This is a genomic window from uncultured Thiothrix sp., from assembly GCF_937876535.1.
Lineage (GTDB): Bacteria > Pseudomonadota > Gammaproteobacteria > Thiotrichales > Thiotrichaceae > Thiolinea.
In genome coordinates this window covers 1-115,343 of sequence record NZ_CALFHZ010000020.1, presented here as the reverse complement: position 1 = coordinate 115,343, position 115,343 = coordinate 1, and the positions used below count along the sequence as shown (strand labels likewise).

The 115,343-nt window shown below is 44.3% G+C and carries 106 protein-coding genes and 2 tRNA genes (1 of these 108 running past the window's edge); 51 read left to right on the top strand and 57 right to left on the bottom strand.

Features of this window, described 5'->3' with window-relative positions; all coding sequences use genetic code 11:
• On the top strand, window positions 1–375 hold the end of the coding sequence (locus Q0230_RS12630; RefSeq protein ID WP_298610480.1) for a TRAP transporter large permease subunit. Its footprint begins 1,479 nt before the window's first position; only the last 375 of its 1,854 coding nucleotides appear in the window; its start codon lies beyond the left edge, outside the window; the stop codon is at window positions 373–375.
• A 53-nt stretch (window positions 376–428) separates the two neighbouring features.
• Here the strand turns inward: Q0230_RS12630 and Q0230_RS12625 are convergent, their stop codons facing one another.
• The 5 genes from Q0230_RS12625 to mqo all read right to left on the bottom strand — a co-directional run bounded on the left by Q0230_RS12625 (window position 429) and on the right by mqo (window position 6,097).
• Window positions 429–998 carry a peptidylprolyl isomerase gene (locus Q0230_RS12625; RefSeq protein ID WP_298610478.1) on the bottom strand — a complete coding sequence of 190 codons (570 nt, stop codon included), beginning with the start codon at window positions 996–998 and terminating at the stop codon, window positions 429–431.
• A 95-nt stretch (window positions 999–1,093) separates the two neighbouring features.
• Window positions 1,094–2,032, bottom strand: a complete 939-nt coding sequence (locus Q0230_RS12620) for a phosphoribulokinase (protein ID WP_298610476.1) — start codon at window positions 2,030–2,032, stop codon at window positions 1,094–1,096.
• Between the two features lie 175 nt (window positions 2,033–2,207).
• The gene (gene rraA / locus Q0230_RS12615) at window positions 2,208–2,696 is read right to left on the bottom strand and encodes a ribonuclease E activity regulator RraA (protein ID WP_298610474.1); all 489 of its coding nucleotides are present in this window, start codon (window positions 2,694–2,696) and stop codon (window positions 2,208–2,210) included.
• 195 nt (window positions 2,697–2,891) lie between these two features.
• Window positions 2,892–4,205: an isocitrate lyase gene (aceA, locus tag Q0230_RS12610; RefSeq protein WP_298610472.1), complete on the bottom strand. Its 1,314-nt coding sequence runs from the start codon at window positions 4,203–4,205 to the stop codon at window positions 2,892–2,894.
• 410 nt (window positions 4,206–4,615) lie between these two features.
• A complete protein-coding gene (gene mqo / locus Q0230_RS12605) occupies window positions 4,616–6,097 on the bottom strand; it encodes a malate dehydrogenase (quinone) (protein ID WP_298610470.1) in 1,482 nt (493 codons plus the stop codon).
• Between the two features lie 630 nt (window positions 6,098–6,727).
• Between mqo and Q0230_RS12600 the strand changes: the two genes are divergently transcribed.
• The 9 genes from Q0230_RS12600 (at window position 6,728) to Q0230_RS12560 (ending at window position 15,162) form a co-directional block, all read left to right on the top strand.
• Window positions 6,728–7,750 (top strand): sterol desaturase family protein, encoded by a 1,023-nt coding sequence (locus Q0230_RS12600; RefSeq protein WP_298610468.1) that lies wholly within the window; start codon window positions 6,728–6,730, stop codon window positions 7,748–7,750.
• Between the two features lie 10 nt (window positions 7,751–7,760).
• Window positions 7,761–8,072: a MocE family 2Fe-2S type ferredoxin gene (locus tag Q0230_RS12595; protein ID WP_298610466.1), complete on the top strand. Its 312-nt coding sequence runs from the start codon at window positions 7,761–7,763 to the stop codon at window positions 8,070–8,072.
• Window positions 8,073–8,140: 68 nt separating this feature from the next.
• Window positions 8,141–9,055: a sugar ABC transporter substrate-binding protein gene (locus Q0230_RS12590; protein ID WP_298610464.1), complete on the top strand. Its 915-nt coding sequence runs from the start codon at window positions 8,141–8,143 to the stop codon at window positions 9,053–9,055.
• A gap of 121 nt (window positions 9,056–9,176) precedes the next feature.
• On the top strand, window positions 9,177–10,319 hold the full coding sequence (locus tag Q0230_RS12585; RefSeq protein WP_298610462.1) for an ABC transporter permease: 1,143 nt from the start codon (window positions 9,177–9,179) through the stop codon (window positions 10,317–10,319).
• Between the two features lies 1 nt (window position 10,320).
• On the top strand, window positions 10,321–11,100 hold the full coding sequence (locus Q0230_RS12580) for an ATP-binding cassette domain-containing protein (RefSeq protein ID WP_298610461.1): 780 nt from the start codon (window positions 10,321–10,323) through the stop codon (window positions 11,098–11,100).
• An 11-nt stretch (window positions 11,101–11,111) separates the two neighbouring features.
• Window positions 11,112–11,900: a 3-methyl-2-oxobutanoate hydroxymethyltransferase gene (locus Q0230_RS12575; RefSeq protein ID WP_298610459.1), complete on the top strand. Its 789-nt coding sequence runs from the start codon at window positions 11,112–11,114 to the stop codon at window positions 11,898–11,900.
• Between the two features lie 56 nt (window positions 11,901–11,956).
• On the top strand, window positions 11,957–12,997 hold the full coding sequence (locus Q0230_RS12570; protein ID WP_298610457.1) for a substrate-binding domain-containing protein: 1,041 nt from the start codon (window positions 11,957–11,959) through the stop codon (window positions 12,995–12,997).
• 112 nt (window positions 12,998–13,109) lie between these two features.
• Window positions 13,110–14,690, top strand: coding sequence for a hypothetical protein (locus Q0230_RS12565; RefSeq protein ID WP_298610455.1), 1,581 nt, complete (start codon window positions 13,110–13,112; stop codon window positions 14,688–14,690).
• A 58-nt stretch (window positions 14,691–14,748) separates the two neighbouring features.
• Window positions 14,749–15,162 (top strand): FUN14 domain-containing protein, encoded by a 414-nt coding sequence (locus Q0230_RS12560; RefSeq protein WP_298610454.1) that lies wholly within the window; start codon window positions 14,749–14,751, stop codon window positions 15,160–15,162.
• Between the two features lie 10 nt (window positions 15,163–15,172).
• On the opposite strand, the gene Q0230_RS12555 is transcribed toward Q0230_RS12560, so the two are convergent.
• The 8 genes from Q0230_RS12555 to Q0230_RS12520 form a co-directional block, all read right to left on the bottom strand.
• On the bottom strand, window positions 15,173–15,766 hold the full coding sequence (locus tag Q0230_RS12555) for a 2OG-Fe(II) oxygenase (RefSeq protein WP_298610453.1): 594 nt from the start codon (window positions 15,764–15,766) through the stop codon (window positions 15,173–15,175).
• A complete protein-coding gene (locus Q0230_RS12550) occupies window positions 15,759–16,838 on the bottom strand; it encodes an HD domain-containing phosphohydrolase (protein ID WP_298610451.1) in 1,080 nt (359 codons plus the stop codon). The genes Q0230_RS12555 and Q0230_RS12550 overlap by 8 nt, the downstream gene beginning before the upstream one ends.
• A 3-nt stretch (window positions 16,839–16,841) precedes the next feature.
• Window positions 16,842–17,351 carry a Rab family GTPase gene (locus tag Q0230_RS12545; protein WP_298610449.1) on the bottom strand — a complete coding sequence of 170 codons (510 nt, stop codon included), beginning with the start codon at window positions 17,349–17,351 and terminating at the stop codon, window positions 16,842–16,844.
• A 31-nt stretch (window positions 17,352–17,382) separates the two neighbouring features.
• Window positions 17,383–19,131, bottom strand: coding sequence for an OmpA family protein (locus tag Q0230_RS12540; protein WP_298610446.1), 1,749 nt, complete (start codon window positions 19,129–19,131; stop codon window positions 17,383–17,385).
• Window positions 19,132–19,156: 25 nt separating this feature from the next.
• Window positions 19,157–19,738, bottom strand: coding sequence for a hypothetical protein (locus tag Q0230_RS12535; protein ID WP_298610444.1), 582 nt, complete (start codon window positions 19,736–19,738; stop codon window positions 19,157–19,159).
• Window positions 19,739–20,196: 458 nt separating this feature from the next.
• Window positions 20,197–21,012 carry an ATP-binding cassette domain-containing protein gene (locus Q0230_RS12530; protein WP_298610443.1) on the bottom strand — a complete coding sequence of 272 codons (816 nt, stop codon included), beginning with the start codon at window positions 21,010–21,012 and terminating at the stop codon, window positions 20,197–20,199.
• Window positions 21,013–21,014: 2 nt separating this feature from the next.
• Window positions 21,015–22,067: an ABC transporter permease gene (locus Q0230_RS12525; RefSeq protein ID WP_298610442.1), complete on the bottom strand. Its 1,053-nt coding sequence runs from the start codon at window positions 22,065–22,067 to the stop codon at window positions 21,015–21,017.
• A gap of 40 nt (window positions 22,068–22,107) precedes the next feature.
• Entirely contained in the window at window positions 22,108–23,127 is a 1,020-nt protein-coding gene (locus tag Q0230_RS12520) for a sugar ABC transporter substrate-binding protein (RefSeq protein WP_298610441.1), read from the bottom strand.
• Window positions 23,128–23,366: 239 nt separating this feature from the next.
• On the opposite strand from Q0230_RS12520, the gene Q0230_RS12515 reads away from it, so the two are divergent.
• Together Q0230_RS12515 and Q0230_RS12510 are read left to right on the top strand one after the other, a co-directional pair.
• Window positions 23,367–24,617, top strand: coding sequence for an ROK family transcriptional regulator (locus Q0230_RS12515; protein WP_298610440.1), 1,251 nt, complete (start codon window positions 23,367–23,369; stop codon window positions 24,615–24,617).
• A gap of 62 nt (window positions 24,618–24,679) precedes the next feature.
• The gene (locus Q0230_RS12510) at window positions 24,680–25,252 is read left to right on the top strand and encodes a histidine phosphatase family protein (RefSeq protein ID WP_298610439.1); all 573 of its coding nucleotides are present in this window, start codon (window positions 24,680–24,682) and stop codon (window positions 25,250–25,252) included.
• Between the two features lies 1 nt (window position 25,253).
• Here Q0230_RS12510 and opgC read toward each other — a convergent pair whose 3' ends face one another.
• Window positions 25,254–26,423 (bottom strand): OpgC domain-containing protein, encoded by a 1,170-nt coding sequence (gene opgC, locus Q0230_RS12505; RefSeq protein WP_298610438.1) that lies wholly within the window; start codon window positions 26,421–26,423, stop codon window positions 25,254–25,256.
• 191 nt (window positions 26,424–26,614) lie between these two features.
• Between opgC and Q0230_RS12500 the strand changes: the two genes are divergently transcribed.
• From Q0230_RS12500 to mdoH, 3 genes are all read left to right on the top strand, one after another.
• Window positions 26,615–28,162, top strand: coding sequence for a glucan biosynthesis protein (locus tag Q0230_RS12500; RefSeq protein ID WP_298610436.1), 1,548 nt, complete (start codon window positions 26,615–26,617; stop codon window positions 28,160–28,162).
• Between the two features lie 96 nt (window positions 28,163–28,258).
• A complete protein-coding gene (locus Q0230_RS12495; RefSeq protein ID WP_298610435.1) occupies window positions 28,259–28,663 on the top strand; it encodes a hypothetical protein in 405 nt (134 codons plus the stop codon).
• Between the two features lie 10 nt (window positions 28,664–28,673).
• Window positions 28,674–30,698: a glucans biosynthesis glucosyltransferase MdoH gene (mdoH, locus tag Q0230_RS12490; RefSeq protein WP_298610434.1), complete on the top strand. Its 2,025-nt coding sequence runs from the start codon at window positions 28,674–28,676 to the stop codon at window positions 30,696–30,698.
• On the opposite strand, the gene Q0230_RS12485 is transcribed toward mdoH, so the two are convergent.
• From Q0230_RS12485 to Q0230_RS12475, 3 genes are all read right to left on the bottom strand, one after another.
• Window positions 30,688–32,370 carry a PEP-utilizing enzyme gene (locus tag Q0230_RS12485; RefSeq protein WP_298610432.1) on the bottom strand — a complete coding sequence of 561 codons (1,683 nt, stop codon included), beginning with the start codon at window positions 32,368–32,370 and terminating at the stop codon, window positions 30,688–30,690. The genes mdoH and Q0230_RS12485 overlap by 11 nt on opposite strands.
• On the bottom strand, window positions 32,330–33,421 hold the full coding sequence (locus tag Q0230_RS12480; RefSeq protein WP_298610431.1) for a rhodanese-like domain-containing protein: 1,092 nt from the start codon (window positions 33,419–33,421) through the stop codon (window positions 32,330–32,332). Before Q0230_RS12480 ends, Q0230_RS12485 begins: the two co-directional genes overlap by 41 nt.
• Before the next feature lie 190 nt (window positions 33,422–33,611).
• A complete protein-coding gene (locus tag Q0230_RS12475) occupies window positions 33,612–34,322 on the bottom strand; it encodes a helix-turn-helix transcriptional regulator (RefSeq protein WP_298610430.1) in 711 nt (236 codons plus the stop codon).
• Between the two features lie 261 nt (window positions 34,323–34,583).
• On the opposite strand from Q0230_RS12475, the gene Q0230_RS12470 reads away from it, so the two are divergent.
• The 7 genes from Q0230_RS12470 (at window position 34,584) to Q0230_RS12440 (ending at window position 41,076) form a co-directional block, all read left to right on the top strand.
• Window positions 34,584–34,907: a hypothetical protein gene (locus Q0230_RS12470; RefSeq protein WP_298610429.1), complete on the top strand. Its 324-nt coding sequence runs from the start codon at window positions 34,584–34,586 to the stop codon at window positions 34,905–34,907.
• A 169-nt stretch (window positions 34,908–35,076) separates the two neighbouring features.
• Window positions 35,077–36,750, top strand: coding sequence for an FAD-dependent monooxygenase (locus tag Q0230_RS12465; protein WP_298610428.1), 1,674 nt, complete (start codon window positions 35,077–35,079; stop codon window positions 36,748–36,750).
• Window positions 36,750–36,935 (top strand): DUF2783 domain-containing protein, encoded by a 186-nt coding sequence (locus tag Q0230_RS12460; protein ID WP_298610426.1) that lies wholly within the window; start codon window positions 36,750–36,752, stop codon window positions 36,933–36,935. Before Q0230_RS12465 ends, Q0230_RS12460 begins: the two co-directional genes overlap by 1 nt.
• Before the next feature lie 125 nt (window positions 36,936–37,060).
• Window positions 37,061–37,576 (top strand): GNAT family N-acetyltransferase, encoded by a 516-nt coding sequence (locus Q0230_RS12455; RefSeq protein WP_298610425.1) that lies wholly within the window; start codon window positions 37,061–37,063, stop codon window positions 37,574–37,576.
• A complete protein-coding gene (gene cls, locus Q0230_RS12450) occupies window positions 37,577–39,004 on the top strand; it encodes a cardiolipin synthase (protein ID WP_298610424.1) in 1,428 nt (475 codons plus the stop codon).
• Window positions 39,005–39,158: 154 nt separating this feature from the next.
• The gene (locus Q0230_RS12445) at window positions 39,159–39,638 is read left to right on the top strand and encodes a universal stress protein (RefSeq protein WP_298610422.1); all 480 of its coding nucleotides are present in this window, start codon (window positions 39,159–39,161) and stop codon (window positions 39,636–39,638) included.
• Between the two features lie 76 nt (window positions 39,639–39,714).
• The gene (locus Q0230_RS12440; protein ID WP_298610421.1) at window positions 39,715–41,076 is read left to right on the top strand and encodes a TrpB-like pyridoxal phosphate-dependent enzyme; all 1,362 of its coding nucleotides are present in this window, start codon (window positions 39,715–39,717) and stop codon (window positions 41,074–41,076) included.
• Between the two features lie 46 nt (window positions 41,077–41,122).
• Here Q0230_RS12440 and Q0230_RS12435 read toward each other — a convergent pair whose 3' ends face one another.
• From Q0230_RS12435 to Q0230_RS12385, 11 genes are all read right to left on the bottom strand, one after another.
• Window positions 41,123–41,869, bottom strand: a complete 747-nt coding sequence (locus Q0230_RS12435) for a phosphatase PAP2 family protein (protein WP_298610420.1) — start codon at window positions 41,867–41,869, stop codon at window positions 41,123–41,125.
• Window positions 41,870–41,972: 103 nt separating this feature from the next.
• Complete coding sequence (locus tag Q0230_RS12430; protein ID WP_298610418.1) at window positions 41,973–42,200, bottom strand: hypothetical protein; 228 nt, start codon at window positions 42,198–42,200, stop codon at window positions 41,973–41,975.
• Between the two features lie 150 nt (window positions 42,201–42,350).
• Window positions 42,351–44,930, bottom strand: a complete 2,580-nt coding sequence (acnB, locus tag Q0230_RS12425; protein WP_298610417.1) for a bifunctional aconitate hydratase 2/2-methylisocitrate dehydratase — start codon at window positions 44,928–44,930, stop codon at window positions 42,351–42,353.
• Window positions 44,931–44,963: 33 nt separating this feature from the next.
• Window positions 44,964–46,268: a citrate synthase gene (locus Q0230_RS12420; RefSeq protein ID WP_298610857.1), complete on the bottom strand. Its 1,305-nt coding sequence runs from the start codon at window positions 46,266–46,268 to the stop codon at window positions 44,964–44,966.
• Between the two features lie 31 nt (window positions 46,269–46,299).
• Entirely contained in the window at window positions 46,300–47,166 is an 867-nt protein-coding gene (gene sucD, locus Q0230_RS12415) for a succinate--CoA ligase subunit alpha (protein ID WP_298610416.1), read from the bottom strand.
• Window positions 47,163–48,338: an ADP-forming succinate--CoA ligase subunit beta gene (gene sucC / locus Q0230_RS12410; protein WP_367274140.1), complete on the bottom strand. Its 1,176-nt coding sequence runs from the start codon at window positions 48,336–48,338 to the stop codon at window positions 47,163–47,165. Before sucC ends, sucD begins: the two co-directional genes overlap by 4 nt.
• Window positions 48,339–48,441: 103 nt before the next feature.
• Entirely contained in the window at window positions 48,442–49,872 is a 1,431-nt protein-coding gene (lpdA, locus tag Q0230_RS12405) for a dihydrolipoyl dehydrogenase (protein ID WP_298610414.1), read from the bottom strand.
• A gap of 9 nt (window positions 49,873–49,881) precedes the next feature.
• The gene (odhB, locus tag Q0230_RS12400; protein ID WP_298610413.1) at window positions 49,882–51,081 is read right to left on the bottom strand and encodes a 2-oxoglutarate dehydrogenase complex dihydrolipoyllysine-residue succinyltransferase; all 1,200 of its coding nucleotides are present in this window, start codon (window positions 51,079–51,081) and stop codon (window positions 49,882–49,884) included.
• 409 nt (window positions 51,082–51,490) lie between these two features.
• A complete protein-coding gene (locus Q0230_RS12395) occupies window positions 51,491–52,756 on the bottom strand; it encodes an inorganic phosphate transporter (protein WP_298610412.1) in 1,266 nt (421 codons plus the stop codon).
• 13 nt (window positions 52,757–52,769) lie between these two features.
• Complete coding sequence (locus tag Q0230_RS12390) at window positions 52,770–53,450, bottom strand: TIGR00153 family protein (protein ID WP_298610411.1); 681 nt, start codon at window positions 53,448–53,450, stop codon at window positions 52,770–52,772.
• Between the two features lie 148 nt (window positions 53,451–53,598).
• Window positions 53,599–54,774: a pyridoxal phosphate-dependent aminotransferase gene (locus Q0230_RS12385; RefSeq protein ID WP_298610410.1), complete on the bottom strand. Its 1,176-nt coding sequence runs from the start codon at window positions 54,772–54,774 to the stop codon at window positions 53,599–53,601.
• Between the two features lie 328 nt (window positions 54,775–55,102).
• Between Q0230_RS12385 and Q0230_RS12380 the strand changes: the two genes are divergently transcribed.
• The 3 genes from Q0230_RS12380 to Q0230_RS12370 all read left to right on the top strand — a co-directional run bounded on the left by Q0230_RS12380 (window position 55,103) and on the right by Q0230_RS12370 (window position 59,583).
• Complete coding sequence (locus Q0230_RS12380; RefSeq protein WP_298610409.1) at window positions 55,103–55,693, top strand: OmpW family outer membrane protein; 591 nt, start codon at window positions 55,103–55,105, stop codon at window positions 55,691–55,693.
• A gap of 202 nt (window positions 55,694–55,895) precedes the next feature.
• Entirely contained in the window at window positions 55,896–57,917 is a 2,022-nt protein-coding gene (gene uvrB / locus Q0230_RS12375) for an excinuclease ABC subunit UvrB (RefSeq protein ID WP_298610408.1), read from the top strand.
• 106 nt (window positions 57,918–58,023) lie between these two features.
• A complete protein-coding gene (locus tag Q0230_RS12370) occupies window positions 58,024–59,583 on the top strand; it encodes a phospholipase D family protein (RefSeq protein WP_298610407.1) in 1,560 nt (519 codons plus the stop codon).
• A 48-nt stretch (window positions 59,584–59,631) separates the two neighbouring features.
• On the opposite strand, the gene Q0230_RS12365 is transcribed toward Q0230_RS12370, so the two are convergent.
• Window positions 59,632–60,138: a TIGR00645 family protein gene (locus tag Q0230_RS12365; RefSeq protein WP_298610405.1), complete on the bottom strand. Its 507-nt coding sequence runs from the start codon at window positions 60,136–60,138 to the stop codon at window positions 59,632–59,634.
• A gap of 146 nt (window positions 60,139–60,284) precedes the next feature.
• Between Q0230_RS12365 and gcvA the strand changes: the two genes are divergently transcribed.
• Window positions 60,285–61,241, top strand: a complete 957-nt coding sequence (gene gcvA / locus Q0230_RS12360) for a transcriptional regulator GcvA (RefSeq protein WP_298610404.1) — start codon at window positions 60,285–60,287, stop codon at window positions 61,239–61,241.
• Here gcvA and modC read toward each other — a convergent pair.
• The 11 genes from modC to Q0230_RS12305 form a co-directional block, all read right to left on the bottom strand.
• A complete protein-coding gene (gene modC / locus Q0230_RS12355) occupies window positions 61,233–62,300 on the bottom strand; it encodes a molybdenum ABC transporter ATP-binding protein (RefSeq protein WP_298610856.1) in 1,068 nt (355 codons plus the stop codon). The two genes, gcvA and modC, sit on opposite strands and share 9 nt — an antisense overlap.
• A gap of 9 nt (window positions 62,301–62,309) precedes the next feature.
• Window positions 62,310–62,975 carry a molybdate ABC transporter permease subunit gene (modB, locus tag Q0230_RS12350; RefSeq protein ID WP_298610855.1) on the bottom strand — a complete coding sequence of 222 codons (666 nt, stop codon included), beginning with the start codon at window positions 62,973–62,975 and terminating at the stop codon, window positions 62,310–62,312.
• Complete coding sequence (modA, locus tag Q0230_RS12345) at window positions 62,975–63,739, bottom strand: molybdate ABC transporter substrate-binding protein (protein WP_298610402.1); 765 nt, start codon at window positions 63,737–63,739, stop codon at window positions 62,975–62,977. The genes modB and modA overlap by 1 nt, the downstream gene beginning before the upstream one ends.
• A 50-nt stretch (window positions 63,740–63,789) precedes the next feature.
• On the bottom strand, window positions 63,790–64,239 hold the full coding sequence (locus tag Q0230_RS12340) for a rhodanese-like domain-containing protein (RefSeq protein ID WP_298610401.1): 450 nt from the start codon (window positions 64,237–64,239) through the stop codon (window positions 63,790–63,792).
• Window positions 64,240–64,278: 39 nt separating this feature from the next.
• Window positions 64,279–64,629 (bottom strand): winged helix-turn-helix domain-containing protein, encoded by a 351-nt coding sequence (locus tag Q0230_RS12335; RefSeq protein ID WP_298610400.1) that lies wholly within the window; start codon window positions 64,627–64,629, stop codon window positions 64,279–64,281.
• A gap of 64 nt (window positions 64,630–64,693) precedes the next feature.
• Window positions 64,694–65,440: a 1-acyl-sn-glycerol-3-phosphate acyltransferase gene (locus tag Q0230_RS12330; protein WP_298610399.1), complete on the bottom strand. Its 747-nt coding sequence runs from the start codon at window positions 65,438–65,440 to the stop codon at window positions 64,694–64,696.
• Window positions 65,441–65,464: 24 nt separating this feature from the next.
• Window positions 65,465–66,163, bottom strand: a complete 699-nt coding sequence (gene phoU / locus Q0230_RS12325; protein WP_298610398.1) for a phosphate signaling complex protein PhoU — start codon at window positions 66,161–66,163, stop codon at window positions 65,465–65,467.
• Between the two features lie 31 nt (window positions 66,164–66,194).
• Window positions 66,195–67,076 (bottom strand): phosphate ABC transporter ATP-binding protein PstB, encoded by an 882-nt coding sequence (gene pstB, locus Q0230_RS12320; RefSeq protein WP_298610397.1) that lies wholly within the window; start codon window positions 67,074–67,076, stop codon window positions 66,195–66,197.
• 34 nt (window positions 67,077–67,110) lie between these two features.
• Complete coding sequence (gene pstA, locus Q0230_RS12315) at window positions 67,111–68,400, bottom strand: phosphate ABC transporter permease PstA (RefSeq protein ID WP_298610396.1); 1,290 nt, start codon at window positions 68,398–68,400, stop codon at window positions 67,111–67,113.
• Between the two features lie 12 nt (window positions 68,401–68,412).
• Complete coding sequence (gene pstC / locus Q0230_RS12310) at window positions 68,413–69,801, bottom strand: phosphate ABC transporter permease subunit PstC (protein WP_298610395.1); 1,389 nt, start codon at window positions 69,799–69,801, stop codon at window positions 68,413–68,415.
• Between the two features lie 192 nt (window positions 69,802–69,993).
• A complete protein-coding gene (locus tag Q0230_RS12305) occupies window positions 69,994–71,052 on the bottom strand; it encodes a substrate-binding domain-containing protein (protein WP_298610394.1) in 1,059 nt (352 codons plus the stop codon).
• A 232-nt stretch (window positions 71,053–71,284) separates the two neighbouring features.
• Between Q0230_RS12305 and Q0230_RS12300 the strand changes: the two genes are divergently transcribed.
• Together Q0230_RS12300 and Q0230_RS12295 are read left to right on the top strand one after the other, a co-directional pair.
• Window positions 71,285–71,809, top strand: coding sequence for a phosphatase PAP2 family protein (locus Q0230_RS12300; RefSeq protein ID WP_298610393.1), 525 nt, complete (start codon window positions 71,285–71,287; stop codon window positions 71,807–71,809).
• A 27-nt stretch (window positions 71,810–71,836) separates the two neighbouring features.
• A complete protein-coding gene (locus tag Q0230_RS12295; protein WP_298610391.1) occupies window positions 71,837–72,499 on the top strand; it encodes a GNAT family protein in 663 nt (220 codons plus the stop codon).
• 199 nt (window positions 72,500–72,698) lie between these two features.
• On the opposite strand, the gene Q0230_RS12290 is transcribed toward Q0230_RS12295, so the two are convergent.
• Entirely contained in the window at window positions 72,699–74,555 is a 1,857-nt protein-coding gene (locus Q0230_RS12290; protein WP_298610390.1) for an alkaline phosphatase PhoX, read from the bottom strand.
• A 244-nt stretch (window positions 74,556–74,799) separates the two neighbouring features.
• On the opposite strand from Q0230_RS12290, the gene Q0230_RS12285 reads away from it, so the two are divergent.
• Genes Q0230_RS12285 through Q0230_RS12275 form a run of 3 tightly spaced genes read left to right on the top strand, consistent with a single transcriptional unit; the run spans window position 74,800 to window position 76,861 of the window.
• A complete protein-coding gene (locus Q0230_RS12285) occupies window positions 74,800–75,309 on the top strand; it encodes an ecotin family protein (protein WP_298610389.1) in 510 nt (169 codons plus the stop codon).
• Window positions 75,310–75,313: 4 nt separating this feature from the next.
• Window positions 75,314–75,469, top strand: a complete 156-nt coding sequence (locus Q0230_RS12280) for a DUF2256 domain-containing protein (protein WP_298610388.1) — start codon at window positions 75,314–75,316, stop codon at window positions 75,467–75,469.
• Window positions 75,470–75,511: 42 nt separating this feature from the next.
• Entirely contained in the window at window positions 75,512–76,861 is a 1,350-nt protein-coding gene (locus Q0230_RS12275; protein ID WP_298610387.1) for an AarF/ABC1/UbiB kinase family protein, read from the top strand.
• Here the strand turns inward: Q0230_RS12275 and Q0230_RS12270 are convergent.
• Window positions 76,858–77,562: a class I SAM-dependent methyltransferase gene (locus tag Q0230_RS12270; RefSeq protein ID WP_298610386.1), complete on the bottom strand. Its 705-nt coding sequence runs from the start codon at window positions 77,560–77,562 to the stop codon at window positions 76,858–76,860. The two genes, Q0230_RS12275 and Q0230_RS12270, sit on opposite strands and share 4 nt — an antisense overlap.
• Window positions 77,563–77,564: 2 nt before the next feature.
• Entirely contained in the window at window positions 77,565–78,803 is a 1,239-nt protein-coding gene (locus Q0230_RS12265; protein WP_298610384.1) for a DUF3419 family protein, read from the bottom strand.
• A 107-nt stretch (window positions 78,804–78,910) separates the two neighbouring features.
• Between Q0230_RS12265 and Q0230_RS12260 the strand changes: the two genes are divergently transcribed.
• The gene (locus Q0230_RS12260; RefSeq protein ID WP_298610382.1) at window positions 78,911–80,680 is read left to right on the top strand and encodes an ABC transporter ATP-binding protein; all 1,770 of its coding nucleotides are present in this window, start codon (window positions 78,911–78,913) and stop codon (window positions 80,678–80,680) included.
• A 99-nt stretch (window positions 80,681–80,779) separates the two neighbouring features.
• Entirely contained in the window at window positions 80,780–81,892 is a 1,113-nt protein-coding gene (locus tag Q0230_RS12255; RefSeq protein ID WP_298610380.1) for a glycosyltransferase family 2 protein, read from the top strand.
• On the opposite strand, the gene Q0230_RS12250 is transcribed toward Q0230_RS12255, so the two are convergent.
• Window positions 81,889–82,650: a DeoR/GlpR family DNA-binding transcription regulator gene (locus Q0230_RS12250; RefSeq protein ID WP_298610379.1), complete on the bottom strand. Its 762-nt coding sequence runs from the start codon at window positions 82,648–82,650 to the stop codon at window positions 81,889–81,891. The genes Q0230_RS12255 and Q0230_RS12250 overlap by 4 nt on opposite strands.
• A 133-nt stretch (window positions 82,651–82,783) precedes the next feature.
• On the opposite strand from Q0230_RS12250, the gene glpD reads away from it, so the two are divergent.
• The 16 genes from glpD (at window position 82,784) to msrB (ending at window position 101,345) form a co-directional block, all read left to right on the top strand.
• Window positions 82,784–84,292, top strand: a complete 1,509-nt coding sequence (gene glpD, locus Q0230_RS12245; RefSeq protein ID WP_298610378.1) for a glycerol-3-phosphate dehydrogenase — start codon at window positions 82,784–82,786, stop codon at window positions 84,290–84,292.
• Between the two features lie 35 nt (window positions 84,293–84,327).
• Complete coding sequence (locus Q0230_RS12240; RefSeq protein ID WP_298610377.1) at window positions 84,328–85,416, top strand: ABC transporter ATP-binding protein; 1,089 nt, start codon at window positions 84,328–84,330, stop codon at window positions 85,414–85,416.
• Between the two features lie 9 nt (window positions 85,417–85,425).
• Window positions 85,426–86,517 carry an ABC transporter ATP-binding protein gene (locus tag Q0230_RS12235; protein ID WP_298610376.1) on the top strand — a complete coding sequence of 364 codons (1,092 nt, stop codon included), beginning with the start codon at window positions 85,426–85,428 and terminating at the stop codon, window positions 86,515–86,517.
• The gene (locus Q0230_RS12230; protein WP_298610375.1) at window positions 86,514–87,383 is read left to right on the top strand and encodes a carbohydrate ABC transporter permease; all 870 of its coding nucleotides are present in this window, start codon (window positions 86,514–86,516) and stop codon (window positions 87,381–87,383) included. Before Q0230_RS12235 ends, Q0230_RS12230 begins: the two co-directional genes overlap by 4 nt.
• Before the next feature lie 81 nt (window positions 87,384–87,464).
• Window positions 87,465–88,241: a carbohydrate ABC transporter permease gene (locus tag Q0230_RS12225; RefSeq protein ID WP_298610854.1), complete on the top strand. Its 777-nt coding sequence runs from the start codon at window positions 87,465–87,467 to the stop codon at window positions 88,239–88,241.
• A gap of 11 nt (window positions 88,242–88,252) precedes the next feature.
• A complete protein-coding gene (locus tag Q0230_RS12220; RefSeq protein ID WP_298610374.1) occupies window positions 88,253–88,531 on the top strand; it encodes a DUF2160 domain-containing protein in 279 nt (92 codons plus the stop codon).
• Between the two features lie 27 nt (window positions 88,532–88,558).
• Complete coding sequence (locus Q0230_RS12215) at window positions 88,559–90,271, top strand: ABC transporter substrate-binding protein (protein WP_298610372.1); 1,713 nt, start codon at window positions 88,559–88,561, stop codon at window positions 90,269–90,271.
• Between the two features lie 112 nt (window positions 90,272–90,383).
• Entirely contained in the window at window positions 90,384–91,877 is a 1,494-nt protein-coding gene (glpK, locus tag Q0230_RS12210; RefSeq protein ID WP_298610370.1) for a glycerol kinase GlpK, read from the top strand.
• A gap of 389 nt (window positions 91,878–92,266) precedes the next feature.
• Window positions 92,267–92,971 (top strand): phosphate regulon transcriptional regulator PhoB, encoded by a 705-nt coding sequence (gene phoB / locus Q0230_RS12205; RefSeq protein WP_298610368.1) that lies wholly within the window; start codon window positions 92,267–92,269, stop codon window positions 92,969–92,971.
• Window positions 92,961–94,277 (top strand): phosphate regulon sensor histidine kinase PhoR, encoded by a 1,317-nt coding sequence (gene phoR / locus Q0230_RS12200; protein ID WP_298610366.1) that lies wholly within the window; start codon window positions 92,961–92,963, stop codon window positions 94,275–94,277. Before phoB ends, phoR begins: the two co-directional genes overlap by 11 nt.
• A gap of 85 nt (window positions 94,278–94,362) precedes the next feature.
• Complete coding sequence (locus Q0230_RS12195; RefSeq protein WP_298610364.1) at window positions 94,363–95,709, top strand: YihY/virulence factor BrkB family protein; 1,347 nt, start codon at window positions 94,363–94,365, stop codon at window positions 95,707–95,709.
• Window positions 95,710–95,800: 91 nt separating this feature from the next.
• Entirely contained in the window at window positions 95,801–97,171 is a 1,371-nt protein-coding gene (locus Q0230_RS12190) for a glutamine synthetase family protein (protein WP_298610362.1), read from the top strand.
• A 2-nt stretch (window positions 97,172–97,173) separates the two neighbouring features.
• The gene (locus Q0230_RS12185) at window positions 97,174–98,577 is read left to right on the top strand and encodes an aldehyde dehydrogenase family protein (RefSeq protein ID WP_298610360.1); all 1,404 of its coding nucleotides are present in this window, start codon (window positions 97,174–97,176) and stop codon (window positions 98,575–98,577) included.
• Between the two features lie 24 nt (window positions 98,578–98,601).
• A complete protein-coding gene (locus tag Q0230_RS12180) occupies window positions 98,602–100,242 on the top strand; it encodes a GMC family oxidoreductase (protein ID WP_298610359.1) in 1,641 nt (546 codons plus the stop codon).
• Window positions 100,239–100,796, top strand: a complete 558-nt coding sequence (locus Q0230_RS12175) for a cysteine hydrolase family protein (protein WP_298610357.1) — start codon at window positions 100,239–100,241, stop codon at window positions 100,794–100,796. The genes Q0230_RS12180 and Q0230_RS12175 overlap by 4 nt, the downstream gene beginning before the upstream one ends.
• A 90-nt stretch (window positions 100,797–100,886) precedes the next feature.
• Window positions 100,887–101,345 carry a peptide-methionine (R)-S-oxide reductase MsrB gene (msrB, locus tag Q0230_RS12170; RefSeq protein WP_298610355.1) on the top strand — a complete coding sequence of 153 codons (459 nt, stop codon included), beginning with the start codon at window positions 100,887–100,889 and terminating at the stop codon, window positions 101,343–101,345.
• 391 nt (window positions 101,346–101,736) lie between these two features.
• On the opposite strand, the gene Q0230_RS12165 is transcribed toward msrB, so the two are convergent.
• The 6 genes from Q0230_RS12165 to Q0230_RS12140 form a co-directional block, all read right to left on the bottom strand.
• Window positions 101,737–103,065 (bottom strand): relaxase/mobilization nuclease domain-containing protein, encoded by a 1,329-nt coding sequence (locus Q0230_RS12165; protein WP_298610354.1) that lies wholly within the window; start codon window positions 103,063–103,065, stop codon window positions 101,737–101,739.
• Window positions 103,066–103,067: 2 nt separating this feature from the next.
• Entirely contained in the window at window positions 103,068–103,466 is a 399-nt protein-coding gene (locus tag Q0230_RS12160) for a MobC family plasmid mobilization relaxosome protein (RefSeq protein ID WP_298610353.1), read from the bottom strand.
• A 1,249-nt stretch (window positions 103,467–104,715) separates the two neighbouring features.
• Complete coding sequence (locus Q0230_RS12155) at window positions 104,716–105,591, bottom strand: Bpu10I family restriction endonuclease (RefSeq protein WP_298610352.1); 876 nt, start codon at window positions 105,589–105,591, stop codon at window positions 104,716–104,718.
• Window positions 105,592–105,593: 2 nt separating this feature from the next.
• The gene (locus tag Q0230_RS12150) at window positions 105,594–106,778 is read right to left on the bottom strand and encodes a DNA cytosine methyltransferase (RefSeq protein WP_298610351.1); all 1,185 of its coding nucleotides are present in this window, start codon (window positions 106,776–106,778) and stop codon (window positions 105,594–105,596) included.
• 31 nt (window positions 106,779–106,809) lie between these two features.
• Window positions 106,810–107,142: an H-NS histone family protein gene (locus Q0230_RS12145; protein WP_298610350.1), complete on the bottom strand. Its 333-nt coding sequence runs from the start codon at window positions 107,140–107,142 to the stop codon at window positions 106,810–106,812.
• A 124-nt stretch (window positions 107,143–107,266) separates the two neighbouring features.
• Entirely contained in the window at window positions 107,267–108,523 is a 1,257-nt protein-coding gene (locus tag Q0230_RS12140; protein WP_298610349.1) for a hypothetical protein, read from the bottom strand.
• A 130-nt stretch (window positions 108,524–108,653) separates the two neighbouring features.
• Here Q0230_RS12140 and msrA point away from each other — a divergent pair, with 130 nt between their 5' ends.
• Window positions 108,654–109,181, top strand: coding sequence for a peptide-methionine (S)-S-oxide reductase MsrA (gene msrA, locus Q0230_RS12135; RefSeq protein ID WP_298610348.1), 528 nt, complete (start codon window positions 108,654–108,656; stop codon window positions 109,179–109,181).
• A 121-nt stretch (window positions 109,182–109,302) separates the two neighbouring features.
• On the opposite strand, the gene Q0230_RS12130 is transcribed toward msrA, so the two are convergent.
• The 7 genes from Q0230_RS12130 to Q0230_RS12100 form a co-directional block, all read right to left on the bottom strand.
• Window positions 109,303–109,385, bottom strand: a tRNA-Leu gene (locus Q0230_RS12130).
• A gap of 15 nt (window positions 109,386–109,400) precedes the next feature.
• Complete coding sequence (gene secG, locus Q0230_RS12125; protein WP_298610347.1) at window positions 109,401–109,922, bottom strand: preprotein translocase subunit SecG; 522 nt, start codon at window positions 109,920–109,922, stop codon at window positions 109,401–109,403.
• 27 nt (window positions 109,923–109,949) lie between these two features.
• Entirely contained in the window at window positions 109,950–110,708 is a 759-nt protein-coding gene (gene tpiA / locus Q0230_RS12120) for a triose-phosphate isomerase (RefSeq protein ID WP_298610345.1), read from the bottom strand.
• Window positions 110,709–110,779: 71 nt separating this feature from the next.
• Window positions 110,780–110,856: transfer RNA gene (locus Q0230_RS12115), tRNA-Arg, on the bottom strand.
• A gap of 81 nt (window positions 110,857–110,937) precedes the next feature.
• The gene (locus tag Q0230_RS12110) at window positions 110,938–111,624 is read right to left on the bottom strand and encodes a response regulator (protein WP_298610344.1); all 687 of its coding nucleotides are present in this window, start codon (window positions 111,622–111,624) and stop codon (window positions 110,938–110,940) included.
• 266 nt (window positions 111,625–111,890) lie between these two features.
• A complete protein-coding gene (locus Q0230_RS12105) occupies window positions 111,891–113,921 on the bottom strand; it encodes a cation acetate symporter (protein ID WP_298610343.1) in 2,031 nt (676 codons plus the stop codon).
• Between the two features lie 12 nt (window positions 113,922–113,933).
• Complete coding sequence (locus tag Q0230_RS12100; RefSeq protein ID WP_298610340.1) at window positions 113,934–114,245, bottom strand: DUF485 domain-containing protein; 312 nt, start codon at window positions 114,243–114,245, stop codon at window positions 113,934–113,936.
• A gap of 534 nt (window positions 114,246–114,779) precedes the next feature.
• Between Q0230_RS12100 and Q0230_RS12095 the strand changes: the two genes are divergently transcribed.
• Window positions 114,780–115,343, top strand: a 564-nt coding sequence (locus Q0230_RS12095; protein WP_298610338.1) for a c-type cytochrome, incomplete at its 3' end; no start/stop codon positions are given.

The window sequence follows — 115,343 nt, the reverse complement described above, 5'->3', positions numbered from 1 at the left end:
TACTGGGGAGCTATTCCGTGGGTGATTATTCAATTAGCGATGGCCTTTGTGGTGATGTTCAATCCAAGTATGACCACTGCTTTCCTCGATAAAGGTGCACATATGGTGCAACAAGGTGGAGAACTAAACTTTAATATGGAAACGAATAAACCTAGTTCAGGAAGTTCTGGCTCGGAAATGAATTTCCAATTAGATAACAGCTCAGGTTCAGGGGAGAAAAAACCGGAATCGACTAGCACACCGGCTTCAAGTAATGAAATGAAGTTTGACTTTAATGGGAATTCGCAAGCAACACCTGAAGCTAAACCTGCAGAGCCACCTAAACCTGCTAGCAATGAATTTAATTTTCAACTAGATAAGCCAGCAGGCCAATAAACACTTAGCGACTGCTACCCTGAGTTCGAGTAGCAGTCTGCCCCGAAATAATCTTATTCAAGTACACTCACTTTCTTCATCACAACAGGATCAACGGGAACATCTGGTACACCATTTTTCTCACCTGTTTTAACCGCTGCAATCGCATCGACCACATCCATACCTTCAGTCACTTTCCCAAATACTGCATAACCCCAGCCTTGAGGTGTTTCACTTCTGAAGTTTAGGAAATCATTGTCGACCACATTAATAAAAAATTGTGAACTGGCTGAATCGGGATTGGGTGTGCGTGCCATTGCAATCGTACCGCGCGTATTTTTTAGGCCATTGTTGGCTTCATTTTTAATCGAAGCTTTAACCGTTTTTTCACTCAAGTCAGCATTCATACCGCCGCCCTGTACCATGAAACCGGCAATTACACGGTGGAAAATAGTGTCTTTATAAAAATCGTCTTTTACGTAGCCTAGGAAGTTCTCAACCGTTTTCGGGGCTTTTTCTGCATCTAGCTCAACGGTAATATTGCCTTTGCTGGTTTCAATCAGCACTTTAGGATTAGCGGCTTGTGCCAGTGTAGACAAACCTAAGCTTGCCGCAAACGTCAAACCTAAGAAAATTTTTTTCATAGCCAATGCCCTTTGTTAGCTTATTTTTAAAAGATGCGCATCATAACTGATCTTTATAAAGTGCACCATTAACTGCAAATGTCCTAGGTAAGCACTTAAAGGACTAACTGGCCTTTAAAACCTAAAATTCCAGCCCCTCGCTCAGGTGCAACCTCTGCAATCCCCTTTATACGCCGACTTTCAGCAATAAGCTCTTGAATTAAAGGCATTAAAATAATCTCAATCGCCGTTTTCATCTGTGCGCCTGGCATCACCATTTGATCACGCCGAGTCATAAACGCATTTGGAATCAGCTTAAGCAGTCTAGGCATCTCAAAGCGCTTAGCAATTTTCTGGAAGTGAATCACGATATAACACTCATCCAAGCTAGGTACTTCCTCAAACTGAAACGGATTGGAGGTGTCCACCATTGGCATGATTTGGAAATTAATATGCGTGCGCCCAAACTGTGGAGTAATGTAGTTCACATAATCACTCAGTCGATCCAGTACAACTTGGCGCACCTCCTCATGCGACAGACCCTGCTTTAAATCGCGATCAATCCGCCGCATCATTTCTAAATTGATGCTTGGAATCGCACCAATCAGTAAGTCTGGATAGCTCGAAATATCAACATCCCCATGAATCACTGCCCCATGTAAACCCCGATACAGTAAGAGATCATTATCCGGATCCATCTGTTGCCACGGGCTAAAAGTGCCAGGTTCTAAACCAATTTCTTGAGCGAATTGATCTGAATGCAGATAGTAACGAAATTGACCCGTACCAGTGGCAGCATACTGGAAAAATAATGACTCTAATTTATCGAAATGATTACCTTCTGGGCCGAAATGGCTGAGATTCCGCTCTTCTTGCCTCGCTTTTAAGAGTTCAGCACGCATGGTTTTACGATCATACCGATGAAAACCACTGCCAGAGACATATACAGCCTTAATTCGCTCACGGTAGAAAATATGCTGTAAAGCTTGTGTGATGGTGGTCGTGCTGTGATCAGACGCACCTGTAATCGCTACAATGGGAAATTCTGCTGACATAAGAGCCTCTGGGCAAAGCAATGCCTGTACACTAATAATATCAACACTGCTCGTCTATATCCCAAAAGCAGCTTAGAATTCTGCATTTAATCCTTTGGGAATAGAAGAAAAACATCCACGCTGGAAACCTGAGAGGTTAGTGGTAAACCAACCTCTACAACTACTCTGCTTGAACTTAAGCTAATAAACTCACCGGTGACACAATAATCCCATCTTCATCCGAATAAACGTACTCGCCTTGTGTAAAGGTCACATCATGGAAATGTACAGGCTCGCCTTTCACACCAAAACCACGCTTTACGCTTTTTAACGGAATAGTACCTAAAGCCTTCACGCCAATATCCATTTTGCCAATATCAACTGAATCGCGAATTAGACCGTAAACGATTACGCCTTCCCAACCATTTTTGGCTGCTTTCTCAGCTAACATATCACCTAGCAATGCACAACGAGTAGAACCACCACCATCAACCACAAGTACCTTGCCCTTGCCTTCCATCGCTACGAATTCGCGTACTAATGAATTGTCTTCATGAATCTTGATCGTAACAATTTCACCAGCAAACTTATTACGTCCGCCAAAGTTATGAAAACCTGGTTGCACAACTTGTAGGGGTTTATCTTCGTGATCGTCTAATAAATCAGCGGTTTTAAAATCTGACATAAAAATCTCCTTATACAAAAAACCCCTCCTAACCTTCCCTTATCAGGAAAAGCACAGGAAGGGTTGTTCACTGTTGGGATTGCAACCCCTACCAACCTCCCCTGATAAGGGGAGGAGTAAGACTAATCTATTAGATTAGCAGTATTTCTTAATTCCCTCCCTTGATAAGGGGAGGGTTAGGGAGGGGTTCAGATCTTAATGGAATTGTTCTTCTTCAGTGGAACCACTTAAGGCTTTAACGCTAGAAGAACCACCTTGGATAACGGTTGTTACGTCATCGAAGTAACCTGCGCCAACTTCTTGTTGGTGAGATACGAAGGTGTAACCTTTGTCACGTGCTGCGAATTCTGGTTCTTGAACCATGTTCACATAGTGTTTCATACCTTCGCCGCGTGCATAGTTATGCGCGAATTGGAAGGTGTTGAACCAGTTGATATGGATACCCGCTAAGGTAATGAATTGATATTTATAACCTAATGCTGATAATTCATCTTGGAATTTAGCGATAGTTACATCATCTAAGTTTTTCTTCCAGTTGAAAGAAGGTGAGCAGTTATAAGATAACAATTTACCTGGACATGCGGCTTGAACGGCTTGCGCGAATTCACGTGCAAAACCTAAATCAGGTGTACCTGTTTCACACCATACTAAATCAGCGTAGGGAGCGTAAGCGATACCACGGCTAATCGCTTGTTCTAAACCATTACGTACACGGTAGAAACCTTCCTGAGTACGTTCGCCAGTTAAGAAAGGTTTATCGTTTGCATCGTGATCAGAAGTTAACAGATTAGCTGCTTCAGCATCAGTACGCGCTAAAACGATAGTCGGAACACCCATCACATCAGCCGCAAAACGTGCAGCAATTAACTTTTCAACCGCTTCGCCCGTTGGAACTAATACTTTACCACCCATGTGACCGCATTTTTTAACCGCAGCCAATTGGTCTTCAAAGTGAACACCCGCTGCACCTGCTGCGATCATGTTCTTCATTAATTCAAACGCATTTAATACGCCACCAAAACCAGCTTCCGCGTCCGCAACGATTGGTAAGAAGTAATCAACGAATTCCTTATCGCCTGGGTTAATACCGCGAGACCATTGGATTTCGTCTGCACGTTTGAAGGTATTATTGATACGACGCACCATCGTTGGTACTGAATCATAGGCGTATAAAGATTGGTCTGGGTACATAGTTTCAGAGGTATTACCGTCTGCGGCAACCTGCCAGCCAGATAGATAAACTGCTTCTAAGCCCGCTTTAGCCTGTTGCATGGCTTGACCGGCAGTGATCGCACCGAACGCATTCACATAACCTTTCTTCGCTTCACCATTTACCCGCTTCCACAACTTCTCAGCACCTTGTTGCGCTAAGGTATATTCAGGTTGCATTGAGCCACGTAGGCGTACAACGTCAGCCGCACTGTAACCACGCTTGACATTTTTCCAGCGTGGATTGGTTGCCCAATCTTTTTCTAAAGCAGCGATTTGCTCTTGACGAGATAAAGTCATGGTAAAAGTCCTCGGAGTCAATCAATCAAAACTTATTGTGCTAAAGCCCTGCTTAACACTATGTTCCCGATAGTACGTGACAGAAAACTATGTCGACAATCAATAATATTTAATGTTTACTATTGTTTTTTTTAATACTATATTGACTTTGAAAAAAAGTAATTTAATAAAATTAACTATATGATAGTTAAGCAATTAAATTTTCAATAAGACTCAAAATAATGCAATGCAGCAATTCAAGCCAGAAAAAATTTGTCGGACACTTTAGGAAAGCCTAATAGAATCTGCAGTAAAACATGTGAAAATTTTTTAACAGGTTAAGCATTATTCTAAACATAAAAAAAGGCTGTAATTTTTGATTACAGCCTTTTAACTTATTGATTTAAAGAAAATTTATAAACTGTTTAAATTTATGCAGCCTTCAAACCTAAAGTAGTTAAAGTATGCTGGCGGACACTATCCAGCAGCTCTGCATTCTGAATCAACGACTGGCCATAAGAAGGAATCAAAGTCTTCATGCGTTCTTGCCATTCTGGAGTCGCTAATTGCTGTTTAAAGCACTTTTCGACCACCTGTACCATTGCAGGAACGGCAATCGAAGCCCCTGGTGAAGCCCCTAATAGGGCAGCTAAACTGCCATCAGCTGCAGCAACAACTTCTGTACCGAACTCCAACTTACCACCCAGCTTTGGATCTTTCTTAATAATCTGCACACGTTGCCCAGCAATCAATAATTCCCAATCCTCATCTTGAGCATTTGGATAATATTGACGCAGAGCACCTAAGCGGGACTTTTCAGTTTGCAGAACCTCAGAAACCAAGTATTTGATTAGATCAAAACTCGTCATTCCCACTTTAATCATCGGCCATAAGTTTTTAGGGCGTAAGGACAGAGCTACATCAAAGATTGAGCCTTGTTTCAAAAATTTAGTCGAGAAGCCTGCAAAGGGGCCGAACAAAAGCGCATGTTGACCATCAATCACCCGTGTATCTAAGTGCGGCACAGACATCGGTGGCGCACCAATTGAAGCTTTACCATAAACCTTGGCTAAATGCTGATTGACCACGGCTGGATTCTTACAAGCTAACCATTGCCCACTGACAGGAAAGCCGCCATAGCCATCACCTTCCGGAATTTTTGACATTTGCAATAAAGGCAAAGCACCACCACCAGCCCCTAGGAATACGAAATTGCTGGTATAAACTTTCTCACCTTCTGGACTGTTTAGGGTGACTTGCCATTTGCCATCCTCTAAACGATCAATACCTTTTACTTTGTGCTTGAGTAATAGCTCAAAATCACCTTTGACTTTCAATGCTTGAACTAAATAGCGACACAGTGCCCCGAAATTCACATCCGAACCGTACTGAACTCGGGTGGCGGCGACAGGTTCAGCTGGATCGCGCCCATCCATGACTAAAGGCATCCATTCACGTAGTACCGCTTGATCTTCGCTGTACTCCATGTCTTTGAATAAATGATGCGCTTTTAAAGCAGCATAACGATTGCGCAGATACTGGACATTATCCTCACCCCAGACAAAACTAATATGTGGTGTAGGATTAATAAAATTATTAGGGGCAGGCAGTACACCTTGCTCAACTAAGGTCGACCAAAACTGGAGCGTATTTTCAAACGAGGCATTGATACCGAATGCTTTATCCGCATTCACTGTGCCATCAGGATTTTGTTGCGTATAATTTAATTCGCAGTAAGCAGCATGACCCGTACCTGCATTATTCCAACCGCTGGTACTTTCCTGAGCAACATCATTTAATTGCTCAACCATACAGAGGCGGAATGAGGGATCAAGCTGTTTTAGCAAGACTCCAAGGGTGGCACTCATTATTCCGGCTCCGACAAGTAATACATCTACGTGATTAGTGGTCATGACGCTCCTTACACCTGAGTCTTACGAAAGCGTAGATAATAAAATGACTGGTCAGCAATTTCTACCAGTTAAGCGATTATTTTTAGCAGTATTGTCGACAATCGCGCTGCAACAATGATTCACTGACTAAGATTTTGCTGCAAAGCAGCATATACAGAATTATCCTTTTAAATTCAATGATTTTTATAAATTTATCTGACTAGTCTCTAAAATCGTCCTAGTCATAAACTTGCGATATTGTCGACATTTGGCTGGAACGACTAGAGGAAACTAAATTCCAAGTCCATCAGCTAAGTCAAATTATTAAGCACCCTCAGCATTCGGCTGCTTAGCTTAAATCATCAACCTTGCCTTATAAGCTCCAACCCTAGACTTCAGCTAATGATTCTATTTGAGCTAAGTCTGTCTCGATTCGATTATTTAATAGGCAAATTCACGGCTAGCCAACTCTAATTTGATTCAAAGTGAGGCTAAATAAAATGAAAAAGATGCTTAATGAAATTAAGTCATTGATGCTAGTCAAATCTTTCTGAAACAATCCATCTCAAGGTACTGATATTGAGTTCATTGCTCGATAGCAATCACCAACACCGTTAGCAGCTTGCTTATTTTGCCTCAGGAGAGAAGGTCGTGGATGATTTAGCGTTTGGAACACGCGATAAACGTGGCAATTGGACACCTACTAAAAAGTTGGAGATTGCACCCGTTTTTGTTTTCCCACCGCGCCCTGCTGCCTTACTCAAATGGCTACCGCACTATCTGTTTCCGTGGAATTTTTTATTCGCACTTTCAGCCGTGTTGTATTGGTATTTAGTAATTCCTGAGGTCGCAACCTTGAAGGTTTTGTCGTGGGACTGGGCACTAAGGTTGCTATTGGTAAATGCGATTGCCGTATTTTTATTTTATGGTGTATTTGAGCTGTTTTTGTATAGCAAACGCAGCCAAAACAATCAGTTTAAATACAATGCACGCTTTCCTGCTGACCACAAAAATTCGGCATTTTTCTTTCAGAATCAAAATATTGACAGCCTGATTCGTGGTTTTGGTACTGGCGTACCGATTTGGACTTTATTGGAAGTGTTGGGGCTACATGCCTATGCGTTAGGCATTGGTACATGGTGGAATTTTTCCGAACACCCACTGTATTTATTCTGCTTAGCCTTGGTGCTGCCGATTCTGCACGAAACGCATTTTTACTTGATTCATCGCCTGATTCACACACCATTTTTATACAAATGGGTACATTCGGTGCATCACAACTCAGTGAATCCTTCCCCGTGGTCATCGCTATCAATGCATCCAGTTGAGCATTTACTGTATTTCTCCAGCATCTTTTATCACCTGTTGATTCCATCCAATCCGATTCTGATGTTGTATCAAATCCACTTCGCAGGTTTTGGTGCGATTGTCGGGCATATCGGTTTTGACCAGATCAAGTTGAGCGATAAGTACAGCATGAATACCAATGCTTATGCGCATTACCTGCACCATAAATATTTTGAGGTGAATTACGGCGATGCCTCAGTGCCGCTGGATAAATGGTTTGGTACTTGGCATGACGGTACAGCCGAGGGTGAACGTTTAATGCAAGCACGTTTTGAGGCGCGTAAAGCACAAGCCGAAGCTAAGAAAATGCTAAGTGAAAAAAGTTGAGGAATTTGCAATGTCAGAATGGGTTTTAGCCTGTAGCACGGATGCGGTGGAGCTGGAAGGGGTAATGCGTTTCGATCATGGCGCTAAGACCTTTGCGATTTACCGCTCAGAAGCGAATGAGTTTTTCTGTACTGATGGCTTGTGCACCCATGAGGCGGTGCATTTAGCCGATGGCTTAGTGTTCGATTACGAGATTGAATGCCCCAAACATGCAGGTGTATTCGATTATCGTACTGGTGAAGCGAAAGGCTTACCTGCTTGTATCAAGCTAAAAACCTATGCCACCCGTGTTGAAGACGAACAGGTGTTTATTCACTTGTAGAGAATGAGGCTCAGGCTCGCAAGGTCGGGCTGAGCCAAGAGTTGTGTATTGGGTAAAATGGAGGAGAGATGATGAAGAAATTACTGGCAACTAGCGCGATGGCGCTGCTGTTGGCGAATGTAGCGCAGGCAGAAAGTTATGTGATGATTACTCACACTCAAGGTACAGACCCGTTCTGGCCAGTCGTGGAAAAAGGCGCGAAAGATGCCGCCAAAGCAGTCGGTGCGGAATTGAAATATAACTTTGCCCCTTCAGGCGATATGGCGGATATGGCAAAACTTATCGAATCTGCCACTGCTACCAAACCGGATGGTTTAATTGTCTCCCTCCCCGATGCAAATGCCTTAGGTACTGCGATTAAAGCTGCAGCCGATAGCGGTATTCCAGTCATCACGATTAACTCTGGCTTAGAAAATTCCAAAAAAGTGGGAGCCTTAATGCACATCGGTCAGCCGGAAAAACTAGCGGGTAAAGCAGCGGGTGAGCGTGCTAAAATCGAAGGTGTCAGCAAAGCACTCTGCCTCAACCAAGAAGCGTTTAATACCGCTTTAGTAGATCGCTGTACCGGCTATTTTGAAGGTTTAGGTTCAGAGCTAAAAATGATCGATGTGTCCAATGACGTGGCGCAAATCAAAACCCGTACCGCCGCCGCCTTATCCGCTGACAAAGCAATCAATGGCTTATTAGCCGTCGGACCACATGTTTGCGAAGCCGCTGCCGCTGCGATTGATGAGGTCGGTGCTAAGGTGCATTTATCCTGCTTTGATATGACACCAGGCGTGATCAAACTGATTAAAGATGGCAAAGTGAAATACACCGTTGACCAGCAACAATATTTACAAGGCTATATGCCGGTGATTGTGCTGCATTTATATAAAACCAATGCAGGCATGTTGCCAGGTGCAAACATTCCATCTGGCCCTGGTTTTGTTGATGCGAAAAACGCCGCTGCGGTAGAAGCTCAAGCAGGAACCACCCGTTAAGTTCTCCTCCTTTTTCTCAGGCTGATCTTGAGACTCGTGGGTAATTGCCCTCCAGCAAGTTACCCACACTTTTAAACCGTTGAGTAACTGACTTTGCTACAAAGTCAACGGGGTTACTACCATGTCAGAAGTCTTAACTACCGCCAAGACTCCCGCATTACGCACCGAAGCCTCGCGTTTGGTGCAGCGTGGCAGACTTGCCAAATTAATTCGTAGCCCCGAAATGGGCGCTTTTGTGGTGATGATGGTGGTAATTATTGCCATTGCCATCGCCAGTAAAGGCAATGCCTTTAACCCACTGGGCTTGAAAAACAATCTTTCGATTATTGCCCAATTCGGCATTATTGCGACCGGTGCTTGTCTCTTAATGATTGCGGGTGAATTCGACTTATCCATCGGCTCGATGATTGGCTTTGCCGGTATGTCGATGACCCTAATGCTGAAATGGGGTTTGCCCTTCGGCCTTGGTCCTGCAACACCTATGTCCGCCTTTTTCATTACCCTGATATTTACTTTGGCGTGGGGCTGGCTGATTGGCTTTATTGTGGTGCGCTCGAAACTGTCGAGCTTTATTGTCACACTTTCCTTTCTGTTCTTCCTGCGCGGTCTAACTGAAGTCTGTTTCCGCTTTATTAATCAATCCACGCAAGTTTCTGGTTTACCGAATTACAAAGAAAGCGATTGGTTTGCCTCTATGTTCGGTGGCGAGAGCTTTCATTGGTTTTATAACCTCTGGTACACACTCGGTGGGAATGTGAATCAGCTTGGTAATCAGTGGGTAACAGGTTTTGATGCGCGCGTGGTGTGGTGGTTAGTGTTATCAGGTATTGCTTATTTTGTGTTAATGAAAACTCAGGTCGGAAGCTGGATTTTTGCTACCGGTGATAATCGTGAAAGTGCGCGCGCCAATGGTGTTCCGGTGGATAAAGTGCGTATCTCTTTATTCATGCTCACCGCCTTCTGTGCGACGATTTTCGCGGCCTGCCAAGTCTTCGATACCAATACCGCCGATGCGGCTAAAGGTAATTTGAAAGAGCTGGAAGCGATAGCGATTGCCGTTGTGGGCGGCACACTCATGACTGGTGGCTTTGGTTCGATTTTAGGCGTGATGTTTGGCGCGATTACCTTTGGTTTAGTGGCGAATGCGGTGTTCTTTATTCCGGCGATTGATGGCAGCTACTATCGCGTGTTTGTGGGCGTGGTGTTATTGGTTGCCGTGTTCCTAAATGAAAGCGTGCGTAAACGTATTACTGGAGGGATTTGAGATGAGCGAACCTGTGATTAGCGCCAAAAGCCTCACCAAACGTTTCGGCGCGTTTACTGCTCTGAATGGCATTGATCTGGAGGTCTACAAAGGCGAAATCCATGCTCTCTTGGGCGACAATGGGGCAGGCAAATCGACCTTAATTAAGATTCTCTCCGGCGTGCATCAACCTACGAGTGGCGGCTTGTTTGTGGATGGCAAACCGGTGTTATTTCAAAGCCCTCGCGATGCTACCAACGCGGGAATTGGTACGGTGTATCAGGATCTTGCTTTGAATCCATTAATGAGTGTGACGCGCAATTTCTTTATGGGGCGCGAGTTATATACCGGTGTGCGCCCTTTTGGTGTGTTGCGCATGAAAGAAATGGATGAAATCACCCACGCTGAGATGACCAAAATCGGCATTAATGTGTCCGACCCCGCTCAAGCTGTTGGTACGATGTCCGGCGGGCAGCGCCAAACTTTAGCAATTGCGCGCGCGATTTACTTTGGTGCAAAAGTGCTGATTCTAGATGAGCCAACCTCTGCACTGGGGCAAAAGCAGCAAATGGAAGTGCTGAAAACCATGATGCGGGTGCGTGCTTACGGCAATATCGCGATTATTTTTATCACCCACAATGAAGTGCACTCCAAGCTGGTGGCAGATCGTTTTACCTTTTTAGCCTTGGGCGAAGTAATTGGTAAGGGCACTAAAGCGAGTCTGGCTAGTGAAGATATTCGCCACTTAATGGCGGGTGGTGTGGCGATGGCGGATTTAGAACACGAACTGGCAGCGATCTAAGTGAGGACAGCATGGCGAAATTAAGCGTATACGACCTTCTATCCTCTAAAGGTCAAAAGCAATGGGTGCAAGTGCACGTAGATCATGCCCAAGAAGCCGCTGCGGCCGTAGCTGCAACTATTCAAATCTTATCCTGTGAACCTGATCATAATTTAGAAGCCATTCGTGCGGCCGCTCCCCATGCATTTATCTCGGCGGGTATGCCACACGGCACGGTTGCTAGCCGTAAGGAAGCGATTCGTTATGGCTTCCAAGTTCTCCAGCGCGGCGCAGATGCCATTTATTGTTCGCAGTCACCTTATATGATCGAAGCAATGGCGCGCGAAGGCATTCCGGTTACAGGGCATGTGGGCTTAGTGCCAAATCTAGCGACATGGACTAAATTCCGCGCGATTGGCCGTAACCCAGAGGAAGCTATTCAAGTCTTGCGCAAGGTGAAAGACTTGGAAAATGCAGGTGCAGCTTGTGTAGAAGTCGAAGTCGTGCCAGTGGAGCTGGCCGAATACATTACTCGTTCCACACGCATGATCACGATGGGCATGGGCTGTGGTTCGGTGTGCGATACCCAATACCTATTTTCTTGCGATGTTTTGGGTACGAATACCGGATACTACCCACGCCATTCTAAAAAATATGCGGATTTAGCCAAACTGGAGCAGGGATTACAGCAACAACGTATTGCCGCTTTCCAAGCTTATACAGCGGATGTGCAAACAAAAAACTATCCACGCGCTGAGCATGAAGTACATATGGATGCGGTGAGTTTGGAGCGCTTTCATATTTTAGCTCAGCAGTTGTAAACTTGTAGCCTGCACAGAATTCGGTAAAACGAGACACTTATGATTGAGAGTTTGGCATGCATCGAGTCACAATTGCGCAATTAATGCAGGAAACAGGGCTATCACGCGCAACGATTGATCGGGTGATTAATAAACGCGGCAAAGTCCATCCACGTACTTTGCAAGTAGTACAAAGTTCACTAGAAAAACTCAGTCAAACTAGTCAACTCCCGACTCTACACAGTGACTTAAACGCCGATCTTGTCTCGCGTGTCGGACATGGCATGATGATGCAGCTTTTGCAGGTATGGAATGAGATCAAACCCAATGGTCAATTCCACGATATGTACCAAGCCACCGATGAACAAGTGCTCAAAGTCGTCGAGCAGCTGTGCAAAGATCTCTCCAAACCATTAATTATTACCGCCAAAAACAATAACCGCTTAGTCAATGTCCTAAAAGGCGCACGTGCCAAAGGTAAGCGGGTCATCACTTTAATTTCCGACTTATCATGGCAAGCCCGTGATTGTTTTGTGGGGATTGACAATCGCGCTGCTGGTTTAACCGCTGCTTTCTTGATTGGGCGCATGTTAGGGCATCATCCAACTTCGGTCGGCTTGGTCTTGGGGCATTTATCCTTCCATTGCCATGAAGACCGCGAAATCGGCTTCCGTACTTGCCTGCGTTCTAAATTTCCCAAAGTCATGTTATTAGGTGAAGCACAGGGTGAAGACAGCACAGAATTAACTCGCAAAGCTGTATTGGAAATGCTGAAAGAAAACCCAAGCTTAGGTGCAATTTATAATGTAGGTGGTGGTAATACAGGCCTCGCCGCAGCGTTAAAAGCAGCTAATCGTCACCATGATATTTTGGTAGTCGGACATGAAGTCAATGCAGTCACCAGCCCGTTACTGCAAGAGGGCGTGCTGGATTTTGTCATTGCCTCCGATCCATGTGCTTTGTTAAAGCATGCTTTAGAGTTAGCGAATGAAGCCGAATTAAATGCTCAACGCGAGCAACAGCTACTCGATTTTGGAGTTTATACACGCTTTAACTTGCCAAATTTTGCAGAGAATACCCACACTGCGAGCAGCTCAAAAAGCACACCGGCTATTTAAAACCAGCAAGCCAGCTAATACGGCATTAGGATTTTTTGCTGATTTGTTAATACACTAGCCTCCTGTTGTTTGCCATAATCAGCCTCCATCCTCTGTTACCAAGTTTTAAGCAATGTTCAAGCTCAATCACCTCTTACCTGCTTTATGTTTATGTAGTATTAGTTTGCCAGCAGTGGCCATCACGCCTTATGTAGGCATTAACACCAATGAAGCTGTGCATTTTGACGCCAGTCTCCCCTTCGCTGATGTATTCCACACTGCCGAACCCTTTCGTGAAAATAAAGAATTCACCAAAGGCAATATCAGTTATGACGCGAATGGCTGGGTGAGTAATCTCAATGGTGGACAAGCGGGTACTTGGTTTTTACGTTGGATACCGGCTGCTGCTTTGCCACAAGGCAATTACACCGTTAGTTATGAAGGTAGCGGCAAAATCAGCTATCGTGAAAGTGCTACTCCCGTGTCCCAAGCACCGGGGCGGGATGTGATTACGCTCAAACCGAATGCTGAGGGTGAAATCTCCGCAGGTTTAGTGATTGAACAAAGCGACCCCAAAAATCCGATTCGCAATATCCGTGTGACCATGCCCGGGGGGATTTGTGAAAATAATCCTTATCAACGCGTCAATGCAGGCGGTCAATGCGGTGGTGGACAATATATCGCGTTTGCGGAGGCGGGCGCTAAAGTTTTGTTTAACCCAGATTATCTCAATTTCATGAAGCAATTCCGCACGATTCGCTTTATGAATATGTCAGGGATTACACGCAATGAAATCCAGTCTTGGGCACAGCGCCCTCATCTGCAAGCGGCGACTTGGGGTGGACGTGAAGGTGTACGCGGTGTGCCCTTGGAAGTCATGGTGCAACTTGCGAATACCTTAAATTCAAATGCGTGGTTTAATCTACCACACCGTGCCGATGATGATTTTGTGCGTCAATATGCGCAATATGTGAATAGCAATCTCCGCCCTAACCTCAAGGCTTATGTGGAATACACCAACGAAGCTTGGAATAGCGTATTTTCACAAGCGCAATATGTCATCAAGATGGGGCAGCAAGCGCGCTTAGATGCAGTCCCCTTAAATGCTGGCCTGAAATACTATGCACAGCGTAGTAAAGAAATCTTTAGTATTTGGGAACAAGTATTTGGCAATCGGCAGCGCCTAGTAAGAGTTTTAAGCGGTTGGGCAGGTAATCCAGCCACCACTCCAGTGATTTTAAAAGCAGCTGATGTTTATAAATCTACGGATTTATTTGCTATCGCACCCTATTTCTATGCTGATCAAAATGCTTTGATGCGGGCTAGCAGCGTAGACGATATTTTCTCCCTAGTGAATGGCAATCAAGCTTATTCGATTAAACAAACCTTGCGCTTGATTGATCAACATATGCTGCTACTTGAACCCTATGGGGTTAGCTTAGGTGCGTATGAAGGGGGTCAACATTTAGTGCACTATGGAACTAAATCGAAGAAAGATCATCCTAACCCTTTGCTAATTGAAGCAAATCGTGATCCACGCATGGAAACAGCGTATGTTGAGTTATTAGATGGTTTCCGTAAAGCGGGCGGGAAAATTTTTATGGCTTTTTCATCCCCTCGACCCAATGCCTTTTATGGCTGTTGGGGTATTAAGGAATACATTACCCAACCAAGCTCAGAAACACCGAAATTTCGGGCTTTGACTCGTTTTTAAGCATAGGTTAGGCTAGCGCACATAAAAATACCTGTGTTCTGATAAGGATAATAAATGAATGGCTAACTACTACACCTCTGAATCGCAGCCAGTGCAGACATGGGACTATACACTGAACAATGAAAGCGTTTCGGCTCTGCAGCAGCAACTGCCGCAGACCGATATTTTATCCGCACCTTTTTTGATTGGTAATGTTGGTGCACCCTTTGTCATTGGGTTAGCGGTTGGATTCTTTGCGAAAAAAGTTCTGAAAATTGCTTTATTCTTAGCCGGTGGCGCAATTGTCTTATTATTTGTCACTGAATATTACGGCATGGCCAAAGTCTCTGATGCACAATTACAATCAGCCGCTAATGCCGCTACGGGTTTGGCTCAACAATCCGGCGGTTTTTTAATGGATCGCTTATCACAGATCACCAGTAAAGGTGTCAGTGCAGTGGCAGGCTTTGCTGTAGGTCTGAAATTCGGCTAAATGAAGCCACTTAAGAGCGTCGTCTTAACCAACCCGTTAAGCTCAGACGCTCCGCTTCAGTAGGCAACACTTCATGCTCAAAGCGTTCGCTTAAAAATAGCACTAGTATTCCTGCTTGGGGCGCAATTTCTCGCACCTCATTGCCCAGATATATCCTTAATTGACCACCCTGCTCTGGCTGCCAGTCTTGATTCAAATATAAAATAACGGTGACTAAGCGCGCTGAACTGCCACGGAAATTATCAATATGTTTGCGATAAAAGCCGCCTTCTGGGTACAGGGCAAAATGCAGCTCTGCCTCTACTAAGCTTAAAAACAAGGCTTGATTAAGTTCAGTACGCAACTCGGCTAACCAAGCTAAAAACTCACCCGCAACACCGGCTTCATGATCGTCAAGCCACAACACAGCATCACGACGAATTTCAGTCTGGATGGTTTTGCTATTGCCTTGCCCGACACTCGCTTGCTTAAACTTACCTGCAGCGTAGCCACTGAGGGCTTGCTCACGCAGTTGCAAAATCTGTTGAGTATTTAAAAAATCAGGAATAACTAGCCAACCCTCGTTGGCTAAAGCCTCAATAATCGCCGTCTTCTCCTTAAGCACACACTGCCTCTAAACTTTCTTCCTCACTCGGCTCTTCACTTTCTTCCGTGACTTCTAGACGAATACGCCGCATTGCAGGCAACAAACTCAAAAACATTTTCATCAAATGTGGATCAAGATGTCGCCCGGCCATTTCTTGCATGAGGCTTAAGGCCTCCTCTTCAGGCATCGCCATTTTGTACACACGTTCATGCACTAAAGCATCATAGATATCAACAATCGTAGTAATACGGGCACTGATAGGGATTTTTTCACCTAATAATCCTTGTGGATAGCCACTCCCATCCCAACGTTCATGATGATTCAAAGCTATATCGGCTGCCATATTTAAGATCGGAATTTTAGTACCACGTAACATACTAGCACCAATTTCAGTATGCTTTTTCATTACATTGAACTCTTCATCATTCAGCACACCGGTCTTACGTAAAATCCGATCAGGAATACCAATTTTACCAATATCATGCATCGGGGCTGCCACTCGAATCGTGTCAATCTCTTCGGCATTCCAACCGAGAGCTTTTGCCATTACTGCTGCATATAGACCAATGCGACGCACATGAGCACCTGTTTCCTCATCACGTAGACTCGTAAGACTGACTAATTTAATTGCAATTTCTTCTTCACGTTTACGGATTTCTAAAGTACGCCGCTGGACTTCAGACTCAAGCATTTCCTGAGTTAATAGGCTATTCCGTACTTGCTGAAGCCGTGACAAATCCTGAGTGTATTTTTCCCCCAGTTGTTGTAATAGCAGTACCTCCTGCCCTTCCAAGTACATGATACTCGCCTCTAAAGGCAGTTCACGCTCTAACTCATCGATTTCAATCCAGATTCCTGAAGATAAAGGCTCAGACCGTTTAGCTTGCCAATGCTGCTCCGCATCCTCCATGAAACAACTTAGATAAGGAAAAATCTCAGCTAGATTATAGCTACCAGTATCCCCTTGCTTCACTAAGAAAAAGACCAACCAATCGGGCATATCTGAACAAGGTTTAAATTGACCACTCGCATCACGAGTAAAAGCAGTCAGATTGATATTTCGGCAAATACTGGATAAGAAACGATTCATTGCTTAGGCCTTAGAGTTTTCCGGAACTAATTGCCTCGCTAAGCCCATAAACATCTCTTCGACACCTTGATCTAATTTAGCACTGGTTTCAATCACCGGATAACCCAGTTGTGCTAAGGTACGAATATGTTCACGGTTGATAACCCATTGATCTTTCAGGTCACATTTATTTAAGGCAAACACCGCAGCTACCTCACCCAATTCCGTTTTTATGCGTTCATGCAGGGCTAGAGCCACGTTAAAAGAATTTTGCCGAGTTCCATCAATGACTACAATATAACCGGATAAACCGCGTAAATGAGCTGAACGAATATTCGTAAAGTCATCCTCGCCAGCAATATCCCAAACCATTAAACTCAAATCAGTCGCCCCTACGGTGATTTGCTTTTTATCGATTTTTACTCCCACTGTGGTCAGATATTTTTCACTGAACAGTTTATTCACATAGCGTTGAATTAAACTAGTTTTCCCAACTGAAAAGGCCCCTAACAAACATACTTTTTTCTGTAACACCTTAACACCTATTCGTTGTGGCTTTTAGGCTTCAAAATAAATCCACCTGATAATGAACACTCCGCTCATTTCTATGTCCATTATCAGGTTTGGGCACCGCAATCATAACGGCTGGTACACCTTGTTCTAATAAATAATCACGCATGGCTAAGGCACGCTCTTTGGCTAAACGCCCATTAGTGAACTCACTACCGGTTTCATCCGCTGATCCACTAATCGACACTTGTGGCATTTTTCCGGCTAAACGAGCGGTCTTTAATAAGTCAAGCATTAAAGTGGTCGCTTGCTGAGCATGTTCTTGTACATTCTCGAGTGCGCTACTACCCGAACTAAAACTAAACCTTAAAGTTTCTATTTGTGCTACTAAAACCCGTAAACGTTCGGCTAATTGTTCTGCTGCTGGATCAATTACTTGGAGTTTGCTTTGCTCTAAAGATTCAACCCCACTAATTAAAGCTCCAGTATGCATGAGCTGTTGTTGCCAGCTAGGCGTTGCTTGCCCTTCAACCACTAAAGCTTTTTCTTCCAAACTGAGCTTAACTTGAGCAGGAGGCTGTAAAATCTGTTTGGCACGTGCCAAAACAAATTCGGGCTCCAAAGATAAATACGGTTTGGTCTGCAGCTTTAAAGGTAGACCCATCGTCTGCAAAGATTGAATAACCGTGGCTGGCTCGCGTGCTTGTGGGTCTTTAAGGATTTCATATTGATAGCCTTCACTCGTTTTCTCAAAGCCCACCACCACTAAACCTGGCTCAGCACGTAAAACACTTAAAGCCTGTTCAGCAATGAGCTTGTGTTGATAATATTGATAAGACCACCAAACCCCTGCTCCCGTAAAGGTGATTAATGCCAGAATTGCCAGCCAAGGAAACTTTTTGGTATAGCGTAATTGTGTTTTTAAGCAACGCTCCAATAAGGGTAGGCAGCGTTTAAATACCGCAGTGTCACCTTGAAAAGTTTTTAAGAAATAAAAGCTTTGTCGATGAATCTGCTCATTTACCTCTGTCAAAGTCGTAGTTAATTCGGCAGGTGGATTACCACGCACAACCGCTGCCATCGTCGCATAAGGGCCTTGATTGAAAAATACAGTCAACTCAGCTAATTGCAGAGTCTTTAAACTGTTATCACTGGATACCTGAAAGGAGTCACGAATGAAATCTTGAATCGCCGTCAGCATCGCAGAAATAATATCAGGATCTTTACTAATTGCTTGTGGCGATACCGCATGCTGGAGTAATAAACCAGACTCTCGATGTATCAAGAATACTTGCTCAACCTGATAGACCAGGGTTTTTAATAACACGACTTCTGAATAACTACGCCCTGTACGCCAAGCATCAAAGCGCCAAAATAAAGAGCGTAAAGATAAGCTCTGCTCTAATAAATAATTGAAAGTTTCTAAAGCTTGCTGCAAAACTTCTTGAATCGAGCGACGAATCGCTGGCCCCATGACGGGATAAAGCGCATTAGCTAAACGACTCGGGTTATTTTCCACTGAACGGCTTACCGCCGTTTCAATAGTCGATGACAAAGCCTCCGCTAAGGAATTATCTTGTTGAGCACGCAGAGTTAATGCTTCAGAAATCACCTCAGCCACATGCAAACTATAACGCTCGCGATCCAATAACTGCTGACGTAAATCACTAAGGGTTTGATAATCCGCTCCTAGCAGTAATACCCGTAGCTGCTCTAAAGCATCTAAGTGCTCAGTTGCTGGAGGATTTTGCGGTTTTGTTTGCTGGATAGCGTCATCACTATCCAGTGCCTCGGTGACCAACATGCGCGCCTACTTTAGACAAATTGAATTAAAGAGCTTCGATTTTTTCTACATCAAACAATTGCTTAGCCATGCCATTTAAGATGCCCGCTACGGCCTTCCGATCTGCCTTCTCATGACGCAGTTGCTCCGCCGTTTCCTGTAACTGTAGAACCAAGTCTTTCCGCCAAGCATCCATTTGTTGATCTAATTTGCTTAGCTCATTGCTCATACGTTCATGGAGTTCAGTCTGTGCAACCGCAGTACGCTTGCTTAAATCATCTAATAAGCGTTCGTTTTGCTCTAAGCGCTGACGGGCTGCCTGCGTTTCGTCACGGCGCGCCTTAGTTTCCTCTCTCAGTAAATCATTACTCAGGCTTAAACTGTGTTGTAAATCATCTAATTTACGTTGAGTATCCTCTGCTAAGGTATTGATAGAGACCCGCACAAAGCGCTCTAAGCTTGCATGTTTACGATCTAGTTCACGGATTTGTTCACCGAATAAAATATTCCGAATCATGTCCAAGTTTTTATCCGGTACTGATTCACGGCGCATCGCATTCATTAGGATTTCGGACGAGTTAACAGACTCAATAGGAGCTTCTGAAGTGACAATATTTGGGGTTTGCATAGTTCTTTTACTCATTAGCTGGAATGACCAGAAAATCGACCAAATGTAATGCTTAGGTTTATCAAGATTGTTTATTATTAATAGTCATTACATTGAAATGAATCGTAACATCTTGCTATTTAATTACGCAGCATTTTCAGATAGATGGGAAGACTGTAGTCTGGTGAGAACTAGACTAAAATGAACATAATGAACTGAAGATTACTGAAAAAAAACTTATAACTTAGCTAAGTTCTACTTAAATTTCGAAAAATAGCGCTCAAAAAATAAACCAATCACTAAAATTAGCACTGCATCAAGAATTTCGATTTATAGCAGTTTGATTTTTAAGTTGATTTTCTGGTGATAGATAACATTGGATGAGAAAGACAGGGATGCAAAACCTTATTTTTGAGAAGCCTCCTACGCTAGGTTTACTAACATAGGAGGAAAACACACATTTGAGAGAGAGAAACTTATTAAACACCTTTCGGTTGAGCATAAGCTCCAGCGGAATGATCATTCGGATCCATCGCACCGGTCATAATGGCAACACCTTCTGACATAGTATGCGTATCCGGCTTAATCACAGCATGGCGCTTACCTAAACGGTGCACATGAATACGATCGGAGACTTCCCAGACATGTGGCATATTATGGCTAATCAGCACCACTGGCATACCACGATCACGTACATCTTTAATCAGATCGAGGACACGCCGTGACTCTTTCACCCCTAAGGCTGCCGTCGGTTCATCCATGATCACGACTTTACTGCCGAAGGCCGCCGCACGTGCCACTGCTACCGCTTGGCGTTGACCACCTGAGAGGGTTTCTACTGGCTGATTAATCGTCTGAATGGTCAGTAATCCTAATTCAGATAATTTCTCCCGTGCGATTCTTTGCATTTCCTTGTGATCGAGCATATGGAACCATTTGCCCAAGAAACCGGACTTTTTTAGTTCCCTACCCAAAAACAAGTTATCTGCAATATTCAGCGAAGGTGAAACCGCTAAGTTTTGGTAAACTGTTTCAATCCCAGCCGAGCGCCCATCCATAGGATTTCTAAAATTAGTCACTTTGCCATCGAGATAAACCTCACCACTGTCGGGTGGGGCAGCCCCCGTTAAGGCTTTAATCAAGGAGGATTTACCCGCACCGTTATCCCCTATCACGGCTAAGACTTCACCCGGATAGAGGTCAAAATCAGAGTGATCTAAAGCAGTCACCCGCCCATAACGCTTGACTAAATTCCGCCCCATCAAAATGGGTTGTAATGCGTTTGCTGCAGCCATGTTTATACCCTCCGAATCCACTGATCAGTGGCTACTGCTAAGATAATTAACAGACCAATTGCAAATTGCTGCCAGAGTACATCCACACCCGCTAAGGCTAAGCCATTTTGAAAAATACCGACCACAAGCGCACCAATCAAGGTTCCAAAGATCGCGCCACGCCCCCCGAATAAACTCGTACCACCAATCACGACTGCAGTAATACTATCAAGGTTCGCCGTTTGCCCCGCTTGTGGGCTAACCGAGCCAACCCGCCCTATCAAGGTCCAAGCAGCGAGAGCACAAATAATCCCCGCCACAATATAGACTGAGAGTAAGACCTTATTCGTATCGATACCTGCTAACTGTGCTGCTTGCGGATCATCCCCTGTCGCATAAACATGTCGCCCCCAAGGGGTATGGTTCAGGGCATACCACATACCAATGAAAAGCAAGATTAAAGTAATGGTTCCCAGCGTGAAGCGCGCTCCCATAATCTCAAAGGAAATTCCCATGAATTGCAGGAGTGAAGCTTGCTCAGCAATATCTTGTGAACGAATAGTTTCACTTTGTGAGTACCATAAGTTAATCGCAAAGAAGATACTCCAAGTACCCAAGGTGGTAATGAAGGGCGGTAAGCGTAGGCGTGTAATCAAGAAACCATTAATGGCTCCACAGAGTGCGCCCACCATAAACCCAAGCCCAATGGCGATGAAGGAAGGCATACCCATTTCAATCGCGGTACGTCCCATCACTACTGAACATAAGACCATAATCGCGCCCACCGACAGGTCAATACCCGCTGTGAGTACCACTAGAGTTTGTGCTACCCCGATAATCCCAATGATCGTTACTTGCTGTAGCACTAGCGATAAGTTGAAAGGAGCGAGAAATTTCTCGCCCACAATCACATAGAAAGCTAGGATCGCTAACAGTAGAACGAACAACGGTGCTGCTGTCGGGTAGTTATGCAGGAAGCGTTGTAAACGCTCCCCTAAACTTAGTTTTTCAACCTCAAATGAGGCAACTGTGCCGCCAGCTTTAGCGGCAACGGCTTCAAAATCATCTGCTGCCATCCCTGACCCTCCTCAGATCATCAATAACGACGCGCTAAGCTTAGCCCCAACACTTTTTCAAGCCTTCTTCCGAAGTAATAGAAGTCGCACCGGCTACTGGTTTATCAGTAATTAATTCAACGCCTGTATTTACGAAATCTAAGCCATCAGTATTTTTAGGCTTAGTACCTGATTTAGCGAACTCAGCAACCGCCTCGACCCCCTTAGACGCCATTAATAAGGGGAATTGCATAGAAGTCGCACCAATTACGCCATCCTTAACGTTTTTCACACCAGGGCAACCGCCATCTACTGACACGATCAAGACCTCTTTTTCTTTACCCACCGCTTTCAGCGCCTCATAAGCACCCGCTGCCGCTGGCTCATTAATGGTGTAAACTACATTCACGCCGGAATCTTTCTGCATCAGGTTTTCCATGGCTTTACGACCACCCTCTTCAGAACCTTGGGTGACATCATTGCCAACAATACGCTTGTCGTCTTCATCACCCATTTTCTTTGCATCTTTCAGATCAATGCCGAAGCCTTTTAAGAAGCCTTGGTCACGCGCAACATCTACCGAAATTTGATTAGCATTCAAATCTAATAGAGCAATTTTCGCGTCTTTCGCTTTGTCACCTAAAGTTGCTGCTGCCCATTGACCAATTAGCTCGCCCGCTTTGAAGTTATCAGTGGCAAAAGTAGCATCGGCTGCATTTGCGGGATCTAAAGGAGTATCTAAAGCGATGACTAAAATACCCGCTTTACGTGCCTTTTCTACAGAAGGAACAATCGCTTTAGAGTCATTGGGGGTAATCAGAATCCCCTTAGCACCGGCTGCGATTAAGTTTTCAATCGCTTGTACTTGTGAGTCATTATCGCCATCTACTTTGCCTGCAAAGCTTTGTAGGGTCATACCCAGTTCTTTAGCTTTAGCTTCAGCACCTTCTTTCATTTTTACGAAGAAAGGATTGGTATTGGTTTTGGTGATCAGGCCGACAACTGCGCCTTCTGCATGGCTAACTGCTGGAACTAACAGGCTTAAAGATAAAGCAACAGCGATAGAAGTTTTCTTGAACATGGTAAGTCTCCTCCAAATGTCATAAATACCGAGTGGTTCATAGGTGGCGGCGTTTTCGTTTCTGCTTGCTACTCACGCTGCTTGATAAAAAGCTTAATCCGCTCTGAAAGCGCTGTCAATAAATAATTCAATTTGATTTATTAATAGATGCAGACTACTCTTAGTACTGCATGCGGCGTTGTACAGCTTATAATCAGCGCTTTTCTAAAAAGTCAGGGATACGGCTAGAGGAGAACTTTGTGAAACTGAAGCAAACCAGTGGAGGCAGCAATTTATCAGGCATTGCACAATACAATGAACGCTTGATCCTGCAACTGATTCGCCGCTCTGGCAGCCTGACCAAAGCAGAAATTTCGCGCCTCACTCAACTCAGTGCACAAACTGCTTCAGTGATTATTAATCGCTTACTGGATGATGAGTTGCTGTATAAACAAGAGCGCCGCTATGAAATTGGTAAAGTCGGCCAGCCTGCCGTACCGATTGCTTTGAACCCTGAAGGTGCCTACTCAATTGGAGTGAAGATTGGACGGCGGGGTCTAGATCTAGTCTTAATCAATTTTACTGGGGTGATTCTGCAACGGATTAATCATAGCTACGATTACCCCGATCCTGAGTTTATTTTCCCAGCGATTGATCATGGGATTAAAGACTTGATTGCCACGCTCAACCCAAGCCAGCATCAACGTTTACTTGGGATTGGCATTGCAGCACCTTATGGTTTAGGTGGTTGGCAGCAAGAAGCGGATATTCCGAATACAATTACTGAGCGTTGGAACAGTCTAGATATTAAAGAAACTGTGCAAGCCCAACAGCCCTACCCAGTTTGGCTAGTCAACGATGCTACCGCTGCTTGTATAGCCTCACTCGAATTTGGTAATCCAGAGCGCTTTAATAATTACTTACATATTTTCGTCGGCACTTTTATTGGTGGCGGCATTATTATGAATCGCACTTTATATTTGGGTAGCTTTAATAATGCGGGTGCCATTGGCTCGATGCCTTTGCCGAGTAGTTATGCACAAAGTGCAACCGTAGGATCTACGGTGCAACTCATTAACTGTGCTTCGCGCTATTTATTAAATAATCGCTTTGAAACTCATCAACTTGACCCGAATTTAGAAGTTGAGCTACTCGCCAATGATGAAGCTGCAAATAGTTCATTGAGCCGCGAAATTTTCCAAACCTGGATGCAAGCGGCAGCAGCAGCAATTGCTTATGCAGTGGTGGCCTCTGCAAGCTTAATCGACTTTGAAGGGGTGATTATTGATGGTTTACTACCCGCCCGTTTAACCAAGCAACTCACCGAGGCTATTCAGGCTGAAATGAAAAAACTTGATATAGAAGGTTTAATTCTACCTAAACTTTCTGCCGGAACTATTGGCAATGATGCACGCGCTTTAGGTGGAGCTTTCTTGCCGTTTTATACTAATTTCGCCCCTGATCGAAGTATTTTAATTAGCAGTGAAGATAATATTTTTCAGGCTTTCTAAAAAATGCTAAAAATCCGTGTTTTTGCTATCCTCAACCGTTTATTTTAATACTAACTTTAACGATGACTATCATTTGGCTGATCCGCCACGCTGAAAGCACTGCAAATGCCGGGGCAGTAACGCATGATCCTAGTTCAAGCCCTCTCACTGATCAAGGCTGGCAACAAGCACGCCTGCTGGCTGAAGAATTTAAATGTGCGCCAGATTTGATAATAAGCTCGCCTTTTTTACGTACTATCCAAACAGCAGCACCTACACGAACTCGTTTTTACCAAGTCCCATATGAAATCTGGCCGATTCAGGAGTTTACCTATTTAGATCCAGCATCTTGTGTAGGCACGACTGTTGCTCAGCGCAAGGCGCGCGTAACTGCTTACTGGCAGCAGCAAGATCCAAGCTATAAAGATGGTAAAGGTGCTGAGTCCTTTAGTCAGATGCTAGCACGAGTTCGAACTATGCTAGAGCGTTTAGCTACTCAACAAGGATTGATAGCGGTCTTTGGGCATGGGCAAATTATGCGCGCTACCCAATTAATCCAAGCGCATCCTGAGTATAGCGATCTCGAAATAATGCAAGCCTTTCATCAAGCCCCCCCTATTCCTAATGCTTGCATTCTTCCACTTGAACTTAACTAGCTCAATGAGCTAGTTGAATAGCAGCAGGCAAAACTGGAACTGAAGGTCTAATGGGTACTTGGCGTTGATGTGCTTGATAACGAACATGAATCCAAGCTGGTAAAGTAAGGCCAGCTAAGAAAATCACCAGCCAAACCCATTTCTGGTGATCAGTCAAAGCCCAGTCACCCCAACGGAAAGGAATATAGCAATATAAAACTACTAAATGGAAAGCGAATACTTGTAAGGAATGTTGCCCTAAAAAGGCTAACCAGCGCCCTAACCAATGGAAAGGTTTGAAAATACCATAGCTTTGATGCCATTTAATCAAACCAGCAATTACATAGACAAAAGCTAAGAAGTTTAATAAGCGCAACCAGCCCATATTATCCCGTGCAATATGCGGATACTCCACTAGCCATTGCCCACCTAGGAAACTGGTAGGTTTTAAATAACCATGTCGCAAACAAAATAATAAAGTAATTAGACCTAAAGCAGCAAAAAACAGTGGCTTATTAAACTCGGTGGTTTCATCTTGATGGCTAAAACGTAGAAAGCCTGCCACCATACCGAGCACAAAAATCAATTGCCAAGCCATATAATCGAAAGCCCCCATCCGTACCATTACTGAGTTAGGTAACTGCTGTAATACCAGATGCCAACCACCTTGATGCGAAAAACCCCAAAGCGTAATACTACCTAAAAGTACTAAAGCGATACCTGCTGCTTTTAAATGCAACATTAAACGCAAAGCTAAGGGGGCGCACAGCATTAGCAGCACATACATAGGGAGAATATCCAGCATGGGTGGCTGATAACTCAGCACAATGCCTGATAACAGTGCACGTAAAGGCTCAACTTGCATTTCAGTTGCAAAACTTTTCCAATCCGCCCCTGAAATCACCGTGAAAACGGTAAAAATAAATACAGCTAATAAAACCGCTAGATGATAAAAATAAATAACGCTGGCACGCTGCCAGACTTTCTGCTCTAAAACTACACCGCCTTTCGTCTGATAGCGGCTATAGACCAAAGCGACTAACATCCCAGATAAAAAGACAAAGCCTTCCGCAGCGCTGACATAACCTGCATATTCATACAAATGTTGGAAAATAGGCTCGCCAAAATGATCCGAAGCCATAATCAGCAGCATAATGCCGCGCAAAATATCTAAAGACAGGTCACGTTTCATAGCTTAAGTTGCAGAGTTATTTCAATAGGAATCAAGGGGCATTTAACCCACTGCGAGTACACTATACCTTTAAATGATGCAGTGCACAAAAGTATCTGTTGTGTAGGATTTACAAGTCATTTACAATCCACACCGCCTAAACTGGGGCTCATAAATTAATCGGTGTTCACCACTTCACGCATCCAACAAAAATGAAAGCTTTTTCAAAATCATGGTTTGTCACTCAAGTCTTTAGCATTTTTAGCTTGCTCTTCGCGGGGTCAGTAGCGGCTGAAGAGGGTTGTTATTCTTTTGTGCAAAAGCTAGCTGAGCAAACTGCACAAAGCCCTTATGTACAAACACCAATGATGCAGGTCGATACGGGGCGGATCACCTATGACCACTATCAGCGTATCCGGTTCCGTGGCGAACAAACCTTTTGGCGCAAAGAAAACTTGCCCTTTCAATTAGAATTTATGCATCCCGGTATGCACTTCATTCGCCCAGTGCAGCTGTATAGTTGGGAAAACGGTCAAGCCACGCCGATTAAATTTTCCAGCAAATACTTTGATTATCGTGAAGTTAAAGACCTTAATCTTGAACAAGATGAAGCACGGATGGGTTTTACTGGTTTCCGTATTTTGTCAAAACTTGGACGCACGGGTGCGAGTGGTGTGATGAATGAAACCTTAGTGTTTCAAGGGGCTAGTTATTTTCGTGGTTTAGGCCAAAATCAAACCTATGGCTTATCGGCACGCGGTTTAGCAATTAATACCTCAATCGAAGGCAAAGAAGAATTTCCGGATTACACGCAATTTTGGCTAGAGAAACCCAGCAAAAATGCGGATAGCCTTGTCTTTTGCGCTTTATTAGACAGCGCCTCTTTAACTGGTGCCAGTCGTTTTGTACTGAAACCTGGTCAATCTACTGAAGTTGAAGTTGCAACTAAAACTTTTCCCCGTGCTACTAGTATAGCTAGCGAGATTGGTGTTGCACCTTTAACTAGCATGTTTTTTCATGGTGAGAACTCCACTCAACACTATGGTGACTATCGCCCAGAAGTTCATGACTCTGATGGCTTGTTGATTCAACAGAACAACCATTGGCTTTGGCAACCTTTGGCTGAAGTGCCCTATTTCACTCTGCAAACTACACCAGTCGCCAAGCTTTCGGGCTTTGGTTTAATTCAGCGTGATCGTGAGTTTGAGCATTATCAGGATTTAGAAGCGCATTATCATCAGCGCCCTAGTGTGTGGGTAGAGCCTCTGAATGATTGGGGGCAAGGAGCCATTCGCTTACTGCGCCTACATACCGACTCAGACATTGTGGATAATATAGTAGCTTACTGGACAGCACCGAATACTAAACAACCGCAAGATTTAAAATACCGTCTCTCTTGGCGCTCAGAAGACCCTCTTGAGCATCAGCTCGGTAAAGTGGTCGCGACCCGTGCGACTAATCGAGCGGTAGATGGTTTACCCGGCCATCAAGGTCGAATTCGCTTTATTCTAGATTTTAATCAACTGCCTAAATTTAAAGGCACACTCAAGGCTATGGTGAGTGTGGATGGACCTGCAGATACCAAACCAGTAGTGATTCAGGAAAATCCCTATATTAAAGGTTGGCGAGTAATTGCACAGATTTACCCAGAAACTTGTGAAAAACCAATTTTTTTTAGCATCCAATTGACGGACGGACGCAACCCTTTGACAGAAACATGGTCATATCCGATTCCGAGGGATTTGTGCACTGCACAGTAAATCCCAAACTAGAGGTGTGGCATGAAAATTGCCCAAATGTAATTACTTAATCATTGTAATCCGGCAACAACAGAACATAAACACGAAGGAAAACAAATGAGTCTCTCGAATAAACTAGCGGTTCCCCAAGCCTCATCTTCGAAAGATCCCTGGGCTTTAGCACGGCGGCGTGCACGTGCCTATTTAGGCTTGCAAGCCTTGCCAGAAACTACTTGTGAGCAAATTATTCAGCACGCCATGCAATATTTACCTGCTAAGCCGCCAAAAGCTGAGGCTGAGCAAATTCAAAGCTTTTTGCAAAGTGCACAGAAGGCAACGCAAATGTTATTAGGTGTTACTTATAGCGAACACTTGGTTAGTAGCGCAAATACCGGCCGCTTCGTGAATTGGACAGCCCGCAAAACCGGCCCGCGAGTGGAGCGTAGCAGTATAAAAGTTGCACCTTTACAGGCGATCTCTTTGCGCTTGAAACCAGTGCAAACTGCAGCCGGCCGGAAGTAGTTAATCCTGCATGGATAAACTGACTCAGCCAGCTTGGCGTAGCGCTGCTACATGGCGGCGCAGTTTCTTTTTTACAGCGATTGTTAGTTTAACCGCTTTAGCCAGTTATTGGTTGGGAGCTAACCTCCCAACTGAACTGCCTTGGTTTTGGCAAGCACTGGTCATCGCCCCTTTTAGCATGCTATTTTTCTGGCTGACTTTAGGCTTTATGACTGCTGTCACTGGCTTATGGGTGATGATCCGTGGTGATCCCTATCGAATTATCCCAGCCCCAGGAGCACCGCTACCTAGTTTAAACGCGAAGCAAACCACTGCGATTCTATTACCCATTTATAATGAAGAAATCGCTTATGTATATGCCGGTTTAAAAAGTATTTACCAATCGCTTGAGCAGACTGGACAGTTAAATTATTTCGAATTTTATATTTTGTCTGACTCAGATGACGCGAGTAATTGGCTACGTGAAGAGTCGGCTTGGTCTGCTCTGTGTCGTGATTTAGGTGCTACAGAGCGTATTCACTATCGTCGCCGTAAACATCGCACTAAAAAGAAAAGCGGCAATGTGATGGATTTTTGCCGGCGTTGGGGCAAACGCCATGAATATATGATTGTCTTAGATGCCGATAGTCTGATGACGGGCGAAGCTTTAGTGCGGATGGTCGATGCGATGGAGCGCAATCCACAAGTGGGACTGATTCAAACACCACTTTATACGATTGGACTGGATACTCTATATGCACGCGGTCAACAGTTCGTGAACCGCTTATATGGCCCAGTCTTCTTTGCAGGTCTGCATTATTGGTGGCTCGGTGATAGTCAGTACTGGGGGCATAATGTCATTTTGCGCACTCGTGCATTTATGGAGCACTGCCATCTGCCTAAACTTAGTGACCGTGGTGTTTTAAGCGGCGAAATCCTAAGCCACGATTTTGTGGAAGCTGCCCTTTTAAATCGAGCAGGTTGGGAAACTTGGCTAGCGCATGATTTAGAAGGCAGTTTTGAACGCCCGCCACCCACTTTAACCGATGCACTAAAACGCGACCGCCGCTGGTGCCAAGGTAATTTACAGCATTGGTTGGTGATCTGGTCGCAAGGTATTTCGCATTTACATCGTTTCCTGCTCTTGGGCGGGATTATGTCTTATGTGGGTTCCTTAATTTGGCTAGCATGGTTGTTGATTTTGACCGCGATTGCTTTGCTTTACCCTGAGCTGACTCTTATTCCGCTTAACCAAGATAATAGTGCTTTATTGGGTCTAACCATTACCTTGCTGTTCTTCTACAAGACTTTTGGTCTGATTCAAGCTTTGCGCAAACGCACTATTCGCTTATTCGGTGGCGTATTTGCTCTAACTCGTTCGGTAGTAGTAGAAACCTTACTCTCCATGCTCACCGCACCGGTACGCATGATGTATTACAGCAAATTCGTGGTTCAAATCTTACGTGGTAAACGCGCTAATTGGGGTACACAACAACGCACGGCTGGAAGTTTAAGTTGGCAGGATGCAGCCCGCGAATACGGCTGGATTACTGCGCTTGGAACAGTTTGGGGTGGTATTTTAGTGATGACTAACCCAATGGCTTTCCTATGGATGTCGCCGGTTTTAGCCGGTTTAGTCTTATCCATCCCCTTAGCAGTTTTAACTAGCGCTCAGACTAGCTTACAAAGCTCTTTATTCCGCACTCCTGATGAAGCGGCACCCGATGCTATTCTGCAAGCTTTTGAGCAAAATTATGTCAAATTACAACAGCATCCGAGCTTATCGACCCGTGACCTATTTATTCGGGTCGTGGTAGACCCACTCGCTTTGCGTCAGCACATGACTTACATTCCGCATCGCTCGAATGTACCAGAATCAACACGCAAACATCGTAAGCAATGGTTAGAGCTGTTACTTAAACGTGGCCCTTCAGCGATTAGCAATCAAGAACGCCTGATTATTCTTGAAGATGCTGGCATGCTCTGTCAATTACATACGGAAGTTTGGCAGCTACCGGAAGAAAAATTCAATCGAATGTGGATGGCTAAGCTTTAAGGATTTGGATGTGTCCCTGATATGCATCCAGTTCGACAATCTGTCCTGAACTCAGCTTGGAAAACTCTGCCGAGCTGACCACCACATAAGGAATGCCATATTCTCGTGCCACAATTGCTGAATGCGCTAAACGACTGCCTTGCAGTACAATAATCCCTTTAAGTTTTGGAATCAGCTGTACCCAGCGATTATCAAAATAAGCACTCACCCAAATACATTGCTCCGGTAAACTAGGCATTTGAGTTGCACTGGAAACTACCTTTAAAACAGCCCCTGTTGTTACTCTAGGACTAGCTAAGGACTGAAACCCTGAAGGGGTATGACTCAGGGCATAATCATAAATTGCTAGATTTACAGCTTGATATTGGCGTACTAAAGCCTGACTAAAATCTTGCTGCTGATACTCCCCCCAATTACAAAACACTAAAGATTTTTTTCCTATTAACTGCTGCTTTAATTTATTTAATTCCAGTAAAAAAATACTACGTAGCTTTAAAGTGAGGGGAGCAGAATTATCCAGACTTAAACTCTCTGCTGAGTTGAGCCATGATAATTCATAAGCATGAATTGGAGGCGCTAATTCGCGCCCCTCACCTGCTTGCAAAATAGTTTGGATAAGCCAAGCGGTAAATAACTTGGAAAGTTGCTGGTAATCAAATTCAGAGTTTACTTCAAAGCTCACTAATAATGCTTCTGCCTTAGTTTTAAACTCAGCACCTCTAAATCCACGCCAAAAACCACCCATTAAAGTAGCTGTATAAAAAAGTTTCTCACGTTTAGGATCAACTAATACCGTACCATCAACTTGATAAGCTAAGAAATCCATTTGAGCAGCTTTAAAACCTAAGCGTTGCAACTCTGGCACAGCATCTTGATAGAGTTGCTTTAGTAAGCTAAAGGATAAAGGTGAAAGCTTGCCTAAGCTTTCTGAAAGTGCAGTAAATTGCCAATTACTCGCGGGGTGTTCTAGGTTTTCAGGTAAAGCTAGCCAAGAACCAATAGCATGGGTCTGGGCACGAACTTGTAGCACCACAATCGTCTGCTCAGTACTGGAATAAGCCCATTCACAATCAAGTGGAAAATCAAAAGCAGCTACTAACTGTTTAGCTAATTTTCGTAAGTGAATCTCTAAAAAACTCAGTTCACTCGGTAAAGCTAAAGGATTAGGTTGTTGGGCCTCTAAACCCATGAGAGCGACTTCTGCCGCCCCTGCAACGACTTGTTGTACTCCTATTGTGGAATACTCGACATACGCATATTCAGAGAAAAAGCTCCAAGGCATGAATAACACACCACCCAGTTCATGCTGAATATACTCCTGCAGCATCAGTAAAGGTGTTTGCTCTAAGCCTAGACTGGTCAATAAGCGCTGATTTTCCGACCAAGCGGTTTGAATCGTCGCCTTCACCTGTTCCCGGCTAACCGCTTCTGAACTCCAAAAATGCCCCGCTAGAGAATGCCCACTACCGTCTTCAGTTTTATTCGCACTGCGCACAATAAACTGCGTCGAATGAGGAAAACCAGCTAGAAAAGCAGCAACTTCAGCAGTTGGCTCAGTGAGTAATAAACTTCGCGGTGTGCGCAAACCGGCTTGAGCTGCTTCGACTAGACGCTGGTATTTAGCCGGTAACTCAGTTGATGAGGCCACGTAAATGCTGCCCTGTTTCATCATAAAGCCCTGCAACTTTGCCGCCTTGTTGCTCAATCAACCAAATCAAATTAAGGGCTTGAAAACAGCCGCCGTACTCTTTGCAGACAATCAAAACAGGTTTGGTTTTAGAGATAGTTAATACGGGCTGCAAATCGGCGGTGGACGCAGTTTCGTAAGGAAGTTGTACCAAATTAGGAATGCTCAGGGTACTAGTACCTGCAGGATCAACCTGAATCTTATAAGCATCCATACTGATTGCTGTTTGTCGAGAAGGTTGAGCGGGTGCTTTGACTTTAAAATCCGCTTGGCCAGTCACAGCTAAACCTTGTTTATTCCATTCGGCTAAGCCACCCTGCAAAAATGCGACATGCTCAAACCCAGCATGCTTTAAAAACTGTGCCCCCATATAACCACGTAAACCTGAATGACAGAGCACAACAATCATCCGCTCTTTAGGTAAGTTTTTCGGCAAAATATCATGTACTAAATCGCCATAGCGAAATACTGCATCATGGCGAATACTGAATTTAGACTGCTCCATCGCCTCACGAATATCTAAGACATAAAGCTCACTGCCACGATTAGCCAGTAACTCTTGTAAAGCTCTGGGGGTAAAAGATTCAATATCTTGATATTGCACCGTAGGTAAATGACTAGCCATCCGTGTTAACTTCGCTTCTTGCTCCATTTCGTGCACAGTTTTTAATTTCCAATCGCGCACCCATTTATCTGTTTCACGCTTAATCACCGTTTCAATCGGCAGTAACTCGCCCTTAACTGGAGTAGCTACACTGCTTGAACTAGCTGCAAATAAAGGGCTAATCGCAAACCAACTCAGGATTAGCAGCACAACCAGCACAGGAATAAATACGGCTTTACGCTTTAGGATTGGTGCATGTTGGATTAAGAATTGACGTGCCGCGATCCAAGCACCTGCTAAAAATACCGAGACCACCCCTATCATTTGCAAAATCGCCTGCCATAAAGAAGCAACCACATCGGGCGGTGGAATCGCAAATGCAGGAGAAGCAAAAACTAACAGGCAAAGGGAGAGCAGAACTTTACGCGGCATGATTTATCCTTATTAACTTGAGCAGCAATAAAGTCATTGACCGCTCTGAGCGCTTAGCGTTCCCTAAAAAGGTAAGACTCAGAACGGTCAATGTGAGCGCGCATTAGAACCAATTTGTTATACACAAACACGTATTAAGCGATTAAAAAAGCTAAATTCATGACCAACTCACTTTATAGCTTTCCAAAGCTTAAGTTATGGGCGCATTCGGAGGTAATAGACTCAATAATTCTGATTTCCGACGAATCCTTAATTTCTGATAAGCGCGCTTGCGATAAGTAATAATACTTGATTCCGCCAAATTCAAAATACGCGCCATCGTCTTAGTGGTATGTCCTTCTAGAATGAGTTCACAAACTCGCGCTTCACGCTCAGATAAAGATGCAGCGCGTAGGTGTATTGATTTAGTTTGTTGACTCTCAAGCTTAAAATGGCGCAATAATAAAGCACTAATCACGGCTGCTTGCTGTTCAAGTTGCACTAATTCTTGGGCTGAAAAGCTGTGTTCTTTGCCAGCATGATAGAGATTAATATAGAACAGCTCTTGGCTATGTTCGTCACGTGCGGCAATAGCAAATTTACCAGTCAATTCAGGGCGATTGAAAAACCGCCGTCGATAAACAGGTGGCAAAGAACCACGGAGTAATAGCTCACAAGCTGGGCGGCGTGGATTGTTTAGTAACTCTTCGGCTAATTTAGCCAGCAAGGTGTCTTGTTGATACTTACCTGCAATATATTGTGAGGCGAGCTGCAACCCTAAATCAGGGCTTGCCACATTATGCGCTAAACGACAAGTTGCCGTTTGGCGATCTGGTGAAAACACAAACACCATATATTGCTCTAAGGCCGCTAAACTACCCACCCATTGAAAAAAACGTGGGTAAAAACGCTCCGAACCCAAAGCTTCAATACAAGCCGCTAGAGCTAGAGCACTTGCGAGAACTTCTTTGGATTTTTCAAGTGTAGTTGATTTGTCAAGCAGAGTGTACTACCTCATTTAAGTGGTTCAATTCGCAGCATTATCCCCTATTCAGGGTATATAGAAATTAGGCAGATCGGCTTAAATTTAAACCATAGCAATAACAAGTCAGCACTGACCAATAAAAACAATAGCTGAAATCGCTAGCGGACAACTTAAACATAGTCATTTGCGAGGTTGGTTATGAAAAAGTTTGCTTTAGCAGCAGCCTTAGTGGCAGCTACTTATTTAGTCCCAATGTCTCAAGCTGAAGCGCTTAGACCGCCACCACCCGAAATTAAATACAATTTGAGTGGTACTTGGGCTAGTGGTCAAGCAACGATTCGTCAATACCATGATAATTTGACGATTAGGATCGGGCAGCGCGGGCCATTTATGGGTTGGTTTACTGGCTCTGATAGTATTGCAGTTAATTTCACGGATGATCCCGGCTGCTGTACTGCCAAAATAACTGGCAATGGTGAAGTACTGCGCTGGAGTAACCAGTCCAAATGGCTTAAAGAATAAATTTGCATTAACTCTCCAACTCCTCCTCTCCTCAACGCTGAATCAGGCTCCCACCAGAGCCTGATTTAATTTGTGCAGCTTAAATCTTGTCCCTTTTTTCTAGGGACAAAGCTTATGCTTGAAGTCTTTAAGCTAAGCTGCAGAAAACAGGCAATGGAGGAGTGCTCTCATGTATATCCCAGACAATACACCACGTCATTCGGTGTATTACGACTATCAAATTTACCCCTTTCGCACCCCGCCCGAATTAAACGGTGAGGCCAAACGCTATCCTGTTGTGATCGTTGGTGCAGGGCCGATTGGCTTAGTCACTGCTTTGGAGCTGGCAAGTTATGGCACGCCAGTCGTAGTCATTAGCGCTGAAGTACAGGTGTCACATGGCAGTCGGGCGATTGTATTTACCCGCCGTTCGATGGAAATTTTGCAGCAAGTGGGCATTGCTGAGCGCATGTTGGAAAAGGCCTATCCGTGGCGCTCTGGCAATTCGATTTATCGTGGACAGCGCGTATTTCGTCTTGAAGCACCTTATGATGAAGATGATCGCTTTCAGCCTTTAAACAATCTCCAGCAGCAATATGTGGAACAATATCTGGTTGAGCAAGCTCAGCAAAATCCGCTGATTGAATTGCGTTGGGGCAGTAAGGTCATTGGCGTAACGAGCTTGCTGGATCATGCCGAAGTGCAGATTGATACGCCCGAAGGTGAATATAGCTTGAGTTGCGATTGGCTGATTGCGGCGGATGGTGCGAAATCTACGATTCGCCAAGAACTAGGTTTACGCATGGAAGGTGCCTCTTATAGTGGTCGTTTCGTAATCGCGGACATTAAAATTGATATTCCGTGGCCCACTGAACGCTTGGCCTACTTTGATCCTGATTGGAATCGCGGCAATACCATTCTCATGCACCGCCAACCAGAAGGTATTTGGCGTTTGGATTATCAATTGCCGCCGAATGAAACACCTGAGCAAGCCCTTGCACCGGAATCTTTGCATACCCGCATTCAAGCGCAGTTGGATATGGTGGGGATTAGTGCGCCTTGGGAACTCGATTGGTGTTCAGTGTATTCAGCACGGGCGATGACTTTGCCCGATTATGTGCACGAGCGAATTATTTTCACTGGTGATGCTGCCCATATGCTGCCGATTTTTGGGGTACGCGGTGCGAATACTGGCTTTCAGGATGCACAGAATTTAGCATGGAAACTCGCCATGTTGTTGAAAGGTGTGGGTACACCAGAATTGCTAGCTACTTATTCCAGCGAACGGGTTATTGCTGCGCGCGAAATTATTGCCGAAGCCAGCAAAAGTACCCGCTTTATGACCCCACCTGATCGTGGTTATCGTTTATTGCGGGACGCGGTGTTATCGCTATCGCTTACCCAAGCGTTTGTCCGTCCCTTATTTCACTGGCGCACTTCACGTCCGCATGATTATCACGAAACTCCGTTGAATGCACTCAATGATGATAATGGTCAATTTACGGCTGGCTCCGCGCAAGGGATGCCCCTGCAGAATATTCGCTTGGCCGCCAATGACTATTTGTTCGATCATTTAGGTGCAGCTTTTCATTTGCTTTATTTCACTAATCAAACCGTGCCTGAAAGCCTTTTGCAGCAAGTGGCTGAGCTAGAACAGCAAGGTATTCCGCTGAAAATTTTGACTATTGGTAAGGGGCAGGCTTTAGCTGATTCAGATGGTCATTTTGCCAAGCGTTATGACGCACAAACAGGTACAGCCTATTTAATTCGCCCTGATCAACATGTTTGTGCGCGTTGGAAAAATCTTACAGCAGAACAGTTAAAAGCAGCGATTTATCGGGCATTAGGACAAGGGGCAAAGTGATGAGTCAATTACCATTAACGGAATTAGAAGTGGTTTATGATGCTTTGGCAGAGGCGATTAATCAGGTTGGGACTGAGCAGGAAAGTTTATTCTTAACCAAGCTGGTGCTATTGCTGGCGAATCAAGTTGGCAATCAAGCACAAGTGGAGCAAGCCATTCACACTGCATTATTAGATCTGCAATAGATCAAAACTCTTATGAACTTGAGGAGTTATTTCTCAAGTTCTAATTCCCTGCTCACACAAACCTTAGTCTCAAATTCTGTTGAGTTTAGCTAAAATCAGGCTTTATCTTGCTGCGGGGTGCATTGATGGCTTTTCAAATTCGAGCAGTCGATACTCTAAACCAACTACAAATTGCTGAATTAAGTGACTTATTGATAGCTTGCGTGGAGGCAGGTGCTTCTGTGAGTTTTATGCTGCCACTCCCGAAAGCTAAAGCAGAAGCTTATTGGCAGGAGATTAATACCCGTCTGCAGCAAGACGAACGCCTAGTTTTGATTGCCGAAACAGAAACTGGTGAAATACTCGGCTCAGTGCAAATTGTTTTAAGCCAGCCTGAAAATCAGCCACATCGTGCCGATTTAAGCAAAATGTTGGTGCATCCTAAGGCACGGCGGCAAGGCATCGCAGCAGCCTTACTCACTGCGGCTGAAGCGGGTGCAAAAACACAGGGTAAACGGTTATTGGTTTTAGATACCGCCAATCCTGAGGCGGAACGCGTCTATGAACGGGGTGGCTGGCAACGTTGTGGGGTAGTTCCTGATTATGCACTCTGGCCAACAGGCGGTTTTTGCGACACTACCTTTTTTTATAAAAAACTCTAAATGTTTGCGGATGAGCGTGATTTATTTTTAGCTCTACTCTTTGTAGCAGAGCTGCTGACCAGTATTCGTGTGCTGCTACGCCCGCATCGCCAGCCCGCTACGCGCATCGCCTGGTTGGTAGTGATTCATATGCTGCCGTTGGTAGGCATGTTAACCTATTTATTGTTTGGTGAAGTTTATCTAGGCCAGCGTTTATCCCGCCAATTTCGACGTGCTAAAAAGCAATTACCCGCTAAAGCCGAATGGCAACTGAGTTTAGATTTACCTGATGTTTATCTACCTTTATTTAAACTGGCCTATTCGATTAGTGGCTTTCTACCGGTAGGCGGCAACCGTGCAAGTTTGCCTGCTGACAGTAATGCGGTGATTGATCAACTGGTAACGGATATAGCGCAAGCACAGCAGCATGTGCATATTGTTTTTTACATTTGGCTACCGGATCACAATGGCAGCAAGATGGTGGAGGCAATTCAAGATGCGGCACTACGGGGTGTGCAATGTCGTGTTTTAGTCGATAGTTTGGGTTCACGTAGTTTAATCCATTCTAAACATTGGCAAACCATGCAAGCGGCTGGTGTCAAGCTCGCTCAAGCTTTACCCATTGGAAAACTCCCCCCTTTTACGGGCAGAATTGATGTGCGCAATCACCGTAAAATCGTGGTGATTGACCAGCAAATTACCTATTGTGGTAGCCAGAATTGTGCCGACCCAGCATTTTTACCTAAAGCCGCTTTTGCCCCCTGGGTGGATATGATGTTGCGCTTTGAAGGACCCATTGCACAACAAAATCAATATCTATTTGCTAGTGACTGGATGATGCATGTGCGTGAAGACTTAAGTGCACTCCTGAAGCAGCCTGCTCCAACTAGTTTGGACTCTACAGTTTGGGCACAAATCCTAGGAACGGGTCCAACAGTACGTGCTTCAGCAGTCTCTGAAATGTTTACCTTGTTGATTCATAGTGCTCGACAACAGCTATTTATTACCACCCCCTATTATGTACCGGACGAAAGCATGCATAACGCCTTGTGCACAGCAGCTTACCGTGGAGTGGAAGTGAAAATTATCTTTCCCGCACGCAATGATTCTTGGATTGTGAGTGCAGCCAGCCGTAGTTATTACGCTAGCCTCTTACAAGCAGGTGTACAGATTTATGAATATACCGGCGGTCTACTGCATGCGAAGACCCTCACTTTCGATGGACAAATCAGCATGATTGGTTCGGCCAATTTAGATCGGCGCAGTTTTGATTTGAATTATGAAAACAATATGTTGATTTATAGCGACATAGTGACTGCACAGATTTTAGCACGTCAACAGGAGTATTTAGCTGGCTCTAAACCGGTTACCTTAAAGCAAGTACAGGCTTGGCGACTGCCACGGCGCTTATGGAATAATAGTATTGCGATTTTGGGGCCACTCCTTTAGCCACCTAACCCACTTATATCCTACTGCAAAACTTGTATGCTCTTGCTCAGAGTTAGCGCTTTTGTTTACATAAGTCAGGGTAAGTTTACTTAGATACATTACTATTAAACTTAACCCTTCCACTGTAATCTTTGGCACTCTCAAGGAGGCTAGCATGTTTACTTATCAGCATATTTTAGTTCCAGTCGATTTCTCACCTGTGAGCAAACGCAGTATTAATCGTGCTCAAGAGCTGGCCACACAATATCAAGCACGCTTAACTATTCTGCATATTGTTGAAGACGTCCCTTTGAGCGTCACTGCCTTTGGGGATGTGGGAGCCATTTATTTAACCCCTGCGAATCAAGAGCAACAAACCCATAGTGATCGAGTAAAACTGGCTGATTTAGCTAAAGAAATGAATCTAGATTCTTCCGTTAAACTTGAAGTAATCGAAGGTTATGCGACCTCCAGCATCACCACCTATGCAGAAGAAAATCAAGTCGATTTAATTGTGATTGGTCACAGTGCTAAACATGGTTTGCTTGGTCTCTTAATGGGTTCGACGGCTGAAACTGTCACTAAACATGCTAAATGTGATGTTTTAGTCATGCGCGTGCCACAAACTGAAACTCAAGAGAACACTACTATCTAGGGTCTTGCCTTCGCTCTAAGCAGGTGTTAGAACACAGGCTGATTAATTGGCTTCGCTTGAAGGAGAGGAATACCGCATGACCCAAACGACTAAAATTTATTTGCCTGAATCCGAGATGCCAACACATTGGTATAATGTTGCGGCAGACTTGCCCACTCCACCAGCACCCTATTGTGGGCCGGATGGCACTCCCGTTCCCCCTGAGGCGATGCTTGCGATTTTTCCCGAGGAAATTTTAAAGCAGGAAATGAGTGCGGAGCGTTGGATTCCGATTCCTGAGCCAGTGCGCGAAGCCTTAACCATGTGGCGGCCTTCACCCTTGTATCGTGCGCATCGTTTGGAAAAAATGCTCGGTACACCCGCAAAAATTTACTACAAAAATGAAGCCGTCAGTCCAGCCGGTTCGCACAAGCCAAACAGTGCTGTGCCACAAGCTTATTACAACCGCGAAGCAGGCATTCGCCGTTTAACCACTGAAACAGGTGCGGGTCAATGGGGTAGTTCCTTGGCTTTAGCAGGACAGATGTTCGGCATCGACGTGCGCATTTATATGGTGAAAATCAGCTACGAGCAAAAGCCTTATCGCCGTTCCATGATGACCACTTGGGGCGCAGAAGTATTCCCAAGTCCCACTGATATGACCAATGCAGGTCGAGCGATTTTGGCCGCTGATCCGAACTCGAATGGCTCTTTAGGCATTGCGATTTCCGAAGCGGTGGAAGAAGCTGCCAGCCGCCCTGATACCAATTACGCGCTTGGCTCAGTGCTGAATCACGTGTTACTGCATCAAACTATTATTGGTTTGGAGGCGAAAAAACAATTGGCTTTGGTCGGTGATTACCCTGACATGGTATTTGCACCTTGTGGCGGCGGCTCGAACTTCGGCGGAATTGCCTTCCCTTTCTTTGCCGATAATGCGGCCGGTAAGCAAGTGCGCTTGGTCGCGGTTGAGCCAACTTCTTGTCCCACTTTGACCAAGGGCGTGTATACCTATGACTTCGGTGATACCGCTGGTTTAACACCAATGATGAAGATGTATACACTGGGTCATAACTTTATGCCACCAGGGATTCATGCGGGTGGCTTGCGTTACCACGGTGCATCAGCTTTAGTAAGCCAGATGTATAATGAAAAATTGATTGAAGCCACTTCAGTTGGCCAATTAGAAACCTTTGCAGCGGGTGTGCTGTTCGCGAAAAGTGAAGGTATTGTGCCAGCACCTGAATCGTGCCACGCCATCGCAGCGATGATTCGTGAAGCAAAAGAATGTGCAAAAACCGGCGAAGCAAAAACCTTGCTCTTCAATTTATCCGGTCACGGTCACTTTGATATGACTTCTTATGATCGTTATTTACGTGGTGAGTTGACGGATTTCGATTATCCCGAAGAAGCGATTAAAGCCTCTTTAGCGGATTTGCCGAGTTTTGCAAAAGTATAAAATTTAAAAAGAAGCCCTAATCCTTAGGGCTTCTACTTCTAACTGACTAAGTAGAGGGTGTGTACATCACAATTGCACTCGCCCATTTATAGCTGACATAAATCAGCCCAGCAATCACATAAGCTAAAACACTAGCTTGCAAAACTCTTAAATCAGCGCTGTGGTCAGTATATTGATGCTCAAAAACCAACGAAAAAATAAGCGCTAAACTGATACTAAATAAAAAGCCTGTAGCAATATCTGTTGGCCAATGCGCACCTAAATAAATGCGCGAAACTGCCACCATTAGAATCATTAACGCTAAGATCAAAACACTGAGTAAGCGTACCCAAGGCTTTTGAATACCACGTACCGCAAACCAAATCAGCCATAAACCTAACAAACTACTGAAGGTAGTATGTCCACTTGGGAAGGAATACACACTGACGCCACGCTCATAAAGATTTAGCTCTGGCCGCCCTGCCTCTACTAATGACTTAATCCCAGAAACGAAAGCTCCGGCACCCGCTATAGTGGTTAAGATTGCGGTGAATAAAGCCCAGCGCTTTTGATAGATCAGCATCAAGCATAAAGTCGTGAAGGCAACAGTCACTACCAACCAGTTGCCTAAGAGAGTTGCTATTAACATAGGCGGATCAAGTACGGGACTTCGCCAAGAACGAATCAACTCACTCAAGCTAGAATCAAACGTGGTATAGCCAGCAATAGAAACACGGGTGATAAAACCGAACACACCGAGCAAAGCAGCTACTAAAGCAGCTATTAAAAAACGATGATTTAGGCGGGGATTCACTTCTTAATCCTAGAAAAAATACACCCCAATAAATTAGCACAAACTTTAAAATAGCCTGCTATTAAATTCTGACTACTAACTACTTAATCCTTGTACACAAGTTTTAGCTAAGACGTAGTAAAGCCGCTCGCACCTCTGCCAATTCACTTCGCGTCTGAATTAATAAAGCATCCCAGACCTCATCAGACTGTCGCTCAATCGCCTGCTCTTCCCAATCTTTATCGTGAGCACCTTGTAAATCAGCTACTAATTTCTGTTCACGTTTCACTAATTCCGTTTCGAGCGCCTCTAATTCGGCACGGGTAGCAGGCTGGCGATTTGTACTATTCACAATCAGGACTCCTTAAGAAGATAATGAGTTTGAGCATAGTACAAAGCCCCATGGGCTACCTTGATAGACATCGGTTTTTTGAAGGGTTAAATGCATAAAAAAAGCCCTGCATGGCAGGGCTTCTTCTTAATCAAATTTTAGAGCTGTTGCTTAAGCTGCTTTCTCAGCCGCTTTCACATACTCTGACATTTGATCAAAGTTCAGGTAACGGTAGATATCACCAGCCATGCTGTCGATTGTCTTCGCGTATTCCATGTACTCAGCTACAGTCGGTAACTTACCCATAATCGCAGCAACCGATGCCAACTCAGCAGAGGCTAAGTAAACATTGGAGCCAGTCCCTAAACGATTCGGGAAGTTACGGGTTGAGGTAGAAACTGCAGTACTACCCGGAGCGATGCGTGCTTGGTTCCCCATACACAATGAACAGCCCGGCATCTCTGTGCGTGCGCCTGCACGACCATAGATATTGTAGTAGCCCTCTTCCATCAACTGATGTTCATCCATCTTAGTCGGTGGAGCGACCCATAAGCGCGTTGGAATCCCATCAACTTTATTCAACAGCTTACCCGCTGCACGGAAGTGACCGATATTGGTCATGCAAGAACCAATGAAGACTTCTTGAATCGCATCACCTTGAACAGTCGACAATAAACGTGCATCGTCTGGGTCATTCGGAGCACACAGAATCGGCTCTTTAATCTCAGACATATCGATTTCAATCACAGCAGCGTATTCAGCATCGGCATCAGCACGCATTAAGCTTGGATTGGCTAACCACTCTTCCATGCCCTTAATCCGACGATTGATCGTGCGCGCATCGCCATAGCCTTCCGATAGCATCCACTTTAACATCACAATGTTAGAGCGTAAGTACTCAGCAACTGAATCTTCAGACAGGGTAATAGTACAACCCGCAGCAGAGCGCTCAGCAGAAGCATCTGATAATTCAAAAGCTTGTTCTACGGTTAGCGTATCCAAGCCTTCGATTTCTAAGATACGACCATTGAATACGTTTTTCTTACCTTTCTTTTCAACGGTCAATAGACCTGCTTGAATCGCATAGTAAGGAATCGCATGGACTAAGTCGCGTAAGGTGATACCGGGTTGGCGTTCACCTTTGAAACGAACTAACACAGACTCAGGCATGTCTAGCGGCATAACGCCCGTCGCAGCCGCGAAAGCAACCAGACCTGAACCTGCTGGGAAAGAAATACCAATCGGGAAGCGAGTATGGGAGTCACCACCTGTACCAACGGTATCTGGCAACAACATACGATTCAACCAAGAGTGGATAACACCATCACCCGGACGGAGAGATACACCACCACGAGTCATAATGAAATCTGGCAAGGTGTGATGAGTTACTACGTCAACTGGCTTTGGATAAGCTGCAGTATGGCAGAACGACTGCATCACTAGGTCTGCAGAGAAGCCTAAACAAGCCAAATCTTTCAACTCGTCACGGGTCATAGGGCCAGTGGTATCTTGTGAGCCGACGGTAGTCATCTTCGGTTCGCAATACGCACCCGGACGAATACCTGCTACACCACAAGCTTTACCGACCATTTTCTGCGCTAAGGTATAACCTTTGCCCGTATCTGCTGGTTGCTCTGGAGAGCGGAACAGGTCAGAGGCAGCTAAACCTAAAGCTTCGCGGGCTTTATTGGTTAAACCACGACCCACGATCAGATTGATCCGGCCACCGGCACGTACTTCATCTAATAACACAGGAGTTTTTAGGCTGAAAGTAGAAATGACTTCATCCGTGCCATGACGTTTAACCACGCCTTGATACGGATAAACATCAATGACGTCGCCCATTTCCATTTTAGCAACATCCATTTCAATCGGCAGAGCGCCTGCATCTTCCATGGTGTTGAAGAAAATTGGAGCAATTTTGCTACCGAAGCAATAGCCGCCCGTGCGCTTGTTCGGAATTCCCGGCATATCTTCACCGAAGAACCACAACACCGAGTTGGTCGCAGACTTACGGGAAGAACCTGTGCCCACTACGTCACCGACATAAGCGACTGGGAAGCCTTTGGCTTTGACGGCTTCAATTTGCTTTAAAGGACCTACTGAACCATTGTTCACTGGCTCAATCCCATCCCGTGCCATTTTCAGCATGGCATTCGCATGCAAAGGAATATCAGGGCGTGACCAGGCATCTGGAGCTGGAGATAAGTCGTCAGTGTTGGTTTCACCAGGGACTTTGAATACAGTGACAGTAATTTTTTCAGCCAATTCAGGGCGTGAAGTAAACCACTCACCGGCTGCCCAAGAATCCATAACTTGCTTTGCTGAGGCATTACCTGCTTTAGCTTTATCCGCAACATCATGGAAAGCATCGAACATTAATAGAGTATGTGACAGTGCTTTCGCCGCGGCCTGAGCAGTTGCTGGATTATCCAAAGCAGCAATTAAAGGCTGAACATTGTAACCACCCAGCATAGTACCTAATAGCTCAACCGCACGTTCTGCACTGAGCAACTTAGAGTGCGCTTTGCCACTGGCAAGATCTGCTAAATAAGCAGCCTTCACATAAGCAGCTTCGTCAACACCCGCTGGAACACGGTTTTCAATTAAATCAACCAAGAAGGCTTCTTCGCCTGCTGGAGGATTCTTTAACAGCTCAACTAAAGCTGCAGTTTGTGCAGCGTCTAAAGCTTTAGGTGGAACACCCTCAGCAGCACGCTCTTGCACATGGTTACGATAAGCTTCCAACATGAGACATTATCTCCTCAAACACAATTCTTTGAACTACCGTTTAGCTACAGGCACGTAATCGCGACGTGGCGAACCGATATACAATTGACGTGGACGGCCGATACGTGATTCTTCGTCACCCATCATTTCATTCCATTGAGAAATCCAGCCTACGGTACGCGCTAAGGCGAACATGACGGTGAACATCGTGACAGGAATACCCATGCTCAGGAAAATAACGCCTGAGTAGAAATCCACGTTTGGATATAGACCACGCTCTTTGAAGAACTCATCACTCAGAGCAATTTGCTCTAATTCGCGAGCGATATCGAATAATTTCTGGTTTGGATTGCCCGGTGGCAATTTATCCAGAATTTCATTAGCTAACTTACGGATAATCTTGGCACGTGGGTCATAGTTTTTGTAAACACGATGACCAAAGCCCATTAAACGGAAACGATCATTCTTATCTTTAGCGCGATCAACCCAATGTGACAGCGGTTGACCGGATTTTTCGATCTCACGCAGCATATTGATGACGGCTTCATTCGCACCACCGTGTGCAGGCCCCCAGAGCGAAGCAATACCCGCTGCAGTCGCTGCATAAGGATTGGCCTCCGAGCTACCCGCTAAGCGTACCGTTGAAGTTGAAGCATTTTGCTCATGGTCAGCATGGAGGATCAGGATGACATCCAAAGCTTTAGCCAAGAGTGGGTCAACTTCATATTCCTCAGTAGGCACTGCAAACATCATGCGTAAGAAGTTATCTGCATAACCCAACTTATTCAGCGGATACATGAAAGGCAAACCGCGTGAATACCGGAAGCTCCAGGCTGCAATCGTTGGCATCTTCGCAATTAAGCGATGCGCGCAACGCTCACGTTGTATTGGATCATGAATATTTAAGTCTTCATGATAGAAGGCAGACAACGCACCAACAACACCAACCATAGTAGCCATCGGATGCGCATCACGGCGGAAACCACGATAGAAGAATTGCATTTGATCATGCAGCATCGAGTGACGCGTGATGATATGCTCGAAATCTTCTTTTTCAGCCTGAGTAGGTAACTCACCTTTTAACAGCAAATAGCAGACTTCTAAGAAGGTACTTTGCTCAGCTAATTGCTCAATTGGGTAGCCACGATACAGCAGCTCACCCTTATCGCCATCAAGATAAGTAATCGCACTCGAACAACTTGCAGTCGCCAGATAACCTGGGTCATAAGTAAACAGGTTCAGCTCTTTAGTCAGCTTGCGGATGTCTATGGTTTTGGTTCCCATAGTTGGACTCAATACATCCAGCTCGACTTGCTTACCCGTCAAGTTGTCAGTCAGTGTAACGGTATGTTTGGTCATCATGGTACTCCAAGTATCTGGTGGTTCGGGATTATTTGCTCAGAGCGGCAGCAATACCTTTACCCAGCTCAGCTGGAGATTTAACGGTAATGACACCGGCAGCTTCGAGGGCTGCAAACTTCTCATTTGCAGTGCCCTTGCCGCCTGCAATAATCGCGCCAGCATGCCCCATCCGCTTACCTTTTGGTGCAGTCACACCCGCAATATAAGCAGCAACAGGCTTGGTCACATATTCTTTAATAAAGGCTGCAGCTTCTTCCTCAGCAGAACCACCGATTTCACCACACATCAGAATGGCTTCAGTTTGTGGGTCAGCTTGGAACAATTTCAGTGCATCAATAAAGCTAGTGCCCGGAATTGGATCACCACCAATACCGATACAAGTACTTTGACCCCATTCATTAGTTTGTTTGACCGCTTCATAAGTCAAAGTACCAGAACGCGATACGATACCAATCGTACCTGGCTTGTGAATATGACCAGGCATAATACCGATTTTGCACTCACCAGGAGTGATCACACCAGGGCAGTTCGGGCCGACTAAACGCACACCTAAACTATCCACGATCATTTTCGCTTCCAGCATATCCAGCGCTGGAATGCCTTCAGTAATACAAACGATCAGTTTTACACCGGATTCTGCGGCTTCAATGATGGAATCTTTACAGAAAGGGGCTGGAACATAGATGACAGATGCATCCGCACCCGTATCACGTACTGCGTCTTTCATGGTGTTGAAGACTGGCAAGCCTAAGTGCGTCGAACCACCTTTGCCTGGAGACGTACCACCGACCATTTTGGTGCCGTAAGCAATCGCTTGCTCAGAGTGGAAAGTACCTTGCTTACCGGTGAAGCCTTGGCATAAAACTTTAGTATCTTTATTAATCAGTACGCTCATGCAGCACCTCCTACAGCAGCAACGATTTTACGAGCAGCATCGCCAAGGTCATTGGCAGCAATTACCGCTAAACCACTGTTATTCAGCAGTTCCGCACCTTTTTCAGCATTATTCCCTTCCAAGCGCACCACGACAGGAACTGTCACATTAACTTTTTGTACCGCTTGAATGATACCTTCAGCAATCAAATCACAACGAACGATACCGCCGAAGATATTAACCAGAATGCCTTTCACTGAGCTGTCAGATAGAATGATCTTGAAAGCAGCCGCTACCCGCTCAGCCGTTGCACCACCACCCACGTCTAAGAAGTTAGCAGGTTGACCACCGGACAATTTGATAATGTCCATGGTTGCCATCGCTAAACCAGCACCATTCACTAAGCAACCGATGTTACCTTCCAGAGCAACATAGTTCAGATCCCACTCAGAGGCTTCGATTTCACGTGCATCTTCTTGAGATTTATCGCGCATCGCGACTAGATCAGGTTGACGATATAAAGCATTGCTATCGACGTTTACTTTGCCGTCTAAGCACAGCAGATTGCCTTCTTTAGTCACCACTAACGGATTGATTTCTAATAAAGACAAATCTTTTTCTTTAAACATTTTGCCTAAGCCGACTAACAGCTTAGTAAACTGATTAATTTGGTCGCCTTTTAAGCCTAAACCAAAAGCCAATTCACGGCCTTGATAAGGCATCACCCCAGCAATCGGGTCAATGGCAGTTTTCAGGATTTTTTCAGGAGTTTCGTGAGCCACTTTCTCAATTTCCATCCCGCCTTCAGTCGAAGCCATGATAACCACACGACGGCTAGCACGATCTAAGACTGCACCTAAATACAGCTCACGATCAATATTGCAGGTTTCCTCAACCAGAATCGTATTGATCGGTTGACCATTAGCGTCGGTTTGGAAAGTCACCAAATTGGTGCCGAGTAAAGAGCCAGCAAATTTGCCTGCTTCAGCGGGGTTATCAAATAACTTAACACCACCTGCTTTGCCACGGCCACCGGCATGTACTTGTGCCTTGACAACGACTTTAGGAGTGCTTAAGGATTTAGCGGCTTCTTCAGCTTCAGCAGCACTAGTTGCTACCTTGCTATTTGGCACAGGCAGGCCATATTGGCGAAATACTGCCTTGGCTTGATACTCGTGTAAATTCATCCTGATTTCCTTTAGTTGCTAACCCACTTTTAACAGCAGGTTTTGTTCGCACAAACGCCACGACTCTTGCAAGCAAGGCGTGGCGTGTAGTGTTTTTTAGTATGCGCAATTAACGCTTGCGGTTAACTGCGTGCAATGCGCGTCCATCGACAGATAACATAGCTTCATGCACTGACTCAGACAAAGTGGGATGACCGAAGACCATCCGTGCTACATCCTCTGCTGAGCTTTCACATTCCATTGCAATCACAGCTTGACCAATTAACTCAGAAACCATTGGCCCAACCATATGCACACCGAGGAGACGATCCGTTTTAGCATCTGCTAAGACCTTCACGATCCCTGCATCTTGGCTCATGGCTTTCGCACGACCATTTGCAGCAAATGAGAAGCTACCGGTACGATATTCAACGCCCGCAGCTTTCAGTTCAGCCTCAGTTTTTCCAACCCATGCAATTTCAGGATGGGTGTAAATAATCCAAGGAATATTATTGTAGTCCAGATGCGGTTTTTGACCCACGATCTGCTCTGCAACCACAACACCTTCTTCTGAAGCTTTATGCGCCAACATGGGGCCTTGCACACAGTCACCAATTGCATAGACATTCGGCAGATTGGTCTTTAAATGACCATCCACGACTACACGACCGCGTTCATCAATTTGCAAACCGATAGCTGCATCAGCAATATCGCGGGTATTGGCTTTACGACCAACCGCAACAATCAAACGATCCACTTCAATTTTTTGCTCGCCGTTTTTGTCATTGTAAGTAACGGTTAAACCGCTCTCACCCACTTCAACTGCAGCGACTTTAGAACTTAAGCGAATATCTAAGCCTTGCTTTTTGAACTGTAAGGCAGCCGCTTTAGAGACATCACGATCAGCCGCTGCTAAGAAGTCATCTAAGGCTTCTAACACAACCACTTCAGCACCTAAGCGCCGCCAAACGCTACCCATCTCTAAACCGATGACACCTGCACCAATCACACCTAAACGCTTCGGCACAGTTTCCCAGTCAAGCGCGCCCGTTGAGTCAACAATGCGCTCATCCAGCCATTTAGCAATTGGCAACTCAATTGAAGTTGAACCGGTTGCAATAATAATATTTTTGCCAGAGTGCGTAGAAACGACACCATCTTGAGCAGTAACTTGTACCTGATTGCCAGCTAGTAATTTACCGCGACCTTGCAACCAAGTAATTCCATTGGCTTGAAATAACTGCGCAATACCGCCGGTTAATTGCTGCACAATCTTATCTTTGCGCGCAATCATTTGTGGAACGTCAATTTTCAGACCATCCACCGTGATGCCGTGATCCGCATTGTAGTGGGCAATTTCTTCATAGCGCTCAGAACTTTCCAGTAAGGCTTTAGAAGGAATACAGCCCACATTTAAGCAAGTACCACCCAAAGCCGGTTTACCTTGCTTATTAATCCACTCTTCAACGCAAGCCGTTTTTAAGCCTAACTGCGCACAACGGATAGCCGCAACATAACCGCCAGGGCCACCACCAATGACAACAACGTCAAAATCACTCATGCCTTAATCTCACACGTCCAGTACGATACGAACTGGATTTTCTACCAATTCTTTAATGGTCTTGAGGAAAGTTACTGCACCTTGTCCATCTACAATCCGATGGTCATAAGACAGTGCGACATACATCATCGGACGAATCACGATTTGGTCATTGACAACGACAGGGCGCTTTTGAGTCGCATGCATCCCCAAGATCGCGCTTTGAGGAGGGTTAAGAATTGGGGTTGACATTAACGACCCAAAAACGCCCCCGTTGGTAATCGTGAAAGTACCGCCCGATAAGTCAGACATATCTAATTTGCCTGCTTTCGCTTTCTTTGCGAAATTGACAATACTGTTTTCAATATCAGCTAAACCCAGATGCTCTGCACTACGTAGAACCGGAACGACCAAGCCACGCTCAGAAGAAACAGCAATACCTACGTCACAGTAGTTGTGATACACCACATCATTACCATCAATGAAGGCATTGATTTCAGGGAAGCGTTGTAAAGCAATCGTAGCTGCTTTAACAAAAATCGACATAAAGCCTAAACGAGCACCATGTTTCTTCTCGAAAGCATCTTTATACTCGTTACGAATATCCATAATCGGCTGCATGTCGATTTCGTTGAACGTTGTCAACATAGCTGTCGATTGTTTAGCTTCTAATAAGCGCTCAGCGATACGTGCGCGCAAACGAGTCATGGGTACGCGATTTTCAGCACGATCACCCGTTGGAACGACTGGAGCTTTTGGTGTAGCGGGTGCAGGAGCCGCAGCGGCGGGTGCTGGAGCAGCGGGTTTAGCAGCAGGCACATCTTCTTTCAGAATACGCCCATCTTTGCCAGAACCATTGATATCAGAGCGATTAACCCCGGCTTCATCCATTGCTTTACGCGCTGCAGGGCCTGCTTTAGCTTCAGTTGCAGCGGCGGCCGATGCAGCAGTTTGTGGCGCAGCTGCTTCAGGAGCAGATGGAGTAGCGGCAGCACCCGCTTCGATTTTACCTAAGAGCTGACCGCTAGTGACGGTAGAACCTTCGGGTTGGCTAATTTCAGCTAAAACCCCTGCTACTGCGGCAGGAACTTCTAGCACAACCTTATCAGTTTCAACTTCAACCAGTACTTCGTCTAGCTTAACCGCATCACCCACTTTCTTGTGCCAAGTAACAACGGTCGCATCAGCAACAGACTCAGGCAATACTGGGGTTAAAATTTCACTACTCATCCTGTCCTCATCCTCTATCGGTTCGTTTGGCGGTTATGTGGTTTTGATAAACCATCTGGTAATGATAGTGACTGTTTTTAGAGCATTCTATCCATGAATTAGCAAACATGTTCACGGTGATGGTCACAGAGAAATCTAGGTTTAGACTCGATGACTGACTCCTAAAACCAGCCCTCACAAGAAGATTGTCGACATTATACGCCCGAACTTAACACTGTCAAATCAAACAGGCTTTTATTGTCGACAAAACAACAAGATTTGCTAAAAAACAGCAAGCAGAAGAAATGCTTTAAATGAAAAGAAGATTCAGTTGAGGATAAGCCAGCTACTCTCTACTTTAATGAGTAGAGAGCAAGCTCGATTGTTGAAGGTTGAGAATGAAGCTTCAGGCAATTAAGCCACAAAGCGACTAACCAAACATACCTTTCAACATAAAGAAAAAGAGTATCGATAGTATAGCGCCTGCCGGTAAAGTAACAACCCACGACATAAAAATATTACCGACAATCCGCATATCAATCGCCGCAATCCCACGTGCGAAGCCAACTCCAAGAATAGCACCGACTAAAGTATGTGTAGTGGAAATCGGCAAACCTGTATAAGAAGCCACTACAACCGTTGAGGCAGTGGCAAATTCAGCGGAAAAGCCCCGCGTTGGGGTTAACTCAGTAATTTTCTTGCCCACGGTCATCATGACTTGATAACCAAAGGTCGCCAAACCTAACACAATCCCTACAGCCCCCACCAGCAATACCCAACTGGGGACGGCAGATTTGGCAGCTAACTGTCCACCTTCATTCACCATACTAATAATGGCTGACATCGGGCCAACCGCATTAGCCACATCATTTGAGCCATGTGCAAACGCCATCGCAGAGGCAGTAAAAATCATCAATACACCAAAGATTTTCTCTACACTTGCAAAATGGAAGGTTTTATCCGCTTGCTCATCAATTTGTACTTTCTTGATTAGTATTGCACCTGTGACAGCCAACACAGCTCCCACGGCAGCCGCAATAAACATCTCCAAGTTTTGTGGAATATTTAAACCCACATGAGCTAAACCTTTATTCACGGTAACTAGCGATAAAATAAAACCTACTGCAAATAGATAATATGGTCCATAACGGCGTGCATTTTTGAGCGGCTCACGGGTATCCAGTACTAATTTATGAATACTGGTAAAGACTAAGAAAGCTAACACACCGGCAATAAATGGCGAGAAGACCCAGCTGGTAGCAATATTCAAGACTGAACCCCAGCTCACTGCATCCGTACCCACACCTACAGCCGCGAAGCCAACAATAGCGCCCACAATACTATGCGTTGTCGAGACAGGCCAACCTTGGAATGAAGCTACCGTTAACCAGATACCGGCGGATAATAAAGAGGCTAACATTCCCCAGACTAAATAGTTGGGATGAGCATCAAAAGCCTCCACAGACACAATGCCGCTACGAATCGTATTGGTGACTTCCCCACCCGCAAGGTAAGCACCTGCGAATTCAAAGATTGCTGCAATCAATAGAGCTTGTTTAATCGTGAGTGCACGTGACCCGACTGAAGTTGCCATTGCATTGGCTACATCGTTTGCACCGATCCCCCAAGCCATGAAGATCCCGAAAGCCCCTGCTAAGAAGATATAAACTGTATTAACATCACTGAGCCATTCCATTAGTTATATCTCCTTAGCGTGCCAGCATTAATTGCAGTCGAGTGCCTACCCGTTGTGCATCGTCTGCCACTCTGCCTGTCCACTCAATCAAACGATAAGTAAACATGACATCGGTGGCACGTAGGCTATCCTCTAAATCAAATAAAATATTGCGTAATTCGACTTGCTTGCGGTCAGTGGTTTGTTCGATGCGACCTAATTCTTTGATCATCACTTCGACACGCTCAACTTCTAAACCACGGAAACCCGTCTCGACCAAAGAATCTAATTCGCTGATAACGATGAGTGCTTGCTCAACTGATTTCACAGCTTGGATGGTGTATTTAAGGAATAAATCACGCATGTTTTCAGGCAGTTGCATTTTGCGTCCAACCACTAAACCCGCAATATCTTTCGCTTGGTTAATGACGGCATCCTGCATCATCAACACATCTAATAAGTCGCGCCGATCAACTGGCATAAACAAGCCTTTGGGCAAGTGATGACGTAAAGCATGCTTCATGTCATCAGCCTCATGCTCCGCTTGCACAATGGACTGCTGCTCAAGTTTCACCTGTTCAAGATCCCCCGCATTCATGGCTTCAACTAGTGGAATCAGATGCTTCACACCAGCACACACTTTCTGCATATGCTCTTGAAGGGGGCGGATTGGAGAATGGCCGAATAGGCCTGACATATAGTTAGATATAGCCATAAAAAATCACCCTCGGTCTGTGGGATTAATGGCGGGTGATTATGAACATTGTGAAGTTTTTATGAAAGAATTATTACCAAGCAATGCAAAGGATCAGAGAAAAACTCGACAGTAGTCAAATTTTACTACTATCGAGCTTGCAATAACGTTAGACAGAGGCAATACGTTCGATGGCTTTCTCTAGGTTTGACATACTGGTAGCGAAGGACATACGAATATAACCAGGTGCACCAAAGGCCGAACCTGGCACCATTGCCACACCGACTTTATCTAATAAATAGCCAGACAAAGCGGTATCATCCGCTAAACCTAAGCGCTTAATCAGGCCTTCAACCTTGGGGAAGCTATAAAAAGTACCCGCAGCGGGTAAACAATCGACACCATCCATCTTATTCAAACTAGAGCAAACAAACTCATGGCGCTTTTCAAAGGCATCGACCATGGTGCGAATGAAAGACTGATCACCCGTCAAGGCTACAGTAGCTGCATATTGGGAAATCGAACTTGGATTGGAGGTACATTGAGATTGTACATCCGACATGGCCTTAATTAAGGGTGCTGGGCCACCTGCGTAACCAATCCGCCAGCCCGTCATTGCATAAGCTTTAGACACACCATTTAAGACAATAGTGCGTTCATATAAATCGGGACAAGCTGTTAAGATATTCACAAATTGCTGATCACCAAACAAAGTGTGTTCATACATATCATCGGTAGCAATCAAGACTTGGGGATGCTTACGTAGCACCTCACCTAAAGCCGCTAACTCAGCAGTAGTATAAGCCATGCCAGTGGGATTAGAGGGGCTATTCAACACCAAAACTTTAGTGCGGGGCGTAATCGCAGCCTCTAATTTAGTTGGTGATAATTTTAAGTGTTCTTCTTGCGTGGTCGGCACGATAACTGGCGTACCATCCGCCAACAACACCATATCCGGATAAGATACCCAATACGGTGCAGGAATAATGACCTCATCACCCTTATCTAAAAAAGCTTGGCAAAGATTATAAAAAGTTTGCTTGCCACCTGAGGAAACAATGATTTGCTTAGCGTTGTAGTCCAAGTTATTTTCGTTCTTAAACTTATTAATAATCGCTTGCTTGAGTTCAGGCGTACCGTCAACCGCGGTATAACGTGTTTTACCCGTTTTAATTGCTTCAATCCCTGCTTCTTGAATATGTTTAGGGGTATCGAAATCGGGTTCACCCACACTTAGGCTAATAATATCGCGGCCTTGTGCTTTTAATTGTGCAGCTAAAGCACTCATTGCTAGAGTGGGTGAAGGTTTAATGCGCCCGATGCGCTCTGCAAGCTGAATGTTCACTTTTTATAAATCAACCATTTACAGTTTTTAAACAATAAAGCAAGCCAGCAATGGCCTGCCGTCCTTTTGTATGCTTATTGCGATGCTCTATGTTAGCGCCTCAAGCTTTAGAAAAATAGCAAACTCACCGATTTTCTATACGACTCAAGCAGCAACCTGCACTCTTTTAGTACCTCGATTTCACTAAGCACTTATAACTTGTTGAGTTCTATCGCTCTGCACTGCTTTCTAGTGAAACCGCAAGCTTAATGATTTGTATCAAGATAGTGGGCTTTTAAAAAGCTTAGGATAGTTTCATTCAAAACAATCTTTACTTGAGGATCAAGCAATGAAAAAAGCATTAGTTGCAGGCTTAACCTTAATCGCAGCGGTCAGCACCCAAGCTTTTGCTTATGAGCAAGGTGATATGGTGGTACGTGTAGGGGCTGCTATGGTACACCCTGCAGGTGATGGCGCTTTAAAAGGTGCTTTAGATGTCGGTAACAATACTCAGTTGGGTCTCGATGGCACCTACATGCTGAACAATCAATTAGGGATTGGCGTACTAGCTGCAACACCGTTCAAACATGACATTACTTTGAATGGTGCTAAAATCGGCTCTACCAAACATTTACCACCGACTGTGACCTTACAATACCATTTCAACACCAATACTCAATTCCATCCCTATGTCGGTGCAGGCATAAACTACACTCAGTTTTTTACTGAGCGTTCTAGTTTAGGTGATTTAGAGCTGAAGCATTCATTTGGCCCTGCGGTTGAAGCAGGTTTTGATTATGAGTTGAGTAAAAACTGGGGTGCAAACTTAGGCATTTGGTATGCCGATATTGACACCAAAGCTAAGCTCAACGGTGCAAAATTAGATACCGTTAAAATTGACCCAGTCGTTTATATGATCGGTGCTTCTTACAAGTTCTGATAGCTCCTAGCTGTTTTCCATTCCGCAGTACATTGCCTGTCTGTCATAGGGAATGGTTCGACTAGCTGGCTTTCCGTGTTCGCTAGCTAGTCGATTTTTAAGTAGCCATGAATAAAAACGAACAATAACCGTACAAAACCACTACTTATCTCTTGGATTACAGAAAAGCATGCTAACATCTCTCCATGCTTTGGAGGTGTGCATGAGTGCTGCTAATCAATTTAACTTGAACACTGATTATCAACCTGCTGGGGATCAACCTCAAGCGATTGAATCTTTGCTAGATGGCTTAAATCAGGGTTTAGTCAATCAAACTTTGTTGGGGGTTACAGGCTCTGGCAAAACGTTTACCATGGCCAATATTATTCAGGCCACTCAACGCCCTGCGATTATTTTAGCGCACAATAAAACCCTAGCGGCGCAGCTCTATGGTGAGTTTAAAGAATTCTTTCCAAAGAATGCTGTCGAGTATTTCGTTTCCTATTATGACTACTATCAGCCAGAAGCCTATGTGCCCTCCAAAGATATTTATATCGAGAAGGATGCTTCGATTAATGATCATGTCGAGCAAATGCGTTTATCGGCTACACGCAATTTATTTGAGCGCAAGGATGTAGTTATTGTTGCTACTGTATCCGCGATTTATGGTTTGGGCGATCCTGAGTCTTATTTAAAGATGCTGCTGATCTTAGTGCGGGGTGATAAAACGGATCAACGCACCCTCCTCCGCCGTATGGCTGAGTTGCAGTACACTCGCAATGATTTAGATTTGCAGCGCGGTAGTTTTCGAGTGCGGGGCGATGTGATTGATATTCACCCTGCGGACTCTGATAAAGAAGCGATTCGGATTGAATTGTTTGATAATGAAATCGAAAATCTCAGCTATTTTGATCCGTTAACAGGTGAAGTTCTACGGCGGGTGCCACGCTTAACCATTTACCCAAAAACCCATTATGTTACTCCACGAGAAGTCTTGCTGGAAGCGGTTGATAAAATTAAAGATGAGCTACAAGAACGCTTAATTGTTCTAAAAAATGAGAACCGTTTAGTCGAAGCACAGCGTCTCGAACAGCGCACCATGTATGACATGGAAATGATTATGGAAACTGGTTATTGCTCAGGGATTGAGAACTACTCACGCTATCTATCTAAACGCGCACCCGGCGAGCCGCCGCCTTGTTTGTTTGATTATTTGCCGCGCAATGCGTTGGTGTTCATTGATGAGTCGCATGTCACCATCCCGCAATTTGGCGGCATGTATAAGGGTGACCGCTCACGTAAAACTACTTTGGTGGAATATGGTTTCCGCTTGCCCTCAGCACTCGATAATCGTCCGCTAAAATTTGAAGAGTTTGAGCGTTTAATCCCCCAGGCAATTCATGTATCCGCCACACCGGGCGCTTATGAATTAGAGCATTCAGATAATGTAGCGGAACAATTAGTACGCCCGACTGGCCTCATTGATCCACTGGTAGAAGTACGCCCTGTATTGTCTCAGGTGGATGATGTCATGTCTGAAGTGACCGAACGGGTGAAAAAAGATGAACGTGTGTTAGTCACTACCCTCACCAAGCGCATGGCTGAAGACTTAACCGACTATTTAATGGAACACGATATTCGCGTGCGCTATCTGCACTCTGATATTGATACGGTGGAACGGGTGGAAATTATCCGCGATCTGCGTAAAGGTGAATTCGATGTATTAGTTGGGATTAACTTATTGCGTGAAGGTTTGGATATTCCTGAAGTCTCTTTAGTCGCCATTTTGGATGCTGATAAAGAAGGCTTCTTACGCTCTGAGCGCTCACTCATTCAAACTATTGGCCGTGCTGCGCGTAACTCGGCAGGTAAAGCCATTTTGTATGGTGATAAAATTACCGACTCTATGCGTAAAGCCATCGACGAAACGGCACGTCGTCGTGAGAAGCAAATAGCCTTTAATATTGAACATGGCATTACTCCGCAAACGATTCGTAAACGGATTGCCGATGTAATGGAAGGCGCTTATGCGAATGCCAAACGTAATGAGAAAAAAGGCAAAAACCTTAAAATTGGTGAGGAGATGGCTGATTATCGGACGATGAGCCCAGCACAAGCAGTAAAAACGCTAAAATTGCTTGAAGAGAAAATGTTTGCCTTAGCCAAGAATTTAGAATTTGAAAAGGCTGCTGCAATGCGTGATGAAATCGCCAAAGTAAGAGCGCACGTGTTTGGTTTAGATTAACTAAAATCCTCTTTATCTTTTAGTTGCTAGTTTTTTAGAAAAAATTAGCTTGGCTAGCAACAAATATCTTCTAAAATAATACATCCCCATTGCTTAAAGTCCGCTTATGTTAACCTTTATTATTAATGCGTTTTTAATCTTGGTTTTGAGCAGTCTAGCCTCATTTTTTGGTTTGCGGGTTTGGATTAATCGTATTTTCCGTCCTAACCCTGAAGATTTGCCAGCGCTTGAGATGAGTAAAGAATCTCCCCTCTATCAAAACTTTTATGACTTGCTCGATCAAGCACCGAGCGAGCAGCACTCAATGTTTTATCCACTGAGTCCGTTACAAGATGCGCTACTTGAGCGCGTTAAGCTAGCTGATCAAGCGGTGGGCAGCATCGAAGCTCAGTATTACATGCTGAATGACGATGAGGCTGGTTTAGTTTTCCTCCAAGCTTTAACCGCTGCAGCTCAGCGCGGCGTAAAAATTCGCCTCTTGATTGATGATCTTGATGTGATCCAGCGCGAAGATGTGTTGATTCGATTGGTCGATCAGTATCCAAACTTTCAAATTCGAGTATTTAATCCAGCTTGGCTGCGCCTGATTCGTAAACCCGAATTTCTAGTACGTTTCCCTCGCCTGTCGCGGCGGATGCACAACAAGTCTTATACCATTGATGGCATTTTCAGCATTATTGGAGGACGCAATATCGGCAATGAATATTTCGATCTTAAACATGAAATTACCTTTGCTGATTTCGATATTTTATTCGCAGGGCCTATGGTGCAGGATGTGCGCAAAGAGTTCGATACCTATTGGTATAGCGGCTTATGCTCTGATATTCATCGCTTAGGTACTGCCGCTGACGATAGCAAATACGCAGAATGGCGGCAGAAATTGAGCACTACTTATGCACACTATCTACCGATCTTAATGAAAGATCGAGATCAAGTACTACCTGCTTTAAAGCGTGGCGAAATTCAGCCGTATTATGCTGAAGTAAGAGTGATCTATGACTATCCGGACAAAATTCTTACCAGTGTTTTTAAACCTGACAGCCGCATGCTTGAAGAGGTTGAGGGATTAATCAGTTCAGCACAGCAAGAATTATTAATCTGTGCTGCCTATTTCATTCCTAGTAAACACGGAGTAAAAGTTTTACAAGCCTTACGTGAGCGCGGCGTGAAAATTACTGTACTGACAAATTCGTTTGAGTCGAATGATGTTCTGCCAGTGCATGCGAGTTACAGCTCTTATCGTCAGCCTTTGCTGAAGATGGGGGTGCGCTTGTATGAATTAAAATCCCATGATCGCCATGCAGATAACAAACACTCTCTGTTAGGCTCTGAATGTACCAGCCTCCACGCTAAAGCCTTCTTTATTGATCGACGCAAAAACTTCATTGGCTCGTTTAATATGGATCCACGCTCTGCCATTCATAATACCGAGATGGGTGCCATTTTCGAGCACTCTGGTTATGCGGAAATGGTCACCCAAGAGATTTACGCTTTCGTTGAGAGCCAGGCTTATAAAATCCAACTGAACCCTCGCGGTAAATTAGAATGGCATGAGCCTTTAAAAGATGGCAACTATCGGATACATACCCTTGAACCAAAAATGACGCCGCTGGAACGACGCTGCTTACCTTTAATTGCCTGGCTACCAGTAGAGTGGTTGTTATAAGACTTAAGAGAGAAGCAGCTTTAATAGACTACTTCTACAGAACCTACTTTAATGATTTTTCTGAGTGAGCTTGTCCATCACCGCATAAAGCACACCAGAAACCACGAACGTAATATGAATTCCTACCATCCACATTAAATCCCGGTCAGTGAGATCCTTTACGTCCATAAAGCCTTTAAGCAACTCTATGCCCGAAATTGCGACAATCGAGCCAATCAGCTTAATTTTTAGATCCGTAAAACCAATATGCCCCATCCAATCAGGGCGATCGGCGTGTTCATGTAAATCTTCCATTTTGGAGACAAAATTCTCATAACCACTAAAGATGATGATAATGAGCAGATTCATAATCAAAGAAATATCAACAATTGACAATACACCTACTATTACTTCCTGCCCTTCTACGACCAAAATAGCAGAAGCTAGCTCCCATAGCTGTTTAAGCGCTTTAAACATTAACAAAACCAGACTGACTACTAAGGCTAAATAAATAGGCGCAGTCAACCAACGACTTACAAATAAAAAATGCTCAAAAGCACTTTCTAGCTTTTTCAACTTTAGGCTCCATCTATGTATTAAAGCTGCCGAGTATAACTAAGGTCTCTTTAAAAGATTAAATTCCCTTAGGCAATTTTCTAAACACAAACCTATAAACAGGTTATGATGGCTCACAAAAAGCAAAACCTATTAGGACGAACCACATGCCACATCAGCTCCCTCCTCTGAATGCTTTACGCGCCTTTGAAGCGGTTGCCCGCCATAAAAGCTTCACTAAAGCTGCGGAAGAACTGTTTGTGACCCGGGCAGCCATCAGTCACCAAATTAAGCATTTGGAAGATTTTCTTGGAGTTGAATTGGTTGAGCGGCATAACCGTTCTATTACGCTCACCAAAGCAGGTGAAGCAGCTTTACCTAAGTTACGCGAAGGCTTTAATACCCTCGCAGATGCTGTGCATATCATGCGCTCCCAAAAGACTAATGAAAGTTTAAGCGTCTGGGTAGCCCCCTCCTTTGCTTCCAAATGGTTAGTACCACGCCTACATACCTTTGCCCAACAACATCCTGATATTGATATGCGCATCAGCGGTGAGGCCAAATTAGTCGATGCAACCGAGCAACATGGTGCTTTGGATGAGTTATTTCGCGCCCACGAAATTGATGTGATGATTCGTTTTGGCTTAGGCAATTATCCGGGCTGCCTAGTTGAGAAACTTTTCTCAGTGGAAGCAGTACCTTTATGTAAACCCTCGCTGTTAACTGATCTGCCACATCCCTTGCAAACACCTGATGACTTACGCTTTCATACGTTGCTGCATGATGAAACCCCCTATATGGGGCGACCTAGTTGGGAGCGCTGGCTACAGTTGGCAAAAGTGGAAGGTGTCGACTTTAAGCGCGGCATGCACTTCAATCATGTGTCCTTAGCGATGGAAGCCGCGATTGATGGTCAAGGCGTACTATTAAGCATGGATGCGCTCGCTCAGCACGATATTGAAGCAGGACGTTTGTGTATTCCCTTCCCCCTAAGCATGCCTTTAGAACATGCTTATCATATTATTCGCCCTAAATCAGCCACCAGTAACCAACGCGCTGCTTCCGCTTTTATTGCTTGGGTGTTAGCCGAAGCTGAAGAGCAGGAAGAAGCTAAACTAGCTTAAAATAGCGGTATTCTTGATTTCTGCATACACCCTTTGACCGATTTCAAGCTGCAATAAACTTGCTGTCTTGCGCGTAATCTGCGCTAGTAATAACTCAGTTCCGACTTGCAAACTGACAGTGATATAACCCACCGCTGGATTGACCATTCCCAAAACTCGGGCGGGTAAGTTATTGCAGGAATCAATACTTGGAGGTGACTGCAAACTTAAACTCACATCACGGGCATAAATACGTAAGCGCAACTGGCTACCTTTTGGTAATTCCTGATGTGGCACACTCAAGTTTCCACCTGAGAAACAAAGTTGCAATAACTGAAATTCAGCCTCATAAGCAAACACTTCAGCGGTTAAAACACTAGAAGCACGTTGGCTTTGCGCTAAGGGCAAATCTAAGCATGTCAATACAGACTGTAACTCACCGCTAGCCAAGATTTTGCCCTTATCCATCAATACCAAATGATCAGCAAGTTGCGTCATTTCTTGTGGAGAATGAGTGATATACAAAACGGGTAACTGCAGTTCACGCTGTAAATGACGCAAATACGGCAGAATCTCATATTTATGTGCTTGATCTAGTGCTGCTAAGGGTTCATCCATCAATAATAATTGTGGTTCTACCGCTAAAGCACGTGCAATCGCTACCCGTTGTTTTTCGCCACCCGAAAGCTTGGCAGGTTTGCGTTTAAGTAGACTTGTAATATTTAGTAGCTCAATGACTACTTCTAAATTGTGATTAGACTTTGAGTAACTGCGCTTGCGCCCATAATCAATATTCTGCTGCACAGTCAAATGTGGAAACAGACATGAGTCTTGAAATACATACCCCAAAGGACGTTGATAAGTCGCTAAACAATAGCCCGCTGCACTATCCTCCCATAACTGTTCATTGAGTTGGCAATACGCTACTTGCGGGTGTTCTAAGCCTGCAATGCAACGCATTAATAGCGTCTTACCAGAACCAGAACTACCCGTTATGACAGTGATTCCAGTAGAAGGTAGCTCTAATTGCGCAGCTAATTCAAAGGTTGCTAGTTTTAAGTGAAACTGAGCTTTCAGCATAGTCACAGGCTATTTGCCTCGATTCAAATAATACAAACCCAGCAAGACACTAAATGAAAATAGCACCAATAAAGCGGCTAAACTATGCGCAGCCTGATAATTCATCGCTTCCACATGATTATAAAGCTGGACTGAAATAACTCGTGTTTCCCCAGTAATATTCCCACCAATCATCAACACCACACCAAACTCACCGACGGTATGCGCAAAGCCCAAGACAATAGCCGTCAGAAAACCGTGCTTAGACAAAGGCAGAATGATGGTAAAAAAAGCATCTAGTGGACTTGCTCTTAAAGTCATGGCTGCTTCCAATAAACGCTTATCAAAATTGCTAAAAACAGCTTGAATCGGTTGGACTACAAAAGGCAAAGAGTAAAGTACCGAAGCCACTAGTAGGCCACTGAAACTAAAGGGTAAAGTGTTTAGGCCGAACTGTTGCATGAGCTGTCCTACCCAACCTTTTGGCCCTAATACTACTAGTAAATAAAAGCCTAAAACTGTGGGCGGCAAAACTAAAGGCAAAGCCACTAAGGCATTTAAAGGCGCTTTCCACCAGCGTTCAGTATGAGCTAAATGCCAAGCGAGTGGCGTGGCAATTAGCAATAACACTAAGGTTGTTAAGCTCGCTAGCTTTAAAGTTAAAGCAATCGCTATCCAGTCTTCAGAACTCAAGATCAATTTGCTTTAGGTAGGCCATAACCTGCATCAGTAATCAGCTTTTGAGCCTCTGGTGTTTTGAGAAAATCTAATAATGCTTTGGCTGCAGTATTATCTTTACCCTTAGTTAATAACACCGCATCTTGCTGAATCGGCGTATACAAGTCTTCAGGTACTTGCCAGACTGAACCGTCTTTTAAAACCCCATCTTTTTCTACTTGCGACCAAGCCACGAAACCTAAGTCTGCATTGCCGGTACTCACAAAATCATAGGTTTGACTAATATTTTCACCTTGGACTAGTTTTGCTTCTAAGGTTTTTGTTAAACCTAAATGCTCTAATACTTCCAACGCTGCCGCACCATAAGGTGCTGTTTTTGGGTTAGCAATTGCCAGATGTTTAAACTCATTCTTTTTCAGAACCTCACCTTGAGCATCAATAGAGTCTTTAGTGCTGCTCCACAAAACCAGCTTGCCCAAAGCATAAGTAAACTGGCTATCTGCCACTGCTAATTGTGCATCGACCAGCTTCTTTGGCGTTTTACTATCCGCTGATAAGAACACCTCAAACGGAGCGCCATTTTCAATCTGAGCATACAACTTGCCAGTGGCTCCAGCAGAAATTTTCAACTCATGTCCACTCTTGGCTTTAAAAGCCGTTGCTAAAGTTTCTAACGGCTTGGAGAAGTTAGAGGCAACTGCAACCTGAACTTCATCAGCCCAGAGACTCGAACTACCGATACAAAGTGTTAATGCAAGCCAAGTATGCTTGAATAATTTCATAGCTATATGTTCCTTTTAAAAAAAATTAATAAAACATTAAATCAATCTTTCTAATCAACAGAGGTGTATAAAGGCTTAAGTGCAAGGAAGCCACCTGCTACAGAAAAAGTTCTGCTATACCCTAGCTCACGTAATAATTGAGTAGCACACTGACTCCGTCGTCCACTGTTGCATACAACTAGCAATGAACAGTCACGTGCTTGCTGCAAAGTATTGATGGCTTTAATGAATGAGCAAATATCAAGAGTGCTCGGTTCATCCGCATCTAACATTTCTTGCTCTTCGTCAGTCAGTGAAAAACCAAAGAATTGTTTAACATTGAAAAAAGGGATATGCATAGCTTGCGGTAAGTTCCCCTTAATCTCTAATTCAAACCCTTGGCGAATATCAATAAGGCAGGCCAAATACAATTTGCACATTTCTCTAGCAGTCAAAGCACTTATTTCTAGAGGTAAAGCACTAGCCGCAGGGAGGATTGCTTGATTAATTGGCAAATTCATTCGTTATTCCAAAAAAAACATAACGCTAGCTAAAAAATTTTACAGGTCTAAATTTTCTGAGCGTTTAGCTAAAAACCTATCAAAATCTTGCTTCACCAACCAAAATAGCTCAATGGCTTTTTCGCCCGTAGTCGTCAAACTCGCACCACCACCACCTTTACCACCTGTAGCACTTTGCACTAGCGGATATGGGCTATGCTGATTCATGGAGTTCACTAACTCCCAAGCCTGCCGATAAGACATTTGCATTGAACGCGCTGCGCCACTGATAGAGCCATGCTCACGAATGCGCTCTAACAGCAATACACGACCTGTTCCCAGAAAAGTACCCTGAGGACTTTCAATCCAAAACCGGCCTTTTAGTTGATAAGTAGGCGTCTGACTATCCATAGAGCGTTATATATCAAAAAGAATAGCGCCTGACTAGAGTCCCTTTCGATATAAAGTGCATGGTTCAGTTTAATTTAAGAGCGCTACGTACTTGTTGTTCGCTATAACTGGCTAGCTCTTTACGAGGAACTGCCTGGCTATCAATCGGGGGCAGGAAATGCACTGCAATTAAAATCTTTGGCTCGGCTAAAATCCTCCAAAGGTTTTGCATTAAAGTTTGCGGCTCTAGATAAGGTACTAGTGGATGAGTTTGACCCTGGGTGTTCTGGTAATGAATAGCCACTGGTTGGATTAAAGCATTCGCAGTCACAGCAGCTGCAAATAAACGTGCATGAAAAGGTAGCAGGTGAATATTATCAGTGATCGTTCCCTCAGGAAAAATCAGTACCCGCTCTTGATGTTCTAGGCTGGAAGTAATTTTGTCGCTGGCACCTTTAGCCCCGCCACTCTTACCACGCTCAATGAATAAAGTACCTGATTTGTCAGCAAGCCAACCAATGACTGGCCAAGACTTAACTTCACTCTTGGAAAGAAAAGTGACTTCGGTCTGCCCACCCAAAAGCGCAATATCTAGCCAAGAGACATGATTAGCAGCCAGCAAACTTCCTGCTGGCGCAGGCTCGCCATAGGTTGTAACCTGCCCACCAACAATGCGAACAATACGCCCCAGCCACCAGCGCCTAAGCTGTTGATAGCTTGGATCAATGGCAGCACGCCGCAATAAACCTGCATAAATAGCGGTGATAATGACCCCCACTAAGACGTGTAAAGCTAATTGAGTCAATCGAAATAAACGTCTTAGTCGTATCACCGCAATCTCATTTTAGTTAAAATTTTAAGGCGTAATATCTGCTCCCGCTTTGGGGCGATTGGTATGGCGAACATCCTTACCCTCGACCAAATAAATCACATATTCGCAGATATTTTTACTGTGATCACCAATCCGTTCTAAGGAACGAGCGCACCATAAAACATTCAGACTATCCCGAATCGTGCGCGGATCTTCCATCATATGTGTCAACAGCTGGCGGGATAATACATCAAACTCAGCATCAATTTGTAAATCACTTTCTGCAATTTGTTGTGCTGTTTCTGCATCCATCCTTGCCATCGCATCTAAAGTGCGGCGCAGCATTTCACGGACATGATCACCTAAATGGCGTAAAGCGGTATGCAGTGAAGTCGCCAAACCTTCAGTTGAAATCGCATGACGGGCAATTTTCTCTGCCTCATCACCGATACGTTCCAAATCTGTGACCGATTTAATAATACTGATGACTAAGCGCAAATCACCTGCCGCTGGCTGGCGGCGGGCAATAATTTGTGTGCAAGCTTCATCAATTTCGACTTCAAGGCGGTTCACACGATAGTCTGAATAGGCTACTTCTTCGCCTAACTGGCTATCATTTTCCATTAAAGCGCGTAAGGCCTTACCTAACTGCTCCTCAACCAAACCACCCATTTGTAAAGACTGATTGCGTACACTTTCCAACTCTTGGTTGTACTGATGTGAAGTATGCTGCCCGATTTCCATCGGAAAACTCCTTATAGTTTATTAATTTGGCCTAACCAAAACGCCCTGTAATATAGTTTTCAGTCAAACGATGCTGAGGATTCGTAAATACCGTGTTAGTTTTATTCACTTCCACTAAATAACCTAAATGGAAATACGCTGTACGTTGCGAAATCCGTGCGGCCTGTTGCATCGAGTGCGTGACAATACAGATGGTAAAACTTTGACGAAGTTCATCAATCAGCTCTTCAATCGTCGCCGTTGCGATAGGATCCAGTGCTGACGTCGGCTCATCCATCAAAATCACTTCGGGGCTAACGGCAATCGCTCTTGCAATACACAAACGCTGCTGTTGACCGCCCGACAAACCCGTGCCTGGCGCTTGTAAGCGATCTTTTACTTCATTGAACAAACCGGCTTTCTTTAAGCTGTCTTCAACAATATCATCCAACTCACTGCGATTAGCCGTTAAGCCATGAATCCGTGGGCCATAGGCAACATTGTCATAAATCGATTTCGGGAAAGGATTCGGCTTTTGAAACACCATCCCCACTCGTGCCCGTAGCAATACGGGGTCTTGCTCTTTGGCATAAATATCTTCGCCATCAAGGAGCAATTGACCCGTGACTTTACAGCCATCAATCGTGTCGTTCATCCGATTCAAACAGCGCAAGAAAGTCGATTTACCACAACCCGAAGGGCCGATCATGGCAATCACTTCATTCTTGCCAATATCCAGATCCACCCCAAAAATCGCTTGCTTAGCTTGGTTGTAAAACACATCCACATCACGGGTATAGAACTTCGGATCATCTAAAAACGGCACACCTACAGGTTGAGTTGCATGTTTCAGCTCCTCAACGATGGCTTGAATATCCACCGCTTGATCTTTAGAGTTCGCTGCTGATGGATCCTTTGAAGTCGGAAGAGTCATAGTATTATTTGTCAAAGCTAGAGTGTTCATAGGCTTACCAGCGTCTCTCAAATCTTTTACGTAACAGAACTGCCAGCAAGTTCATCATCACTAGGAAGAATAACAGGACAATAATGGCAGCGGAGGTTTTTTCAGTAAAGGCACGTTCTGGGCTATCCGACCACAGATAAATTTGCACCGGTAAAATCGCAGCAGGATCAGTAATACCCTGTGGAATATCCACAATAAAAGCGACCATTCCAATCATTAATAGCGGTGCAGTTTCACCCAAAGCATGTGCCATCCCAATAATCGTACCGGTTAAAATGCCGGGCATCGCTAAAGGTAAAGTATGGTGGAACACCGTCTGCACACGGGAAGCCCCCATTCCATACGCTGCTTGGCGAATGGAGGGTGGTACCGATTTTAAAGCAGCGCGACTGGCGATAATAATGGTTGGTAAGGTAATCAAAGTCAGTACCAACCCCCCTACTAAAGGCGTCGAGCGCGGTACACCAAAAAACTGGATAAACACCGCTAAGCCCAGCAAACCAAACACTATCGAAGGTACAGCTGCGAGGTTATTGATATTCACCTCAATAAAATCTACGAGAGTATTATTTTTCGGCGCAAACTCTTCTAAGTAAATTGCAGCAGCCACCCCAATTGGGAAAGCCAAGGTCATAGTCACCAGCATGGTATAAAAAGAACCCATCAGCGCACTCAAAATACCGGCTTGTTCAGGTTCACGGGAGTCGCCTGAGGTAAAAAACGGCAGATTAAAGCGCCGCTCAATTTCGTTTTTAGCTTCAAGATCATCCAGCCATACGAGTTGAAAATCTTTAATCCGCCGATCAGCTTCTGGCTGAGTACGATCAATATTGCCTTTAAAGTAAGTATCAATATCATCATCCGCCATCACCCAAACAGTCTGCTGTGTACCAATCAGCTTTGGATTAGCCATCACCATCTTTTGTAAATCATAAGCAGCACTTGAACTGACCAGCTTTTTCAAAGCCATCTTTTGCTTACGTTCAGTAATACCAGGGAAACGTGTGGTGAGGGCATTCAGCACTACGGTGTCATAACTCGCAGCACGTAGCTTGTCCTGAGGTGCATGAGCATCCACGCCTAAAGCCTCAGCACTCAGATTGACATCTAATTTCATATAGGTTTGCGTGAAGGCTGGCCAACCTTGCATGAAAATGGTGGTTAACAGAATCGCGAGGAAAGTTAAACTCAATACGATTGAAGCTAAACCCCAAAAGCGGAAGCGTTTCTCACGTGCATAACGCTTGGCGAGGCTAGCACGAACTAATTCAGTTTTATTACTCATCTGCATCATGCCTGCTCCAGTTTATTCGTATTGTTCGCGGTACTTACGCACAATGCGCAAGGCCAAGATATTCAGGATTAAGGTCAATACGAACAGGGTTAAACCTAAAGCAAAAGCCGCTAAGGTTTTGGGACTATCAAATTCTTGGTCACCTGTGAGCAAAGTCACGATTTGTACCGTTACCGTGGTAACTGCTTCCAGAGGATTCGCGGTGAGATTGGCCGATAAACCTGCCGCCATCACTACAATCATGGTTTCACCAATTGCCCGCGAAGCGGCTAATAGGAAAGCGCCAACAATACCCGGTAAAGCTGCTGGTAGAATGACTTGTTTAATCGTTTCTGAGCGCGTCGCCCCCATGCCATAAGAGCCATCTCGCATCGCTTGGGGTACAGCATTGATGACATCATCAGAGAGTGAAGACATAAAAGGAATAATCATCACCCCCATGACTAAACCAGCAGCTAAGGCACTTTCTGAAGCTACCGTTAAACCAATACTCTCACCGAGAGTACGAATAAATGGGGCTACGGTTAAAGCAGCAAAAAAGCCATACACAACGGTTGGAATACCCGCCAATACCTCTAATGCCGGCTTTACCCAAGCACGCACTCGCTTACTGGCATATTCAGATAAGTAGATTGCTGACATTAAACCCACAGGAACTGCAATTGCCAAAGCGATTACTGAAATCAGCAACGTACCGGCAAATAAGGGAATCGCACCGAAGCTGCCGGAACCACCCACTTGATCATTACGAATTGCAGTTTGTGGACTCCAATGAGTACCAAATAAGAATTCAGTGATTGGTACTGCTTGGAAGAAACGCAAGGATTCAAACAGTACTGATAAAACAATCCCTAAAGTAGTCACAATCGCAATCGACGCACACAGGATCATCAAGCCGACAATGACCTTTTCCACTTGATTGCGTGCACGGAAATTGGGAGCAATTTTACGAAATGCCCAGAAAATTCCTAAGCCCGCTAAGGCAAAGACCAACACTGCTTTAATGATATTGCTATTGTGTTGTAACTCGATATAACGGCGCGCAGCTTCCTGTTGAGCTGGCTCAGCAGTCTCATCAATGACCCCTGCTTTTGCCATACTTTCCACCCGATTCATGAATAAATTCACGTTCGTCGTGTCAGTACTTTGAATCTCTGTAGGTAAGCTAGAAATCACATTCTGGCTAATAAAAGTTGGGCTGAAGAATGACCATAACATTAAAGCAATAAGCGAAGGTAATAAGCACCACACCACTACCAAATGACCGTAATAGCCTGGTAGGGAATGCAGCTTATTTACACCACGATTGCCATTTGATACGGCCAAAGCTCGCTTACGCCCAAAGAAATAGCTAAATGCAGCTAACACCAGTAGTAGAAGCAAGATAATTGACGTATTCATACCTGTGTGTACCACAAAGGGAAAGAAGGTTTGTAGTAGGCAGCGCAAACAAGCACGATGAGTTAGGCTGCGGCAAGCGGATAGTACCGAGGCTTTGTGACAGCTTTATGACAAAGTGACACCAACCTTAGTGCTCAAAAAATAGGAGCTAGCGAGCTAGCTCCAAACGTTAACAAGAAAACAGCTTGTTAGTTAGAGAGACTCAAGAACCTTCATACTTTTGGCAGCTTCAGTATTAGTAGTACGCTCATTAGCTGGCATTGGAATCATACCTTTCTCAGCTAGATAACCTGTATCACCCCAAGCAGCATCACTCGTTAACTCAGTAACGAACTCCTCAATTCCTTTAACAGTACCAATGTGCTCTTTCTTGACATAAAGGTATAAAGGGCGTGAAACGGAGTATTTACCAGCAGCGATATTTTCAAAGGTAATATCCACACCTTCAATTGAAGAGCCTTTTACTTTATCCGCATTTTGGTCTAAGAAACTGAAACCGAAAATACCCAAGGCTTTAGGATTAGCTTGCAATTTTTGGACGATTAGATTGTCGTTCTCGCCTGCTTCGATGTATTTACCATCTTCACGCATATTGCCGCAGATAGCCTTAAACTTTTTCTCGTCTTCTTTCTCTAGCTTCTTAATGGCCGGAAACTCTTTACAACCAGCATGCATCACTAATTCAACGAAAGCATCGCGTGTACCTGAGGTTGGTGGAGGGCCTAAAACCTCGATCGGCTCATCGGGTAACTCAGCATTCACTTCTTTCCAAGTTTTGTAGGGGTTAGGAATTAACTTCAGATTGCCAGTGACCGCATCCATATTGCCACCCGTGCTTTCTGGAACTTCTTTGGCTAATGCAAGAAACAAATCACGGCGAGTTAATTTGTAAGCTTCAGCCTCTTTAGCATTCGCAATAGCAATACCATCGTAGCCAATTTTGATTTCAACTGGGCTAACCCCATTCTTTTTACAATCGGCTAACTCGCTGTCTTTAATCCGGCGTGAAGCGCCAGTCATATCGGCTGTTTCAACCCCTGCTCCTTCACAGAACAGCTTCATCCCACCACCAGTACCAGTAGATTCAACTTTAGGTGCTGGATTGCCAGTTTTCTTAGCATAGTTCTCAGCAACCGCTGTTGCGAAGGGATAAACCGTTGAAGAACCAACGATTGAGATATTGTCACGAGCTTGTGCAGCACCAGTAGCAACCAGCAAGCCCGCTGCGATAGCCATAGACAGTGTTTTCATTTCAGCGTTCTCCGTTCATTAAGCCTTTAGATGCTGCGCAGTGTAGAGCTTGAATATGACAATGCTATGACAAGCTGTCATTTTCGTGACTTAATTTATCAAGCGATAAAATTAGCAATAAATTTCTTCTAGAACAAATACATAGAATTTTCATATAAGCGTCACTTGCTTGCAGTAATTAGCTTTCATACTCATTTTTATCTGAGTTTTCATTCACCAATGGAGTTTGAGGATGAAACTACTGCATGACTTAAATGCACGGGAAATTCCACTGTGCTTATTGCTCAATCGGATTAATCATCAACGGTCTATTAGCTATTTCTTTGCCGCCATCAGTCGCTTAGGTAATGGCATATTTTGGTACACCCTAATGCTAATGCTGCCTTTGATTTATGGCTGGCAAGCTAGCTATGTGTCTTTACATATGGGCTTAGTAGGTTTAGTTGGCTTAGTGATTTACAAGGCATTGAAAGGCTCAACTTTGCGCGTGCGTCCTTATCATTACAGTGAGGCTATTTTCCAAAATGTCGCAGCACTCGATCAATTTAGCTTTCCTTCAGGACATACCTTACATGCGGTGAGCTTTACGCTCATTCTCCTGCATTACTATCCCGAATGGTTTTATTTAGTGGTGCCATTTGCCGTACTGACGGCAGTTTCACGGATTGTCTTGGGCTTGCACTATCCAAGCGATGTCATCATTGGTGCGTTGATTGGTGCAACGCTCGCCTTGAGTAGCTTTTTGGCCTTAGCTTAAAACCAATCTTCACGAGAGGAGCACTTCATGCCAACCCTACGCCCAGTTACTTTGGAAGGTAAACTCATTCGCCTAGAGCCTTTAACCAAATGGCATGCGCCGGATTTGCTAAAAGCAGCGCGCGATGAAAGCATTTGGAACTATATGTTTTACGGCAACCTAGCTGAACCGCAGCACATGAACAACTTTATCAGCAATGCCATCCGATTACGGGATGCGGGTAGCGACTTGCCTTTTGCCGTCATCCATAAAGCGACTGATCAGGCGATTGGTTGTACACGCTTTCGGGATATTTGCCTAAAGCATTTCAAGCTAGAAATTGGTGGTACTTGGTATGCGACTCAGTATCAACGTAGCGGTGTGAATCTTGAAAGCAAATATTTATTACTACGCCATGCTTTTGAAACTTTTGGCATTTTACGGGTGCAATTTAAAACAGATATTCGCAATCTTCGCTCGCGTCAATCTTTGGAAAAAATGGGCGCAGTACCGGAAGGGATTTTACGACGCAGTGCCATCATGCCCGATGGGGTGATTCGCGATACCTTGATTTATAGCATTCTGGATACTGAATGGGGAGTAGTCAAAACTAGTTTAGAACAACGTATGGAGCGTTATCATTATGACTACCATCCTGACTATTTAAGTCACTTACCAAGCTGGACTAGTCCGAGCTCAGCAAATAACTAATTACAGATAGGCGCTAGCTAGTATCGCCAGCCTATTTCAATCGGGGCAACTACCCTGAACGATAAAGCCCCTCAGCTCTTGCACCAGTTTGTAAATGATATTGCCTAAGTCAGCTTTATAAGATGTATTTTCAGAAAAAAGGCCAATGATTTTCATCACTGGCCTTAAAGAAAAAGAATACCTAAAGCAAACTTTTTGCTTATTTAATAGCAGGCAAGCCACTGATATAGCCAACATTGGCATCGAACCTGTCGATCTTAGCTAAAGCTGCATCTACCACTGCATTCGTCCCTGTGTTCCAGTCACCATGATGTTGGCTATTACTCATGATATAAGCATGACCATTTAAATTTTCGAGCACTTGCAAACCTGTATTTTCCCCACCTACAACCGTACTGAGAATCCGTGTTAATTTCTTTGTATCGACGTTATAAGCCCACACGAAATTATTGACGTGCATACCAGAGTCTTCACCGATGAATAAAGTACGCATCTTTTCAGCGAAGAAAATATTGTCAGTATTCGCAATTTTATCTGGATTAGCTGTATTACCTAAAGCATCAGCTGTACTAAGTGGCTCACCTAATAAAGCTGCTTCGACATACAGGTTGCTGGCAACATAATTGGAGTTAATACGATTACCCATACTATCCTTTTGACCTGACTTCAGCTCTGCTGAATACGTTGCACCAGCCGGATTCTTCACCAATTTAATATCATTTGCTGGTTCATCACGGGTATCAGTCATGCTATCGCGAATGGCCGACATCGCTAAATACAAGCGTTTATCTTTGTCATTGACTGCAATTCCCTCCATTTTAGTAAACTCAGTAGTTGCACCCTTGAGGGCTGCATAACGACGAGTTTCTAAGAAAGCAGCCGCCTTTTCTTGGCCTGACCGTACAATTAAGCACTCATCTGCTGTCGAGCCAGAACGCACCCGCTTGTAGCCTGTCGGGCAAGATGAATCTGTTGGTACAACGGCATCAAAAATCGCACTAAAACTTGCCGAATCAGCGAGTGCTTTGATTTCTGTATCTGTACCATGCCCTAAACGCACCCAAGTTAAGTTTGCTTTACCACCCGCATCAGCACTGGTTTGTGTCCATTTTGCTGCATAGATCGTCCCTGCGGATAAATCACCCGGCTTGTCTGCAACAAACATCAACATCAGGCTGTGTGTGCCATCATCACCGAAGTAAGCGGTTTTCCCATCGGGCATCACCTTAGACATTTCCCAAGTACCACGCCCCATTGCATAGTGCTTCACAACTTTGGTTGTGCCATCTGCATTAACCGTTACTTCAGGAATAATACCATGATGATAAGGGCTAGCAGTTCGCTCAGACTTGTAATAGATTTCGTTTAAAGCTTTTAAACCCGCAATTGTTGTCGTGTAATTGCTAGATAAGGGGTTATATTGCAGATCATAATCTTCTTCAGAGCCTAAATGCGTATTCCAAGGCGTTTGCGAACCAAAGCATGGAACCCACAAACCATTGACACTCGAAAAATCAAGTGGACGTTGTGATTTAATATTTAGCTTGCCATCTGAACCCTGTGTCAAGCTGGTTAGCAACATGCTCATTGGCATCCGCGTATACCATCCGTCTTTGTTATACGCTGTACTACCATCCGACAATAACCAGTCATATTCTAAATGGTTCACTAAGAATAAATTGCCATCGACACTTAAGAGGCTATTCGCATCTGGAGTTTCTGCAATCACTGGTTGTCCCCTAGGGTCCTTAATTGCTTCCATTTTATAGTTATAAAGCTGGCCTGCTGCATGCGCATTACCACCCACTTTATCTTTCACACCAAATAATTTGTTATATGCCAGTGGATATTGTGCAGTAGTACCGTCGGTATAAGTGACTGTAGCGATCGAACTACTATGTGTTTTCGCCATAGCCTCAGCAGTCACAGGGGCTGGAGTACTACTAAACTCAATAGATTTGAAGGTTTTAGTTGAGCCACTAGTAGCATTATCATCACACGCAGATAATGCGGTAGCGATTGCCAAGCTCAGCATCGAAAATTTCAGCGGTTGCATCACAGATTCCCTATTCCATTTTATATCGTTAGATAGGAAAATTTTAAATAGGAAGTTTTGCAACTTGATGAATTGTACATGGCAGTTCGATGACTTCCTGATACCAACTGATTTAGCGTCAATTAAGCAGAGGCTTTTATAAGTTAGTTACTTATGTTTAGAAACTTCTTGCTTAATACTTGGTCTATGCTTTAGCTTGTTTTGAAGACTTTTCACTCACAATAAAATCATCTGAGGCATCCTAATGTCAGCTTTAAAATTAATCAGCACCACTGCTTTATTATTAACAACTAGCGCTCTAATGCAAACTACACTGGCTGGTAGCTCAACAGTACCGGTTAGTAGCCCTGCAGTGAGCATCAAACCATTCCCCAAACCACATGCAGGCGATAAACGTTTAGTGATTCGCTTACCTGCTCGTGCGAATGAAAACGCCTTATTAGTGCGTGTAACACCTGGTAAATTAGGCCGAGTTGATTGTAATAACCAAGCGTATACCGGAACTTTAGAGACTAAAACCCTGCAAGGTTGGGGATATAATTTCTATGTACTTCGCACCAAGGGAGAAGCTATGTCAACTCTGATGGCTTGCCCACCGAATAGTGCAAGAACTGCCTTTGTACCAGTGGCAGGCGCTGAGCAAACCCTAAGCTACAACAGCAGAATGCCCTTGATCTACTATGTGCCTAAAGACTTTAATGTGCAGTACGAAGTCTTTGCCCCTCAGCAACAAGGCACTGCCAAACCTGAGTAGCAAAATGGCGCATAAAAAGCCATATCTACCCCAAAAGACCTGTAGCACTTGCCAACGACCCTTTAGCTGGCGTAAAAAGTGGGAAGCTTGTTGGGATGAGGTGAAGTACTGCTCGGAACGGTGCCGCCGTACATCGGTTAAACAAGCACCAAACGCTTGAGTTTAGTTGTTCAAGCGATTAACGCAAGTTATAAGGTTAGTTATGACAACCACACCCCAAACACCCGAGCAAGAAAAAACTATGATTATTGATACCGCTAGCGTACCTGCTGGCCGTATCGCCCGCCTCGCTCGTCTTGGCTCTTTAGCGACTGGCGTAGCAGGAGGCATGCTCGCTGAAGGCGCACGCCAGCTAGCCCACGGTCATCGCCCCAAAATGGGTGAGTTACTTTTGACTCCTGCCAATGCTAAGCGGGTTGTTGATGAGTTAGCTCGCTTACGTGGTGCGGCAATGAAGGTCGGGCAGCTCCTCTCTTTAGATGCTGGTGATTTACTGCCCCCTGAGTTGAGCGAAGTTTTCGTCAGCTTACGTGCTGATGCTAAGCCAATGCCTTTGAATCAGCTCACACAGGTCTTGGAAGAAAATTGGGGTAAAGAGTGGAAAGCTAAATTTAAGCAATTTAGCTTCCAACCAATCGCAGCAGCTTCTATCGGTCAAGTACACTCTGCTCAAACCCAAGATGGCCGGCATGTCGCTTTAAAAATTCAATATCCACATGTACGCGAAAGTATTGATAGTGATGTAGACAATGTAGCAACTTTATTACGCTTATCAGGGCTTATTCCCAAAAGCGTTGATTATCAACCCTTATTGAATGAAGCTAAACGTCAGCTACGTCAAGAAGCCGATTACATGCGCGAAGCGGATTACATGCGGCAATATCAAACCCTGTTAGCTGATAGCCCTCACTACACTTTACCGCAAGTCTATGAAGACCTGACCACGAACAATATACTCGCCATGTCCTTCATGGGCGGTACGCCTATTGAGCGTATTTCTTATGCCTCGCAGGCCGAACGCGATCAAGTCATGGCTGGCTTACTAGGTTTATTATTCCGTGAAATCTTTGAGTTCCGCTTAATTCAAACCGATCCTAACTTTGCTAATTACCGCTATGATCAGAAAAATCAGCAGTTGATTCTGCTCGATTTTGGCGCTACTCGTGAATATCCGGTGCAAATTGCTGAAGCTTATCGCGAATTGATGCAAGGGGCGATTGAATATAATCGCGCCAAAATGGATGCAGCCGCTGCACAAATTGGCTTCTTCCAAGAACATATTCACCCCCAACAACGCGAAGCGGTCATTGATCTTTTTAATCAAGCTTGCGAGCCACTACGCTGGCAAGGCGTGTATGACTTTGGCTCTTCTAGCTTAGCTGGACGGATTCGAGATGCAGGTTTAGTGCTCAGCATGGAGCAAGGTTATTGGCATACCCCCCCCGCAGATGCTCTGTTTTTACATCGCAAACTGGGTGGCTTATATCTATTAGCGGCTAAATTACGTGCGAAAGTGGATGTGCGTAGTTTGTTTGAGCCATATTTACATTAAATATCTAAATAAGTTGCCAAATCTGGCAACTTAGCCTGCGCACTCACTGGTTGGCGCTTGCGATAATGCGCGATGAAAGCATAGCGTCCTGCCAAATATTTAATCTGCAAATTGGCATTATGTTTAACTGCTAAATACTCTAAATGCTCTAAGATCTGCACCTGCGGATGCACATTAAACCATGCCAGCCATTGTATTAAGCTGTGACGAAACCAAGCAGGCATCTGCGCTTGATCAGAAAAATCGACAATATGTAAATAGCCCTGTGGCTTGAGCTGAGTCAAAGCGTGTTCCAAAGCTTGCTTCCAATCAGGCAGCATCGACAGCACATAAGAAAACAGTACATGATCCCAAGGTGCATCTAGGCCGAAATCTTGCCAATGAACTTGCTCTGCCAAACCTTGACGTAAAGTGATCGAGGCTTGATAAGGGCTATTTTGTAAACTTTTTTGGGCACACTCTAACATCAAAGTAGAAGCATCCACACCAAACAGCTGTGCTGTAGGATAGCGATAAGCCAGCTTACTGAGATTGCGTGCCGTACCACAGCCCACCTCTAATAAAGTCTCATCAATCGGCAGCCTCAATTCTTTGAGTAAAGTATCGCGTCCTAAGAGATAGAACTTTCTTGAAAAATCATAAATATAACGTTGATAGCGATATTGCTGATCCATGCGTGAAGCAGTATTTACCTCCTGCATCGTCAAGCCACCACACGATACAAATGAAAGCCGCCATAAATGGCCGAGCGATCTTGCGTAAATAAAACTGCCGACTCTTCGACTTCATACTTTAAACGTGCCAAGAGTTTAGGCGGTAAAGCGCTTTCTAAGGGTGAAACCGTTGCGGCAGTACGAAAGATAATCCGTGTATCCGGTTTGGCGACGCGCAAGATTTCTGTCCATAATTCAGTGAGTGCCACCTTATTCATCCAATCTTGAGCATCCAAGAAAACAAAGCGGTCATAAGCTTGCTGGGGTTGCGTTTTTAGATACTCAATAATCGAGCCAAACTGCGTTTCCACTTTATGCAATTGTGATTTTATTAGTTGATAATGTTCAGCTTTTAAATAATCTGGCAGCGCTTGGCGTTTCGTATGATCATAGCCATGCCCAAAGGCTTGCCAAGCAAAGTAATTATCGTGAATTGGAAAACCACACGCTAAACGCTCTACCCGTGCACGGTATTGCGCTAGTAAATTACCCTCTGCTTGCATCGCTTGATATTGCTGTGGCGGAATACCCAAACTAAAAACCGACATAGGCAACTTGCCTAAAAGCTTGACCAGAAGGTGCTCGAAAAAGGGTTCAATATGGCGCTTAAAAATAAGCTTTTGCTCGTAACGACTTTTGGCATTGAGGATTAGCTGCGGCTTACAACCCATACTCCGTCCTAGCCAATGCAAGCCGCGCATGAAATAACCAAAGCGCGTTTGCTTATAAAAATCCTTGGCAAACATACTAATCCGTTGACGGCCAAACAGACTCTCCCCAGACCAAAACTTATCTAAATCCTTACTAAGATGTGGCTGGATATAAGCCTGATAGCGCTCTAAATTACTGAGCTTACTAGCATGTCCAAAGAAATTATAAAAAGTAGCATGATCAGGTAAATGCTTGAAAGCAGCAATTTTTAAGCGCGTCAATGCTAAGTGATAGGTATTTAAATCAATCGCGGTAATATGTGCTGGGCTAGCGGTTAAATAATTCAAGACATTACAACCACCGGAAGCAATCGTTAACACTCGGCTATCGGTTTGCAATTGCAAAGCTTGCAAATCCACTCGTGGATCCTCCCAAATCTGGTTATAAATAAAACTATCAAACCAAGTGCTAAATAGACGCTGTTGTAAACCCAGCAGCGAACTAGGGGTAGCTTGTTGCACGGCTTCACGAAGCGCAATTGAACTAGCCATCTGTGTATTTTCCATTGTTATAGACATGTCAAAATTCTGAAGTTTAGGAATGAAATCTACATGACAAGTCGATGACGATTTAGTTAAACCCAACTGAGGTTCTTGGTTACACTAGCCGCTCTTAGGAGATTGTTATGCTATTAGTACTAAAAGAATATGGACGTTTATGGTGGCGCCAGCGGCTCTGGCTTGGCTTAGTCTTACTGGCGATTACCGCAGCGGTAAGTATTGAACTCTTGATTCCACTGATTTTTAAAAATATGGCGAATGCCTTTGCACAACCAGTCAGTACTGCGACTACTGAAGTCCTCATGCAGAACCTGCTGTATTTGGCGCTCGCTTTCATTATGGAGTGGTTTATTTGGCGGGCTTTAGAGTTTGGGATTGTGCCACTTGAAGCTGGAGGGATGCGTTATCTGGACTCTTTCTGCTTTGATATCCTGCTCAAGCAACCTTATCGTTTTTTTGAAAATAATTTTGCGGGCAGCTTAGTTAAACAAGCTTCTCGCTTTATTCGTTCCTTCGAAAGCCTTACTGATTGGCTAGTGTTTCAATTGCATAGCAAAATACTCGCAACCGGCATTGCCTTATTTTTATTCTTCCAGCAAGACCCTCTGCTCGCGGCCTATTTTGTAGTGTTTATTATTCTATTTGTAGCTTGGAACCTTGGCTTTTCCCTCTGGAAATTAAAATACGATGAGCGCGTTGCGGAGTGGGACTCCAAATTAGGCGGTTTATACTCAGATAATATTAGCAATATTGCCGTACTCAAAAGCTTCGCTTTAGAAAGCACCGAACAAGCTCATGTGCGCGAGGCAGCAACTACCCTATATAAAAAGCGTCGCTTTGCATGGATATTGATGTTTATTTCCTTCGCCGTACAAGCCATTCTCACCTCGACTATTGAATTCATTTTAGTTTACAACATGATCCAAGACTGGCAGCGTGGTCAATTTGAAGTGGGTCAATATGTATTATTCCAGACGATACTCTTGGTACTGCTACGTCATTTATGGGAATTCGGCCAAAGCTTTCGTAGTTTATTTAGTGCTATTGCTGATGCCCGCGAAATGGCCACTATTATTCAAAATCAACAACTAGAACAAGACTTGCCACAAGCTCAAGCACGGACTATTCAACAAGGGCAAATTGAGTTCAAACAGATTCACTTTGATTATCGGCAAACTAAAACCGATAGCACTGAAATCACAGGGGGCTTATTTGTAGATTTTAATCTGATGATTCGTGCTGGAGAAAAAATTGCTTTGGTTGGTCATTCCGGCTCAGGCAAAACCTCGATTACCAAACTCCTATTTCGCTTTGTAGAACCACAACAAGGTGAAATCTTAATTGATGACATTCCTGCACAGCAGTTCAGCTTAGCTTCTTTACGTAAACAAATTGCACTCGTACCCCAACAACCTGAGCTATTTCATCGCAGTATTAAAGACAATATTTTATTGGGGAAAACAATCAGTGATCTTGAATTAGAGCGTGTTACCAGGCAAGCGCAAGCTTTAGATTTTATTAATCAGCTTCCTGAGCGCTTCGATACTTTAGTCGGTGAACGTGGAGTGAAATTATCAGGGGGTGAAAAACAACGGATTGCCATCGCGCGCGCCCTTTTACAAGCAGCCCCTATTGTGGTTTTGGATGAAGCCACTAGTGCCCTAGATTCGTTGACTGAGCAGCAAATCCAAACTGCAATTTTTGAGTTAATCGCCAATAAAACCGCGATAGTGATTGCGCATCGCTTGTCCACTATCCTACGCATGGATCGGATTATAGTGCTCGCCAATGGAAGTATTTTAGAGCAAGGCACTCACGCTGAACTCTTAGCTAAACAAGGTCATTACTATCAAATGTGGCAACATCAAAGTGGGGAGTTTTTGAATTTGGATTAAGCGTTTAGGTTACTCAATTTGCAGTTCGTCCCCAAAAAATGGAATTCTTGGCATCGGTATTTATAGTTGCAGTTATATTCATTCAAAAGCTATATACCAATGTCTAATCAAACGCTTGCATCTAAAAATAAACCAACTATCTGCTTGAATATGATCGTTAAAAACGAACGACATGTGATTCAGCGTTGTTTTGATAGTCTAAGGGAGCACATCGATTATTGGGTTATTAGTGATACAGGATCTACGGATGGTACTCAAGATTTTATTCGTGAGTATTTTCAACAAGTACAAATCCCCGGTGAGTTGCATGAGCATGCTTGGAAAAACTTCGCGTATAACCGTAATCTGGCTTTAGAGGCCGCGAAACACAAAGCTGATTATATTTTATTTATGGATGCAGATGATTATATCGTTTGGCGGGATGATTTAGGCTTTCACGGCTTGACGGAAGATGTTTACCGGTTAAGTATGCAGCACAATACGCTGGTATACTCCAATATCAAACTATTACGCTCACAAGTAGCTGCCGAATGGCGTGGTGTCTTGCATGAAGGCTTATATACTGATGAATCTTGTCCTGTTGAGTACCAAGCTGCGAATTGCTATATCAGCTCCACTCGTGAGGGTGCTCGCAATCAAAATCCTGATAAATATATCCGAGACGCTGAAATCCTTGAAGAAGGTTTAAAAGAAGAGCCAGACAATAGTCGCTATCGCTTTTATCTAGCACGTAGTTATTTAGATGCTGATCAGTATCAGCAAGCTCTTGAAAACTTCAAAAAACGAGCAGCAATGGGGGGCTGGGAAGAAGAGGTCTACTACTCACTTTTTAGCATTGCACGTTGTTATAAGTTACTCAACTATGACAAAGCGCACATTATTGAATCCTACTTAAAGGCTTTTCATTATCGACCCAGTCGCCTTGAGGCTTTATACGAAGCGATTCTACTCTGCTTCGAACAGGAGCTTTATGAACTTGCTTATCAACTATCTAAACTGGCACCCAAAGTTGAACCCACTAAGGATATTCTTTTTGTGATTCATGAGATTTACAGCTGGCGCTTCTTAGATATTGTTTCTTTGTGTGCTTTAAGAAGCGGTCGTCGTGCTGAAGCACGTGGAATCATTGCGCATTTAATTGATTCACCTCAAACACCATCTGCACAATTAGCACGTTTACAGTCCAATTTAAAAGTAGCCGTCGATTACTAACTAAGTTTATACACTTGCACACCATGCTGAGCACAAACTTGTGCCAGCTTAGGGCGTACTAAACTATCTATAAATAAACCAGTTAATTGCGACACATGCCCTACACGCACTGGGGCAGTGCGTTCTAGCTTACTCTTATCAGTGACCAAAAACCGTTCTCGCGCATTACTTAAAATCGCTTGCGTCACTCGCACTTCTCGATAATCAAAGTCCAACAATGCCCCCTCTTCATCCAAAGCGGAAGCACCAATAACAGCATAATCTAATTTAAACTGTTTTACGAAATCAGCGGTTGCCTCACCAATCACCCCACGGTCAGTATGCCGCACTACACCACCGGCAATGATCACCTCAAAGCTTGAATTTTGAATCAAGATATTCGCTACATTTAGATTATTGGTAATAATCATCAGATTCTGATGGCCAAGCAAAGCTTGCGCGACCGCTTCTGTGGTAGTACCAATATTAATAAACAGCGAGCTATTATTTGGAATCTGTGTCGCGCACAATTGGCCAATTAAGCGCTTTTCCTCGGAAGCCATATTACGCCGTTGTTCGTAGCCAACATTACTCACCCCTGAAGGCAGTAACGCCCCACCATGTACCCGCGCCAACAAGCCAGCCTCACATAATTCATTCAAGTCTTTACGAATAGTTTGGGGAGTGACTTCAAAAGTGGCAACCAACTCGTCGACCAAGACACGTTCAGCACTGCGCGCTAGAGCCATAATTTGTTGTTGACGTAATGACTGTTGCATGGCTTTCTCCTTTGCGAGCCTGAATGCATAAAATATAGCTAAATAACGAAAACAAAGCTTGCAAAAACGAAAATATCTATTGATACTTCAGGAACTAACCATCGCACTATAAAGCAACCACAGGATAGTATCGATGCTAAATTCATCATCCACTGAAACTTATGATATGGTCGTCATTGGCGGCGGTATTAATGGTTGTGGTATCGCCCGTGACGCGGTGGGTCGCGGTTTGAAGGTTCTACTCGCAGAACAAGGTGATTTAGCCCAAGGTACATCCTCCGCAAGCACCAAGTTAATTCATGGCGGCCTGCGTTATCTGGAATATTATGAGTTTCGTTTAGTACGCGAAGCGCTTTCAGAACGCGAAGTGTTATTAAAAAACGCACCCCACATTATTTGGCCTTTACGTTTCGTGTTGCCAAATAATAAAGCAGTCCGCCCTGCGTGGCTGGTGCGCTTAGGTTTATTTCTTTATGACCATATTGGTGGGCGCAAACTCTTGCCTGCCACTCAAACCTTCAAGCTACATAACAACTCCAAACTGGGCGACCCCATTAAAGAGGGTTTTGAAGTGGCTTTCGAATATTCGGACTGCTGGGTCGATGATGCGCGTTTAGTAGTTTTGAATGCCTTGGATGCAGCCAAGCGTGGCGCGGATATTCGGGTACAAACTCGCTGCATAGGCGCTCAACGTCAAAATGATCTCTGGCAAATTCAGCTAGAAAATACTAAAACGAAACAAAACGAAACTATTCAAGCGCGTATACTAGTGAATGCCACTGGCCCTTGGATCGATCATTTATTGCATGAAACCAAGACTTTAGCGGCTGACCAACATAATGTTCGTCTAGTACGTGGCAGTCATATTATTGTGCCCAAGCTTTATGAGCATGATCGGGCGTATTTTTTCCAGAATACGGATGGGCGCATTATGTTTGCCATTCCGTATGAGCAAGCTTTTACTCTGTTGGGCACCACAGATGCGGATCATAAAAGTGGCTTAGAGCGCATTCAAATCACCGAAGAAGAAACGCAATATCTGTGTGATTCGGCTAGCCTTTATTTCAAGAATCCCATCAAGCGTGAGTCCGTAGTTTGGACTTATGCGGGTGTGCGCCCGCTCTATGATGATGGCGCCAGCAAAGCCCAAGCCGCCACACGTGAATATGTGTTACGCGTAGAAGATGAAAACGGTCAAGCACCTTTACTCAATGTCTTCGGCGGTAAAATCACAACTTACCGCTGCTTAGCAGAGGATGCTTTGAGCCGCCTAGCAGCGTGGATGCCGAATGCTAAAGCGGCTTGGACAAAAGAGGCAGCCTTACCCGGTGGTCAGTTTGACTTAGCGGATCGCCCTAAATTAGTCCAGCAATTGCAGCACGATTATTCCTTTGTTGATGGCGCTTGGGCAAATAGCTTAATCAGCCGTTATGGTAAGCGTGCTTGGGAATTATTGGGTGATGCTAAAAATTTGACCGATCTTGGACGGGCATTTGGTGCTACTTTAACAGAGCGCGAAGTCAATTTTTTACGTAGCACCGAATGGGCAACGGACGCAGATTCGATACTTTGGCGGCGAACTAAACTGGGTTTGCATATGACGCCGGAACAGCGCGAGGCATTTGCAGCGTGGTTGCAATAACCCGCTAACTTAATGCAGGAGGAGGGTAACAATTCATGAGTTTGACACTGGAGCAAGTTTCTAAGGTGGTCGGGCGGGATACCTTTATTTATCCCACTGATTTGCACCTAGAAGCAGGCAGTTTGAATGTTTTACTTGGCCCTACCCTGTCCGGCAAAACTAGCCTGATGCGCCTCATGGCTGGTTTAGATGTGCCTAGCACCGGACGAGTGCGTTGGAAAGACCAAGATGTCACGGGTCAGCCGGTGCAAAAGCGCAATATCGCCATGGTCTACCAGCAATTCATTAATTATCCCGCGATGAGCGTATACGAGAATATTGCCTCGCCGTTACGCATTCGTGGTCTCAGCAAAAAAGACATTGATAAGCGCGTCCAAGAAGCGGCTGATTTACTCAAACTCACGCCCATGCTCAAACGTAAACCCCTCGAATTATCTGGCGGCCAACAACAACGCTGTGCTTTAGCGCGCGCTTTGGTAAAAGATGCTGATTTAGTCTTACTCGATGAGCCACTCGCTAATCTCGATTACAAACTGCGTGAAGAATTACGCGAAGAATTACCGCGTATTTTTACTGCCTCTGGTGCAGTGTTTGTGTACGCGACGACTGAACCCACTGAAGCTTTGTTATTAGGTGGCAATACCGCAACTTTGTGGGAAGGCCACATTACCCAATTTGCCCCGACTTTAGCGGTGTATCGTAAGCCGAATACGATGACTACGGCGCGTGTATTCTCTGATCCGCCGATGAATTTCTTGCAATTCACTAAGCAAGGCGAACAATTGAAATTCGATGATGGGCAAACTTCACCTGCTACGGGTGTATTGGCGAATTTGCCGAATCAGACCTATAGCCTCGGTTTTCGCCCCAATCATTTGAGCCTAGAACGCACGAGCCCTGAGGCTCTGAGCTTCCAAGTCACGGTCACCGTAGTAGAAATCAGTGGTTCGGAAAGTTTCGTGCATGTGAAACACGGCGAACAGCGTTGGGTAGCCCTATTGTCGGGGATTAATGAGCCAGCGCCCGATACCGTTCTCACCATGTATGTGGAGCCTAAACATACTTATGTGTTTGGCGCGAATGGTGCTTTGGTGAGCACGTCAGCATTGGCACAGGCTGCTTAAGGAGACACTATGGCAGAAATTTACTTGAAGAAACTGGCACATAGCTACCTCCCGAATCCGCAAAAGCCAGAAGATTATGCCCTAAAAGAAATCGACCAAGTCTGGGAAGATGGCAAGGCCTATGCACTACTCGGCTCTTCGGGCTGCGGCAAATCGACGCTGTTAAATATCATTTCTGGCTTGCTCACACCCAGCCAAGGCCAAGTGCTGTTTGATGGCAAGGACGTGACGCATTTACCCACCGAACAGCGCCAAATCGCGCAGGTATTCCAGTTTCCGGTGGTCTACGACACCATGAGTGTGTATGACAATCTGGCCTTTCCGCTACGCAATCGCAAACAAGACGAAGCGACGATTAAAGCGCGTGTCACTGAAATCGCCGATATGCTGGAACTCACGGGCGACTTAAAGAAAAAAGCTCAAGGCTTAACTGCTGATGCCAAGCAAAAAATTTCTTTAGGACGTGGTTTAGTACGTCAAGATGTGGCGGCGATTCTATTTGATGAACCGCTCACCGTCATCGATCCACATTTGAAATGGCTATTACGCATGCAGCTTAAAGCCCTGCATCAGCGCCTGAATCGCACCATGATTTACGTGACCCACGATCAAACGGAAGCACTCACTTTCGCGGATCAAGTGGTGGTGATGTATGACGGTTATGTAGTGCAAATGGGTACACCGCAGCAGTTATTTGAACAGCCTGAGCATACCTTTGTCGGCTATTTCATTGGCAGTCCAGGGATGAATTTATTGCCAGTACAAGTCGATGGCAATACCGCGCAACTAAATGGTAGAAGTATTCCCTTAAATACCCGCTATGCACCAAAAAACAGTGACAAACTTGAATTAGGTATTCGTCCCGAATTTACCCAATTAAGCACCACCGAATCAGCGCATAGTTTACCTGTCACAATTCGCCGTATTGAAGATATTGGGCGGCATAAAATCGCGCGCGCCGATTATCAAGGCAAAGAAATTAATGTCGTGGTGCCAGAAGATCAGTCAGTATCGACGGATTATAAATACTTAACGCTTGACCCAAATTACATCCATCTTTACGCCAATGGCTGGCGGCTCAAACAGGAGGCGGCAGCATGAATAAAACATGGAATAATAAAGCATGGTGGATGGTATTACCTGTTGTACTCTTAGTCGCCTTCAGTGCCGTTATTCCTTTAATGACGGTAGTGAATTACTCAGTTCAAGATACCTTTGGCAATAATCAATTCTTCTGGGCAGGTTTGCAATGGTTTGAAGAAATTGTCAATTCTGAGCGTTTTCATGCGGCTTTAGGTCGACAGTTTTTATTCAGTGGGATTATTTTATTGATTGAAATTCCACTGGGAATTTTTATTGCGATGAATATGCCAACTAAAGGTTGGGCGATTTCAATTTGCTTAGTATTAATGTCGCTGCCCTTATTAATTCCGTGGAATGTGGTGGGTACTATTTGGCAAATCTTCGGACGGGTCGATATTGGTTTATTGGGAGCAACGGCAGCGAAACTGGGGATTGATTATAACTATACCCGCGATATTGGTGATGCGTGGTTTACTGTAGTGATTATGGATGTTTGGCATTGGACTTCACTGGTGGCTTTGCTCTGTTATGCTGGTTTGCAATCCATTCCGCAAGCTTATTATCAAGCCGCACGGATTGATGGTGCAAGTAAATGGGCGATTTTCCGTTATATCCAATTGCCAAAAATGCGTGGGGTCTTATTAATCGCAGTGCTCTTGCGCTTTATGGATAGCTTTATGATTTATACCGAACCATTTGTAGTAACAGGTGGCGGCCCCGGAAATGCAACCACCTTCTTATCGATTGACTTAGTGAAAATGGCAATTGGGCAATTTGATTTAGGCCCTGCGGCTGCCTTCTCGCTGGTTTACTTCCTGATTATTCTGTTATTGAGCTGGGTATTCTATACCGTGATGACCAACCTTGATAAACAGGGGCAATAAGCGATGAATACGACAGTCACTTTGAATAATAATCCAACAATTACACCAAAGCGCTCACGCATTACTCGCCAAGGCGTAGTAATGACGGTCTATTTAATTTTTCTGATGCTACCGATTTATTGGTTACTCAATATGAGTTTAAAAACCAATGAAGAGATTTTATCGACTTTTAGTTTATGGCCGCAGAACTTCACTTTAGCCAATTACAAAACCATTTTTACTGATCCAAGCTGGTATGGTGGTTATATTAATTCGATCACTTATGTGGTGATGAATACGGTGATTTCGATTACCGTGGCCTTACCTGCCGCGTATGCCTTTTCGCGCTACCGTTTTTTGGGCGACACTCACTTATTCTTTTGGCTGTTAACCAATCGCATGGCACCGCCTGCGGTGTTTGCCCTGCCCTTTTTCCAACTGTATAGCTCGGTTAACTTATTCGACACACATATTGGGGTAGCACTCGCGCATTGCTTATTTAATGTGCCCTTGGCGGTATGGATTTTGGAAGGCTTTATGTCCGGCGTGCCGAAAGAAATTGACGAAACTGCTTATATTGATGGCTACAGTTTTGGGCGCTTTTTCACACGGATTTTTATGCCCTTAATTGCTTCCGGTATCGGGGTCACTGCATTCTTCTGCTTTATGTTTTCGTGGGTGGAACTCTTGCTCGCACGTACCCTAACCTCAGTCGCCGCCAAGCCCATCGCTGCCACCATGACACGCACTGTTTCAGCGTCGGGAATGGATTGGGGAGTCTTAGCCGCAGCAGGGGTATTGACGATTATTCCAGGGGCTTTGGTGATTTGGTTCGTGCGTAATTATATCGCCAAGGGTTTCGCCTTGGGTCGGGTTTAAAGGAGGTCAAGATGGATTTGAGTTGGATGGCTTGGACGTGGCAAACGGCTTTGTTCTTTAGCCTTATTGTCTTGACCTTGATTGGGATGGGAATTTGGAGTGTAAAGTCGCCGCAAGCACCACGAGTTGGGATTTTACACATCGAAACCACGCCAGGAGATCGGCTATTCATTTCACTCTTAGGCAGTGCGTTTATATGCCTAGGCTGGTTAGCTGCAGTTGGGCCACCCTTATGGTGGGCAGTACTGGTGTGTGTCGTTTATGCCTTTGCGGTGTTTCGCTGGGTATAAGGTTTGTAAATTAGGAGGAGATTTTCTATGAAACTCAAACGCCTAACATTTGCGGTTACGGCTGCGGTGTTATTCACCTATGGGCAATTTGCTTTCGCCGATGTGGAAGCCGCCAAAAAATGGATTGACAGTGAATTCCAGCCTTCGTCTTTATCCAAAGAAGACCAATTAAAAGAAATGGAGTGGTTTATTAAAGCCGCTGAACCCTTCAAAGGCATGGAAATCAATGTAGTCTCTGAAACGATTACCACCCACGAATATGAATCCAAGACCTTAGCCAAAGCGTTTACCGACATTACCGGCATTAAAGTCACTCACGACCTCATTGGCGAAGGCGACGTGGTTGAAAAACTCCAAACCCAAATGCAATCCGGCAAAAATATTTATGATGCTTTCGTCAATGACTCGGATTTGATCGGTACGCACTGGCGCTATCAGCAAGTGCGCAACTTGACCGATTGGATGGCTGGTGATGGCAAAGATGTAACCAGCCCTACCTTGGATTTAAAGGACTTCATTGGTTTAAGCTTCACTACTGGCCCCGATAAAAAACTCTATCAATTACCCGATCAGCAATTCGCCAACCTATATTGGTTCCGCTATGACTGGTTCAACGACGAAAAGAATAAAGCCGATTTCAAAGCGAAATATGGCTATGACCTAGGCGTGCCAGTCAACTGGTCTGCTTATGAAGATATTGCCGAATTCTTCACGGGTCGCGAAATTGACGGCAAAAAAGTCTATGGTCACATGGATTACGGTAAAAAAGACCCCTCTTTAGGCTGGCGTTTTACCGATGCGTGGATGTCGATGGCAGGCATGGGTGATAAGGGTGAACCAAATGGTTTACCCGTTGATGAATGGGGTATTCGGGTCAATGAAAAATCCCAGCCCGTCGGTTCTTGTATGGCACGCGGTGGGGCAACCAATGACCCATCGGCGGTGTATGCGATTACTAAATATGTGGATTGGTTGAAAAAATATGCGCCTCCAGCCGCTGCGGGTATGGTGTTCTCGGAAGCGGGTCCTGTCCCTGCCCAAGGTGAAATCGCGCAACAAATGTTCTGGTATACCGCCTTCACTGCAGACATGGTCAAAGAAGGTTTGCCAGTGATGAATAAGGACGGTACACCAAAATGGCGGATGGCTCCTTCTCCGCACGGCGCGTATTGGGAAGAAGGCATGAAGGTTGGTTATCAAGATGCTGGTTCTTGGACCTTGATGAAATCGACGCCAACTGATCGGGCGAAAGCCGCTTGGCTCTATGCGCAATTCGTCACTTCCAAAACGGTGGATGTGAAGAAATCGCATGTGGGTTTAACTTTCATTCGTGAGTCCACCATCAATGACAAGAGCTTTACGGAGCGTGCGCCAAAATTGGGAGGTTTAGTGGAGTTCTATCGTTCTCCAGCGCGAGTACGTTGGTCGCCCACAGGTACAAACGTGCCTGATTATCCAAAGTTAGCGCAACTTTGGTGGCAAAATATCGGTGATGCCTCCTCTGGTGAAAAGACCCCGCAACAAGCTTTGGATGCCCTATGTGAAGCGCAAGAAAAGGTGATGGAGCGGATTGAAAAGAGTGGTGTACAAGGCGAGTTAGGGCCAAAGATGAATGAGCCTAAAGACCCGAAAGAGTGGTTAGATGCCCCTGGCGCACCTAAACCTAAGTTAGACAATGAGAAACCCAAACCTGAAACTATCAACTATGATGAGTTGGTAAAATCGTGGACTAAGAGCTGATTTAAGCCTTAACCCCTCCCAACCTCCCCTTGTCAGGGGCGGCGCTTGACTCCCTCCCTTGATAAGGGGAGGGTTGGGGAGGGGTTCTTCTACCCTCAATAGGAATCCAGCTATGGCGTACTTAATTGCAATTGATCAAGGCACAACCTCCACGCGCAGTATTGTGTTTGATGAAACATTACAAGTCATCGCCAGCGCCCAACAAGAATTCCCGCAACACTTTCCCCATTCTGGCTGGGTTGAACATGATCCAGAAGACCTACTCAATACAACCCTGAGCACCCTTAAAGCAGCGCTGGCTAAATCAAACTTAAGCGCTAAGGATATTGCTGCAATTGGCATTACCAACCAACGCGAAACGGTAGTGGTGTGGGATAAAGATACTGGCAAAGCAATTTACAATGCGATTGTCTGGCAAGACCGGCGCACAGCGGACTACTGCCAAGAACTAAAGGACAATGGCAGTGAAGCCTTAATTCAACAAAAAACCGGCTTACGCGCCGATCCATACTTTAGCGGTACAGAAATACGCTGGATTTTAAACAATGTCGACGGCGCACGCGCCAAAGCGGAAGCCGGACAATTGCGCATGGGTACGGTGGATACGTGGCTGATTTGGCATTTGACTGCTGGCCAAGTCCATGCTACCGATGCCACCAATGCCAGCCGCACGCTGCTGTTTAATATTCATACCGGACAATGGGATCAAGAGTTACTCAAACTCTTGGATATTCCCGACAGTTTATTGCCCGAAGTAAAAGATTGTGCTGCTGATTTTGGTAGTACCGATGCTTCCATTTTGGGGGTAGCGATTCCGATTTCGGGGGTGGCGGGCGATCAACATGCGGCTGTGATTGGCCAAGCTTGCTTCCAAGCCGGCATGATGAAATCGACCTATGGGACAGGCTGTTTTGCGCTCTTGAATACTGGCACGCACGCGGTCAATTCCAATAATAATCTACTCACCACCATTGCTTATCAATTGAATGGGCAACGCACCTATGCTTTAGAAGGCTCGATTTTTATCGCAGGTGCTGCAGTACAATGGCTACGCGATGGCCTAAAAATCATCCAAAAAGCCAGCGATACCCAAGCGCTAGCCGAAGCAGCCGATCCTAATCAAACCGTGTATCTAGTTCCTGCCTTTGTCGGTTTAGGTGCCCCCTACTGGGACCCGGATGCGCGTGGCGCATTATATGGTTTAACCCGCAATACTGGCCCTGCTGAAATCTCCAAAGCCACTTTAGAGAGTATTGGCTACCAAACTCGCGACCTCCTACAAGCTATGAAAGCCGATAGTGCTGGCTTAAAAGAAACCAAAACCGTACTGCGTGTTGATGGCGGCATGACCTCCTCAGAATGGGCGATGCAGTTTTTAGCGGATATTTTAGATAGCTATGTGGATCGTCCCAAAGTCTTAGAATCGACTGCAACAGGGGCAGCGTATTTAGCAGGCTTGCAGCAAGGTGTCTGCCCTAGCCCTGAGCAATTTGCCAAAGACTGGGCATTGGATAAACGCTTTGAGCCGAATATGGATGAGAGAATGCGCGAGCAGAAATATAACGGCTGGTTGGATGCGGTGCGACGGACACGCTCAACACTCTAAACAAAACTGCCCCTACATAATACAAGCTGAACTTGAGCCTTATCATTCTAAGCTCAGTCGAAAAGAAATAACCGGGCACGAAGCCCGGTGAGGATTGACTGTTCGAGACTTATAAACCGTTATTGTTAAACTCATAACTTCGGTTGTTATTTGCTTTCGTTCAAGTTGTGACATTTTCGAGGTCAGATGTAGTCTAAAAGCAGGCTATGACAAGTTCATGACAGCAGCATGAATATCTTTTGACAGCTCCCCTCACCCAAGCCAAAGCCAAAGCCAAAGCAGTAAATTTGTCATCGAAAGATCATCCCAATGTCATATTATCTGTAGATTTGTAATCAATTTGAAATATTTGTCATGCTAGCATGACTCCGAGCCATCAAAGGTAGAAGGTGATGAAAAAACAGATTCTCTGTGTCGAAGATGAAGCTGCTATTCGACAAATGATCCGCTTTAGCTTAGAGCGCGAAGGCTATACGGTGATGGAAGCCGAAAACGCCTATGTAGCGCGTGAATTGGTTGCCAACCAAACCCCTGACTTAATGCTAATTGATTGGATGCTCCCAGATATTTCTGGGCCAGAGCTGATTCGGCGGTTTCGTAAAGATGAAGTGACTCGCGATATTCCGATTGTGATGTTGACAGCGCGCTCCGAAGAAGAGGATATGATTCAAGGACTGGAGGTGGGTGCTGATGACTATCTCTCTAAACCGGTTTCTTTAAAAACCTTAACTGCCCGCATTAAAGCGTTGTTACGCCGTTCAGAGGGTTTTAGTGCGCGCAAAGTGCTCACCGTTGGACCGATTAATTTGGACTTAGATGCCCATCAGCTTACGGTTAATGGACAGGCCATTCATTTGGGTATTACTGAATATAAACTCCTCGAATTTTTCATGAAGCATCCGGGGCGTGTCTATTCACGCGCACAACTCTTAGATTTTATCTGGGGGCAAAATACTTACATTGAAGAACGGACGGTGGATGTGCATATCTTGCGTTTACGCAAAGCTCTAAAACTACAAGAAGCTGACAACTGCATTCATACGGTACGCGGCGCGGGCTATCGCTTTGCTGAGGAAGCACTGAATGGCCTATGACTATTGGCAGGTGGAAATCCGCCGCCTAATAGCCAGCGTAATTTTGGGCTTAATCGTCGGCTATGCCACTGGTTATTGGTTGGCAAGCTTTCTAGTTGTAAGCTTCGGCTATATTGGCTGGGTGCTGTTCAAACTACGCCAACTACAAAACTGGCTGGTAAAAGGCCAACCTGCCGAATCCATGCCGGATAGTGACGGTGCTTGGGAGCAAATTACTTACCTGATTCATCGCAGTAAACAAAAAAGCCGGTCGCGCAAAAAGAAACAAAAAGAAACGCTTGATCGCTTAAATAATGTCATGGCGGCACTGCCAGATGCAACGATCTTGATTAATCAGGATTTCATTATTCAATGGTCTAATCCGGCTGCAACTCGCCTGTTAGGGATTCAAACTCAAACTGACTGGGGAAATCGCTTAGATAACCTGATTCGCTCCTCAGAATTAAATACCTTGCTACGTAATGGCGATACTGATAAGGAAATTCGTCTTAACTCGCCGATTGATAGCAATATGATTCTGCAGGCACATTTGGTACCTGTACAAAAAAACCTATATCTATTTAATGTACGCGATATTAGCCAAGGCGTGCATTTACAACAAACACGTAAAGCTTTCTTTGCGAATGCTTCACATGAATTACGCACCCCTTTAACGGTATTGGCTGGCTATTTAGAGCTGTTTGAAGATGATGCGGAATTACCTGAGCATTTAATGCCTGCGGTACAACAAGCGCGCGCACAAGCGGATCGGATGCAACGTATTATTAGTGACATGCTGTCTTTATCTAAATTAGAAAACGATGAGCAGCGGCGCATGATTGAAACGGATATTGATGTGCCTGAACTATTAGACGATATTGCCGTGTCCTTAAGCGATACCTTAGCCGCAGACTCGCATACCCTAAGCTTAAACCTAAATAGAGAACTACATTTACTCGGCCATGAACCTGATTTACTCAGTGTGATTACCAATCTGACTGATAATGCCATTCGGCATACACCAGCCGATACCCATATTCAAATTAATTGGCAATTAAATACCAATGGCCAAGCCTGCTTAAGCGTTGAAGATAATGGCCCAGGGATTCCTGCCCAACATATTGGGCATCTAACCGAGCGATTTTATCGAGTTGATCGGGGTCGCGCCCGCGATAAAGGCGGCACCGGTTTGGGCTTAGCGATTGTGAAACATGTAATGCTCAATCATGGTGGCTATCTAAATATAACGAGTGAACCGGGCTGCACACGCTTCGTCGCCTGTTTCCCAGCACAACGTGTACGCTTGATACCAGTCCCCACCCCTTAGCCTGCTATACTTGCTAGACTAATCACTTTAGCCTGCTGAGCATTGCCTAGCAGTGCTCGCGGTATGCTCTTGGGAGTCTTAGCGAATGAAATACCCCGTACGCTTTTTAAAAGCCTTACCCCGTGCTTTTTTTTATGATTTCCTAGAAGGCCAAATTACTTTAAGAGCCATGGGTTTGGTCTATACGACTCTGCTTTCCTTAGCACCCTCCTTAGCGCTCAGCTTCTCAGTTTTGAAAGGCTTTGGGGTACATAATCAATTAGAACCTGCCCTACTCCAATTCATGGCTCCGTTGGGCAGCCAAGCCGAAGAAGTTACCAAGCAAATGCTCAGTTTCGTGGATAATATTCAAGTCGGTGTACTCGGCATTGCTGGGTTAGGAATTTTGCTCTACACCGTTTGGTCTTTAATGCAACAAATTGAACAAGCCTTCAATCATTTGTGGCATGTACAAAAAGGCCGCCCTTTGGATATTCAAATTCGGGATTATTTAAGCCTTGTCATGCTTGCCCCCATTTTGCTCTTCACTGCCTTAGGCTTATGGAGTGCTTTTAGTCATATTCCGATTATTCAAGCGATTAGCAACCATTATTTATTCAGTACGACCACTACCTATCTACTCAAACTTATTCCGGTCACGGTCAGTATTGTTTTGTTTACAGTTTGCTATATCTATATGCCTTATACCAAAGTGCGTTTTATACCCGCTTTAGTCGGCGCGATTTTTGCAGGTGTAACCTGGCAAGCTGCTGGTTGGCTATTTTCTTCCTTTGTCGTCAGTTCTGGTCAGCAAATCGCAATCTATTCTATTTTTGCTGGCTTATTCCTGTTTATGCTTTGGCTGTATATCGGCTGGATTATTGTTTTAACTGGCTCACGGCTAGCTTATTACTTCCAATATCCGGATGCGATTTATTATGCAGACCAACCCACTCACCCTAGTCTTGAAGCTAAAGAATTAGCAGCAGCGGCGATTTTGCGTGAAATTGGGCAACGTTATGTGCAAGGCCAAGAACCTTTAAACTCTGAAGAATTACGTCAGCGCGTGCCAATTCCACGTTCACTCATGACTTTAATGCTACAAGAACTCGTCAATCACGGTTTTATAAGTCGTGATGACGCCAATCCAGCGCATTATTTATTAAAAATTGCACCAGAAACTTTATCGGTGACTCGTATTAAACGTGCTTTCTGGCAAGGTGATACCAAGCAACAAGAGCAAACTGAGCAGGTAAAACAAGCAACCGGTTTAAACGAAATGACCCTATCACCTTTGCTACAAAATCCCAATACGACGGTACGTGAGGCTTTAGATCAATCCTTATTGGCTAAAGCAACTCAAGCCCCAGAGGCAGAAAAGGTCTGCTTAGAAGAGCAAATGCCGCAGATGATTGAACAAGCCAAAGAAGTAGTGAAAGCTAATGAAGGCTAACTCCGTTTGCCTCTTGCTAAGCTCCCCTGATCTCAAGCAGACTAGCTGAACCCAGAACAGCACCCTTTACAATAAGTTTAAGGAACACCACATGACAGCTAAAATGACACTCGAGCAACTTAAACAAGCTTATGCGGCCGGCCAAATTGATACCGTGCTTGTCTGTCAAGTGGACATGCAAGGTCGCTTAATGGGCAAACGCTTTCATGCGGATTTTTTTCTAAATAGTGCTTATGCAGAAACACATTCCTGCAATTATTTATTAGCCACCGATATGGATATGCATACGGTTGATGGCTATGCGGCAACTAGTTGGCGGGCAGGCTACGGCGATTATGTGATGAAACCGGATTTGACTACACTGCGCCCACTCCCTTGGTTAGAAGGTACTGCATTAGTCTTGTGCGACGTGCTTGATCATCATACCCGTGAGCCTGTGCCACATTCCCCGCGGGCTGTGCTACAAAAACAAATTGCTCGTTTAGCAGCTCTAGGCATGCAGCCCATGATGGCCACTGAATTAGAGTTTTTCCTCTTCAATCAAACTTATGCGGATGTACATCAAGCAGATTACCGTAATCTAAAACTTGCGAGCGCTTACAACGAGGATTATCACATTCTACAAACCACCAAAGAGGAAGATGTGCTTCGAGCCATTCGGAATGGCTTATTTGGAGCAGGTATTCCGGTGGAATGTTCTAAAGGTGAGGCCTCAGCGGGGCAAGAAGAAGTTAATATCAAATACGCGGATGCACTCACCACTGCCGATTACCATTCCATCGTTAAAAATGCTTGTAAGGAAATCGCTTGGAGCCAAGGTAAAGCAGTCACTTTCATGGCGAAATGGGATTATAACGCTGCTGGTAGCTCTTCACATATTCATCAATCTTTGTGGAGTTTGGATGGCAAAACCCCACTATTTTTCGATGAGTCTGCCCCCTATGGCATGTCGAAATTGATGCGCCATTATTTAGCGGGTTTGTTAGCACATGCGGATGAAATCACTTATTTTTTAGCTCCGTGGATTAACTCGTATAAACGCTTTCAAGCGGGAACTTTTGCACCGACTAAAGCGATTTGGAGCCGAGATAATCGTACCGCTGGCTATCGTTTATGCGGCGAAGGCAGTAAAGCTGTGCGGATTGAATGCCGCGTCGGTGGTGCTGATCTCAATCCTTATTTAGCCCTTGCTGCACAAATTGCTGCAGGTTTAGATGGGATTGAAAACCAATTGGAATTAGAACCTGAATTCAGTGGTGATGCTTATGGGGCAAGCAATATTCGAGAAATCCCGACGACTTTACGGGCTGCTTTAGAAAAACTGGATAATTCTGCTTTACTGCGTCAAGTAATGGGTGATGCAGTGATTGACCACTACTTACATACCGGACGTTGGGAGCAGTTTGAATATGATCGGCGCGTTACCAACTGGGAACTATGGCGTGGATTTGAGAGGGCTTAAGCATGCAAACCATTCAAGCAACCATTCAATGTATTTCGCCCATTGATGGCAGTATTTATGCCGAACGGCCTATTGCCACGTCTGAACAGATTCAAGCCTGCTTTACAGCGAGCCGTGCAGCACAGTCAACTTGGAGGCGTTTAAGTATTCAAGAGCGGGCTAACTATTGTCATGCTGCAGTCGATGCCATGCTCAAGATGAAAACACGTATCGTTGAAGAACTTGCTTGGCAAATGGGGCGGCCGGTGAGTGTGGGTGCGGGTGAGCTACGCGGTTTTGAGGAGCGTGCACGCTATATGATCGAGCTTGCCAATACTGCTTTAGCTGATCTCGTACCGAGTCCGACAGCAGGTTTTGAGCGACGCATTCTCCGTGAGCCTTTAGGGGTAGTGTTCACCATTGCACCTTGGAACTATCCTTTTCTCACCACGGTGAACTCAGTCATTCCCGCTCTAATGGCAGGTAATACCTCGGTACTCAAACATGCTGCAAATACACTGCTCGTGGCTGAGCGTTTCCAAGAAGCTTTTGCTACAGCCGGTTTGCCTGCAGGTGTATTTCAGCATTTGGTTTTGGATCACATGCAAACGGCGAAAGTGATTGCGGATGGCTTAACTGATATGGTGTGTTTTACCGGTTCAGTCGCAGCTGGCAAAGCAATGGAAGCTGCCGCCAGTGGACGCTTTATTCCTGTTGGTTTAGAACTAGGTGGGAAAGACCCTGCTTATGTACGCGCTGATGCTAATTTGCAGCATGCGATTGAGAATCTAGCCGATGGTGCTTTCTTTAATTCCGGTCAATCCTGTTGTGGCATTGAGCGGATTTACGCACATGAAAGCGTGTATAACGAAGTGGTAGCGGGCATCGCTAAATTGGGCAGCCAGTATAAATTAGGCAACCCGCTTGATCCGAAAACCAATTTGGGGCCAATGATTAAACCCGCTTCCGCAGATTTTGTGCGCGAACAGATTAATCAAGCGATTACAGCAGGTGCAGTCGCACATGTGGATACCTCTGAATTTGAGCTAGATCAAGCCGGTTCGGCCTATATGGCCCCACAGGTTTTATCCAATGTAGATCATTCGATGTCAGTGATGGTGGAGGAGAGTTTTGGGCCAGTCGTGGGAATTATGAAAGTTAAAGATGATGCCGAAGCGATTCGTTTAATGAATGACTCGCCCTATGGTCTCACTGCTGCAATTTGGACAGAGGATGTGGAAGCCGCAGAGCGTATTGCCGCTGAACTACAAACGGGCACGGTGTTTATGAATCGCTGTGATTATCTCGACCCTGCTTTGGCATGGACAGGGGTAAAGGATACTGGACGTGGCTGTACTTTGTCCTCCATCGGTTATGAAGCCTTGACCCGCCCGAAAAGCCTGCATTTTCGTTTACAAACTCGTTAAGAAGAATAACTTAAGGATAAGTGTATGAATTCAAGTCGTTTTGATTACCTGATTGTGGGGGCTGGCTCAGCGGGTTGTGTGGTCGCTAACCGCCTGAGTGCTGATCCTAAAGTGAGTGTGTGTTTAATTGAGGCCGGTGGAGATGATAAAAGTCCGTGGGTGAAAATTCCGGCGGGGATTTTTGGCCTGTATGGAAATAAAAAATATGACTATACCTTTCAAGGTGTTCCACAAAAACACTTGAATAATCGAGTAATTACGGTCAATCGGGGCAAAGGCTTAGGCGGGTCTAGCTCAATTAATAGCATGGTCTACATTCGTGGGAATAAAAATGATTATGACGGCTGGGCGGCTTTGGGTTGTGAAGGCTGGTCTTATCAAGATGTATTGCCGATTTTTAAAGATTTGGAGTGTAACCTAGCTGGACAAAGTCCAGAATATCATGGCTTTAAAGGTGAATTGAATGTGGTCAAACCACAGGATATTAATGAATTAGCACGTACGTTTGTTAAAGCCGGAGAAGCAGCTCATCTGCCAAAAAACGAAGATTTTAATGCCGAATCACAGTTGGGTTTAGGCATATACAATGTCACTCAAGATGAGGGCGTGCGTGTTAGTAGTTATACCGCTTTTGTTGAACCCGTGCAGCAACGTCCAAACTTAACAGTGCTCACCCACACAGAAGTTTTTAAGCTGCATATTGAGCAAGATCGGGTGACCGGTTTAGAAATTGAACGTGATGGAGTACGCAGTAGTTTGCAATGTACTCGTGAAGTTATTCTAAGTGCGGGAACCATTGCCTCTCCACGGATTTTGTTAGCCTCTGGGATCGGTCATCAAGCGGAACTACAAGCTTTAGGCATTGAATGCAAACAGCATGTGCCAGGTGTGGGAGAAAATTTACAAGATCATATTGATAGCATGGTGACCGTGCGCTCACCTAAACCTGTTTCGATTGGGATTTCTTGGGCAACCCTCTTGCCGAATATTCTACCCGCTCCCTTTAAATATTATCTACAACGTATGGGTTGGTGGACCACTAACTATGTAGAAGCCGGTGGCTTTGCTAAGACCAAATACGCCGAAGCTGCTCCAATCGGTAGCGCCGAGGCCGATCCCGATGTGCAATTCCATTTCACCCCTATTTTCCGTAGCTATCGCGGGCGTAAATTAGAGCTGGGGCATGGTTACTCATTATTTACTTGCGTATTGCGCCCACAAAGTAAAGGCACCGTCAAACTAGCAAATGACGGAACCTTTAAAAACGTACTCATTGACCATAATTTCTTTTCAGCTGAACAAGATCAGAAGTTATTAGTCGAAGCAGTAAAAAAAGCCCGTGAAGTATTGGCCTCACCCGAATTTGATGGAGTACGGGGTGAAGAAATGGCGCCGACTCCTGCAATCCAAACCGACGAACAAATCCTTGCCTATTTACGCCAAACAGCGAGTACGGTCTATCACCCGGTCGGTACATGTAAAATGGGGGTGGATGAACTGGCAGTGGTCAACCCTTGGGATCTCAAGGTCAAGGGTATGCAAAATCTGCGTGTCATGGATGCCTCGATTATGCCGAAATTAATTAGTGGCAATACATCTGCACCAAGTATGATGATTGGCGAAAAAGGCGCACGTATGATTTTAGCAGAGGCTGGTCAGGCATGAAGCACATGGCCTTGATGGTGATTGATATGCAGCAATGCATGAGTAAAGCTGCTATCAGTGAACGTAATAACCCTGAAGCTGAAAACCAGATACAGAGCTTGTTAGCGGCTTGGCGACAAAGACAATGGCCAATTATTCATCTTCGGCATATATCGCGCGAAGCGACTTCCGTGTTTCGCCCAGGGCAAGCGGGTGCGGCTTTTCAAGCTGAATTTGAACCCTTATCCCAAGAACAGGTGTTTGAAAAGAATCGTCCTGATGCTTTTTCTAATACCGGTATAGAGCGTTGGTTGCATGTGCGCGAGCTACGACACTTAGCCATTGTTGGAGTAAGTACCAATAACTCAGTGGAAGCGAGTGCACGCTCGGCAGGTAATTTGGGCTTTATCACTTATGTCGTCGCGGATGCCTGCTTCACTTTTCCTAAAGTAGATTATCAGGGCATTTTGCGCAGTGCTGATGAGGTACATGCAATGTCTTTGGCTAATCTAGCGGGTGAATATGCTGAAATTATCACGACCTCAGACTTACTTAAGTTAGTGCCTTCACTTTGATACTGACCTGACACTTATTCAGCCTATTTGTAGCGAGCTTGGTGAACTGCCAAACTCCTTTAGCATTAATGCTTTAATAGGAGAGCAGGTATGTTGGATTGGAAACAAGTTCTTCATCTCAGTCAAACAGGCAATCTACCACCGGATCGAGTGGTGCAAAAAACCGAGCAAGAATGGCGTGAGCAACTTAGTCCTGAACAATATCAAGTCACTCGTCAGCACGGCACTGAACGTCCGTTTAGCTCGGAGATGTGTAGTTTATTTGAACCGGGCTTATATGCCTGTGTCTGCTGCGGTAATTTATTATTTGATGCAAACCAGAAATTTGACTCCGGTACCGGTTGGCCTTCATTTACGCAACCTCTGCAAGAAAATTCGATTGCCTACCATGCAGATCGTTCCTATGGGATGTTTCGGGTAGAAACTTTATGTAATACCTGTGAGGCGCATTTAGGGCATGTATTTCCTGATGGCCCAGCACCCAGCGGCTTACGTTATTGTATGAATGCCGTGGCTTTGCAAAAAGTGCGGGAGAATCAACATGAATAATCCTACAACTCCGCTAGACACAGCTACTTTTGGAGGTGGTTGTTTTTGGTGGTACTAGTCGGTAAGATCTGTTTTTCTTTGCAAAAACAACAACTTACAAAAAACCGTGTGTTTGAATGTTTGAAAGTGTTTGACTGTTGAACCCCGCAACATGGGACTTGACCAGACTTGGAACCTGTGGCAAGTGGTGGAAAAACCACTCAACAAGGGTAGTTGACTGGTTTCAGGTTCTGCGCTAAGAGTTCACAAGATCGCTTTAAACGGTCTACAAGCCGTTTTCTGTGCTCGGTGCTACCTGGGTATCAACCAACACGAAAAAATAGCTCTATGGGGCTTCTGTGAGGTTCTGCGAGTGCTTGGAATGTAGAAAAACCGCCTTCGGGCGGTTTTTTTATGGTTTGGGTCTTCTTGTTGGTGCTTGCTCTTGGTTTAGTTCTGCAATTCTTGCTTGCTCAAGTTCAGCCAATAATCTATTTCTTTGAGCCATTAATTTAAACAATTTCGTTTCAGCTTGGATTCTTTCTTCTAAGGTTTGAGCATTAGCCAAATCTGCATGTGCTGAATTAATCTGTGCCTGTAAGCTGGTCAATGATTTGGCTATGCCTTGAACTGCACCAGAATTATTTTTCCTATCGGCAGGGGAGTTTGTCGCATTCTGCGATTCGTTTGATTTGCTATTTGAATTTCTCAACTTGGTTAAAAAATTATCATCAATATTCTTTGAAATATTTTCTGAACTGAAATCATTAGAAGGCTTGAAAGTTGACGGCTTAACCTCTGGAATATTTTTAGACGGAATTTTTATTTTTCCAGAATAAGCATTTGAGCCTTTAGGTATTCTTTTGGGTTTGTTGTATCGGCCTTCAATAAAATTCTTTCTGTAATTCACAGACTCTTGAAGTCTGTTGCTTATGTTGCTGACTTGAAAATCATTTAAAAAGGTGCTTTTCAATATTTTGTCAGCTTGTTGAACAAGTTCCTTGTAGTCGGAACTTTTGCTGAAAAGTGGACCTTTAAGCTTTATTGCTTTCTGTTGATTTGGAAATTTGATTGAAATTGATTCGACGCCTTTTCTTGTGATCTTGCAACCTCTGTCTTCAAAGAATTTAATTAAATCGTCCCTGTCTTTAATTTTTCCTTTTCTGATTAGCTTTGGAATTTCAATGCTGATTCTTTCCTTAATTGTCTTTGAGCTTTTACCCGCTGGAACTTTTTTATCATAAGCCGTGAATTCTGCTCTCAAAGGATCTTCAGAAACTTGGGCATAGCCAAGTTTGTGATTCCATAACGCTGAAAAATCTTTGACTAACTGAGTTGCGTGTTTGCCTGGTGGATCTATGTTGAACTGCTTCATTGTCTTAGCGTCAATCATGGGGATCAAAAGGTGTAGTTCTGTATTGCCTTTATCCTCGTGCCTGACAACAAGCATATTCAATCTATTTAGTCCTAGACCTGGTGCAAATGTATCATAGATAGATTTGATGATTTTTCTTAGCTGGGCGTCTGTTGGCTTTTCTTCATCTCTGAATGCAATCACCCCTGAAGTGTATTTAAATTTTTTTGTGTTGTTATCTATCAATAACCCAGTTAGTTCAGGGTCTCCAAAGAATATTTCAGGCTTTGGATCTCTGGGTTTTCCATTTGAGTCATTGTCTTGCAATAGATAATTTATTGCTGATTTTGATTTTCCTGTCCCATGGTTGAAAAATTGCATGATCATTTTCAGCTCCCAATTTTCTTAAACTTGGAAAGCATAGATTTATTCAACTGCTTCAACTCTTCAAGTTCTGATTGAAGTTCTGAAAGTAATTCAGGGTAGTCTTTTTTTAAGGCATTAACCTTTTTGGCTATTTGGTTTATGTTTGTGCTGATTTTTGATTGCTGATAAATGCTGAATGAAATTTCAGACAAAATTTCTTTTTTATCCGTGGTTGTGCCTGGTTTAGACAACAATTTTTCTCTGCAAAAATTTGCCATTGTTGTTTGTGCCGACTTGCTAAAATATTCAGTCAGTTTTTTAAATTCTGTTGGTGAAAGATAGAGAGAAACAATTTTTGTCCTCAATTCTTCGTTGCCATCTGAGCCTGATTGACCCGCTGATTTTTTCTTTTTTATTTCCATTTTTGACCTTCCTTTTTCTTCTTATTGGTCGACTGAGACAAACAGGGGATTGGGGGAACCCCAAAAGATTTTTACTCATTCCTCTATGGGAATGATTGGGCTTGCTTCGAATTTTTTTCTCTTCTTCTATTAAATCAAAAACAAAAGTAAAGTCAATTCTGAAATTACAAATATAAATGAAAGGCCGGCAAGTTCGGTACTTAATTCATAAATCAAAAGAATTGAGAATTTAGTCTCATACGACTTTTTTAGATCTTGACTACCTTTGAAGACGGGGAATTTTTAGGGAGTTTTTTGTTCAGTTCTTCTTTTAATTTCCAAGTTTTAAATTCAGCTATTATTTTCGCTTTAAAGTATTTGTCTAATTCTTTATAGCTTACATTTCTAAAATTCAAGAATTGACAAAATTCTTTTGGAAATGAAAAAATATATATAAGGTCATCGGTCTTGGGATTTTTTTGATAAGTCATATAAATTGCTTTTATTTAAAAATATATTTTCCCGCAATATTTGCAAGACATTTTCTGTTTCTAAAATGTAAAGTCAAGCTTTTTTGAGAATTTATTGTTTGCGTGCCTCGTCAATTTTTTATTCTTTAAGCTTAATTTGTTATTTATTCATACATTTATTGAATTTTTCTATTCTTTTAATGAATTTATCTGTCTATTGATAGATTGTGCAATAGAATATTCTTTGATTAGTATTGATCTATTTTGATTGGTATTGATCTTTGTTATGCCTGAATCGGCATAGCTTCCCCTAACCCGAAGTTCATCAGGTTTTGAGCTATTCCGATTCAGGCTTTATGCCCATTTACCGGCAGAAGTTATTTTTAAGTTACTTCATTCTCTGGTTCAGGCTCTTAAAAAACCCCTTAACACGGTCCAGATTCAGCTTCGTTGCTACTTTGTTAAGTTCCCATTGTTGTAGCTTTAAAAACGTTTATTCCAGTTTTGCTTAAAGGGGCTATGGTAGTCAGTTTTGTTTTGTCCCCGCCTTCTACATTCGGCTTTCTGGTAGTTCGGGTGTTCCAATCGGGAAGAGAATTAGAGAAGTTTTCTGAGGACTGCTCCGATTCAATCGACGCATAAAACACTTAAATTTTAATATAATAAATAATTTTATTTTGTCAAGAGTAGATATAGAAAACAAAAAAGCCAGCTCGCGCTGGCTTTCCTGTTTTCCGTCAATATGAATTGAGCAGTCCTCAGACATTCATATATTACGAACAAAATTTAATTTGTCAATACTAATTTGTAATTAAATATCCTTGCTCTAGTCCGTGTGCAATTCCGCCAGCCCAATCTGTAGTTAGAAATTCTCTAACAGTTGTGAAGCAGTGCAGAACTACATCATCGTAGATTGGATTCTTTATATATTCATTGGAATATCTAAATTCACGGTCAGTGTTCTTTTGCTTTCTGAATATATAGATTTGATCTATCTTGTATTTTTTTAGATTAACGGATTCCGTGAGTTTTAGCCATTCAGCAACAACTATATACATAGCATCAGGATTCTTCTGCTTTAGCTGTTCTGCGGCCGTTGAGACATCTTGAAGCATTGTCTTATCAAGATAAGTTTTACACTCAATAGCTACTGCTGGAATGTCCCAAGTGTGATCTTCTATTATTCCTGATCCGTTACAAGTCATTTTTGCGTTGACGCTTGCACCAATAGCAAAATCATGATCTTTCTTTTCAACGAGAGCATGAGGAGCTTTTACCATTGCCTCATATGAGGGTGCTCTAAAAAATACATCCTTGAAAGAATGAGATTTCCCAATTAATGCTGATTTAGAGATTCCAAGAACTAAATCTCTAAATAAATAATACATAAATTCTTCCAGAATAGATGAGTGAAGATTAGAGCGTGAGTCAAATTTTTCAGCATAGTGTTGCTGATCCACGAAATCTTTGTACTCGTTTAAGAGTGCAACTCTCTTTTTTATTATTTTTGAGTCACTATCTGATTTGTACTTGAAGGGTCCTTTTAAATCCTCGTTGTCTTTTTTCCATTTATCATATCGCACACGGATTTCTGCCAAATATTTACGCGACTCTGCATCACGGTATTTGGTGGTGTGATTTTCTTTTTGCTCTAAATTGTTTCCGTGAACAAACATGATTACTCCTGATAATTCTTCATAAGGTGTTCCGCAATTGCTTTTGCCATAATTGGAGGAACTGCGTTGCCGATCTGATTGTATTGACAAAGGTGGGTGTCCTCTGTTCTGCCTTCGCGATTCAGCAATTTGTGACTGACTACAGTTGGTTTTCCCTTGAAGACATACCAATCAGGAAATGATTGAATTCGGGCACCTTCGCGGGCTGTAAAATTTCTATTCTTGAACGGATGTACGAAATTGGCATAAAAAGAAGCTGGCACAGTATGGCAAGGTTTGTGCGGATACATTCGTCTATTATTTTGGTCGTAGACTTTATCTGAAATTTCTGTGCTATTTCTTTTTAGAGGTTTAAGGTGGTCTGGAACATCCGAGGTGCTGTGCCCCCATTCCATAGATTTAAACCGTTCTACAAGCCGTTGTGAGTGGTTCATGGCCTTGTGGTTATATAGTTCCTTTGCGCCATCCCGAAGTGTGGCCTGGTAGCTATTTTGAGCCTCTTTAGTATATGCCTGCACTTCTGCGCCCTCTCGCGCTTCAATTTCTGGAAGGTCAGATATAGCTTCCCAAAGAGTAGGGCACTTTAAATATCCAGAATTGAATAAATCTTCATTTTCTTCAACTGCATGCGTTTTTGGTGGAAATGGATCGTTGATTTCTTTTTTTGTCGCTATTACAACAAGGCGTTTTCTGATTTGTGGAACACCGTAATCGGTAGCCTCAAGAATTTTATAATTTGTAAAGTAGCCTAGTTTTTTTAGCTCACTTACGATAATATCAATAACCAGTTCTTTTGATTCTGTTTTGGCCTTAATTAGATTTGGAACATTTTCCATAATCATAATTTCTGGTTTCAGTATCCTGCCAACTCGAATAAATTCTTCAAACAAGGAATTTCGTGGATCTTTTGGGTCGCCACTGTTTTTATTGCAAATAGAAAATCCTTGGCAGGGTGGTCCACCAAGTATTACATTTGGTTTTCTTGTGCCAAAACTTTCTAAAATTTCTTCATCTGTAAGACTTGTTATGTCTCGGTGCAACACAATTGCATCTGGATGATTAAATTTAAAAGTTTCACTTGCCCAGCTGTCTCTTTCTATTGCGCCAACAAGTTCAGCTCCGGCCAATTGAAAGCCCAGGCTAAACCCGCCAGCACCAGCAAATGTATCAAGAATTTTGAATTTCATGGGCTCTTGGGAGCTGCTGTTTGTTGCCATTTTATTTTTTAATCAAGTAGTCTTGAATATTTCCACCTGTTTCAATAATTTGTTTAACCCATTTAGGTTTGGCTCCACGTCCTCCCGCCCATTCTTCACCATTAGGACCACGAAACATGGGTTCTGCCTTCATCTTCTCAACCAAGCTTGTTTTTGCCTTGGTTGCCTTTTGTGGTTCTGAAAAATGGAATCCGCATTCTTCAGCAGTCAAACCATAGGTTTTAATATTCTTCACAACTTCAGCCAGAATTTCAGACTTCTTTTGCTGAATCAATTCTTTTGCTTGTTGTTGCAATGCTTCAATTTGCTTTTGAATTTCTTCAAGTGTGTTCATTTGGTTGCCTTATCCGTTTTTAGGTTGAGTCATAAAAATTATACCACAAAATTTGCTTTGTATAGTTTAAAGAACTGTATTTGAATTGTATTGATTTTATTGTTAAAAATTAGAGTTCTTTGAGCTATTGCTTGAAGGAAAAATAATGCTCTGCCGTAATCCGTGAGTTTGCATGTCCAATTTGTTTCAAAAGTTCGGCTTGTGTGAGGTTTGCCATTTGTGGCTCTGCAATCGTTCCTTTCAGTCTTTCGATTGCCCTTGGTGTATTCAGTCCCAAAAGTTGGCTCAAAAGAATACTGTTTGAAAGTCCAATCTTTTCAACCATTCTTGAAACATAGTCTTTTCTGAATGAATGCTGGTCAATTTCGTGTTTCCTAAATGTCTTCACAAATGAACCATCAAAGCCAAGAACCTTATATGTGAAAAGTCGTTCTTGGTCTGGCTTAATCAGTGATTTAACAAACCTCCATTGACGTTCATTCAGGTAAACAATCCGTTCGGTGTTCTTTGATTGAATGTAAATATTTGGTGTTGGTTTTTCGGAAATTTGGGATTTTTCTAAAAGAATAGCTTCTTGCCTTCTCAGTCCCAGTTTATACATTAGGTGAATGATTGCCCTAAATTCTGGGTTCCCATTGGCTTTGAAGACTTCAACAACTGCTCGTAGTTTTTCGGTGGTAAACCTGAAAGCTTTTTTCTTAAACCTCTTTTCACCCATTGTAATCAAATCTTTGTCATACATTAAAAATGGGTTTGAGAGGTTTTTTAGTGTTCGGTCAAGGTGTCCAATTTTTCGCCAAAAAACTGATAGCTTGCTGATATAGTCCGAAATTGAAAGAGGTTTCAATTTTTTCTTTTTCAGTGCAAGAATCAATTGATTTACATCATCGGCTGTGATCTCTCTTGGTTTAAGGTCTGCCAGCTTGGTTTTTTCCCTTGGGCTGTAGATCATTGGGCTCAGTTTCCAATCTGTCTGAACTTCATGTTCAATTGGAATTTGAATTGTATTTCTGAGCTTTGAAAGCAATGTGTCTCGTTGCCTCAATTTGTATTTATCTTTTTCGTTTCCTGTGTTGTATTGCTCGTATTTGGGCATTACATAGGTTTTAATGTATTCCTCCATATACTTGGAAAGCGGAGGCTCTGTCATGTATTCTTCAATAATTCTTTTCGTTGCGTCTTCCGCCTCCAGCAGTGTTTTTACTGATTTCTGCCCAAGTTTGTTCTCACAAGCGTTCAGGAATTCAATTGCTTGCTCGTAGTCCTTGAACGTCTTGTTCACCTTCAGCCCAAGCGTGGCTTTGTTGATCTGCACCTTGTAGTAGGTTCTTCCGTTCCGTTCCACTATGCTTAGGTTCTTCCTCTTGGGGTGGGCTGTCATGCTGGCTTCTCTGCTCTTGTCTGTGGTTAAAAATGTTTGAAAAATTTGCCTGTTTTTGCAGCATTTCAAACACGAACAGAAGCATCCTATCCCAAGAACCCCAATGTTTTCAAGGCTTTGCGAGGTTTTTATGACTGAAACTATCGTGCTAGGTGGCGGGTGTTTTTGGTGTACTGAAGCCGTGTTCCAACAGTTGCGTGGGGTTAAGCAAGTGATAAGTGGCTATAGCGGCGGGCAAATGCTCAATCCTGACTATCGCAGTGTATGCAATGGTAATACAGGACATGCCGAAGTGATTCAGCTTCAGTTTGATCCTAGCCAAATCAGCTATGCCGATTTGCTACGCATCCATTTAACCACCCATGATCCAACTACCTTGAATCGGCAAGGAGCAGATCGGGGCACACAATACCGCAGCGTGATCTTTACCCATAGCACTGAACAGCAAGCCACCGCTCAACAGGTAGTGCAAGAAATGCAGGCTCACTTTGATGATCCCATAGTGACACAAATTATGCCTGCAGAAATCTTTTATCCAGCAGAGGATTATCATCAAAATTACTATCGGAGTAATCCAGGCGCAGGCTATTGCCAAGCCGTGATTAGCCCGAAACTGAGTAAAGCACGAGCACTGTTTCGAGATCAGTTAAAAATCTAAAAGAGGCTAAAGGAATATACTCGTTTATATACCTATTGACTTGATCAATCCAAGAGAAGATTTTAGTCCCACTAGAAAAAAAAGCCCCGACTCAGTTACGAATCAGGGCTTTTTTGTTTTGTGCCGACGGCGAGACTCGAACTCGCACGACCTAGGGTCACTACCACCTCAAGGTAGCGTGTCTACCAATTCCACCACGACGGCAATCCCGTTGAAACCTTAAGGTTTCTTTTGTTCAGTTGTTGCTGCTTCACCACTAGCGGCGGCAGGTTTAGCTTCAGTTGTAGCAGGTGTAGCTGGAACTTCAGCTGCTGTTGCTGGAGCTGTACTCGCAGCAGGTATCGTATCTGTTTTTGGTACTTCAGCACCAACCGGAGCGCTTTGTCCTGGTACTGTAGGCACCTCACTATTTGTAGGAACTACAGGTTTTGCAGGTGCTACTTCAATTTTAGGTACCGTCGTACTAGTTGGCACAGCACTATCCATAATACTTGTTGGTGTGGTACTACGATGCGAAACAATCCAAGCCAGTGCAATACAGTTCACAAAAAAGACTGTTGCTAAAATCGCAGTCGTACGGCTTAAAAAGTTACCCGAGCCACGTGAACCAAACACTGTGCCTGACGCACCACTACCAAATGCTGCCCCTGCATCAGCCCCTTTACCATGCTGCATTAAAATCAGCACGATCATTGCGACCGAAACAACAATTTGTACTATTAATAAAATATTATAAAGCATCTTTAACTTCTAAATAAACCATCAGTCTCACTGATTTTGCCCAGCCTGACAAATCTTCAGGAAGTCTTGAGCATCTAGCGAGGCACCACCAATCAAGCCACCATCAATGTCTTGCATGGCAAATAGCTCAGCAGCATTTGAGCCTTTCACACTGCCGCCATATAAAATCTGTATTTTCTTGGCGACCGCTTCATCTTGTGCAGCAATCCGCTCACGAATAAAAGCATGCACTGCTTGCGCTTGCTCAGGTGTGGCAGTTTTACCCGTGCCAATTGCCCAAACAGGTTCATAAGCAATCACAGCATCACTGAGCGCTTGCACACCTTCTAACTCTAAAACGGCGTCTAGTTGCCGTGCTACCACAGTTTCTGTTTGACCTGCTTCACGCTCAGCGAGTGATTCACCTAAGCACAAAATCGGAATTAAACCTTGCTTACGCGCTGCTGCAAATTTCCGAGCAGTATCGCCATCCTTTTCACCGAACAATGCACGGCGCTCAGAATGGCCAACAATTACGTATTTACAACCGATTTCCAGTAGCATAGGAGCGGAAACTTCACCAGTGAATGCACCGCTATCTTGCTCACTGACATCTTGTGCACCTAAAGCAACTGCACTAGAACCTAAGAGTTCAGCTGTGAGAGGAAGATAAACATAGGGCGCACAAACAGCTATTGAAACCTTAGTTAACTCATTTGCACCAGTCACAATACTGTTGACTAGTTGTTGAATACTGGCTTTATTGCCATTTAACTTCCAGTTACCAGCGACTAAAATGCGTCTCATAACCTTCCTTTATGTCTCAGCAAGCGCGGAAGATTACCGATACTCCGCCTAGAAATCAATCCTTAAATCAATGGCGCACCCTAGAGGATTCGAACCTCTGACCTTTGCCTCCGGAGGGCAACGCTCTATCCAGCTGAGCTAAGGGTGCTTAATTGGAGCTGCAAATCATACCGAACCAGGCTGTCTACGTCTATGTACCTATGGTTTTTTCTTTAATAAGCTAAGTAAATTATTGGCAAAACCGATAACCAACACCGGTTTCAGTTAATAAATGCTGAGGTTGAGAGGGATCACTTTCTAATTTCTGGCGTAAGCGCCCAATATAAATACGCAAATAATGCCCATCCTCAGAATGTCCAGCACCCCAAACCTCGCGCAATAACTGCCTTTGCGTTAAGACTTTGCCAGGTTGGGCTAACATAATCGTCAATAAATGGTATTCACGGGGTGTCAAATGAACAGGTTCGCCATTCCGAAACGTCAGGCGGTTGACTTGATCAACGGTCACTTCACCAAATTTTACAATGGCCGAACTATCCATAGGGCGTTTCTCTCGTCGCCGTTTAAGCGCCCGCAAACGTGCTAGCAGCTCAGCCACACCAAAGGGTTTAGCTAGATAATCATCAGCACCCGCATCTAAAAGGCTTACCTTGTCTGCTTCCAGATTACGCGCAGATAAAACCATGATGGGTACATCCGACCAGCCTCGCAGACTCCGGATAAACTGACGACCATCCGCATCTGGTAGTCCTAGATCTAAGATGACTAATTCAGGCTTATATTCGCTGACCAAGGCTAAACCCGCTGCTACCGTAGGCGCCTCTAAAACCTTACAGCCTTCACCCTCTAAGGCCGCACGCAGAAACTGCCGAATCCGGTATTCATCTTCGACCACCAGAATTGATGTATTTTCCATCAAAATCACATCTCCCTTTCATTTACCTTTGATCTTATGGAGCCATTGGTAAAGCTTTTTTACCTTACAACAGTCAGGGTAGTTATCACAACCCTTAATCATAAGGTCAAAACGGGCGTAATATATAGCAAGCGGACAAAGATGGCACTAACAGCACAACAGATATAGGCTGACTATTGAATAATAGTATTAACAAATTTTCTAGGCTCACAAAAAAGAAACGCCCCAATAATGGGGCGTTCCAAATCTAGCAGACTCGCTAGGGATTAGTGAGCATGTGCAGCTTCAGCACCGATACCAGTGTTTTGGCGAACATACAACTCATCCCACATTTCTTCTGAACGACGATCACGAGTGATCAAAGACAGCAGGATAGTCACTAAGAAGCCTAATGGGATAGAGATCAAACCTGGATTCTTTAATTGGAACCATGGTTTTTCTAAGCCCATCATACTGACTGTTTGACCTTCGAATTTCTTCAGATCAGCTTCAGCTTTAGAGATTGTGGTTTTCAAACCAGCAATTTCTTTCTCTTTAGCCGCTTTAGCCGTTTCATCAGTGATAGTGGCTAACTCACCCTCAGCTTTAGCTAACTTTTCACGCGCACCAGGTTTAGCGGGAGCTTCTGCTGCTGCTTTAACTGCTTTCTTGCAGTTTGCACTAGCAAACAGTTCACACATGAATCCACCTTGTGCTGGAGATGCCTCAACCGCTGCTGCTGCTGGTGTACCATCTAATACCTTTTTCGCATCAGCAACTTTAGCTAATGGATAAGTCATATTTGGAGATAGCAATACCAACAGAATTGCAGTGCCTGCACCCACTAACATACCGGCAACAATCCCCCAAGTATTAGTTTTCTTCCAATACAAGGTTAAGAATACAGCAGGTAAGTTAGAAGAAGCTGCAACCGCAAACGCTAAAGCCACTAAGTGAGCGACGTTCTGACCTTTAGCAGCGATACCAACATAGATCGCTAAAGCACCAACAATACCTGTTGCAACCCGAGCAGCTGTAATTTGTTCTTGAGAAGAAGCACTTTCACCACGGAATACACCGACATACAAGTCATGTGACATTGCAGAAGCAGAAGCTAATACCAAGCCTGCAACAACCGCAACAATCGTAGCAAACGCAACCGCAGCAACGAAAGCTAAGAACAAGTTACCTAACATAGAGTCAGCACCACCACCTACATACTGTGCTAACAGAGGTGCAGCCATGTTACCACCTGGGTCAAAGGCAGAGATTTTAGCAGCTGTTACATTCATAGCAGCGCCTAAACCTAAGAACAGAGTCAGAACATAGAAACCGCCGATGATAGCCATCGCCCAAATAACTGATTTACGTGCATCTTGTGCAGTTGGTACTGTGAAGAAACGCATCAGAATATGTGGCATACCTGCAGTACCCAATACTAAAGCTAAACCTAAAGAGATTTGGTCAATTGGGTTTTTCAGATATAAACCTGGCTCTAAGAAACGTTGGCCTAACTCTGCTGGAGTCATGTTAGTAGCTGCATCACCGATTAATTTAGCTACTTGCTTTTGAATGTCTGGATTATCAACTGCTGCTTGTAAGAAGCCAGGTAATGAAAAACCATATTGACCCCAGGTTAACAAGACTAACAGAATAGAAGCTGTTACTAAGAGGATAGCTTTGATGATCTGAACCCAAGTTGTTGCTTTCATACCGCCGAAAACAACATAAGTCAGCATTAAGATACCAACTACAATAACGGATACTTCGTACTCAATACCGATTAAAGTTTTAACCAGTACCCCACCACCGACCATTTGCGCAGTCAAGTAGAAGGTAGAAACTGTAACAGTAGAAATTGCAGCAACGATTTTTGCAGCTTTTGGATTATTCCGGAAAGCTAAAATATCGCCTAGGGTGTACTTACCAATATTACGGCATGGCTCAGCAATGATCAGCAATACAGTAATATAAGCAACCAACCAACCCACAGAGTACATGAATCCATCATAACCGTAGAGAGAAATCAGACCCGCAATCCCTAAAAAAGAAGCTGCTGATAAATAGTCACCTGCAATCGCCCAACCGTTCTGGATACCAGAAACGGAACGACCCGCAGCATAGAAATCTGTTGCTGAGTGAGTTTGCTTAGCAGCACGATAAGTAACAAACATCGTCATGGCAATAATTGCGCCAAAGACTGCAAACGTCAGCCACTTATATTGTGGTGCTACCGCGCCAGCATCGGCAGCAAGTGCTGCTTGGCTAGTAAGCATGAATAGAAGGGCTGAAGGCCCCATCCATAAAGATTTTTTCATGTAACCTCCTTATTAGCCTAGGTTAGAGTCGCGAACAATTTCAGCAGACATCGCATCAAAATCACGATTTGCACGGCGGGTGTAAATAAACGCGATTGTCCAAGCTACGACGAACTCAGATAACGCGAATAGAATGCCGAAATTCATAGGTCCCCAAACTTTGATCTTGAATAAGTCAGGGAAGTACGCTGCACCGATAGGCAACAAGAAGTAATAAATGAGTGAAAAAATCATCAAGCCCCACAGGAAACTAGTTTTCCTTTTATGCAAAGCCTGAAAGCGTGGGTCGTTATCAATAGCGGCCCAGTTGATTGTTGTTGTCATGTATGATGACTCCTCCATTTATGACAAAAACATGCATTGCACCAATGCATCGGAATGCCCACCAGCAGATACTTACAGCAAACATAGTACCGGGGCAGCCCGATAATGGCATTTGAGGTGTAAAAAAGGTGTAAATAAGACTTGCGATCCTGCTTACTAATCCTAAATAGTTAGGTAAACAGAGGCTGAATAAACCAGTAGGTAACTAAGGTATTCTGCACCAACAGAGCGTAGTTGGTAAAAACTCATCAAAAGCTTAAAGCTGCAAGAGGGCTTGGTTGGGAACTTTTAGTTGAAGAAAGATAATTTTTACCTAAGTTTTTATGTATACTCGCCTGCTTCGGAGAATCCAAACTTCTCAACTTACCAGAAAGCGAGTTCGTGGCAAATAAACCATGATAAAGGTCAAGTTTTGAAAATCGGTACTTGGAGAGTATTAGCTCCTTCCAATATAATCTCCCCCGTTTAACAGCTTTTTCACTTTTTCAGTCTTATGTGGCGAACCGAGCGAGGTTCGATCTAAGGGAGAACAACGTGGCTTCAATTCCAAAAGATCCTTACGCTAAACCAGTTCTGATTGGTGGTTTAGTGATTCTGGGTACAGCAGTAGCGGTACTTGTGTCTAATCTATTCAGTACGATCCACCGTAACTCAACCGTGGGTGCTAATGATACAAGTATGTTTGAAGCTGCTGCAGCTGCTAACTTACAGCCCATTGGTACTGTAGTCACTGTTGATAAATCGATTGCTCCAGTAGCGCGTACAGGTGAACAAGTATTTAATGCAGTTTGTACCTCTTGCCACACCGCAGGTGTCTTAAATGCACCTAAGATCGATGATAAAGCTGCTTGGGAGCCACGGGTTGCTAAAGGGTTACAAGGACTTTTAGGATCTGCAACCAATGGTTTTAATCAAATGCCAGCTAAAGGCGGAGACCCTTCATTAACCGAGCAAGAGCTGACTGATGCTATCCTTTATATGACTGGCAAAGCAGGCTTTGACTTAGGCAAAGGTGCTAGCGCAGGTGGGGCAGCAGCTCCAGCGGCAGCAGCTCCAGCGGCAGCAGCTCCAGCGGCAGCAGCTCCAGCGGCAGCAGCT

Bases quoted from the DNA above. Each gene is read 5' to 3' on its own strand.
- Q0230_RS12625 (WP_298610478.1), bottom strand. From the start codon at position 998: ATGAAAAAAATTTTCTTAGGTTTGACGTTTGCGGCAAGCTTAGGTTTG.
- Q0230_RS12620 (WP_298610476.1), bottom strand. From the start codon at position 2,032: ATGTCAGCAGAATTTCCCATTGTAGCGATTACAGGTGCGTCTGATCAC.
- rraA (WP_298610474.1), bottom strand. From the start codon at position 2,696: ATGTCAGATTTTAAAACCGCTGATTTATTAGACGATCACGAAGATAAA.
- aceA (WP_298610472.1), bottom strand. From the start codon at position 4,205: ATGACTTTATCTCGTCAAGAGCAAATCGCTGCTTTAGAAAAAGATTGG.
- mqo (WP_298610470.1), bottom strand. From the start codon at position 6,097: ATGACCACTAATCACGTAGATGTATTACTTGTCGGAGCCGGAATAATG.
- Q0230_RS12595 (WP_298610466.1), top strand. From the start codon at position 7,761: ATGTCAGAATGGGTTTTAGCCTGTAGCACGGATGCGGTGGAGCTGGAA.
- Q0230_RS12590 (WP_298610464.1), top strand. From the start codon at position 8,141: ATGATGAAGAAATTACTGGCAACTAGCGCGATGGCGCTGCTGTTGGCG.
- Q0230_RS12585 (WP_298610462.1), top strand. From the start codon at position 9,177: ATGTCAGAAGTCTTAACTACCGCCAAGACTCCCGCATTACGCACCGAA.
- Q0230_RS12580 (WP_298610461.1), top strand. From the start codon at position 10,321: ATGAGCGAACCTGTGATTAGCGCCAAAAGCCTCACCAAACGTTTCGGC.
- Q0230_RS12575 (WP_298610459.1), top strand. From the start codon at position 11,112: ATGGCGAAATTAAGCGTATACGACCTTCTATCCTCTAAAGGTCAAAAG.
- Q0230_RS12570 (WP_298610457.1), top strand. From the start codon at position 11,957: ATGCATCGAGTCACAATTGCGCAATTAATGCAGGAAACAGGGCTATCA.
- Q0230_RS12565 (WP_298610455.1), top strand. From the start codon at position 13,110: ATGTTCAAGCTCAATCACCTCTTACCTGCTTTATGTTTATGTAGTATT.
- Q0230_RS12560 (WP_298610454.1), top strand. From the start codon at position 14,749: ATGGCTAACTACTACACCTCTGAATCGCAGCCAGTGCAGACATGGGAC.
- Q0230_RS12550 (WP_298610451.1), bottom strand. From the start codon at position 16,838: ATGAATCGTTTCTTATCCAGTATTTGCCGAAATATCAATCTGACTGCT.
- Q0230_RS12540 (WP_298610446.1), bottom strand. From the start codon at position 19,131: ATGTTGGTCACCGAGGCACTGGATAGTGATGACGCTATCCAGCAAACA.
- Q0230_RS12535 (WP_298610444.1), bottom strand. From the start codon at position 19,738: ATGCAAACCCCAAATATTGTCACTTCAGAAGCTCCTATTGAGTCTGTT.
- Q0230_RS12530 (WP_298610443.1), bottom strand. From the start codon at position 21,012: ATGGCTGCAGCAAACGCATTACAACCCATTTTGATGGGGCGGAATTTA.
- Q0230_RS12525 (WP_298610442.1), bottom strand. From the start codon at position 22,067: ATGGCAGCAGATGATTTTGAAGCCGTTGCCGCTAAAGCTGGCGGCACA.
- Q0230_RS12520 (WP_298610441.1), bottom strand. From the start codon at position 23,127: ATGTTCAAGAAAACTTCTATCGCTGTTGCTTTATCTTTAAGCCTGTTA.
- Q0230_RS12510 (WP_298610439.1), top strand. From the start codon at position 24,680: ATGACTATCATTTGGCTGATCCGCCACGCTGAAAGCACTGCAAATGCC.
- opgC (WP_298610438.1), bottom strand. From the start codon at position 26,423: ATGAAACGTGACCTGTCTTTAGATATTTTGCGCGGCATTATGCTGCTG.
- Q0230_RS12500 (WP_298610436.1), top strand. From the start codon at position 26,615: ATGAAAGCTTTTTCAAAATCATGGTTTGTCACTCAAGTCTTTAGCATT.
- Q0230_RS12495 (WP_298610435.1), top strand. From the start codon at position 28,259: ATGAGTCTCTCGAATAAACTAGCGGTTCCCCAAGCCTCATCTTCGAAA.
- mdoH (WP_298610434.1), top strand. From the start codon at position 28,674: ATGGATAAACTGACTCAGCCAGCTTGGCGTAGCGCTGCTACATGGCGG.
- Q0230_RS12485 (WP_298610432.1), bottom strand. From the start codon at position 32,370: ATGATGAAACAGGGCAGCATTTACGTGGCCTCATCAACTGAGTTACCG.
- Q0230_RS12480 (WP_298610431.1), bottom strand. From the start codon at position 33,421: ATGCCGCGTAAAGTTCTGCTCTCCCTTTGCCTGTTAGTTTTTGCTTCT.
- Q0230_RS12470 (WP_298610429.1), top strand. From the start codon at position 34,584: ATGAAAAAGTTTGCTTTAGCAGCAGCCTTAGTGGCAGCTACTTATTTA.
- Q0230_RS12465 (WP_298610428.1), top strand. From the start codon at position 35,077: ATGTATATCCCAGACAATACACCACGTCATTCGGTGTATTACGACTAT.
- Q0230_RS12460 (WP_298610426.1), top strand. From the start codon at position 36,750: ATGAGTCAATTACCATTAACGGAATTAGAAGTGGTTTATGATGCTTTG.
- Q0230_RS12455 (WP_298610425.1), top strand. From the start codon at position 37,061: ATGGCTTTTCAAATTCGAGCAGTCGATACTCTAAACCAACTACAAATT.
- cls (WP_298610424.1), top strand. From the start codon at position 37,577: ATGTTTGCGGATGAGCGTGATTTATTTTTAGCTCTACTCTTTGTAGCA.
- Q0230_RS12445 (WP_298610422.1), top strand. From the start codon at position 39,159: ATGTTTACTTATCAGCATATTTTAGTTCCAGTCGATTTCTCACCTGTG.
- Q0230_RS12440 (WP_298610421.1), top strand. From the start codon at position 39,715: ATGACCCAAACGACTAAAATTTATTTGCCTGAATCCGAGATGCCAACA.
- acnB (WP_298610417.1), bottom strand. From the start codon at position 44,930: ATGTTGGAAGCTTATCGTAACCATGTGCAAGAGCGTGCTGCTGAGGGT.
- Q0230_RS12420 (WP_298610857.1), bottom strand. From the start codon at position 46,268: ATGACCAAACATACCGTTACACTGACTGACAACTTGACGGGTAAGCAA.
- sucD (WP_298610416.1), bottom strand. From the start codon at position 47,166: ATGAGCGTACTGATTAATAAAGATACTAAAGTTTTATGCCAAGGCTTC.
- lpdA (WP_298610414.1), bottom strand. From the start codon at position 49,872: ATGAGTGATTTTGACGTTGTTGTCATTGGTGGTGGCCCTGGCGGTTAT.
- odhB (WP_298610413.1), bottom strand. From the start codon at position 51,081: ATGAGTAGTGAAATTTTAACCCCAGTATTGCCTGAGTCTGTTGCTGAT.
- Q0230_RS12395 (WP_298610412.1), bottom strand. From the start codon at position 52,756: ATGGAATGGCTCAGTGATGTTAATACAGTTTATATCTTCTTAGCAGGG.
- Q0230_RS12390 (WP_298610411.1), bottom strand. From the start codon at position 53,450: ATGGCTATATCTAACTATATGTCAGGCCTATTCGGCCATTCTCCAATC.
- Q0230_RS12380 (WP_298610409.1), top strand. From the start codon at position 55,103: ATGAAAAAAGCATTAGTTGCAGGCTTAACCTTAATCGCAGCGGTCAGC.
- uvrB (WP_298610408.1), top strand. From the start codon at position 55,896: ATGAGTGCTGCTAATCAATTTAACTTGAACACTGATTATCAACCTGCT.
- Q0230_RS12370 (WP_298610407.1), top strand. From the start codon at position 58,024: ATGTTAACCTTTATTATTAATGCGTTTTTAATCTTGGTTTTGAGCAGT.
- gcvA (WP_298610404.1), top strand. From the start codon at position 60,285: ATGCCACATCAGCTCCCTCCTCTGAATGCTTTACGCGCCTTTGAAGCG.
- modC (WP_298610856.1), bottom strand. From the start codon at position 62,300: ATGCTGAAAGCTCAGTTTCACTTAAAACTAGCAACCTTTGAATTAGCT.
- modA (WP_298610402.1), bottom strand. From the start codon at position 63,739: ATGAAATTATTCAAGCATACTTGGCTTGCATTAACACTTTGTATCGGT.
- Q0230_RS12340 (WP_298610401.1), bottom strand. From the start codon at position 64,239: ATGAATTTGCCAATTAATCAAGCAATCCTCCCTGCGGCTAGTGCTTTA.
- Q0230_RS12335 (WP_298610400.1), bottom strand. From the start codon at position 64,629: ATGGATAGTCAGACGCCTACTTATCAACTAAAAGGCCGGTTTTGGATT.
- phoU (WP_298610398.1), bottom strand. From the start codon at position 66,163: ATGGAAATCGGGCAGCATACTTCACATCAGTACAACCAAGAGTTGGAA.
- pstB (WP_298610397.1), bottom strand. From the start codon at position 67,076: ATGACTCTTCCGACTTCAAAGGATCCATCAGCAGCGAACTCTAAAGAT.
- pstA (WP_298610396.1), bottom strand. From the start codon at position 68,400: ATGATGCAGATGAGTAATAAAACTGAATTAGTTCGTGCTAGCCTCGCC.
- pstC (WP_298610395.1), bottom strand. From the start codon at position 69,801: ATGAATACGTCAATTATCTTGCTTCTACTACTGGTGTTAGCTGCATTT.
- Q0230_RS12305 (WP_298610394.1), bottom strand. From the start codon at position 71,052: ATGAAAACACTGTCTATGGCTATCGCAGCGGGCTTGCTGGTTGCTACT.
- Q0230_RS12300 (WP_298610393.1), top strand. From the start codon at position 71,285: ATGAAACTACTGCATGACTTAAATGCACGGGAAATTCCACTGTGCTTA.
- Q0230_RS12295 (WP_298610391.1), top strand. From the start codon at position 71,837: ATGCCAACCCTACGCCCAGTTACTTTGGAAGGTAAACTCATTCGCCTA.
- Q0230_RS12290 (WP_298610390.1), bottom strand. From the start codon at position 74,555: ATGCAACCGCTGAAATTTTCGATGCTGAGCTTGGCAATCGCTACCGCA.
- Q0230_RS12285 (WP_298610389.1), top strand. From the start codon at position 74,800: ATGTCAGCTTTAAAATTAATCAGCACCACTGCTTTATTATTAACAACT.
- Q0230_RS12280 (WP_298610388.1), top strand. From the start codon at position 75,314: ATGGCGCATAAAAAGCCATATCTACCCCAAAAGACCTGTAGCACTTGC.
- Q0230_RS12275 (WP_298610387.1), top strand. From the start codon at position 75,512: ATGACAACCACACCCCAAACACCCGAGCAAGAAAAAACTATGATTATT.
- Q0230_RS12270 (WP_298610386.1), bottom strand. From the start codon at position 77,562: ATGCAGGAGGTAAATACTGCTTCACGCATGGATCAGCAATATCGCTAT.
- Q0230_RS12265 (WP_298610384.1), bottom strand. From the start codon at position 78,803: ATGTCTATAACAATGGAAAATACACAGATGGCTAGTTCAATTGCGCTT.
- Q0230_RS12260 (WP_298610382.1), top strand. From the start codon at position 78,911: ATGCTATTAGTACTAAAAGAATATGGACGTTTATGGTGGCGCCAGCGG.
- Q0230_RS12255 (WP_298610380.1), top strand. From the start codon at position 80,780: ATGTCTAATCAAACGCTTGCATCTAAAAATAAACCAACTATCTGCTTG.
- Q0230_RS12250 (WP_298610379.1), bottom strand. From the start codon at position 82,650: ATGCAACAGTCATTACGTCAACAACAAATTATGGCTCTAGCGCGCAGT.
- glpD (WP_298610378.1), top strand. From the start codon at position 82,784: ATGCTAAATTCATCATCCACTGAAACTTATGATATGGTCGTCATTGGC.
- Q0230_RS12240 (WP_298610377.1), top strand. From the start codon at position 84,328: ATGAGTTTGACACTGGAGCAAGTTTCTAAGGTGGTCGGGCGGGATACC.
- Q0230_RS12235 (WP_298610376.1), top strand. From the start codon at position 85,426: ATGGCAGAAATTTACTTGAAGAAACTGGCACATAGCTACCTCCCGAAT.
- Q0230_RS12230 (WP_298610375.1), top strand. From the start codon at position 86,514: ATGAATAAAACATGGAATAATAAAGCATGGTGGATGGTATTACCTGTT.
- Q0230_RS12225 (WP_298610854.1), top strand. From the start codon at position 87,465: ATGACGGTCTATTTAATTTTTCTGATGCTACCGATTTATTGGTTACTC.
- Q0230_RS12220 (WP_298610374.1), top strand. From the start codon at position 88,253: ATGGATTTGAGTTGGATGGCTTGGACGTGGCAAACGGCTTTGTTCTTT.
- Q0230_RS12215 (WP_298610372.1), top strand. From the start codon at position 88,559: ATGAAACTCAAACGCCTAACATTTGCGGTTACGGCTGCGGTGTTATTC.
- glpK (WP_298610370.1), top strand. From the start codon at position 90,384: ATGGCGTACTTAATTGCAATTGATCAAGGCACAACCTCCACGCGCAGT.
- phoR (WP_298610366.1), top strand. From the start codon at position 92,961: ATGGCCTATGACTATTGGCAGGTGGAAATCCGCCGCCTAATAGCCAGC.
- Q0230_RS12195 (WP_298610364.1), top strand. From the start codon at position 94,363: ATGAAATACCCCGTACGCTTTTTAAAAGCCTTACCCCGTGCTTTTTTT.
- Q0230_RS12190 (WP_298610362.1), top strand. From the start codon at position 95,801: ATGACAGCTAAAATGACACTCGAGCAACTTAAACAAGCTTATGCGGCC.
- Q0230_RS12185 (WP_298610360.1), top strand. From the start codon at position 97,174: ATGCAAACCATTCAAGCAACCATTCAATGTATTTCGCCCATTGATGGC.
- Q0230_RS12180 (WP_298610359.1), top strand. From the start codon at position 98,602: ATGAATTCAAGTCGTTTTGATTACCTGATTGTGGGGGCTGGCTCAGCG.
- Q0230_RS12175 (WP_298610357.1), top strand. From the start codon at position 100,239: ATGAAGCACATGGCCTTGATGGTGATTGATATGCAGCAATGCATGAGT.
- msrB (WP_298610355.1), top strand. From the start codon at position 100,887: ATGTTGGATTGGAAACAAGTTCTTCATCTCAGTCAAACAGGCAATCTA.
- Q0230_RS12165 (WP_298610354.1), bottom strand. From the start codon at position 103,065: ATGATCATGCAATTTTTCAACCATGGGACAGGAAAATCAAAATCAGCA.
- Q0230_RS12160 (WP_298610353.1), bottom strand. From the start codon at position 103,466: ATGGAAATAAAAAAGAAAAAATCAGCGGGTCAATCAGGCTCAGATGGC.
- Q0230_RS12155 (WP_298610352.1), bottom strand. From the start codon at position 105,591: ATGTTTGTTCACGGAAACAATTTAGAGCAAAAAGAAAATCACACCACC.
- Q0230_RS12150 (WP_298610351.1), bottom strand. From the start codon at position 106,778: ATGAAATTCAAAATTCTTGATACATTTGCTGGTGCTGGCGGGTTTAGC.
- Q0230_RS12145 (WP_298610350.1), bottom strand. From the start codon at position 107,142: ATGAACACACTTGAAGAAATTCAAAAGCAAATTGAAGCATTGCAACAA.
- Q0230_RS12140 (WP_298610349.1), bottom strand. From the start codon at position 108,523: ATGACAGCCCACCCCAAGAGGAAGAACCTAAGCATAGTGGAACGGAAC.
- msrA (WP_298610348.1), top strand. From the start codon at position 108,654: ATGACTGAAACTATCGTGCTAGGTGGCGGGTGTTTTTGGTGTACTGAA.
- secG (WP_298610347.1), bottom strand. From the start codon at position 109,922: ATGCTTTATAATATTTTATTAATAGTACAAATTGTTGTTTCGGTCGCA.
- tpiA (WP_298610345.1), bottom strand. From the start codon at position 110,708: ATGAGACGCATTTTAGTCGCTGGTAACTGGAAGTTAAATGGCAATAAA.
- Q0230_RS12110 (WP_298610344.1), bottom strand. From the start codon at position 111,624: ATGGAAAATACATCAATTCTGGTGGTCGAAGATGAATACCGGATTCGG.
- Q0230_RS12105 (WP_298610343.1), bottom strand. From the start codon at position 113,921: ATGAAAAAATCTTTATGGATGGGGCCTTCAGCCCTTCTATTCATGCTT.
- Q0230_RS12100 (WP_298610340.1), bottom strand. From the start codon at position 114,245: ATGACAACAACAATCAACTGGGCCGCTATTGATAACGACCCACGCTTT.